This window comes from Bradyrhizobium frederickii (assembly GCF_004570865.1).
In the GTDB taxonomy this organism is placed as follows: domain Bacteria; phylum Pseudomonadota; class Alphaproteobacteria; order Rhizobiales; family Xanthobacteraceae; genus Bradyrhizobium; species Bradyrhizobium frederickii.
Window position 1 is genome coordinate 455,556 of sequence record NZ_SPQS01000002.1, and the last position, 115,343, is coordinate 570,898.

General features: G+C 65.3%; 95 protein-coding genes (2 of these 95 cut by a window edge). 55 read left to right on the top strand and 40 right to left on the bottom strand.

Going from position 1 to position 115,343, the window contains the following annotated elements:
- From E4K64_RS04885 to E4K64_RS04895, 3 genes are all read right to left on the bottom strand, one after another.
- Positions 1-1,084, bottom strand: partial view of an acyl-CoA dehydrogenase family protein gene (locus E4K64_RS04885; RefSeq protein ID WP_128967436.1) — the 5' portion only. It extends 194 nt beyond the left edge of the window; only the first 1,084 of its 1,278 coding nucleotides appear in the window; its start codon is at positions 1,082-1,084; its stop codon lies beyond the left edge, outside the window.
- A gap of 297 nt (positions 1,085-1,381) precedes the next feature.
- Positions 1,382-1,762 carry a VOC family protein gene (locus E4K64_RS04890; RefSeq protein ID WP_135162419.1) on the bottom strand — a complete coding sequence of 127 codons (381 nt, stop codon included), beginning with the start codon at positions 1,760-1,762 and terminating at the stop codon, positions 1,382-1,384.
- A 131-nt stretch (positions 1,763-1,893) separates the two neighbouring features.
- Entirely contained in the window at positions 1,894-2,673 is a 780-nt protein-coding gene (locus E4K64_RS04895; protein WP_135162420.1) for an SDR family NAD(P)-dependent oxidoreductase, read from the bottom strand.
- A gap of 166 nt (positions 2,674-2,839) precedes the next feature.
- Here E4K64_RS04895 and E4K64_RS04900 point away from each other — a divergent pair, with 166 nt between their 5' ends.
- Genes E4K64_RS04900 through E4K64_RS04910 form a run of 3 tightly spaced genes read left to right on the top strand, consistent with a single transcriptional unit; the run spans position 2,840 to position 4,992 of the window.
- On the top strand, positions 2,840-3,628 hold the full coding sequence (locus E4K64_RS04900; protein ID WP_135162421.1) for an enoyl-CoA hydratase/isomerase: 789 nt from the start codon (positions 2,840-2,842) through the stop codon (positions 3,626-3,628).
- A complete protein-coding gene (locus tag E4K64_RS04905) occupies positions 3,625-4,611 on the top strand; it encodes a phosphotransferase family protein (protein ID WP_135162422.1) in 987 nt (328 codons plus the stop codon). The genes E4K64_RS04900 and E4K64_RS04905 overlap by 4 nt, the downstream gene beginning before the upstream one ends.
- Before the next feature lie 3 nt (positions 4,612-4,614).
- Positions 4,615-4,992, top strand: coding sequence for a DUF6285 domain-containing protein (locus E4K64_RS04910; protein WP_135162423.1), 378 nt, complete (start codon positions 4,615-4,617; stop codon positions 4,990-4,992).
- Between the two features lie 141 nt (positions 4,993-5,133).
- On the opposite strand, the gene E4K64_RS04915 is transcribed toward E4K64_RS04910, so the two are convergent.
- Complete coding sequence (locus tag E4K64_RS04915; protein WP_135162424.1) at positions 5,134-5,913, bottom strand: enoyl-CoA hydratase-related protein; 780 nt, start codon at positions 5,911-5,913, stop codon at positions 5,134-5,136.
- A 213-nt stretch (positions 5,914-6,126) separates the two neighbouring features.
- On the opposite strand from E4K64_RS04915, the gene E4K64_RS04920 reads away from it, so the two are divergent.
- A complete protein-coding gene (locus E4K64_RS04920) occupies positions 6,127-7,401 on the top strand; it encodes an acyl-CoA dehydrogenase family protein (protein WP_135162425.1) in 1,275 nt (424 codons plus the stop codon).
- Positions 7,402-7,577: 176 nt separating this feature from the next.
- On the opposite strand, the gene E4K64_RS04925 is transcribed toward E4K64_RS04920, so the two are convergent.
- Together E4K64_RS04925 and E4K64_RS04930 are read right to left on the bottom strand one after the other, a co-directional pair.
- Positions 7,578-9,155 carry a fatty acid--CoA ligase gene (locus E4K64_RS04925; RefSeq protein ID WP_135162426.1) on the bottom strand — a complete coding sequence of 526 codons (1,578 nt, stop codon included), beginning with the start codon at positions 9,153-9,155 and terminating at the stop codon, positions 7,578-7,580.
- 280 nt (positions 9,156-9,435) lie between these two features.
- Complete coding sequence (locus E4K64_RS04930) at positions 9,436-10,308, bottom strand: SDR family oxidoreductase (protein ID WP_135162427.1); 873 nt, start codon at positions 10,306-10,308, stop codon at positions 9,436-9,438.
- A gap of 106 nt (positions 10,309-10,414) precedes the next feature.
- On the opposite strand from E4K64_RS04930, the gene E4K64_RS04935 reads away from it, so the two are divergent.
- From E4K64_RS04935 to ppc, 5 genes are all read left to right on the top strand, one after another.
- Entirely contained in the window at positions 10,415-11,224 is an 810-nt protein-coding gene (locus E4K64_RS04935) for a crotonase/enoyl-CoA hydratase family protein (protein WP_135162428.1), read from the top strand.
- Positions 11,225-11,379: 155 nt separating this feature from the next.
- Positions 11,380-12,924 (top strand): acyl-CoA synthetase, encoded by a 1,545-nt coding sequence (locus E4K64_RS04940; RefSeq protein ID WP_135162429.1) that lies wholly within the window; start codon positions 11,380-11,382, stop codon positions 12,922-12,924.
- 321 nt (positions 12,925-13,245) lie between these two features.
- Positions 13,246-13,650 carry a YccF domain-containing protein gene (locus tag E4K64_RS04945; protein WP_126256399.1) on the top strand — a complete coding sequence of 135 codons (405 nt, stop codon included), beginning with the start codon at positions 13,246-13,248 and terminating at the stop codon, positions 13,648-13,650.
- A gap of 111 nt (positions 13,651-13,761) precedes the next feature.
- Positions 13,762-14,166, top strand: a complete 405-nt coding sequence (locus E4K64_RS04950) for a VOC family protein (protein ID WP_135162430.1) — start codon at positions 13,762-13,764, stop codon at positions 14,164-14,166.
- 1,009 nt (positions 14,167-15,175) lie between these two features.
- A complete protein-coding gene (gene ppc / locus E4K64_RS04955; protein ID WP_135162431.1) occupies positions 15,176-17,974 on the top strand; it encodes a phosphoenolpyruvate carboxylase in 2,799 nt (932 codons plus the stop codon).
- 107 nt (positions 17,975-18,081) lie between these two features.
- On the opposite strand, the gene E4K64_RS04960 is transcribed toward ppc, so the two are convergent.
- From E4K64_RS04960 to E4K64_RS04970, 3 genes are all read right to left on the bottom strand, one after another.
- Positions 18,082-18,996 carry an SDR family NAD(P)-dependent oxidoreductase gene (locus tag E4K64_RS04960; protein WP_135162432.1) on the bottom strand — a complete coding sequence of 305 codons (915 nt, stop codon included), beginning with the start codon at positions 18,994-18,996 and terminating at the stop codon, positions 18,082-18,084.
- Positions 18,997-19,152: 156 nt separating this feature from the next.
- On the bottom strand, positions 19,153-20,292 hold the full coding sequence (locus tag E4K64_RS04965) for a thiolase C-terminal domain-containing protein (protein WP_135162433.1): 1,140 nt from the start codon (positions 20,290-20,292) through the stop codon (positions 19,153-19,155).
- Positions 20,293-20,295: 3 nt separating this feature from the next.
- The gene (locus E4K64_RS04970) at positions 20,296-20,709 is read right to left on the bottom strand and encodes a Zn-ribbon domain-containing OB-fold protein (RefSeq protein ID WP_100178942.1); all 414 of its coding nucleotides are present in this window, start codon (positions 20,707-20,709) and stop codon (positions 20,296-20,298) included.
- A 177-nt stretch (positions 20,710-20,886) separates the two neighbouring features.
- Between E4K64_RS04970 and E4K64_RS04975 the strand changes: the two genes are divergently transcribed.
- From E4K64_RS04975 to E4K64_RS04995, 5 genes are all read left to right on the top strand, one after another.
- Positions 20,887-22,236, top strand: coding sequence for an amidase (locus tag E4K64_RS04975; RefSeq protein WP_135162434.1), 1,350 nt, complete (start codon positions 20,887-20,889; stop codon positions 22,234-22,236).
- Complete coding sequence (locus tag E4K64_RS04980) at positions 22,229-22,915, top strand: DUF2848 domain-containing protein (RefSeq protein ID WP_135162435.1); 687 nt, start codon at positions 22,229-22,231, stop codon at positions 22,913-22,915. Before E4K64_RS04975 ends, E4K64_RS04980 begins: the two co-directional genes overlap by 8 nt.
- Positions 22,916-23,231: 316 nt before the next feature.
- Entirely contained in the window at positions 23,232-23,981 is a 750-nt protein-coding gene (locus tag E4K64_RS04985; RefSeq protein ID WP_135162436.1) for a 2OG-Fe(II) oxygenase, read from the top strand.
- A gap of 9 nt (positions 23,982-23,990) precedes the next feature.
- Positions 23,991-24,644: a DNA oxidative demethylase AlkB gene (gene alkB, locus E4K64_RS04990; protein ID WP_135162437.1), complete on the top strand. Its 654-nt coding sequence runs from the start codon at positions 23,991-23,993 to the stop codon at positions 24,642-24,644.
- Positions 24,645-24,698: 54 nt separating this feature from the next.
- Positions 24,699-25,940 carry an MFS transporter gene (locus tag E4K64_RS04995; RefSeq protein ID WP_135162438.1) on the top strand — a complete coding sequence of 414 codons (1,242 nt, stop codon included), beginning with the start codon at positions 24,699-24,701 and terminating at the stop codon, positions 25,938-25,940.
- Here E4K64_RS04995 and E4K64_RS05000 read toward each other — a convergent pair.
- From E4K64_RS05000 to hpaH, 3 genes are all read right to left on the bottom strand, one after another.
- Positions 25,918-27,546 (bottom strand): thiamine pyrophosphate-dependent enzyme, encoded by a 1,629-nt coding sequence (locus E4K64_RS05000; protein ID WP_135162439.1) that lies wholly within the window; start codon positions 27,544-27,546, stop codon positions 25,918-25,920. The two genes, E4K64_RS04995 and E4K64_RS05000, sit on opposite strands and share 23 nt — an antisense overlap.
- An 81-nt stretch (positions 27,547-27,627) precedes the next feature.
- Positions 27,628-28,026: a 5-carboxymethyl-2-hydroxymuconate Delta-isomerase gene (locus E4K64_RS05005; RefSeq protein WP_135162440.1), complete on the bottom strand. Its 399-nt coding sequence runs from the start codon at positions 28,024-28,026 to the stop codon at positions 27,628-27,630.
- 17 nt (positions 28,027-28,043) lie between these two features.
- A complete protein-coding gene (hpaH, locus tag E4K64_RS05010) occupies positions 28,044-28,859 on the bottom strand; it encodes a 2-oxo-hept-4-ene-1,7-dioate hydratase (RefSeq protein WP_135162441.1) in 816 nt (271 codons plus the stop codon).
- A 111-nt stretch (positions 28,860-28,970) separates the two neighbouring features.
- Between hpaH and hpaR the strand changes: the two genes are divergently transcribed.
- From hpaR to E4K64_RS05050, 8 genes are all read left to right on the top strand, one after another.
- A complete protein-coding gene (gene hpaR / locus E4K64_RS05015) occupies positions 28,971-29,489 on the top strand; it encodes a homoprotocatechuate degradation operon regulator HpaR (protein ID WP_135162442.1) in 519 nt (172 codons plus the stop codon).
- A 115-nt stretch (positions 29,490-29,604) separates the two neighbouring features.
- On the top strand, positions 29,605-30,381 hold the full coding sequence (locus E4K64_RS05020) for an HpcH/HpaI aldolase family protein (RefSeq protein ID WP_135162443.1): 777 nt from the start codon (positions 29,605-29,607) through the stop codon (positions 30,379-30,381).
- 172 nt (positions 30,382-30,553) lie between these two features.
- On the top strand, positions 30,554-32,077 hold the full coding sequence (locus tag E4K64_RS05025) for a UxaA family hydrolase (RefSeq protein ID WP_135162444.1): 1,524 nt from the start codon (positions 30,554-30,556) through the stop codon (positions 32,075-32,077).
- Positions 32,078-32,313: 236 nt separating this feature from the next.
- Entirely contained in the window at positions 32,314-32,835 is a 522-nt protein-coding gene (locus E4K64_RS05030; protein WP_135162547.1) for a PAS domain-containing protein, read from the top strand.
- Positions 32,813-34,117, top strand: coding sequence for a methyl-accepting chemotaxis protein (locus tag E4K64_RS05035; protein ID WP_167771806.1), 1,305 nt, complete (start codon positions 32,813-32,815; stop codon positions 34,115-34,117). The genes E4K64_RS05030 and E4K64_RS05035 overlap by 23 nt, the downstream gene beginning before the upstream one ends.
- Before the next feature lie 285 nt (positions 34,118-34,402).
- Positions 34,403-37,672 carry a transglutaminase family protein gene (locus E4K64_RS05040; protein ID WP_135162446.1) on the top strand — a complete coding sequence of 1,090 codons (3,270 nt, stop codon included), beginning with the start codon at positions 34,403-34,405 and terminating at the stop codon, positions 37,670-37,672.
- Positions 37,673-37,699: 27 nt separating this feature from the next.
- Positions 37,700-40,237 (top strand): circularly permuted type 2 ATP-grasp protein, encoded by a 2,538-nt coding sequence (locus E4K64_RS05045; protein WP_135162447.1) that lies wholly within the window; start codon positions 37,700-37,702, stop codon positions 40,235-40,237.
- The gene (locus E4K64_RS05050; RefSeq protein ID WP_135162448.1) at positions 40,234-41,112 is read left to right on the top strand and encodes a transglutaminase family protein; all 879 of its coding nucleotides are present in this window, start codon (positions 40,234-40,236) and stop codon (positions 41,110-41,112) included. Before E4K64_RS05045 ends, E4K64_RS05050 begins: the two co-directional genes overlap by 4 nt.
- Positions 41,113-41,521: 409 nt before the next feature.
- On the opposite strand, the gene E4K64_RS05060 is transcribed toward E4K64_RS05050, so the two are convergent.
- Positions 41,522-41,995, bottom strand: a complete 474-nt coding sequence (locus tag E4K64_RS05060; RefSeq protein ID WP_027154429.1) for a methyltransferase family protein — start codon at positions 41,993-41,995, stop codon at positions 41,522-41,524.
- 35 nt (positions 41,996-42,030) lie between these two features.
- Complete coding sequence (locus E4K64_RS05065) at positions 42,031-42,924, bottom strand: NAD(P)/FAD-dependent oxidoreductase (RefSeq protein ID WP_135162449.1); 894 nt, start codon at positions 42,922-42,924, stop codon at positions 42,031-42,033.
- A 114-nt stretch (positions 42,925-43,038) separates the two neighbouring features.
- Here E4K64_RS05065 and E4K64_RS05070 point away from each other — a divergent pair, with 114 nt between their 5' ends.
- The 9 genes from E4K64_RS05070 (at position 43,039) to E4K64_RS05110 (ending at position 51,996) form a co-directional block, all read left to right on the top strand.
- Complete coding sequence (locus tag E4K64_RS05070) at positions 43,039-43,698, top strand: TetR/AcrR family transcriptional regulator (RefSeq protein ID WP_135162450.1); 660 nt, start codon at positions 43,039-43,041, stop codon at positions 43,696-43,698.
- A gap of 314 nt (positions 43,699-44,012) precedes the next feature.
- A complete protein-coding gene (locus tag E4K64_RS41605; protein WP_283812312.1) occupies positions 44,013-44,141 on the top strand; it encodes a hypothetical protein in 129 nt (42 codons plus the stop codon).
- Between the two features lie 219 nt (positions 44,142-44,360).
- Positions 44,361-45,188: an HD domain-containing protein gene (locus E4K64_RS05080; protein ID WP_135162451.1), complete on the top strand. Its 828-nt coding sequence runs from the start codon at positions 44,361-44,363 to the stop codon at positions 45,186-45,188.
- 112 nt (positions 45,189-45,300) lie between these two features.
- Positions 45,301-46,194, top strand: a complete 894-nt coding sequence (locus E4K64_RS05085) for an alpha/beta fold hydrolase (protein ID WP_135162452.1) — start codon at positions 45,301-45,303, stop codon at positions 46,192-46,194.
- 202 nt (positions 46,195-46,396) lie between these two features.
- Entirely contained in the window at positions 46,397-47,023 is a 627-nt protein-coding gene (gene folE / locus E4K64_RS05090) for a GTP cyclohydrolase I FolE (RefSeq protein WP_135162453.1), read from the top strand.
- Between the two features lie 26 nt (positions 47,024-47,049).
- The gene (locus E4K64_RS05095) at positions 47,050-48,564 is read left to right on the top strand and encodes an FAD-dependent oxidoreductase (RefSeq protein WP_135162454.1); all 1,515 of its coding nucleotides are present in this window, start codon (positions 47,050-47,052) and stop codon (positions 48,562-48,564) included.
- Between the two features lie 136 nt (positions 48,565-48,700).
- The gene (locus E4K64_RS05100) at positions 48,701-49,276 is read left to right on the top strand and encodes an HdeD family acid-resistance protein (RefSeq protein WP_135162455.1); all 576 of its coding nucleotides are present in this window, start codon (positions 48,701-48,703) and stop codon (positions 49,274-49,276) included.
- Positions 49,277-49,422: 146 nt separating this feature from the next.
- Complete coding sequence (locus tag E4K64_RS05105) at positions 49,423-50,634, top strand: ABC transporter substrate-binding protein (protein WP_135162456.1); 1,212 nt, start codon at positions 49,423-49,425, stop codon at positions 50,632-50,634.
- Positions 50,635-50,781: 147 nt separating this feature from the next.
- Positions 50,782-51,996 (top strand): acyl-CoA dehydrogenase family protein, encoded by a 1,215-nt coding sequence (locus tag E4K64_RS05110; RefSeq protein WP_135162457.1) that lies wholly within the window; start codon positions 50,782-50,784, stop codon positions 51,994-51,996.
- 56 nt (positions 51,997-52,052) lie between these two features.
- On the opposite strand, the gene E4K64_RS05115 is transcribed toward E4K64_RS05110, so the two are convergent.
- From E4K64_RS05115 to E4K64_RS05130, 4 genes are all read right to left on the bottom strand, one after another.
- On the bottom strand, positions 52,053-53,198 hold the full coding sequence (locus E4K64_RS05115; RefSeq protein WP_167771807.1) for an FAD-dependent oxidoreductase: 1,146 nt from the start codon (positions 53,196-53,198) through the stop codon (positions 52,053-52,055).
- Positions 53,199-53,274: 76 nt separating this feature from the next.
- Positions 53,275-54,924: a M23 family metallopeptidase gene (locus E4K64_RS05120; protein ID WP_135162459.1), complete on the bottom strand. Its 1,650-nt coding sequence runs from the start codon at positions 54,922-54,924 to the stop codon at positions 53,275-53,277.
- A gap of 22 nt (positions 54,925-54,946) precedes the next feature.
- On the bottom strand, positions 54,947-55,654 hold the full coding sequence (locus E4K64_RS05125) for a gamma-glutamyl-gamma-aminobutyrate hydrolase family protein (protein WP_135162460.1): 708 nt from the start codon (positions 55,652-55,654) through the stop codon (positions 54,947-54,949).
- A gap of 9 nt (positions 55,655-55,663) precedes the next feature.
- Entirely contained in the window at positions 55,664-56,482 is an 819-nt protein-coding gene (locus E4K64_RS05130; RefSeq protein WP_135162461.1) for a hypothetical protein, read from the bottom strand.
- Between the two features lie 229 nt (positions 56,483-56,711).
- Here E4K64_RS05130 and E4K64_RS05135 point away from each other — a divergent pair, with 229 nt between their 5' ends.
- Complete coding sequence (locus E4K64_RS05135; RefSeq protein ID WP_135162462.1) at positions 56,712-57,392, top strand: adenylate/guanylate cyclase domain-containing protein; 681 nt, start codon at positions 56,712-56,714, stop codon at positions 57,390-57,392.
- Positions 57,393-57,725: 333 nt separating this feature from the next.
- Here the strand turns inward: E4K64_RS05135 and E4K64_RS05140 are convergent, their stop codons facing one another.
- Complete coding sequence (locus E4K64_RS05140) at positions 57,726-59,465, bottom strand: methyl-accepting chemotaxis protein (RefSeq protein ID WP_135162463.1); 1,740 nt, start codon at positions 59,463-59,465, stop codon at positions 57,726-57,728.
- Between the two features lie 222 nt (positions 59,466-59,687).
- Between E4K64_RS05140 and E4K64_RS05145 the strand changes: the two genes are divergently transcribed.
- The 4 genes from E4K64_RS05145 (at position 59,688) to E4K64_RS05160 (ending at position 66,156) form a co-directional block, all read left to right on the top strand.
- On the top strand, positions 59,688-61,070 hold the full coding sequence (locus E4K64_RS05145) for an ethanolamine ammonia-lyase subunit EutB (protein WP_135162464.1): 1,383 nt from the start codon (positions 59,688-59,690) through the stop codon (positions 61,068-61,070).
- Between the two features lie 141 nt (positions 61,071-61,211).
- On the top strand, positions 61,212-62,798 hold the full coding sequence (locus E4K64_RS05150; RefSeq protein WP_135162465.1) for a B12-binding domain-containing radical SAM protein: 1,587 nt from the start codon (positions 61,212-61,214) through the stop codon (positions 62,796-62,798).
- Positions 62,795-63,580 carry an ethanolamine ammonia-lyase subunit EutC gene (gene eutC / locus E4K64_RS05155; RefSeq protein WP_135162466.1) on the top strand — a complete coding sequence of 262 codons (786 nt, stop codon included), beginning with the start codon at positions 62,795-62,797 and terminating at the stop codon, positions 63,578-63,580. Before E4K64_RS05150 ends, eutC begins: the two co-directional genes overlap by 4 nt.
- 209 nt (positions 63,581-63,789) lie before the next feature.
- Positions 63,790-66,156 (top strand): efflux RND transporter permease subunit, encoded by a 2,367-nt coding sequence (locus tag E4K64_RS05160; protein ID WP_135162467.1) that lies wholly within the window; start codon positions 63,790-63,792, stop codon positions 66,154-66,156.
- Between the two features lie 30 nt (positions 66,157-66,186).
- Here E4K64_RS05160 and E4K64_RS05165 read toward each other — a convergent pair whose 3' ends face one another.
- Positions 66,187-67,020: a hypothetical protein gene (locus tag E4K64_RS05165; RefSeq protein WP_135162468.1), complete on the bottom strand. Its 834-nt coding sequence runs from the start codon at positions 67,018-67,020 to the stop codon at positions 66,187-66,189.
- Positions 67,021-67,103: 83 nt separating this feature from the next.
- Positions 67,104-67,601, bottom strand: a complete 498-nt coding sequence (locus E4K64_RS05170) for a hypothetical protein (protein WP_135162469.1) — start codon at positions 67,599-67,601, stop codon at positions 67,104-67,106.
- A gap of 461 nt (positions 67,602-68,062) precedes the next feature.
- Here E4K64_RS05170 and E4K64_RS05180 point away from each other — a divergent pair, with 461 nt between their 5' ends.
- The 6 genes from E4K64_RS05180 (at position 68,063) to E4K64_RS05205 (ending at position 74,262) form a co-directional block, all read left to right on the top strand.
- On the top strand, positions 68,063-68,296 hold the full coding sequence (locus E4K64_RS05180) for a hypothetical protein (RefSeq protein ID WP_126256339.1): 234 nt from the start codon (positions 68,063-68,065) through the stop codon (positions 68,294-68,296).
- Between the two features lie 188 nt (positions 68,297-68,484).
- Positions 68,485-69,369 carry a squalene synthase HpnC gene (gene hpnC / locus E4K64_RS05185; RefSeq protein ID WP_135162470.1) on the top strand — a complete coding sequence of 295 codons (885 nt, stop codon included), beginning with the start codon at positions 68,485-68,487 and terminating at the stop codon, positions 69,367-69,369.
- The gene (gene hpnD, locus E4K64_RS05190) at positions 69,359-70,198 is read left to right on the top strand and encodes a presqualene diphosphate synthase HpnD (RefSeq protein WP_135162471.1); all 840 of its coding nucleotides are present in this window, start codon (positions 69,359-69,361) and stop codon (positions 70,196-70,198) included. Before hpnC ends, hpnD begins: the two co-directional genes overlap by 11 nt.
- A complete protein-coding gene (gene hpnE / locus E4K64_RS05195; RefSeq protein ID WP_135162472.1) occupies positions 70,198-71,454 on the top strand; it encodes a hydroxysqualene dehydroxylase HpnE in 1,257 nt (418 codons plus the stop codon). The genes hpnD and hpnE overlap by 1 nt, the downstream gene beginning before the upstream one ends.
- A gap of 64 nt (positions 71,455-71,518) precedes the next feature.
- Positions 71,519-73,516, top strand: a complete 1,998-nt coding sequence (shc, locus tag E4K64_RS05200; RefSeq protein WP_135162473.1) for a squalene--hopene cyclase — start codon at positions 71,519-71,521, stop codon at positions 73,514-73,516.
- Positions 73,450-74,262, top strand: coding sequence for a phosphorylase (locus tag E4K64_RS05205; protein ID WP_126256330.1), 813 nt, complete (start codon positions 73,450-73,452; stop codon positions 74,260-74,262). Before shc ends, E4K64_RS05205 begins: the two co-directional genes overlap by 67 nt.
- Positions 74,263-75,340: 1,078 nt before the next feature.
- Here E4K64_RS05205 and hpnH read toward each other — a convergent pair.
- Both hpnH and ispH read right to left on the bottom strand, forming a co-directional pair.
- Positions 75,341-76,501: an adenosyl-hopene transferase HpnH gene (gene hpnH, locus E4K64_RS05215; protein ID WP_126256328.1), complete on the bottom strand. Its 1,161-nt coding sequence runs from the start codon at positions 76,499-76,501 to the stop codon at positions 75,341-75,343.
- A 36-nt stretch (positions 76,502-76,537) separates the two neighbouring features.
- The gene (gene ispH, locus E4K64_RS05220) at positions 76,538-77,464 is read right to left on the bottom strand and encodes a 4-hydroxy-3-methylbut-2-enyl diphosphate reductase (RefSeq protein ID WP_126256752.1); all 927 of its coding nucleotides are present in this window, start codon (positions 77,462-77,464) and stop codon (positions 76,538-76,540) included.
- A gap of 467 nt (positions 77,465-77,931) precedes the next feature.
- Between ispH and hpnN the strand changes: the two genes are divergently transcribed.
- Positions 77,932-80,520, top strand: coding sequence for a hopanoid transporter HpnN (gene hpnN, locus E4K64_RS05225; protein WP_135162474.1), 2,589 nt, complete (start codon positions 77,932-77,934; stop codon positions 80,518-80,520).
- Here the strand turns inward: hpnN and E4K64_RS05230 are convergent.
- Positions 80,488-81,123 (bottom strand): DUF2147 domain-containing protein, encoded by a 636-nt coding sequence (locus E4K64_RS05230; RefSeq protein WP_167771808.1) that lies wholly within the window; start codon positions 81,121-81,123, stop codon positions 80,488-80,490. The two genes, hpnN and E4K64_RS05230, sit on opposite strands and share 33 nt — an antisense overlap.
- A gap of 141 nt (positions 81,124-81,264) precedes the next feature.
- Between E4K64_RS05230 and hpnO the strand changes: the two genes are divergently transcribed.
- Complete coding sequence (hpnO, locus tag E4K64_RS05235) at positions 81,265-82,656, top strand: aminobacteriohopanetriol synthase HpnO (RefSeq protein ID WP_135162476.1); 1,392 nt, start codon at positions 81,265-81,267, stop codon at positions 82,654-82,656.
- A 112-nt stretch (positions 82,657-82,768) separates the two neighbouring features.
- Here the strand turns inward: hpnO and E4K64_RS05240 are convergent, their stop codons facing one another.
- Both E4K64_RS05240 and E4K64_RS05245 read right to left on the bottom strand, forming a co-directional pair.
- On the bottom strand, positions 82,769-83,650 hold the full coding sequence (locus tag E4K64_RS05240; protein WP_135162477.1) for an alpha/beta fold hydrolase: 882 nt from the start codon (positions 83,648-83,650) through the stop codon (positions 82,769-82,771).
- 12 nt (positions 83,651-83,662) lie between these two features.
- On the bottom strand, positions 83,663-85,282 hold the full coding sequence (locus E4K64_RS05245; RefSeq protein ID WP_135162478.1) for a GMC family oxidoreductase: 1,620 nt from the start codon (positions 85,280-85,282) through the stop codon (positions 83,663-83,665).
- A 222-nt stretch (positions 85,283-85,504) separates the two neighbouring features.
- Here E4K64_RS05245 and E4K64_RS05250 point away from each other — a divergent pair, with 222 nt between their 5' ends.
- Entirely contained in the window at positions 85,505-86,677 is a 1,173-nt protein-coding gene (locus E4K64_RS05250) for a M20 aminoacylase family protein (protein ID WP_135162479.1), read from the top strand.
- Positions 86,678-86,899: 222 nt separating this feature from the next.
- Here E4K64_RS05250 and E4K64_RS05260 read toward each other — a convergent pair whose 3' ends face one another.
- The 3 genes from E4K64_RS05260 to E4K64_RS05270 all read right to left on the bottom strand — a co-directional run bounded on the left by E4K64_RS05260 (position 86,900) and on the right by E4K64_RS05270 (position 91,304).
- Positions 86,900-88,528 (bottom strand): inorganic phosphate transporter, encoded by a 1,629-nt coding sequence (locus E4K64_RS05260; protein ID WP_135162481.1) that lies wholly within the window; start codon positions 88,526-88,528, stop codon positions 86,900-86,902.
- 98 nt (positions 88,529-88,626) lie between these two features.
- Positions 88,627-90,069: a UdgX family uracil-DNA binding protein gene (locus tag E4K64_RS05265; RefSeq protein ID WP_135162482.1), complete on the bottom strand. Its 1,443-nt coding sequence runs from the start codon at positions 90,067-90,069 to the stop codon at positions 88,627-88,629.
- Positions 90,069-91,304 (bottom strand): putative DNA modification/repair radical SAM protein, encoded by a 1,236-nt coding sequence (locus tag E4K64_RS05270; protein ID WP_135162483.1) that lies wholly within the window; start codon positions 91,302-91,304, stop codon positions 90,069-90,071. Before E4K64_RS05270 ends, E4K64_RS05265 begins: the two co-directional genes overlap by 1 nt.
- A gap of 163 nt (positions 91,305-91,467) precedes the next feature.
- On the opposite strand from E4K64_RS05270, the gene E4K64_RS05275 reads away from it, so the two are divergent.
- Genes E4K64_RS05275 through E4K64_RS05285 form a run of 3 tightly spaced genes read left to right on the top strand, consistent with a single transcriptional unit; the run spans position 91,468 to position 97,245 of the window.
- Positions 91,468-92,274: an ImuA family protein gene (locus tag E4K64_RS05275; protein ID WP_135162484.1), complete on the top strand. Its 807-nt coding sequence runs from the start codon at positions 91,468-91,470 to the stop codon at positions 92,272-92,274.
- Positions 92,171-93,766: a Y-family DNA polymerase gene (locus E4K64_RS05280; protein WP_167771809.1), complete on the top strand. Its 1,596-nt coding sequence runs from the start codon at positions 92,171-92,173 to the stop codon at positions 93,764-93,766. Before E4K64_RS05275 ends, E4K64_RS05280 begins: the two co-directional genes overlap by 104 nt.
- On the top strand, positions 93,763-97,245 hold the full coding sequence (locus E4K64_RS05285; protein ID WP_135162485.1) for an error-prone DNA polymerase: 3,483 nt from the start codon (positions 93,763-93,765) through the stop codon (positions 97,243-97,245). Before E4K64_RS05280 ends, E4K64_RS05285 begins: the two co-directional genes overlap by 4 nt.
- Before the next feature lie 180 nt (positions 97,246-97,425).
- Here E4K64_RS05285 and E4K64_RS05295 read toward each other — a convergent pair whose 3' ends face one another.
- Both E4K64_RS05295 and E4K64_RS05300 read right to left on the bottom strand, forming a co-directional pair.
- A complete protein-coding gene (locus E4K64_RS05295; protein ID WP_135162486.1) occupies positions 97,426-98,196 on the bottom strand; it encodes an SDR family NAD(P)-dependent oxidoreductase in 771 nt (256 codons plus the stop codon).
- A gap of 232 nt (positions 98,197-98,428) precedes the next feature.
- Positions 98,429-98,716, bottom strand: a complete 288-nt coding sequence (locus tag E4K64_RS05300) for a hypothetical protein (protein ID WP_057027154.1) — start codon at positions 98,714-98,716, stop codon at positions 98,429-98,431.
- 56 nt (positions 98,717-98,772) lie between these two features.
- Between E4K64_RS05300 and E4K64_RS05305 the strand changes: the two genes are divergently transcribed.
- The 3 genes from E4K64_RS05305 to E4K64_RS05315 all read left to right on the top strand — a co-directional run bounded on the left by E4K64_RS05305 (position 98,773) and on the right by E4K64_RS05315 (position 104,928).
- Complete coding sequence (locus tag E4K64_RS05305; RefSeq protein ID WP_135162487.1) at positions 98,773-100,197, top strand: CoA transferase; 1,425 nt, start codon at positions 98,773-98,775, stop codon at positions 100,195-100,197.
- 145 nt (positions 100,198-100,342) lie between these two features.
- Positions 100,343-101,587 (top strand): efflux RND transporter periplasmic adaptor subunit, encoded by a 1,245-nt coding sequence (locus E4K64_RS05310; RefSeq protein ID WP_135162488.1) that lies wholly within the window; start codon positions 100,343-100,345, stop codon positions 101,585-101,587.
- A gap of 224 nt (positions 101,588-101,811) precedes the next feature.
- Positions 101,812-104,928, top strand: a complete 3,117-nt coding sequence (locus E4K64_RS05315) for an efflux RND transporter permease subunit (protein ID WP_135162489.1) — start codon at positions 101,812-101,814, stop codon at positions 104,926-104,928.
- A gap of 3 nt (positions 104,929-104,931) precedes the next feature.
- Here the strand turns inward: E4K64_RS05315 and E4K64_RS05320 are convergent, their stop codons facing one another.
- The 7 genes from E4K64_RS05320 to E4K64_RS05350 form a co-directional block, all read right to left on the bottom strand.
- On the bottom strand, positions 104,932-105,894 hold the full coding sequence (locus E4K64_RS05320; protein WP_135162490.1) for an amidohydrolase family protein: 963 nt from the start codon (positions 105,892-105,894) through the stop codon (positions 104,932-104,934).
- A 75-nt stretch (positions 105,895-105,969) separates the two neighbouring features.
- Positions 105,970-106,527 carry a P-loop NTPase family protein gene (locus tag E4K64_RS05325; RefSeq protein WP_135162491.1) on the bottom strand — a complete coding sequence of 186 codons (558 nt, stop codon included), beginning with the start codon at positions 106,525-106,527 and terminating at the stop codon, positions 105,970-105,972.
- A 68-nt stretch (positions 106,528-106,595) separates the two neighbouring features.
- Entirely contained in the window at positions 106,596-106,946 is a 351-nt protein-coding gene (locus E4K64_RS05330) for an addiction module antidote protein (RefSeq protein ID WP_135162492.1), read from the bottom strand.
- Positions 106,946-107,236, bottom strand: a complete 291-nt coding sequence (locus tag E4K64_RS05335) for a type II toxin-antitoxin system RelE/ParE family toxin (protein WP_135162493.1) — start codon at positions 107,234-107,236, stop codon at positions 106,946-106,948. The genes E4K64_RS05330 and E4K64_RS05335 overlap by 1 nt, the downstream gene beginning before the upstream one ends.
- Before the next feature lie 104 nt (positions 107,237-107,340).
- Positions 107,341-108,771, bottom strand: a complete 1,431-nt coding sequence (locus tag E4K64_RS05340; RefSeq protein WP_135162494.1) for a TolC family outer membrane protein — start codon at positions 108,769-108,771, stop codon at positions 107,341-107,343.
- Between the two features lie 187 nt (positions 108,772-108,958).
- Positions 108,959-109,738 carry an enoyl-CoA hydratase gene (locus E4K64_RS05345; RefSeq protein WP_126256282.1) on the bottom strand — a complete coding sequence of 260 codons (780 nt, stop codon included), beginning with the start codon at positions 109,736-109,738 and terminating at the stop codon, positions 108,959-108,961.
- A 111-nt stretch (positions 109,739-109,849) separates the two neighbouring features.
- Positions 109,850-110,515, bottom strand: coding sequence for a hypothetical protein (locus E4K64_RS05350; RefSeq protein ID WP_135162495.1), 666 nt, complete (start codon positions 110,513-110,515; stop codon positions 109,850-109,852).
- Positions 110,516-110,809: 294 nt separating this feature from the next.
- Between E4K64_RS05350 and E4K64_RS05355 the strand changes: the two genes are divergently transcribed.
- Positions 110,810-111,355, top strand: coding sequence for a sigma-70 family RNA polymerase sigma factor (locus E4K64_RS05355; RefSeq protein WP_135162496.1), 546 nt, complete (start codon positions 110,810-110,812; stop codon positions 111,353-111,355).
- 2 nt (positions 111,356-111,357) lie between these two features.
- On the top strand, positions 111,358-111,996 hold the full coding sequence (locus tag E4K64_RS05360) for an NrsF family protein (protein WP_135162497.1): 639 nt from the start codon (positions 111,358-111,360) through the stop codon (positions 111,994-111,996).
- Between the two features lie 10 nt (positions 111,997-112,006).
- On the opposite strand, the gene E4K64_RS05365 is transcribed toward E4K64_RS05360, so the two are convergent.
- Together E4K64_RS05365 and E4K64_RS05370 are read right to left on the bottom strand one after the other, a co-directional pair.
- A complete protein-coding gene (locus E4K64_RS05365; RefSeq protein WP_135162498.1) occupies positions 112,007-113,110 on the bottom strand; it encodes a DUF2336 domain-containing protein in 1,104 nt (367 codons plus the stop codon).
- A gap of 60 nt (positions 113,111-113,170) precedes the next feature.
- Entirely contained in the window at positions 113,171-114,328 is a 1,158-nt protein-coding gene (locus E4K64_RS05370) for a GGDEF domain-containing protein (RefSeq protein ID WP_135162499.1), read from the bottom strand.
- A gap of 439 nt (positions 114,329-114,767) precedes the next feature.
- Here E4K64_RS05370 and E4K64_RS05375 point away from each other — a divergent pair, with 439 nt between their 5' ends.
- Positions 114,768-115,337: a sigma-70 family RNA polymerase sigma factor gene (locus E4K64_RS05375; RefSeq protein ID WP_028135360.1), complete on the top strand. Its 570-nt coding sequence runs from the start codon at positions 114,768-114,770 to the stop codon at positions 115,335-115,337.
- Positions 115,334-115,343 carry the start of a hypothetical protein gene (locus E4K64_RS05380; protein ID WP_135162500.1) on the top strand. It continues 686 nt past the right edge of the window, so 10 of the gene's 696 nt are visible here — the first part of the coding sequence; the start codon lies at positions 115,334-115,336; its stop codon lies beyond the right edge, outside the window. Before E4K64_RS05375 ends, E4K64_RS05380 begins: the two co-directional genes overlap by 4 nt.

Here is a 115,343-nt window from a genome sequence, read left to right on the forward strand (position 1 = left end):
TGGAGACCCAGACGCGGGCCTCCTTGTTGCCGAGCACGTCCATCGCCTTGGCGGCCTTCAGCACCATCAGCCGCATCGCCTCGATCTCGCAGCGCGCCTGGGCGATGATCTGCATGTTGCCGCCGAGATGGGCGATCTTCTTGCCGAAGGCCTCGCGGGTGAGGCCGCGCTGCACCATCAGATCGAGCGCCTTCTCGGCCTTGCCGATGGTGCGCATGCAGTGATGGATGCGGCCGGGGCCGAGACGGAGCTGCGAGATCTCGAAGCCGCGGCCTTCGCCGAGCAGCATGTTCTCCTTCGGGACGCGCACATTGTTGAAGCGCATGTGCATGTGGCCGCGCGGGGCGTGGTCCTGCCCAAACACGTACATCGGGCCGAGCACCTCGACGCCGGGCGTGTCGCGCGGCACCAGGATCTGCGACTGCTGCTTGCTCGGCGCCGCATCCGGATTGGTCTTCACCATCACGATGAGGATCTTGCAGCGGGGGTCGCCGAGACCCGAGATGTAGTATTTCTCGCCGTTGATGACCCATTCGTCGCCGACCAGCTTCGCGGTCGTCGAGATGTTCTTGGCGTCGGAGGAGGCGACGTTCGGCTCGGTCATGACATAGGCCGAACGGATCTCGCCGTTGAGCAGCGGCTTCAGCCACTTCTCCTTCTGCTCCTTGGTGCCGACGCGCTCCAGCACCTCCATGTTGCCGGTGTCGGGCGCCGAGCAGTTCATTGTCTCGGACGCCAGCGGGCTCTTGCCGAGCTCGGCCGCGATATAGGCATAGTCGAGGTTCTTCAGGCCCTGGCCGGTCTCGTCATCGGGCAGGAAGAAGTTCCAGAGGCCTTCCTGCTTGGCCTTGTTCTTGGCCTTCTCCAGCACCTCGAGCTGCTTCGGCGTGAAGCTCCAGCGATCTTCCTTGCCTTCGCCGGCCTTGGCGAACTCGATCGACATCGGCTCGACGGTGTCGCGGATGAATTTCTTGACATGATCGTAGAGCGGCCGGACCTGCTCCGACATCCGCAAGTCGTTGAGCTCGTCGCCGGGATTGAGGGTGTAGTTGGTGGTGCGGGGAATGTAGGTGTGTTTTGTCATTGTTCCTCCCGGGGACGCTGAGATTGTTCTGAGCGCGAGAATAGTCGCGGCGCGGCCAAAGTGCGAGCGCGCATTTTTTCGCGCCGAGCTGTGCCACGCGATGGAATATCGCGAGGGCGTTTGAAATGTTGTTTGAATGGAGGTGCGGGTAGGCGGCAGGTGCGCGCCTCACTCTCCGCGGTCATCGCCCGGCGAAGACCGGGCGATCCAGTATTCCAGAGACCGTAGTGATTGAGCCGAGAGATCGCGGCGTACTGGATTCCCCGCTTTCGCGGGGAACGACAGCGGCGCGCGGACTCAGCTCGGCATCCGGTGCATCGCGCAGATCTTGTTGCCGTCGAGATCGCGCAAGTAAGCGAGATAGAGCTTGCCGCCGGGGCCCTGGCGCACGCCGGGTGGATCCTCGATCGAGATCCCGCCGGCTGCGACGCCTGCCGCGTGCCATTTGTCGACCTGCTCTGGCGAATTGGCGGCGAACCCGATCGTGCCGCCGTTCGCACAGGTTGCCGGCTCGCCGTTGATCGGCTTCGACACCGAGAACACGCCGGTCTTGGTGATGTAGAAGATGCGGTGGCCGTCGACCCTGGCCGGCCGGACCTCGAGCGTGCTTAGCAGATTGTCGTAGAACGTCTTGGCCTTGTCGAGATCGTTGGTGCCGATCATGACGTGTGAGAACATGTGCCCATTCCCTTCTGCGCTTTCGAAATCAGATGCCGTAGGGTGGGCAAAGCGCAGCGTGCCCACCATGGCATCCGGAAATGCTCATGGTGGGCACGGCGCAAACGCGACTTTGCCCACCCTGCGAAATCTCAAAACGCCGTGTAGCCGCCGTCGATCACGAACGTATCGGCTGTGTGATACGACGACGCCTTGCTCATCAGATACACTGCGATGCCGCCGAAATCGCTCGCCTCGCCGAAGCGGCGCTGCGGAATGCGGGGCATCACGTTGGCGACGAACTTCTCGTTGGCCATGAGGCCGGATGTCATGTCGCTCTTGATCCAGCCGGGCAGGATCGCGTTCGCCGTGACGCCGTGGCGGGCGAGCTCGACGCCGAGCGCGCGCACCAGCGCGTTGATCGCGGCCTTGGTCGCGGCGTAATGCTCGTTGCGCGCGGTGCCGAAGATCGAAGCGAGACTCGAGGTCGCAACCAGCCGGCCGAAGGCATCGCCGGCATTGGCGCGCTCGGTCATGTGCCTGGCCGCGGCCTGGAAGGCGTGGAACACGCCGTCGAGATTGGTCGCGAACATCGTGCGCCATTCCTCCTCGGTGCGCTCGATGAAGGAACGCCGGCCGCCGCCGCCGATGCCGGCATTGGCGAAGCAGCCGTCGACGCGGCCAAAAATGTCGAGCGTCGCCTTCATCGCGGCATCGACCGAGGCCGCGTCGGTGACGTCGCAAACGCGGGTGTCGACCTTGCCGGGGAGCCCGGCCATGCTCGCGGCAGCAACCTTGTTCTTGTCGGGATTGCGGCCCCAGATCGAGACGTTGCAGCCCTGGGCCGCGAGCGCCTGCGCGATGCCGAGGCCGATGCCGCCATTGCCGCCGGTGATCACGGCGACGCGGCCGGTGAGGTCGAAAATAGACATGGCGCGTTTCCTGTTTTTCGTACGCGGCCTACCAGCCGCTGCGCGCAAGATTGCTTGCTATGCTCTGATCACCATGGACAAGACCGCGCCAAAAATCAAATATGCGCCCCGGCAAAACGAATTCCGGGCTGCGAAACTGGCGCAGGCCGCAACTGACGAGGAAACCATGCAGTTCAAACACGTCACGCTCGATTTCGACGGTTCGGTCGCAATCCTCAAGCTCGACCATCAGGAGGTGATGAACGCGGTCTCCGTGGAGATGCTGGGCGGCCTTGCCGAAGCGCTCGATACGATCGAGGAGAAGAAGGACGAGGTGCGCTGCGTCGTGCTGACCGGCGCGGGCCGCGCCTTCTGCACCGGCGCCAATCTGCAAGGGCGCAACAGCCAGTCGAAGAAGACCAAGGCCGGGCTGACGCTGGAGACCGGCTTCCACCCCTTCCTGCGCCGCATCCGCAATCTGCACTGCCCGATCGTCACTGCGGTCAACGGCCCGGCGGCTGGCGCCGGCATGAGCTTCGCGCTGCTCGGCGACATGATTTTGTGCGCGCGTTCCTCCTACTTCCTTCAGGCGTTCCGGCGCATCGGCCTCGTGCCGGATTGCGGCTCGACCTGGCTGCTGCCGCGCCTCGTCGGCCGCGCGCGTTCGATCGAATTGTCGCTGATGGGCGAACGGCTGCCGGCCGAGAAGGCGCTGGAATGGGGCCTCGTCAACCGCGTCTATGACGACGGCGTGCTGATGGAGGAGGCGATGAAGCTCGCGCGCGAGCTCGCCAGCGGGCCGACGGTCGCGCTGTCGCTGATCCGCAAGCTCTATTGGGACAGCCCGGAAAATTCCTTCGAGGATCAGCTCAACCTCGAATTCCAGTGCCAGCTTCGCGCCGGCGACACCCAGGATTTCCGCGAGGGCGTCGGCGCGTTCCTGGAGAAGCGGCCCGCGCAGTTCAAAGGCAAATGATCGAGGCCGAGCTTTCACGCAGCGTCAAGCGCTGGTGCAAGGGCGCGACCGGCGCGACCTGCGCGGCCAAATTGTCGGGCGGCGCCAGCCAGGAAACCTGGCGCTTCGACATCACCCATCCCGATGGCGCGATCGGCGCGATCCTGCGGCGTTCGCCGAAGGGTTATGGCGCGGCGCCGACCCGCGCGGCGGGCCTTGCCGCCGAGGCGCGGCTGATGCAGCTCGCCTTCGAGGCGGGCGTGCCGTCGCCGCGCGTGATGCACGTGCTGGTGCCGGAGGACGACCTCGGCACCGGCTTCATCATGCAAAGGGTCGAAGGCGAGACCATCGCGCGCAAGATTCTTCGCGATGACGAGTTTGCCGCGGCGCGGCCGCATCTGGCGCGGCAGATCGGCGGCATTCTCGCTGCCCTGCATCGATTGCCAAAGGACAAGTTGCCCGAGCTGCGCAGCAGGTCGGCGACGCAGGAGATTGCCGAGTTCGAGCGCGACTATCGCAGCCTGAACTGGCCCAAGCCCGTGTTCGAGCTGGCGCTGCGCTGGCTGCGCGACCACGATCCCGGACCGTCCGCCGAGACCACGCTGGTGCACGGCGATTTCCGCAACGGCAATCTCATCATCGGCGCCGACGGCGTGCGCGCCGTGCTGGACTGGGAACTCGCCCATCTCGGCGATCCCATGGAGGATCTCGGCTGGGTCTGCGTCAATTCCTGGCGTTTCGGCGAGATCGACAGGCCCGTCGGCGGCTTCGGCTCGCGCGAGGAGCTGTTTGCCGGTTACGAGGCGGCGGGCCGCAAGGTCGACCCCGAACGGGTGAAATTCTGGGAAGTGATGGGCACGCTGCGCTGGGGCATCATGTGCGGCGGCATGATGCAGCGGTTCCGCGAGGGTCCCGACCATTCGATGGAGCGCGCAATGATCGGCCGCCGCGCCTCCGAAACCGAGATCGATCTGTTGCGGCTCCTGGCGCCGCGCGGGAGCTGACGCATGCAGGACGAACCGACACCCACCGAGCTGACCAAGTCGGTCGCCGATTTCCTCCGCAACGACATCACGCCGCTGATCTCCGGCCACCAGGCCTTCAAGCTGCGCGTCGCGATCAACATCCTCGATCTCGTGACGCGGCAGCTGACGCGGGAAGAGGGCAGCGATGCTGCGGAAGTCGAGCGGCTGCGCGCGCTGCTCGGTATGGACGGCTCGGTCATGGAGCTGAACCGCGCACTCGCCGAGCGAATAGCCAAAGGCGAGATCGATCTGGCAACGCCAGGCGTCGCCGAGCATCTGCGGGCGACCACGATGGACAAGCTCGCCGTCGATCAGCCGAACTACGCGTCCTACAAGCGGGAGCTGGAGCGGGGCGGGTAAACGACGCTCCATCCGCCGTCATTCCGGGGCGTCGCGCAGCGACGAGCCCGGAATCCATTCATCTGCGCGTTCTGCCGCCTAATGGATTCCGGGCTCGCGCCTGTCGGCGCGCCCCGGAATGACGAGCGGAGAGAAACGCGGTCACCTCCCCACCCATTTCGGCGGCCGCTTCTCCGAGAAGGCCTTCGGGCCCTCGATATAATCCTGCGAGGCCACCATCGCCTGCACCGCCGGATAGTCCCGCTGCTCCGCGATCGCCTGCTCCAGCGAGACGCCCAGCCCCTTCTGGATCGCCTGCTTGGACGCCCGGATCGACATCGGCGAGTTCTTGCCGATCATCTCGGCCCAGCGTAGCGCTGCGGAAAGCGCCTCGCCCTGCGGCACCACCTCGTTGACGAAGCCGAGCTCGAAACCTTCCCGGGCGCTGACATGGCGCGCGGTGAGGATCATGCCCATGGCGCGCTTGAGGCCGATCTGCCGCGGCAGCCGGTGCAGCCCGCCGGCCAGCGCGGCAAGGCCGACGCGCGGCTCGGGCAGGGCGAAGGTGGCGTTCTCCGAGGCGATGATGAGGTCGCAGGCGAGCGCGATCTCGAAGCCGCCGCCCATGGCGACGCCGTTCACGGCCGCGATGATCGGCTTGTCGCAGTCGAAGCGCGAGGTGAGGCCGGCGAAGCCGCCCTTGTCCCAGCCCCGTTTGCCGCCGGCCGCCTGCCATTTCAGATCGTTGCCGGCGCAGAACGCCTTGTCGCCGCTGCCGGTGACGATCGCGATCCACTGCTCGGGATCTGCGGAGAAATCGTCGAACACCTTTTGCAGCTCGAAATGCGCGTCGGTATGCAGCGCGTTGTAGACCTCGGGCCGCGACAGCGTCACGATCGTGATCGGTCCCTTGCGTTCCACCTTGGAAAATTTCAGCTCCATCGCGCGCTCCCGCATTTTCTCCTTGGGAATATTGGCGTCATACTACCGCGCGGCGGCGCTTGAGCACCATCGAATTGCGCTGGTGCGCCTTGCGTAGCCGTCACGTCTCGCCTTGCTTGACTTGCACGCGCTCTTCTCCGCTTAATCGCGAGAAGCAAGAATGCGCCCAGCGCCTTAACGCAAAACGATAAAATCAATCCGGGAGAGAAACCTGTGGATTTTTCATTGCCTGCCGATCTCGTCGCCTATCTCGGAGAGCTCGACCGTTTCATCGCACGCGAGATCAAGCCGCTGGAGGAAGCCGACGACAACATCCGCTTCTTCGACCATCGCCGCGAATGGGCGCGCACCGATTTCGAGAACGGCGGCCTGCCGCGGCACGAATGGGAGGCGCTGCTGCGCAAGGCCAAGGACCTCGCGGACGCCGCCGGCCACCTCCGCTTTCCGGTGCCGAAGCAATACGGCGGCAAGGACGGCTCCAACCTGTGGATGGCCGTGATCCGCGAGCACTTTGCGGCAAAGGGCCTCGGCCTGCACAACGATCTCCAGAACGAGCATTCCATCGTCGGCAATTTCCCCGTCGTCACCATGCTCGACCGCTACGGCCGCGACGACCAGAAGGCGATGATCGACGGCTCGATCAAGGGCAAGTACCGCATCACCTTCGGCCTCACCGAGCCGCATCACGGCTCGGACGCTACCCACATGGAGACACGCGCGGTGCCGGCGACCCGCGACAACGTCAAGGGCTGGGTCATCAACGGCGAGAAGATGTGGACCACCGGCATGCACGTCGCCACGCACTGCGCGCTGTTCGCGCGCACCAGCGGCAATGACGGCGATGCCCGCGGCATCACCTGCTTCCTGGTGCCGGCCAAGAGCCATGGCGTCAAGGTCGAGGAGTACATGTGGACCTTCAACATGCCGACGGATCATCCTCGCGTCAGCTTCACCGACGTGTTCGTGCCCGAGGATGCCCTGTTCGGCGAGGTCGGCCGCGGCCTGTCGCTGGCGCAGTGCTTCGTGCACCAGAACCGCATCCGCCAGGCGGCAAGCTCGCTCGGCGCCGCCGTCTACTGCATCAACGAGAGCGTGAAATACGCGCGCGAGCGAAAGCCGTTCGGCAAGGCGCTCGCGGAAAACCAGGCGATCCAGTTCCCGCTGGTCGAGCTCGCCACGCAAGCCGAGATGCTGCGGCTTCTGATCCGCAAGACCGCCTGGGAGATGGATCAGCTCACCGAGGAGCAGATCGAGCGCACGCTCTCCGACCGCGTCTCGATGTGCAATTACTGGGCAAACCGCCTCTGCTGCGAATCCGCCGACCGCGCCATGCAGGTCCATGGCGGCATGGGCTATTCACGCCACAAGCCGTTCGAGCACATCTATCGCCATCATCGGAGATATCGCATTACCGAGGGCAGCGAGGAGATCCAGATGCGCAAGGTGGCGGGATTCCTGTTCGGCTATATGGGGCCGGGGAAGCATTGAGGCGTTACGCCATATCTCTCCCCGGGTCGTCCCCGCGAACGCGGGGACCCATAACCCCAGGGAGGAGTTCGGGGCGAGCCGGCAACTCCGAATCTTCGCCAAACCTCTCCCTGGGGTTATGGGTCCCGGGTTCGCGCTGCGCGCGCCCCGGGACGACGACGTGGATAGACCGCGGATCAATTCACCCGCCGGTCTTTCCCCGCCCAGTACGGCTCTCGCAATTGCCGCCGCAGGATCTTGCCTGAGGGATTGCGCGGCAGCGCCGGCAGGAACTCCACGCTCTTCGGCGTCTTGTAGCCGGCGATGCGCTCGCGGGTGAAGTTGATGATGTCGGTGGCGCTCGCCTGCTTGCCCGGCTTCATCACCACGACCGCCTTCACCGCCTCGCCCCATTTGTCGTCGGGCACGCCGATCACGGCGGCCTCGGCGACATCGGGGTGATCGCACAGCGCGCTCTCGACCTCTGCCGGGTAGATGTTCTCGCCGCCGGAGATGATCATGTCCTTGATGCGGTCGTGGATGTAGAGGTAGCCGTCCTCGTCCATGTAACCGGCATCGCCGGTGCGGAGCCAGCCGTCACTGCGCAGCGTCGCGGCAGTGGCCTCCGGCAGGTTCCAGTAGCCCGCCATGTTGGAGCCCGAGCGCGTCGCGATCTCGCCGACCTGGCGCGGCGGCAACGGCTTGCCGTCAACGTCCAGGATCGCGATCTCGACGCCCGGCAGCGCCTTGCCGGCCGAGCGCATCCGCTCCAGCCCCTCGACGTGATCCTCCGGCGGCAGCGCGACGATGGTGCCCGTCGTCTCCGTCATCCCATACAGCTGCACGAAGCCGCATTTGAAGACCTCGATGCATTCCTTCAGCAGCGCCGCGGGAATCGGCGAGGCGCCGTACAGCATGTATTTCAGCCGCGAGAAATCCACCGTCCTGGCGCGCGGCTGCCGCACCACGAATTGCATCGCCGCCGGCACCATGAACAGTTTCGTGATGCCCGACTGCTCGAAGAAGTCCAGCACCTTGGTCGGATCGAACTCGCGTGCGATCACGCCGCGGGCGCCGTGATAGAGTCCCATCACGCCCCAGCCCGAGCCGCCGATGTGGAACACCGGCATCGCCACCAGCGACACGTCGTCGGTCGACCACCGGTTCCACTCCGGCTTGTCCTCGGCATTGCCGGATTGCACCAAATTGAGGAAGTTGGCGTGGCTCAGCATCGCGCCCTTGGGCTTGCCTGTGGTGCCCGACGTGTAGAGCTGGATCGCGATGTCCTTGGCATCGATCGGCAGTTTCGGGTCGTCGCCGCTCTGCGCATCGCGCCAGGCCGCAAAGTCCTGCCATTCCGGCGCGCCGCCCTCGGTGGTGATGATATTGCGCACGCCAGGAATCTGGTCCCTGATCTGGCGGACCTGCGTGATGAACTCCGGTCCGACGAACAGCACCGGCGCCTTGCAGTCTTCGACGATGAAGGCGACCTCGGGCCCGGCGAGCCGCCAGTTCACCGGCGCCATCACCACGCCGGCCTTCATCGCGCCCATCAAGAGCTCGAAATAGAGATCGCTGTTCTTGCCGAGATAGGCGATGCGGTCGCCGCGTCTGACGCCCATCGCAAGGAGCGCGTTGGCGACCTTGTTGGTCTTGATATCGAACTCGGCAAAGCTGGTGAGGCGGCCTTCGAACTCGTAAGCGATGGCATCGCCGCGGCTCTTCGCGCGCTCGCGCACCATGTCGGCGAGGTTCGCCAATGGCTGTGTGGACATGTTTCTCCCGTGACGTCTTGTTCTTATGCCCGGGAGTTTGGCGTCATCCGCGAGTAAAGACAATACGCGAGAAGGCAAGCTGTCGTCCCGGACAAGCGCGCCATAGGCGCGCGCAGATCCGGGACCCATAATCACAGGAAGTGGTTGGGCGAAGACTCGGAGTTACCGACTCGCGCGACACTGCTCCCTGTGGTTATGGTCCCCGCGTTCGCGGGGACGACAGGTGAGGGCGGGGCGAAAGCGCTAGGCCCTTACATATGCGCGCACTCGCAACGCGTCCTCACCCCCGCTTCGCGCGGTCCTTCTCGTTCTGCGCCATGATGCTGTCGCGCGCGGTTTTCCAGTCGTCGTCGCTCCAGTCGCGGAGCTGGTAGAAATTGCCGCCCATCGCGAGCGCCTGGGCGCCGTCCATGGCGATGGTCTCGCCGTTGATCCAGTCGCAGCCGCCGGAGATCAGGAACACCGCGAGGTTCTGCAATTCCTCCATGGTGCCGACGCGGCCCATCGGGTTCAACGCTCTGGTGCGCGCGCCGGCCTCGTCGCCGGGCTTGATGCGCTTGCTCATGCCCTCGGTCGGGATCTCGCCGGGTGCGATGGTGTTGAGGCGGATGCCGTAGCGGCCCCATTCGGTGGCGAGCGACATCGTCATGGCGTGGATCGCCGATTTGCTCATCGCCGACGGCACCACGTAAGGCGAGCCGTTGCGCACCCAGGTCACGGTGATCGAGACGACGTTGCCGGGCTGCTTGTCCGCGATCCAGCGCTTGCCGACTGCATGGGTCACGTAGAAGGTGCCGTGCATGACGATGTTGGCGACGGCGTCGAAGCCGCGCGGCGACAGCTCCTCGGTGCGCGAGATGAAATTGCCCGCGGCGTTATTGATGAGGTCGGTGAGACCGCCGTCGCGAAAGATGTTCTCCACCATCTCCTCGACCGCGAGCGCGTTGCGGATGTCGACGCCGTGGCTGGTGACGCGGCCGCCATAGAGATCCATCAGCTCGGTCGCGGTCTCGTCGCACACGATCTTGCGACGGCCGCAGATGTGCACCTCGGCGCCGAGTTGCAGGAAGCGCGCCGCCATCGACTTGCCGAGACCGGTGCCGCCGCCGGTCACGAGAATGCGCCGGCCGGCCAGAAGTTTTTCTTGGAACATGGCTGTTTCCCCCGTAGGGATTGTCAGTTAATTGGTCGATTGACTAAATCCGGCCGCCGGCGTCCTGTAAAGCGGGAACCGGTCAAGCACAGGGGAGAATTCGTCCATGGAAGATCGCGTCTCGATCTCGATCTCGGAAGGCGTCGCCGACGTGCGCCTGGTGCGCGCCGACAAGATGAACGCGCTGGATCAGGCCATGTTCGAGGCGCTTGTCGCCGCAACCGAGCGGCTTTCCAAGGAAAAAGGCCTGCGCGCCGTCGTGCTCTCCGGCGAGGGCCGCGCCTTCTGCGCCGGGCTCGACATGGGACGTTTTGCCGCCATGAAGGAGAAGGGCGGCAACGGAATTCCGGGTGGCGAAAATCGCGATCTCACCAAGCGCACCCACGGCCAGGCGAACTTTGCGCAACAGGCGGTGTGGGGCTGGCGCCAGCTGCCGGTGCCGGTGATCGCGGCCGTGCACGGCGTTGCCTTCGGCGGCGGCTTCCAGCTCTCGCTCGGCGCCGACATGCGCTTTCTCTCGGCGGATGCGCGGATGTCGATCATGGAGATCAAATGGGGCCTCGTGCCCGACATGGCGGGCACGCCGATCCTCGCGAGCCTCGTGCGCGACGACATCCTGCGCGATCTCACCTACACCGGCCGCATCTTCTCTGCTCAGGAAGCGATGACATACGGCCTCGCCACGCGCATCTGCGACGACCCGCGCGCGGCCGCTCTCGAGGCCGCGCGCGAGATCGCGGGAAAAAGCCCCGATGCGATCCGCGCCGCCAAGCGGATGCTGAACAATCTCTCGGTCGATCCGGGTCCGGCGCTGCTCGCCGAGTCGGTCGAGCAGCAGAAGCTGATCGGCAGCGCGAACCAGACCGAAGCGGTGCGTGCCAATATCGAGAAGCGCGCGCCGAATTTTGCGGATTAGCTTTAGTCATTCCGGGGCGATGCGAAGCATCGAGCCCGGAATCCATAACCACGATCGGGAGTATGGATTCCGGGCCTGCGCCTTCGGCGCATCCCGGAATGACGACGGTAGGTTTGGCTGTATTCTCGAACCCGACGAAAGATCGGAAAACAACAATGAGCGAAACGTCTGACTTCCTCGGCATCGTCTGCGGTGACCGCCGACGCACCCACGCTGAAATCGCCGCCCGCGCCGACCGCATCGCCTCCGGCCTCGCCAAGCTCGGCGTCCGCGCGGGCGATTGCGTCTGCATGCTGATGCGCAACGACATCGCCTTCCTGGAAGCCGCCTACGCCGCGATGCGGCTCGGTGCCTATGGCGTGCCGATCAACTGGCACTTCAAGCCGGAGGAGATCAACTACATCCTTGGCGACACCGGCACCTCCGTACTGATCGGCCATGCCGACATGCTGCACGCCCTGCGCGATGCGATCCCTGCGGGCGTCACCGTGCTCAGCGTGCCGACCCCGCCGGAGATCCTGTCCAGCTACAAGATCGATCCGGAGCAACTGACGACGCCAGGCTTCGCGATCGATTTCGAATCCTGGCTCGCGCAGCACCCGCCCTATGACGGCCCGGTCGTGCCGCAGCCGATGAACATGATCTACACGTCGGGCACGACCGGCCATCCCAAGGGCGTACGGCGCAACGCGCCGACGCCGGAGCAGCAGGCCGCCGGCGAGCGCATGCGCGCGATGATCTACGGACTCAAGCCCGGCGCCCGTGCGCTGCTGCCGGGCCCGCTCTATCATTCCGCGCCGAATTCCTTCGGCATCCGCGCCGGCAAGCTCGGCGGCGCATTGGTGCTGATGCCGCGCTTCGAAGCGGAAGAATTTCTGGATGTGATTGAGCGCTTTGGGATCGACACCATCTTCATGGTGCCGACCATGTTCATTCGCCTGATGAAGCTGCCGGAAGCGGTGCGCAGGAGGTACGACGTCTCCTCGCTGCGCCACGTCATCCACGCCGCCGCGCCGTGTCCGGCCGACGTCAAGCGCGCCATGATCGATTGGTGGGGGCCGGTGATCTACGAATTCTACGGCTCGACCGAATCCAGCGCCGTCACCTTCGCGACTTCGGAGGACGCCCTGAAGAAACCCGGCACCGTCGGCAAGATCTCGCCCGGCGCCGAGCTGCGCTTCCTGGGTGAGGACGGCCGCGTGCTCGGCGTCGGCGAGATCGGCGAGATCTACTCCCGCATGGCCGAGCTTGCCGATTTCACCTACCACAACAAGCCGGACAAGCGCGCCGAGATCGACCGCGACGGCTTCATCACCTCCGGCGATGTCGGCTATATCGACGAAGACGGCTACGTCTTCATCTGCGACCGCAAGCGCGACATGGTGATCTCGGGCGGCGTCAACATCTATCCGGCCGAGATCGAGTCCGTGCTGCATGCCGTCCCCGGCGTGCATGATTGCGCCGTGTTCGGCATCCCCGATGCCGAGTTCGGCGAGGCGCTGATGGCCGTGGTCGAGCCGCAAGCCGGCGTCACGCTCGAGGCCGCCGATGTCCGTGCCGCGCTGAAGGCGCATCTGGCCGACTACAAGGTGCCCAAGCACATCGAGATCCGAACCGGCCTGCCACGCGAAGATTCCGGAAAGATCTTCAAGCGCCGCCTGCGCGATCCCTATTGGGAGCAGGCGGGGCGGAAGATCTGAGGCGGCGCCGTAAGGTGGGGCAAAGCCGCAGTCTCGTAGTCTCGTAGGGTGGCAAAGCGTCCGCCGTAGCTCGAAGAGCGAAGGCGGAGGCGTGCCCACCAAATTCGCTTACGGAGACAGATCGTGGGCACGGCGCAAACGCGCCTTTGCCCACCCTACGAGACAACGGATGGGGAAAACACTGTCATGACCGATGAAGCCGTTCATGGAGAACCGCGAGCCGAAATTCGAGGGGCGGTAGCGGGAGACCGGGCGAGGCCGTCTTAGCAGAGACAGATTTCGTGCCTATATGGGCGGTGTCACTGTTTTCTGGATCATGCCATGGCCCCCGTTTCCATTCTCCTCAACATCCTCTGGATCCTCATCGGTGGCGCCTGGATGGCGTTCGGCTGGGTGATCGCCGCGGTCATCATGGCCATCACCATCGTCGGCCTGCCCTGGGCGCGGGCGGCATTCAACATCGCCGTCTACACGCTGCTGCCGTTCGGCTCGCGCGCCGTCAGCCGCTACGAGGTGACCGGTGTCGAGGATATCGGCACCGGCCCGCTCGGGGTGATCGGCAACATCATCTGGTTCGTGCTCGCCGGCTGGTGGCTGGCGCTCGGCCACGTCCTGACGGCCTTGGTGCTCGCCGTCACCATCATCGGCATTCCCTTCGCCTGGGCGCACCTCAAGCTCGCCGGCATCGCGCTGTGGCCGATCGGCAAGGTGATCGTGCCGGCTTGAGCCGCGCGCGGACCGCGCGAGCGCCGATCGCCGCTTTGACCCGTAGCACGTTTGAGGTTGGCTGAAGGACACGATGCTCCCGCCTCTGATCGATCTCGGAAGGAGCCAAGGATGCTGGGGAAAGCGAAGGTGGCGACCCGTCTTCCAGCCAAGGATTTGGACCGGGCGCGGGCGTTCTATTCCGAGAAGCTCGGGCTCGACCCGGTCGAACAGCGCGAAGGTGGACTGCGCTACGTCTGCGCCAGCGGCGAGTTCGCGATATTCGTCTCGGCCGGCGTGCAATCCGGCACGCACACCCAGATGGGCTTCGAAGTCGAGGACATCGAGGCAGCGGTGCGGGAGCTTCGCGCGCGGGGAGTCAAGTTCGAGGAATACGACCTGCCCGGGCTGAAGACCGTGAACGGGATCGCCGACATCGCCGGCAATTACGCAAGCAAGGGCGTCGGCGAGAGAGGCGCCTGGTTCCGCGACAGCGAAGGCAACCTTCTTGGAATCGGGCAGCCTGTTCGGAGCTGATAGCTCATAGGTTGGGCGGAGCGTGCTGCTCAGCCGCTTCTCGCCTCCCAATCCCTTGCGCTGCCCGACAGGCAAAATACGCCATATCCAGGTCAAGGGACAGGCTCGCAAAATATTCTGATTGACCGAAATCGTCGTTTCGGCTAAACCGCATTCCATCCCGGCCCGCCAAAGGGGCGTTTCGCGATCGTCACGATACGCAGGCCGGGATGCGATGGACGCGGCAGCGCCGGCGCGTGACGGGATGGCAGGGCGGGCGAGGCCTGTGAGCCGTCACGATCCGCGGCACGACACGGCGCGGTCACAGCGTTTCTTTTTGGCGTCGGGGGCGAGCACGCGCGAGCTTCCGGCTGTCCGGGGAGGAATGTCCGCGGACGGCAAAAGCGTGTGGTCCTGACGCCCGGGGTCTGTGCGTCAAGGCTTGCGGTGATGAAGCGGCCCGACCGGGCGCGCGCATCGATCAGCCGCAAGGCGACGGGGGCAATAGTGCATCGCTCCCCGGGGAGAGCGCGCCATAAGCCGTAACACCATTGCGCAGGGAAGGCCGGGAGCCCGGCATCACCTGTGGTCAACCCCGCGTGCGTCTTGTCGCGTGCGGACCTTCGGGTGCCAGCCGGCGCCCGGCCTTCCCTGCGCCCTTTGTTCTCGATGGGGGCGAAACCGACAGCAAAGCTCGGGCGGAACACGCCGCGAGGATGTGAAGGCATGTCAATCGAAATCAGAGAGCGCTCTCGTGCCCCGGACGCAGCGCAGCGCGCCCCCGGCGATGCGAAGCATCGTCCGGTGCGGCGTGATGCGCTGCAGAGCCGGGGCCCATCTCTCCACGTGTACCGTGTGGCTCCTGGGTCCCGGCTCTGCGCAGCAACGCAAAGGGCGTTGCCGCGCGTCCGGGACACGTTCGTCGCCGCCAGTGTGCGCCGCGCCCAACTTCATCTTGCGCTGCGGTAGAAAAATATCGCACACTCGGCCATGCCGGGCATCCAAGCGAGCTCGAACCAAGGAGCGAGCCATGTCCCTCCAGACCGTACCATCCGAGGCCACCGAGCATCGTCCCAACCGCCCTGAGGACGTCCAGGTCACGGAGGCCGAGGCGCGGCTGCGGGACGACATCCGCCTGCTCGGGCGCATCCTCGGCGACACCGTGCGCGACCAGGAGGGCGCCGATGTGTTCGAGCTGGTCGAGCGCATCCGCCAGACCTCGATCCGCTTTCACCGCGACGAGGACCGGCTCGCCCGCCGCGAGCTCGAGCAGATCCTCGACAGCATGTCGACGTCGGAAACGGTGCGGATCGTCCGCGCCTTCAGCTATTTCTCCCACCTCGCCAACATCGCCGAGGACCAGAACAACATTCGCCAGATGCGCGCCCGCAGCGCGGGCAAGAATGGCGGCTCCGGCGTGCTGGCGGAAACGCTCGCCCACGCCAAGGCGGCGGGTATCAGCGCCGACGGCTTGCGCGACTTTTTCAAGACCGCGCTGGTCAGCCCGGTGCTGACCGCGCATCCGACCGAGGTGCGCCGCAAGAGCACCATGGACCGCGAGATGGAGGTCGCGCGCCTGCTCGACCGCCGCGAGCGCGTGGCGCTGACGGCCGAGGAGGCTGATGCCAGCGACGAGCAGCTTCGCCGCGAGGTGCTGACGCTGTGGCAGACCAATCTCTTGCGCCGGACCAAGCTCACCGTGCTCGATGAGGTCGCCAACGGCCTGTCATTTTACGACTACACCTTCCTGCGCGAAGTGCCGCGGCTGATCAACGCGCTGGAAGACCGGCTGGAGGAGGGCGGCGAGCAGGCCTCCGCCGAGCTCGCCTCGTTCCTGCGCATGGGCAGCTGGATCGGCGGCGACCGCGACGGCAACCCCTTCGTCACAGCCGACGTCATGCGCGGCACGCTGCGGCTGCAGTCGAGCCGGGTGATGCAGTTCTATCTGGAAGAGCTGCACGTGCTTGGCTCGGAATTGTCGATCGCGGCGCATCTCGCCGACGTCTCCGAGGAGCTGCGTAACCTCGCCGAGCGCTCGCCGGACACCTCGCCGCACCGGAGCGGCGAGCCTTATCGCCTGGCGGTCTCCGGCATCTATGCGCGCCTGACCGCGACAGCCGAAAAGCTCGAGGTCGAGATCACGCGCCGGCCGGTCGGCAAGGGTGCGCCTTACGCCAGCGTGAAGGAACTGCAGGCCGATCTCGACGTGCTGCACCGCTCGCTGATCTCCAACAACGCCCGCGTCATCGCCCGCGGCCGGCTGCGGCTGCTCCGGCGCGCGGTGGACTGCTTCGGCTTCCACCTCGCCCGGCTCGACATCCGCCAGAACTCCGCGGTGCACGAACGCACCATCGCCGAGCTGATGGATGCCGCCAATCCCGGCATGTCCTATCTTGCGCTCGGCGAGGACGCGCGCATTTCGCTGCTCACCAACGAGCTGCGCTCGACGCGCGCGCTGGTGTCGCCCTTCGTCAAGTATAGCGACGAGACCATGGGCGAACTCAACGTGTTCCATGCCGCCGCGGAAGCGCATGCGAAGTTCGGCTCGGACGCCATTCCTCAATGCATCATCTCGATGTGCAAGGGCATGTCCGACATGCTCGAGGTCGCGGTGCTCTTGAAGGAGGTCGGCCTCGTCCATCCCTCCGGCCGCAGCGCCATCAACATCGTGCCGCTGTTCGAAACCATCGAGGATCTGCAGGCTTCATCCGGTATCATGGACCGCATGCTGTCGCTGCACGATTACCGACGTCTGGTCGACAGCCGCGGTAGCGTGCAGGAGGTCATGCTCGGCTATTCCGACTCGAACAAGGACGGCGGCTTCGTCACCTCCGGCTGGGAGCTGTACAAGGCCGAGATCAACCTCGTCGAGGTGTTCGAGCGTCATCACGTGCGGCTGCGCCTGTTCCACGGCCGCGGCGGCTCGGTCGGCCGCGGCGGCGGGCCGAGCTACGACGCCATCATCGCGCAGCCCGGCGGCGCGGTGAACGGTCAGATCCGCATCACCGAGCAGGGCGAGATCATCTCGTCGAAATATTCCAACGCCGAGGTCGGCCGCAACAATCTGGAGATCCTCGCCGCAGCGACGCTGGAGGCGAGCCTGTTGCATCCGCGCCAGAGCGCGCCGCGCCGCGAATATCTGACCGCGATGGACGAATTGTCGAACCTCGCCTTCAAGGCCTATCGCGGCCTCGTCTACGAGACCGAAGGCTTCGTCGACTACTTCTGGTCCTCGACCGTCATCAACGAGATCGCGACACTGAACATCGGCAGCCGTCCGGCCTCGCGCAAGAAGACCCGGGCGATCGAGGATCTGCGCGCGATTCCCTGGGTGTTCTCCTGGGCGCAATGCCGGCTGATGCTGCCGGGCTGGTACGGATTTGGCAGCGCGGTGGAGCAGTGGATCGCGGAGCACCCCGACAAGGGCATGCCGTTCCTGAAAGAGCTCTACAGCGAATGGCCGTTCTTCCGCATGCTGCTGTCGAACATGGACATGGTGCTGGCGAAGAGCTCGATCGCGATCGCCTCGCGCTATGCCGAGCTCGTGCCCGACGAAGCGTTGCGCGAGAAGATCTTCGGCCGCATCCGCCGCGAATGGCACGCCTCGATCGAGAGCCTGCTCGACATCATGGGCCAGGACCGGCTGCTGCAGGGCAATCCGCTCTTGGAGCGCTCCGTGCGCCACCGCTTCCCCTATCTCGATCCGCTCAACCACGTGCAGGTCGAGCTCTTGAGAGAGCACCGCGCGCAGAACCCGGACGAGCAGGTGTTGCGCGGGATTCAGCTCACCATCAACGGCATCTCGGCGGGCTTGCGGAATACGGGGTAATTTGGGCTGTCGTTCCGGGGCGCCTGAAGGGCGAACCCGGAACCTCGAGATTCCGGGTTCGGCTCTTCGAGCCGCCCCGGAATGACATCATTGATAGACAACCACCCTTACACCGGATCCCAGGTGAAGATGTCGGCGGAGCGGTCGAGCTTGTAGAACGAGCCCTTCAGCGCCGGCATGCCATGTTCCGCGATCGATTGCGGCGTCCAGCCTTCGCTCCGCTGCACCGAGCGGATCGGACGGTTCTGGCTGAACAGGAAGATCTCGTTCATGCGCACGCCGAAGATCTGCCCGGTGACGTCCTTGGCGGAATCGCCGAGCAGATAGCCGCAGAGCGGCGCGATCTTCTCCGGGCCCATCTGCTTGATCTTCTCGACCCGCGCCTTCTCGGCATCGGTCTCGGTCGGGATCGTGCCGATCATGCGGGTCCAGGCGAACGGCGAGACGCAGTTGGAGCGGACGTTGAAGCGGCCCATGTCGAGCGCGATCGACTTGGAGAGCCCGACGATGCCGAGCTTGGCCGCGGCGTAGTTGGCCTGGCCGAAATTGCCGATCAGGCCCGAGGTCGAGGTGAAGTGCACGAAGGAGCCGCTCTCCTGCTCGCGGAAGATCCGCGCCGCGGCGTGGCTGACATAGAACGAGCCCATCAGATGCACCTTGATGACGGCCTCGAACGCTTCCACGCTCATCTTGTGGAAGATCATGTCACGCAAGATGCCGGCATTGTTGACGACGCCGTCGAGCCGGCCGAAATGGTCGGTCGCGGTCTTCACGATCTTGCTGGCCGGAATCGCTTCCGCGACGCTCTCGAAGTTCGCAACTGCTGTGCCGCCGCGCTTCTTGATCTCCTCGACCACCTCCTCGGCCGGCGCCGCGTTCGCGCCGGCGCCGTCGGAGGCGCTACCGGGATCGTTGACGACGACCTTGGCGCCTTCCGCCGCACACAGCAGCGCGATCTCGCGCCCGATGCCGCGGCCTGCGCCGGTGACGATGATGACCTTGTCTTGCAGTGACTTGCTCATGTGGGTTCTCCGCTATCCGTTCCGAATTCCGCCGTCATTCCGGGGCGCGCCTCTTGGCGCGAGCCCGGAATCCATTTCTCCGCCGTCGCTTGCTGCACGATGGATTCTCAGGTGCGCAATTGCGCACCATAGCTCGTCGCTCCGGGATGACAGCAACTACCTCTCGTTTGTAAACACGATCGTGCCTGACGCGGCGAACATGCCGCCAACGCCGTGGCACACCGAAATTGTCGCGTTCGGCACCTGGGCCGGCGCGATGCCGCGCATTTGCCGCACGCTCTCCTGCAGCGCGTACATGCCGTACATGCCCGAATGCATGTAGCTCAATCCGCCGCCATTGGTGTTGAGCGGGAGCTTAGCCCCGGGCCGCGTATTGCCGTCCGCGATGAACTTGCCGGTCTCCTCATAGGGCATGAAGCCGAGGTCGCCGAGGCCGAACAGCGGCAGATGCGCGAACGCATCATAGATCATGAGATGATCGACGTCCTCATGCGCGATGCCGGCTTCCCTGAAGGCGAGGGGCCCCGCGGTCTTGAACGCGCGCGAGGAATTGAAGGTCTCCATCTGGCTGACCATCGGCGTCTCCACGCTCTCCCCGGTGCCCATGATGTAGACCGGCTTCCGCGGAAAATCCCTGGCGCGGTCGGCCGAGGTCAGGATCAGCGCGCCGCCGCCGTCGGTGACGAGGCAGCATTGCAGCAGGCGGAACGGGTAGGCGATCATGCGCGAGTTGAGCACGTCGGCAACCGTGATCGGCTCCTTCATCATCGCGCGCGGATTCTTCGCGGCCCATTCCCGCTGCACCACCGCCACCGAAGCAAGCTGCTCGTGGGTGATGCCATAGGTTTTCATGAAGCGCAGCACGGGAATGGGGAACATGCTGGGCGGCCCATAGACGCCGTAGGGCGCCTCGAACTGGCCGTTGAGGCTGTCGGCCGGCGTCGAGCGCGGCAATTTGCCGATCATCGACTTGCCGCTCTCCGCATGGGTGATCAGCACGGTTTTGCAGAGGCCGGCCTCGATCGCGGCTGCGGCATGGCGGACGTGCAGCATGAAGGAGCAGCCGCCGACCGATGTGCCGTCCACCCAGGTCGGCTTGATGCCGAGATAATGGCAGACCTGCTGCGGCGTCTCGACCGCGGTGGCAAAGCCGTCGATGTCGGACAGCTTCAGCCCGGCGTCCGCGATGGCGTTGAGCGCGGCATCCGCGTGCAGCTGGAGCTGCGAGGCGTTGGGGATGATTCCGAGCTCGGTGGTCTCGGCCGCGCCGACGACGGCAACCTGGTTCTTGCGCATGGCTTACCCCTTCGCCGGACGGAAGACGGGAAGGGTGATCTTGTCGTCGAGCGCCTGGAAGGCGACCTCGAGTTTCATGTCGAGCTCGAGCGCTTCGGGGGTCTGCGGGCAGTCGATGATGTTGCTCATCATCCGCGGGCCCTCGTCGAGCTCGACCACGGCGATGGCGTAAGGCGGCGTGAAGCCGGGCGCTGCGGGCCGGTGGTTGATCACGTAGCTGTAGAGGAAGCCCTTGCCGCTCGCCTTGAAGATGCTGACCTTGCGCGAGGCGCAGGACGGGCAGAACGGGCGCGGCGGGAAGTAGACATGCGCGCAGGCGTCGCAGCGCTGCAGGCGCAATTCGCCGGCTTTGGTGCCGTCCCAGAAATGCTGGGTCTCCGGCGTCGGTTTCGGTCGCGCGCGCTGCGGTTCGGCCATGTTGGCGGCTCCTCCAGGAGACAGGCTTGGCGCCCGCCTGTTTCGATCTTGATGCGACAATCGGCTATCGTGCGTCAACGGTCCAGCAATACGCATGCATGCCATCATGCGCACAGTGCTTGTGTCGAACTGAGCCGGCGCTATAGATTGCGCGCGCAAATATTCCGTGAGACAGACATGCCCGATTTTCCGACACTGGCGAAGCTCGCCGAGGACCTCGAAAGCGGCCGCACCAGCGCCCGCAAGCTGGTCGAGGCGTGCATCGCCAGGATCGCCGATCCCTCCGGCGAAGGCCAGCGCACCTTCCTCCATGTCGACAAGGACGCCGCGCTCGCGGCCGCGGACGCGATGGACGGCCTGCGCAAGGTGAAGGCCGCGCCGTCGCGCTATGCCGGCATCCCGGTCTCGATCAAGGATCTGTTCGACATCAAGGGCCAGGTGACGCGCGCGGGCTCCCGCGCCCTTGACGATTCCCCGCCGGCCGAGCAGGACGCGGCGACGGTGGCTCGGCTGCGCAAGGCCGGCTTCGTCGTGATCGGCCGCACCAACATGACCGAGTTCGCCTATTCCGGCATCGGCATCAACCCGCATTACGGTACGCCGAAGGGGGCCTGGAACCGGGCCGAGGGGCACGTGCCCGGCGGCTCCTCCTCGGGCGCGGCGGTGTCCGTGCTCGACGGCATGGCGCATGGCGCGCTCGGCACCGACACCGGCGGCTCATGCCGGATTCCGGCGGCCTATAACGGCATCGTCGGCTACAAGCCGACGCAGCGGCGCGTGCCGCTCGACGGGTCGGTGCCGCTGTCGTTCTCGCTCGACAGCATCGGGCCGTTGGCGCGATCGGTCAGCTGCTGTGCCATTCTCGATGCCGTGCTCGCGAACGAGCCGATCGCCGCGCTGAAGCCGCGTCCCGTGAAGGGCATGCGGCTCGCGGTGCCGACCACGATCGCGCTCGACGACCTCGACGCAGCGGTGGCCGCGACCTTCGAGCGCGCGCTCAAGTCGCTGGCCGATCACGGCGCCATCATCGAGCGCATCGAGATGGCCGAATTCCACGAGATCGGGCCGATGAACGCCAAGGGCGGCTTTGCCGCGTCCGAGAGCTATGCCTGGCATCGCTATCTCATCACCGCCAAGGGCGACGTCTACGATCCCCGCGTCTCCGTGCGGATCATGCGCGGCGAGGCGCAGAGCGCGGCCGACTACATCGATCTCCTCAACGAGCGCCGCTCGCTGATTGCCCGCGTCAATGCGCGCCTCGCGCCCTATGACGCGCTGGTGCTGCCGACCACTGCGAACACGCCGCCGAAGATCGCCGATCTCGCCGACGACAAGGCCTTCACCACGCAGAACCTGCGCGCGCTGCGCAACTGCACCCTGATCAACATGATCGACGGCTGCGCCATCTCGATCCCTGCGCATCGCCAGGGCGACGTTCCGGTCGGCCTGATGCTGGCGGGCGCGGGCGGGTCGGACCGCCGTATCTTTGAACTTGCTGCCGGCATGGAGGCCGTTATTCGTGTTTGACCTCACTTTCACCGTCGACGCCCGGGGGACCACCACGCCGTTGACGCTGGCGATCGACCAGATGGTCATCGCCGGCTGGACCGGCCGCGATCCCGTCGCGCGCGACAAGCACATCAAAGAGCTGCAGGAGATGGGCATCGCCCCGCCGGCGTCGACCCCGATCTACTACCGCGCCTCGGCGCGGCGGCTGACCCAGGAAGACAGCATCGAATGCACTGGCGGCGATTCCAGCGGCGAGGTCGAGTTCGTGCTGATCGGCTGGCAGGGCCGCATCTTCGTCGGTTGCGGCTCCGACCACACCGACCGCAAGGTCGAGGCCTACGGCGTCACGGTGTCGAAGCAGATGTGCGACAAGCCGATCGCCTCCACGCTGTGGGAGCTGGAGGACGTCATCGGCCATTGGGACAAGATGATCCTGCGCTCCTATGCCACCATCAAGGGCGAGCGCGTGCTCTACCAGGAGGGCACGCTGGACGCGATGCTGCCGGTCACCGACCTCATCGCGCGCGGCTTTGATGGCGGCAAGTTCCCCGACGGCTGCGCCATGTTCGGCGGCACCTTCGCCGCCAAAGGCGGCATCCGCCCCGCCGACCGCTTCGATTTCGAGCTGGAGGACCCCGTGCTGAAGCGCACGATCAGGCACGGCTACGAGGTGGTGACGCTGCCGGTGAGGGGATAGCTCGGTTCACGGTCCCGTAGGGTGGGCAAAGCGAAGCGTGCCCACGTCGTGCGAAGACGTGGGCACAGCGCAAGAGCGCCTTTGCCCACCCTACGAAACTGTGGAACCTGACGGCAAAAGAATCATCGGAAATCGGGTGGTCGTGGCATTCGCCATCTGCCACACCCACTTCCGTCATTCCGGGGCGCGCCCCTCGGCGCGAGCTATGGTGCGCAATTGCGCACCTGAGAATCCATACTCCCGATCGTGGTTATGGATTCCGGGCTCGCGACTGCGTCGCGCCCCGGAATGACGGATGGGGAATAGGATGATCGATATGGCAATCGCCAGACGTGCTGCTGCCGCCCACCATGAAACGACCGATCCCGCCGCCCATGTCGACGCCCTCGACTGGCCGCGGATCGCCGCCGAGCTCGACGCCCAGGGCTGCGCCGTCCTGAAGGGCCTACTCACGCCCGAGCAATGCCGCGCCGTGGCCGCGCTCTATCCGGAGGACGCCAACTTCCGCAGCCGCATCGTCATGGGCCGTCACGGCTTCGGCCGCGGCGAGTACAAATATTTCGCCTATCCGCTGCCCGACCTGATCGCGCAATTGCGGCCGGCGCTGTACGCACGTCTTCAACCCGTCGCCAATCGCTGGAACGAGGCGATGGCGATCGACATTCGCTATCCCGACAGCCATGCTTCATTCCTGAAGCGCTGTCACGAGGCGGGGCAGGCGCGGCCGACGCCGCTGCTGCTGCAATATGGGGCCGGCGACTACAATTGCCTGCATCAGGACCTCTACGGCGAGCACGTGTTTCCGATTCAGGTCGCGATCCTGCTCTCCGAGCCGGGCCGCGATTTCACCGGCGGCGAGTTCGTGCTGACCGAGCAGCGCCCGCGCATGCAGTCACGCGCCGAAGTCGTGCCGCTGGCGCAGGGCGATGCGGTCGCCTTCGCCGTGCACCATCGCCCGGTGCAGGGGACACGCGGCACCTATCGCGTTAATCTGCGCCATGGTGTCAGCCGTATCAGGTCCGGCCAACGCCACACGCTGGGTGTGATCTTTCATGATGCGAAATGAGCGCGGACATTGACGTCTGATCTGTTCGACGGCGTCGCCGAGGCGCAGCCGTCGCGCGAGGAGATCGCAGACGGCGCCGTGCTGCTGCGCGGTTTCGTCACGCCGATCGAGAGCGAGCTGATCGACGCGGTGCGCGCCATCGTGGCGCAGTCGCCGTTCCGCCGCATGACCACGCCCGGCGGCCACCTCATGTCGGTGGCGATGACCAATTGCGGCGAGCGCGGCTGGATCGCCGATCACACCGGCTACCGCTACGATCCGATCGATCCGCGCACCGGAGCGCCATGGCCGGCGATGCCGCCGGTGCTGCGAGATCTCGCCCGCCGCGCGGCGGAGCAGGGCGGCTTTCAAGACTTCGCGCCCGATGCCGGCCTCGTCAATCGCTACGAGCCCGGCACGCGGCTGTCGCTGCATCAGGACAAGGACGAGCTGGATTATTCGGCGCCGATCGTCTCGGTCTCGCTCGGCCTGCCCGCGACCTTCCTGTTCGGCGGAATGGCGCGCAGCGACAAGCCGCGGCGTTTCCGCCTGGTGCACGGCGACGTGGTGGTCTGGGGCGGGGCCAGCAGGCTGGCCTATCACGGCGTGGCGCCGCTCGCCGAGGGCGAGCACGCGCTGCTCGGGCGGAGGCGGATCAATCTGACCTTCCGGAAGACCCGCTGACGCGTTTGCTCGCGGGCCTGCCTCGTCTAAGCTGGCGGCAGGGGAGGCGGCGTCATGACGAACCTAGAGCATTCGGCCGATGCGGGAACGGGCAGGCGGACCGGCCTTTATCTTGCCGCGCTGCAATTGGTGTTCACGCTGGGCTGGACCACCTACGTCGTCTATCTGCCGAAGCTCGCCGCCGAGGTCGGCATCGCGCCATCAGCCGTCATCCTCATCCTGATGCTCGATCAGGCGATCTTCACCATTGCCGATACCGCAATGGGCGTCGCCGCCGACAAGCTCGCGCCTTTTGTCGGCAGGCTCGGCCTGTTCGTCGGGCTCGTGACCGCGATCTCCTGCGCGGCGTTCGTGGCGCTGCCCTTCGTCGCCGGAGCCGGTGCGGCCGCGCAAGTCTGGTTCATTGCACTGATCGTGGTCTGGTCGGTCACCTCCTCCGCGCTGCGCGCGCCGCCGCTGACCTTGCTCGGCAAATACCGCGCCAAGCCGCAGGTGCCGTTCCTCGCGGCGCTGGCGATGCTCGGCTACGGCGTCGCCGGCGCGGTCTCGCCCTATCTCGGCGTGGTGCTGCGCGAGCACGATGCGCGGCTGCCGTTCGTGATCTCGAGCGTGGTGCTGCTGTTGACGGCGCTCGGCCTGTCCCGCATCGAGCATGACGTGGCGCGCGATGTCGCGCCGCCGAAGCCGGACGCGGCAGCAAAGCCGCTCGGCCTCGTTCCGATCGCCTTCATCGTCGCGATGGTCGCGCTCGCCCTCGGCTACCAGCTGCACTTCGCCGTGAACAGCGCGCCGTCCTACTTGCGGTTCGCCGCCCCCGGTGAATTGCAATGGCTGATGCCGGTGTTCTGGATCGGCTTCAACATTGCGATGTTCCCGGCGAGCCTCGTCGTCAAGCATCGCGGCGGCCTGATCGTGATGGGCGCCGCCGGATTGCTCGGAGCTATCGCGATCGCGGCGGCGGAGCTTGCCGGCAGCCTCAACACGCTGATCGCGGCGCAATTTCTCGCCGGCGCCGCCTGGGGCTGCATGCTCATGAGCGCGATCTCGGCTGCGCTCGCGATCGGCTCGACCGGCGCGGAAGGAAAGGTCACGGGGCTGGTCTTCTCCGCCCTCGCGCTCGGCACGTTTGCGCGCATGGCGGCCGTCGCCGGCGGTCTGCAGAAGATGCCGGAATATGCCCCGTTGCTGCACTGGACGCCGGTCGCCTGCTGGTCGGTCGCGGGCGCCGGCCTGCTGGTGATCGCCGCGGCGCGACTGCAGGGCCCGTCCGGTCTCAAGGCTTCGGCGGGTGGATGAATGCCCACGGGCTGACTTCCGAATCGCGCGGGACTTCCACCGAGATCAGATACGGTCCGCTGTGGCTCAGTGCCTTCTCCAGTACGGCCTTGAACTGATCCGGTGCGGTGACGCGCGCAGCCGCAACGCCGAATGACTCAGCGAGCTTGACGAAATCCGGATTGACGAGGTCGGACGCCACCACGCGGCCGTCGAAACGTTCGCGCTGGTCGCGGCGGACATTGCCGTAGGCATTGTTGTTGAACACCAGCGTCACTACGGCGATGTTGAACTGCACGGCGGTGGCAAGTTCCTGCACGCCGAACATGAAGCCGCCGTCGCCGGTGATCGCCACTACCGGGCTGTCGGGATTGGCCACCTTGGCCCCGAGCGCGGTCGGAAAGCCCGAGCCGAGCGTGCCCTGGTAGCCAGAGGTGATGAAGGTGCGCGGCTGGTAGACCGGAAAACCGTACCAGGAGGCGAAACCGACCTGAGACAATTCGTCGGTCACGATCGCGTTCGCCGGCAGCACCTCGCGCAGGATGTTGAGATACGCCATCTGCGGCTGGATGCGCTGGATCTCCGCCTGCGCGGTCGCGGTGGCCTCGCGGATGTCCTCCCGCCGGCCGCGGGTCCGCGCATAGCCGGCCTTTTTCACCGCCGTGACGAGATCTGCCGTTCCGGCTTTGGCATCGGCGACGATGGCGGCATCGACCACGACCCGGCGCATCTCGGTCGGGTCGATGTCGATCCGAACGGATTTCAGCCCCTTCGGCTGATAGGGCCAGCGGAAGCCCGATGCCGGCAGCTCGGCGCGGGTGCCGATTGCGATCATCAGATCGGTTGTCGGCCAAAGCTTGTAGGCCGCGGCCATGGTCAGGCCGAGCTCGTGCGCGTTGGAGACGATGCCGCGCCCGCTGCGGAAGGCGACGACGGGCGCATCGATCATCTCGGCGAGCTCGAGGATCTCCTCGCCGGCCTCGATCGCGCCGCTGCCGACGAAGATCATCGGCGCCTTGCTGGCCTTGATCAGCGCGGCCGCCTGCTTCACCAGATCAGGGTCGGGTTGCGGGGCGGGCAGGGGCTCCAGCACCTGCGCAGGGCCGGTATCCGCGCGCTGGGTAAAGACGTCCCACGGCATCTCGACCGAAGCCGGGCCACGGCGCCCCGAATTCATCTCCTGGAACGCGCGCGCCACGACCGTCGGCGCGTTGCCGGGATACTCGATCCGGTCGGCCCATTTCACATAGGTGCGCAGGGTCGCGAGCTGATCCGGCATCTCGTGCAGATGGCCGCGGCCCTTGCCCAGAAACTGCGTCGGCACCTGGCCGGTGACGCACAGCACCGGCTCGTTGCAGCCGAACGCGGTCAGCAGCGCCGCGCTGGCGTTGAGCACGCCGGGGCCGGGCACCACGCTGAACACGCCGGGCCTGCCGCTGGAGCGCGCATAGCCGAACGCCATGTAGCCGCAGGCCTGCTCGTGCCGAGCACCGATCACCTTGAGCTGGGCCTGGTGGAAGGCGTCGAACAGGCCGTAGACCTGCGCGCCGGGCAGGCCGAACACGGTATCGACGCCGTGGGCGACCAGGCCGCTTACGATTGCTTCGCCGCCGGTGAGGGTGGTCATTGCGCTCATCCACTTCAATTGAGGTTCAGGAATCCTCGACGCCGCCATTTTGGCAGAACTCGCCCGCGGCTTCGAACAACATCAGTCCGCTTGTGCTTCCGCCTTCAGGGCGTCGTGGATGTTGTTCCGCTTCCAGCTGGTGTCCTTGTCGTTGATCTGCATGTCGAACGACAGGGCGAACTTGCTGGCGGCAAAGACCGGATCGAGATGGCGGGAGAGCGCTTGGAAAACCTGCTCGCCGGCCTGTTGCCGTGTCTTGAGGTCGCGGCCCTCGCCGATGCGCAGCACCATGTCGAGAAAGGCGTAGTCCTGCCTGTTGTCGGCGACCGCATAATGCTCGCAACGGATGGCGCGCACGCGGATGCCGCCGAGTGGGAAGATGCCGGTCTCGTTGGCTGCCTTGCGCACCACCTCACACACCTGCTTCATATCGAGCCGGCCATCGAGATTGGCCGAATATTCGATCGTGAAATGCGGCATCGCGGTTCACTCCCTCGTTATGCCTCTTGAGCGAAGTAGCAGCCGACCGAGCCGTAGGCGCCGTAGTCGGCTTGAATTGTGTCGCCCTTGCGGGTCTCGATCGGACGGATGAAGGAGCCCGCAAGCACGACCTGGCCCGGTTCGAGCGCCAGCCCAAGCGGCGCGATCTTGTTGGCGAGCCAGGCGACCGCGGTCGCGGGATGATTGAGCACGCCGGCGGCGAGGCCGGTTTCCTCGAGCTGACCATTCTTGAAACACAGCGCGCCGATCCAGCGCAGGTCTGCGTCGAGCGGGCGGATCGGTCGTCCCCCAAGCACGATGCCGGCATTCGCCGCGTTGTCGGCAATGGTGTCGAAAATCTTTCGCGTCGCTTTGGTCTTGGGGTCGACGCGCTCGATCCGCGTGTCCAGGATTTCCAGCGCCGGCACGACGAAGTCGGTGGCGTTGAGCACGTCGAACAGCGTGCAGTCCGGGCCAGAAAGGCGCTTGCTCATGACGAAGGCTAGCTCGGCTTCGACCCGCGTCGCGATGAAGCGCCCGGTCGGAATGATTCCGCCGTCGGCAAAGAACATGTCGTCGAGCAGCACGCCGGAATCCGGCTCGTCGATATTGAGCGCGCTCTGCATCGCCTTCGAGGTCAGGCCGATCTTGTGGCCCCTGACGATGCGCCCCTCCGCGATCTTGATATCGACCCAGGCCTTCTGAATCGCGTAGGCGTCGGCGATGGTGATAACAGGGAAATCCTGTGAGAGCTGCCGGATCTGCGTGCGGGTCCTTTCCGCATGGTGCAGACGCCGCGCGCAAGCTTGGATATCGTCGTCGGAAAGCGCCATTTGCCATCTTACAAACTGGGGTGCGGAGAGATGCTTAACATGTTAAATGAATGCGTCAAACCCCGTTCCGGTTTGCTGCACCGCAAACTTCACGCGGTTTGAAAGGGCGCCATGGTGAAAAAGCCGGCTGATCCAGCGAACGGAAGCGCGCCTGTCGCACGGCAGGTGCCGATGCGCGATTTCTCGCGCTCGCTGCCGATGTCGCTGCTGCGGGCCCGCGAGGCGGTGATGCGGCAGTTCCGTCCCTCGCTGCGCCAGCACGGCTTGACCGAGCAGCAATGGCGTATCCTGCGCGCGCTGGCGGCGATCGAGGCGGTGGAGGTCACGGAACTCGCGCGCACGGCGTTCCTGCTCGGACCGAGCCTGTCGCGCATCCTGCGCGATCTCGAAGCGCGCAATCTGATCGAGCGCAAGACGGCGAAAGCGGACCAGCGCCGCAGCATGGTCTCGATCTCGAAAGAGGGGGTGAAGCTGATGGCCGCCGTGGCGCCGAATTCGGAGGCGATCTATGCCGAGATCACGCGACGCTTTGGCGCGCACAAGCTGGCCGAATTGCAGGAGATGCTGGGCGAGCTCGAGCACAGTCTCGCCGGGCTCGGAAGCGCGGATGATACCCTCGCGGAGGGATGACCCCAGATATGCGTGCGTGCACGGCGAGAGCCATGGACATTCACGCTTTTTTTCGCTCAAAGTGCGGCCCAACTCGATCCGCGGCCAGTGAGCGCAACAGGGAAGGAAAGGCAACGTGGCGAACAAAGTCAAAGAGATCTGGAAGTCGGGCAAGGCCGTGGTCAACGCGTGGCTTGCGATTCCCTCCGGCTTCTCGGCCGAGATGATCGCGCAATGCGGCTTCGACAGCGTCACCGTCGACATGCAGCATGGCGTGCAGGATTATCTGTCGATGGTGCAGTGCTTCCAGGCGATGGACAAGCATCCGATCACGCCGATGGTCCGCGTGCCCTGGAACGAGCCCGGCATCATCGGCAAGGTGCTCGACGGCGGCGCCTACGGCGTGATCTGCCCGATGGTCAATACGCCGCAGGAAGCCAGAAACCTCGTTTCCTATTCCAAATATCCGCCGAAGGGCGTGCGCTCCAACGGTCCGATCCGCGCCGGCATGTACGGCACCGCGGGCTCCTACCAGAAGACGGCCAACGACGAGATCGTGCTGCTGCCGATGATGGAGACCCGGACCGCGGTCGAGAACATGGAAGCGATCCTCGACGTCGAGGGCATCGACGGCGTCTATATCGGCCCGTCCGATCTCGGCTTCTCCTACGGCCTCGAGCCCAAGCTCGACCGCAGCGAGCCCGAGATCCTCGCGATCTACGAGAAGGTCATCAAGCAGTGCGGCAAGCGCGGCCTCAACCCCGGCATCCATTGCAGCGGCGCCGAAGGCGCAGCGCGCGCCATCAACATGGGCTTCAAGCTGGTGACTTTGTCCAACGAGGTCGGCCTGATGACGACCTACGCCAAGATGCAGGTCAATGCGACCCGCAAGGATTCCGGCGGCAAGGCCTGATCGCTCTTCCTGTGTCCCGGACGCGCCGCAGCACGAAGTGATGCGGCGCAGATCCGGGACCCAGAAGCCAACGCCGCACACGATCTAACACTGGGCCCCGGATCAGCAGCGCACCGCTTTCGCGCTGCGCAGCGTCCGGGGCACGATACTTTCAAGACCCAAGGAGACCGCCATGACCATCAGCCCCGTCATCCGCCTGCATCCCGATGATGGCGTGGTGATCGCGCGCGCCAGCCTGCCGCCGGGAACGGTGGTGGCCGACGGCGTGACCACGGTCGAGCGCATTCCCTCCGGCCACAAGGTCGCGATCAAGCCGATCGCAGCGGGCGAGCCGGTCAAGCGCTACGGCCAGATCATCGGCTTCGCCACGCAAGCCATCGCGCCGGGCCAGCACGTTCATGTGCAGAATTGCGGCATGGGCGATTTCTCCAAGGACTACGCCTATTGCGTCGACGTCAAGCCGACGCCGAATTTCGATCTGCCGGCGACGTTCGAAGGCATCCGCCGCCCGGACGGCCGTGTCGCCACGCGCAATTATATCGGCATCCTCACCTCGGTGAACTGCAGCGCGCATGTCGCAAGCCTCGTCGCCGACGTCTTCAAGAAGAATCCCTTCACCGGCGACAATCCGCTCGCCGATTTCCCCAATGTCGACGGCGTGGTGGCGCTCACCCACAAGACCGGCTGCGGCATGACGCAGAATGAGCCGCTCGCGCTGCTTCGCCGCACGCTCGGCGGCTATGCGCGGCACGTCAATTTCTCTCACGTCATCGTGCTCGGCCTCGGCTGCGAGGTGAACCAGATCGGCGGCCTGATGGAAGAGCAGAAGCTCGCCGGCCGCTTGCGCGCGATGGACATCCAGGAGGTCGGCGGCACCCGCAAGACCGTCGAAGCCGGCATCGCCTTCGTGCGCGAGGCGCTGGCCGACGCCAACAAGGTCAGGCGCGAAACCGTGCCGGCGAGCGAGCTCACCGTGGCGCTGCAATGTGGCGGTTCGGACGGCTATTCCGGCGTGTCCGCCAATCCGGCGCTCGGCGCCGCCAGCGATCTCATCGTCCGCCATGGCGGCACGGTGATCCTGTCGGAGACGCCGGAGACCTACGGCGCCGAGCATCTGCTGACGCGCCGCGCCGTCAGCCGCGAGGTCGGCGAGAAGCTGGTCGACCTCATGCGCTGGTGGGACGAATACACGACGCGCGAAGGCGCCGAGATGAACGCCAATCCGAGCCCCGGCAACAAGGCCGGCGGCCTCACCACCATCCTGGAGAAGTCGCTCGGCGCGATGGCCAAGGCCGGCACCACCAACCTCGTCGAGGTGCTGCGCTACGCCGAGCCTGTCACCAAGAAGGGTTTCGTGTTCATGGACACGCCCGGCTACGATCCGGTCGCCGCCACCGGCCAGGTCGCCGGTGGCGCCAATCTGGTCTGCTTCACCACGGGCCGCGGCAGCGTGTTCGGCTGCAAGCCGGCGCCCTCGATCAAGCTCGCCACCAACACGCCCATGTACAAGCGCATGGAAGAGGACATGGACGTCAATTGCGGCACCATCCTCGAAGGCGAGGAGAGCGTCGAGCAATGCGGCCAGCGCATTTTCGATCTCGTCCTCAAGACGGCGTCGGGACAGCCGACCAAGAGCGAGAGCTTCGATTTCGGCGGCGCCGAGTTCGCGCCCTGGGTGCTTGGCGCGACGATGTAATCGCGCCGGGCGCGCCGCGCCGCGCCGACGCAATCAGAGGACGCAGGCAGACGTTCGCGACGGCTTCGGCATCGCGTGTGATCGTCGGTGATGCAACGTTCATTCGCTAAGTAGTGATACGGAGGCTGGCGCCTCTTCGGGACTCTCCCGGCTTACATCTGGTTAACATTGTTGCCGTAGACAGGAGGCGATGCGGCTCCACAGCGTGGTGGGCCCGCCCTTTGTCGAGGATCCATCTGATGCAAGCGATACGTCCCACTGGGGTGGAAAATCTCCTCGGTGAGGAAGAGCTGATCGTATCGAAGACCGATCTCAAAGGCCGCATCACCTACGCCAATGACGTCTTTCTCCGCATGGCGAAATACCCCTGGAAGGAGCTGATGGGCGCGCCCCACAGCGTGATCCGCCATCCGGACATGCCGCGCTGCGTCTTCAAGCTGCTGTGGGACACGCTCCAGGCCAAGCAGGAAATCTTCGCCTACGTCGTCAATCTCGCCGGGGACGGCAGCCATTATTGGGTGTTCGCCCATGTCACCCCGACGTTCGACGATCGCGGCAACATCATCGGATATCATTCCAATCGACGCAGGCCCGATCCGGCGCCGGTCGAACGCATCAAGCCGATCTACAAGGCGCTCTGCGCGGAAGAGGCGCGCCACGCCAATGCCAAGGACGGCATGCGTGCGAGCTTCGACATGATGGTCGGTCTGCTCAAGCAAAACGGTGTCGCTTACGATGAATTTGTGCTCTCTCTCTAAGGCGCAGGGAGCGACTGCGGTCGCGTGCCTTCTCGCCTGCGTCGCGTTCGTCGGCTTGCTGCTCGGCTGGAGCGGAAGCATCGGTGCCGCGCCGCTCGGCGCGGCGATCCTGCTGCTCGGCTATTCCGTCTGGTGCCAGCATCGCGCCGCGGTGGCCGTCGATGAAGTCGCCGATGTCTGCCGCAAGGCGGCGCGCGGCGATCTCGAAGCGCGGATCCTGAGCGAGCGACAGGCCGGGCGGATCGGCGCCATCCAGAAGTCGGTCAACGACATACTCGACATCACCGACGCCTTCGTCCGCGAGGCTTCGGCATCGATGGACTATGCCAGCCGCGGCAAGTATTTCCGCAAGATCCTCGCGCGCGGATTGCCCGGCTCGTTCCGCCGCTCGGCCACCGTGATCAACGTTGGCACCGACAGCCTCGGCCGCCGCGTGGTCGAGATCGCCGGCCTCGCCAATCAGTTCGGCACGCATCTCGACGAGGTTGCCGGCAGCCTCATGAGCGCCGCGACCGATCTGGAATCCGACGCCGGCCAGATGGCGGCCGCCGCGGAGGTGACCAACCGCCAGACCTCCGGCATGCGCAGCGCGTCCGAGCAGGCCTCGAGCAACGTTGCGACGGTGGCGAGCGCCGCGGAACAGCTTGCATCCTCGATCGCGGAGATCAGCCGCCAGGTGGCCGGCTCGACCGCGAGCACCGGTCGCGCCGTCGACGAAGCCAATCGCGCCGGCAACGAAATTCGCTCCCTCGCGGATGCCGCGCTGCGGATCGGCGACGTCGTCAAGCTGATCAGCGAGATCGCCTCGCAGACCAACCTTCTGGCGCTCAACGCCACGATCGAGGCGGCGCGGGCAGGCGAGGCCGGCCGCGGCTTCGCGGTGGTCGCCTCCGAGGTCAAGAGCCTCGCCAACCAGACCGCGAAGGCGACCGAGGAGATCAGCGCCAAGGTCGGCGAGATGCAGCAATCGACGACCAATTCGGTCGCGGCCGTCGAGGCGATCGCCCAGACCATCGCCGAGATCGACGGCATCACCGCGAGCATTGCGGCCTCTGTCGAGCAGCAGGGCTCCGCGACCCGCGAGATCGCCCGCAGCGTCCACGAGGCCTCCGCCGGCACCTCGCAGGTCTCCTCCAACGTGTCAGGCATCAGCGAAGCCGCGGCCGATACGGGCCGCGTGGCGAGCCGCGTCAACAGCGCCTCCGAGCGCGTCCACGGCGAAGTCGAGACGCTCCGCCGCGAGGTGACGCAGTTCCTGCAGCGGCTGACCTCGGCGGCATAAGGCCGCGCGATCGCGGCGAGATTGGGCGGGCCCTATCCGCTGACTCGGAATCGTAGAATCGTAGGGTGGGCAAAGGCGCACTTGCGCCGTGCCCACGCAACGGGAGCCGTGGGCACGGCGCGCAAGCGCGCGCCTTTGCCCATCCTACGATGCTGCACATGTGGCGCGCCATCCGGCCTACGGTGTGACCGGGATACTTCCTAGGCACGCGCTGCCCGTTGTTAGTGCTTGATCGCACCCACTTCAGGTGTTCTGCTCAAAAAAGCTGCTGGAGCACCGCACCCCGTGTCGATCTACGTCGCATTGCATCATGTCACGCACTACAAATACGACCGCCCGATCGACCTCGGTCCGCAGACCATCCGCCTGCGCCCGGCGCCGCACACGCGCACGCCGATCCTGAGCTATTCGCTCAAGGTCACGCCATCCAATCATTTCGTGAACTGGCAGCAGGATCCGCAAGGCAACTGGCTCGCCCGCTACGTCTTTCCCGAGAAGACGACCGAATTGAAGATCGAGGTCGACTTCACCGCGCAGATGACGGTGGTCAATCCGTTCGACTTCTTCGTCGAGCCGTACGCCGACAGCTTTCCGTTCGAGTACACGAAGGATCTCAAGACCGAGCTCGCGCCGTATCTCGAGACGGTCAAGCCCGATCGCCTGTTTGCGAAATATCTGGACTCGATCCCGCAGGAAGCCCCGAACACCGTCAACTTCCTGGTCGAGCTCAATCGCGAGCTGCAGAAGAAGATCCGCTATATCATCCGGATGGAGCCGGGCGTGCAGACGCCGGAGGAGACGCTCGCCTCGTCCGCCGGATCATGCCGCGATTCCGCCTGGCTGCTGATCCAGACCTTCCGTCATCTCGGGCTCGCCGCGCGCTTCGTCTCCGGCTATCTCGTCCAGATCCGCCCCGACATCGATCCGATCGAAGGGCCGCCGGAAGTGGAGAACGACTTCACCGACCTGCACGCCTGGGCCGAGGTCTATCTGCCCGGCGCCGGCTGGATCGGCTTCGACGCGACCTCCGGCATGCTCGCGGGCGAGGGCCACATCCCGGTCGCCGCGACGCCGCACTATCGCTCGGCCGCGCCGATTTCGGGCGGCGCCGGCTTTGCCGAGGTCGAGTTCGCCTTCGACATGAGCGTGAAGCGCATCCGCGAGGCACCGCGCATCACAAAGCCGTTCTCCGACGAATCCTGGGCGCGGCTCAACGATCTCGGCGAGCAGGTCGACGGCGATCTCGAGAGCGCGGACGTTCGGCTCACCATGGGCGGCGAGCCAACCTTCGTCTCGGTCGACGATCTCGAAGCGGCGGAGTGGAATACGGAAGCGGTCGGCCCGACCAAGCGCGCGCTTGGCGACGACCTGATCCGCCGCCTGCGCACGCGCTTCGGCTCGGGCGGTCTTCTGCATTACGGCCAGGGCAAATGGTATCCGGGCGAGAGCCTGCCGCGCTGGGCCTTTGGCTTGTACTGGCGCAAGGACGGCGTGCCGATCTGGAAGAACGCCGACCTGATCGCCAGCATCGAACATCCGCGGCGCGCCGCGGTGAAGGAGGCCGAGACCTTCATCGAGGTCACGGCAGCACGGCTCGGGCTCGATCCCGGCTACATCATCCCGGCTTACGAGGACACGGCCTACTGGCTCCAGAAGGAAGCCGAGCTTCCCGTCAACGTCGATCCCACCGATTCCAAACTGTCCGATCCGGAGGCGCGCGCGCGCATGGCGCGCGTGTTCGACGAGGGGCTGAATACGCCGCGCGGCTTCGTGCTGCCGGTGCAGCGCTGGAACGCGCCGCCGCGCTGGCGCAGCGAGCGCTGGGCTCTCCGGCGCAATCATCTGTTCCTGATGCCGGGCGATTCGCCTCTTGGCCTGCGCCTGCCGCTCGGCTCGCTCGGATACGTGCCGCCCAACCAATATCCCTACATCGTCGAACAGGATCCGATGGAGGCTCGGGGCAAGCTGCCCGTGTTCACGCTCGCCGCGCGCCCGGAATCGCCGCCGCGGGCCGCGCCCGAGCAGCTCAACACGGCCGTCCCGGTGCGCACCGCGCTGTCGGTGGAAGTCCGCGACGGCGTCATCTGCGCCTTCATGCCGCCGGTCGAGCGCATCGAGGATTATCTCGAGCTGGTCGCCGTGCTCGAAGCCACCGCCGAGGAGATGCAGCTCCCCGTCCATGTCGAAGGCTATCCGCCGCCGTTCGATCCGCGCATCGAGGTGATCAAGGTGACGCCCGATCCCGGTGTCATCGAGATCAACATCCAGCCGGCGAAGAGCTGGGGCGAGGCGGTCGAGATCACCACCGGCCTCTACGAGGATGCCGGCAAGGTTCGCCTCGGCGCCAACCGCTTCCTGGTCGACGGCCGCCACACCGGCACCGGCGGCGGCAACCACGTCGTGGTTGGCGGCTCGAGCCCGCCGGACTCGCCGTTCCTGCGCCGGCCGGATCTGCTCAAGAGTCTCGTGCTGTATTGGCAGCGGCATCCCTCGCTGTCCTATTTCTTCTCCGGCCTCTTCATCGGGCCGACCAGCCAGGCGCCGCGCATCGACGAAGCCCGGCACGACAGCATCTACGAGCTCGAGATTGCGCTCTCGCACGTGCCGCCGCCGGGCTATCAGGCGCCGCTGTGGCTGGTCGACCGCCTGTTCCGGCATCTGCTCGTCGACATCACCGGCAACACCCATCGCGCCGAGATCTGCATCGACAAGCTCTATTCGCCGGAGGGACCGACCGGCCGACTCGGCCTCGTCGAATTCCGCGCGCTCGAAATGCCGCCGGACCCGCGCATGTCGCTGGCCCAGCAGCTGTTGATCCGCGCGCTGATCGCGAAATTCTGGCGCGAGCCGCAACACGGCAAGTTCGTGCGCTGGGGCACCGCGCTGCATGACCGCTTCATGCTTCCGCATTTCATCTGGGACGATTTTCTGGACGTGCTCGGCGAGCTCAAGCAGTTCGGTTACCCCTTCGAGCCGGAATGGTATCTGGCGCAGCTCGAATTCCGCTTTCCCGCCTTCGGCCGCGTCCATCATGGCGGCGTGACGCTGGAGCTGCGCCAGGCGCTGGAGCCCTGGCACGTGCTGGGCGAGGAGGGCTCGGCCGGCGGCACGGTGCGTTATGTCGATTCGTCGGTCGAGCGGCTCCAGGTCAAGGCGGAGGGCTTTGTCGAGGGCCGCCACATCGTCACCTGCAACGGCCGCCGCCTGCCGATGACCTCGACCGGCCGCTCGGCCGAGGCCGTGGCCGGCGTCCGCTTCAAGGCCTGGCAGCCGGCTTCCGGCCTGCATCCGACCATTCCGGTCCACGCGCCCCTGACCTTCGACCTGATCGACAGCTGGAACGGCCGCTCGCTCGGCGGCTGCGTCTACCATGTCGCCCATCCGGGCGGCCGCAGCTACGACACCAAGCCGGTCAACACCTATGAAGCCGAGGCGCGGCGTCTGGCGCGCTTCCAGGATCACGGCCATACGCCGGGGCCCATCCAGCCCCCGCCCGAGGAACGCACAAATGAGTTCCCCCTGACCCTCGACTTGCGGACCCCGCTCCTGCAATGAGTATGATGGTGGGGCATGGAGAGGCGCATGGCCGAGGGCGCAGCCGAAGAGGACGACAAGGCGGGTAGGGCGCCAGGACAACGTGAGAGCCAGCGTGAAGGCCAGCGCCGCTTCGCGCAATGGGTCCGCGACTATCGCCGCCTGCCCGGCATTCCGGACGAGTTCTTAGGCCCCGAGGGCGCCCCGCGCGCGGTCTGGAGCCGCTTCTTCGAGGCCTTCGGCGCGCTCGCGCCGGACGAGATCGAGCGGCGATTCGGCATGGCCGACCGCCACCTCCGCGAGGCCGGCGTCACCTACCGGGCCCCCGACGACAGCGCCGACCGGCCGTGGTCGATCAGCCATTTGCCGCTTTTGATCGACGAGACCGACTGGCAGCAGCTCTGCGCCGGCATCACCCAGCGCGCCGAGCTGCTCGAACGCGTGCTGCGCGACCTCTATGGCGAGGGACGCCTGGTCGCCGAGGGCGCGCTGCCCGCGGCCGCGATCGCCGGTAGCCCCGAATATCTCCGTCCCGTCTGCGGCGTGCCGCCGCCGGGCGGGCGCTATCTGTCGCTCTATGCCGCCGATGTCGGCCGCGGGCCCGACGGCCGCTGGTGGGTGCTCGGCGACCGCACCCAGGCGCCGTCGGGCGCGGGTTACGCGCTGGAGAACCGCCTGGTGCTCTCGCGCGCCTTCTCCGACCTCTACAAGTCGATGAACGTGCCGCGTGTCGCGCCGTTCTTCGAGGCGTTCCGCGACTCACTGCGCGCGCGCGCCGACCGTGACGAGCCGCGGATCGGCGTGCTGACGCCGGGCAGCTTCAGCGAGACCTATTTCGAGCATGCGACGCTGGCGCGCTATCTCGGCTTCCTGCTGGTCGAGGGCGATGATCTCGCCGTCAGCGACAACCGCATCCACATCCGCACCGTTGCCGGCCTGAAGCGGCTCGACGTTCTGCTGCGCCGGGTCGATTCCAACTCGCTCGATCCGCTCGAGCTCGATGCGTCCTCGCATCTCGGCGTGCCCGGCCTGATCGACGTGCTGCGCAAGGACGGCGTCGTTGTCGCCAACATGCCGGGTTCCGGCGTCCTGGAGGCGCGGGCGCTGCTCGGCTTCCTGCCAGCGCTCAGCCGCCGCCTGCTCGGCGAGGAGCTGAAGATGCCGCATATCGCGACCTGGTGGTGCGGCCAGCGCGTCGCGCGCGAGGAGGTGCTGGCGCGGCTCGACGAGGTCGCGATCGAAGGCGCCTACCGGCGCGGCGTGCCCGGCTTCGACTCCAGCGGCCCGGTGCTCGCGAGCGAGCTTGATGCGAGCGACCGCCAGCGCCTGGTCGAAGCCATCGCCGCGCGCGGCATGGATTATGTCGGCCAGGAGGTGGTGCGGCTCTCGACCATGCCGGTGTGGGAGCAGGGCCAGATCACGCCGCGTCCGTTCGTGCTGCGCGTGTTCGCCGCGGCGACGCCCGACGGCTGGGCCATCATGCCCGGCGGCTTCTGCCGCATCGCCGAGCAGGCGGACGCGCGCGCGGTGTCGATGGGCGACGGTGCGCGTGCCGCCGACGTCTGGGTGGTCTCCGACAAGCAGGTCTCGACCGCGACCTTGCTGCCGGCGACCGACAAGGTCCGCATCCGCCGCATCGCCGGCGTGCTGCCGAGCCGCGCCGCCGACAATCTGTTCTGGCTCGGCCGCTATCTCGAACGCGCCGAGGCGACGCTGCGCCTCGTGCGCGCTTTGGGCTCGCCGAGCGGGCCCAACAAGGGCACCGCGGCCTCGGTGCAATCGGCCGAGCGCATCCAGCGCCTGTTGGTGGCCTGGGGCGCGGTCTCGCAAACCTCGCGCGCGGCCGCAGGGCGCATCGTGGCGGAAGCGCTGCAGAGCGAGGCGCGTTTCGGCTCGGCGCTGTCGCTCGTGCGCGCGGCGCAGCGCACGGCGACCTCGTTGCGCGAGCGGCTGTCGCCCGATGCCTGGCAGGTCATCACCGAGATGGCCGAGCGCCTTGCCTATGAGGTCGAGGACGACGACAGCGTGCTGAGCGCGGCCGAGCTGACCTTGCAGGAGCTGGCGAGCTTCGCAGGCCTCGCGCAAGAGAACATGAACCGTGCCGCCGGCTGGCGCTTCCTCGACATCGGCCGCCGCGTCGAGCGTGCCATCAACACCACACGCTTCACGCGGCAATTCGCCTATGACGAGGCCGGCGACGAGGATCTCGACATCCTGCTGACGCTGGTGGATTGCCAGATCACCTATCGCTCGCGTTACCTGCTGGCGCCGATCCTGGCCCCGGTGCGCGACCTCGCCGTGCTCGATCCCTACAATCCGCGCTCCGTGGCGTTCCAGGTGACGACGCTGAACGAGCATATTGAAGCGCTGCCGAGCCTGAAGGAGCACGGCCTGATCGAGAAGCCGCAGCGGCTCGCGGTGGCGATGCAGGCGATGCTTGCAACGGCAGAGGCCGAGAAGCTCGAGGTCAAGATGCTGTTTGCGCTGGAGCAGGACCTGCTCAGCCTCGCGGAGGCGATCGGGCAGCACTACTTCCCGCATGGCCCCAATGCCGCCCGGCCGGAAAAGCTGACGGGGCTGGCGTGATCTACGACATCCGTCACGTCACCACCTACGAATATGAGAGTCCCGTCAGCTTCGCCCGCTGCACGCTGCGGCTCGAGCCCAGAAGCGGCGGCGGCCAGGAGCTGATCTCGCACGGCGTCGAGATCCGTCCGCGGCCTGCCGAGCGCAATGTGCGGCGCGATTTCTTCGGCACGCTGACCGAGAGCGTCGTGATCGAAGCCGCGCATCGCAACCTGCGGATCGACTCGCGTTCGCGCGTCGCCGTGTCACGCCGGCCGCCGCCGCGCGACGCCGTCAGTCCGCCCTGGGAAAGCATCCGTGACGTCGCCTTCGAAGCGACGAGCCTCGGGCCGTCCTCGCCGATCGGTTATGTCTTTGCGAGCCCGCTGGTGCCGGTGCTGCGCCCGGTCAGCGCCTATGCGAGTTTGAGCTTTGCACCCGGCGCAGGCATCCTCCAAGGCGCGGTCGACCTCATGCACCGTATCCGCGCCGACTTCCGCTACGACCCCAAGGCGACGGTGATCTCGACCCCGCTCGGCGAGGTCTTCGACAAGCGCCACGGCGTCTGTCAGGATTTTGCCCATGTGATGATCGCGGGGCTGCGCGGGCTCGGTCTGCCGGCGGCCTATGTCAGCGGCTATTTGCGCACCATTCCAGCACCGGGCCAGCCCCGCCTGCAGGGCGCCGATGCCACCCATGCCTGGGTATCGCTGTGGTGCGGGGCGGAGCTCGGCTGGGTCGATTTCGACCCGACCAACGACCTCTTGATTGGCAACGACCATATCGTGCTCGCGGTCGGGCGCGACTTTTCCGACGTCTCGCCGGTCGACGGCATCATCGTCGGCTCGCCCAAGCAGAAGCTCGGCGTCGCCGTCGATGTGGTGCTGGTGGAGTAGGGCGGGTACTCATAAGCGCCGGCTTACCAACGCAAAGCGGAGGTCGGCCATCTAGAATGTCATCGGCAGCTCGTGACCCCATTGCGGACGTTAGTCGGACCGTGCGGCCGACTTGCCCAGAGCTTTTTGGATAAATCGGACTTGGTCGCGCAAGCTGGTTTCGCTGTCTTCGCCGTGTTGGATGCGATACTGGATCAAGATCGGGTGGAAGAAGGGTGTTAGGGCACTGTTGACCGTTCGCGCCGCCTCCGCGGCGTCATCGACTCTCAGGCGCTGGGGTGTACTGCGGGGTCAGCCGGCCGGTCGGTTTTCCGTGACACCGGCCCGCAACGTTCAGAATATGATAGCTCGTGGCAAGGAAGCGGCGCTGGTTTATTAGGAGGCCCCGCAGGCGGCAGCGGCGGAATAGTCAGAGCCAGCGGCGAACCTCGGCCTTGTAGCGGCGGTAGTCGTCGCCGAACTTCGCTTCGAGATAGCGCTCCTCGCGGGCGATCACTTGCGTCTGGATCGCGATCAGCACCAAGGGGAGCAAGGCGAAGGCGATCGGCCCGTCGAAGCCGATCGCAAGGCCGGCATAGATAAGCGCCATGCCGAGATACATGGGATTGCGGGTCCACCGATAAGGACCGGTCGTTGCGATGAGGGTGGTTGGCTGCGATGGCGGAACGTTGGTGCCCAGCCGCCGGAACAGTCCCGCCGCCGCAAGCATCATCGCCGCGCCGGCAACGAACAGCAGCGCGCCCGTCGCGACCAGCAACCGCCAGTCGATGCCGAAAGAGCGCAGGGTGACGAACCGCTCCGCCGCCAACCCCAACAGCAGCGCTCCCAGATAGACGAAGGGCGGAGGGAAGCGCACACCCGCGCTGTCCGGTTCGACGGCCATGCTCATCTCCAATCTGTGCTCTCAAATCTGTGCTGTCAAACCACCATCGATTGCTGGGCGAAGATGCCCGCCATCGCGCCCTGCGATGATGCCTGGGTGACCGAGGGCAAGAAGGGCGTGGTGAGGTCGCCGGCGGCGTAGATGCCGGGCATGCTGGTTTGGCGGCGCTCGTCGACCTTGAGGGCGATGCCGACGGGCGTATCGACCGTGGCGAGATCCAGTGATTCATGCAGGCTTGCGGACGGCTTGTTGCGCGGATGGGCGAACAGGATGTCGACCACGACCTTGCGGCCGGTATCGAGATTGACGGTGGCGATATGGCCCTTGTGATGGGCGATCTCGACAATCCGGTCTTCGACGACAGGTACGTTGCGGCGCGTCAGATCGGCCCGGATATCGGGCGGAATGTCGTGACCATCGGTGAAAAGCGTCAACTTGTCGGTCCAATCGTGGAACAGCCTGACCTGATTGTGCGATTGCGGGCCCGACCAGACTAGGCCCCAATGCTGACCGGCGACTTCAAAGCCGTCGCAATAAGGGCAGGGCACGATGGACGTGCCCCAGCTTTCGCCAAAGCCCGGAACATCAGGCATCTGGTCGGCGACGCCATAGCTCAGGATCAGACGACGCGCCCGAAAGCTTTCGCCACCAGAAGTGAGGACGTTGAAATCGTCGATGGCGCCGGAGACACTTTCGGCCCGGGCACTGACCAGCTTGATCGTGGGATAACGCGCCAGCTGCTGCCGCGCCTCGGCCAGGATGTCCAGCGGGGGCTTGTGATCGTGGCCGAGCAGACCATGCGAGTGGCTAGCGAAGCGGTTACGCGGCAGGCCGGTATCGAGAACGGTGACCTTGCGGCGGGCACGGCCGAGCTGCAGGGCGCCGGCGAGACCGGCAAAGCTGCCGCCGATGATGATGACGTCGTCCATGGTGATGGCCTCCGTTTGGAGGACAGGTGAAACCTATCCATTGGCTTGCACATTTTCGACACTGCATGGTATCGTAATTCATGAATTAGAATACTGTCAAGTACTGGAATTGTCGTGACGAAAAACAGCCAGGGCCGGCGCGGCCGGCCCGCCAACGAGGCGCTTGGCCAAACGATAGTCGATGCCGCGTCGCAACTCTTTGTGGAATTGGGTTTTCAAGCGACGACCTTGGACAAGGTCGCCCAGCGGGCGAAGATATCCAAGCTCAGCATCTATCGGCACTTCGAGAATAAGGAGGCGCTGTTCAGCGCGGCCATCGCGACCGGCTGCCATCAGTTGTTTGCACCGCAGGCCCTTCTTGAAGGCGTCGGCGGTTCGGCCGAAGATCAGCTCATGGCGGTGGGATCGTCCTTGCTTCGCACGCTGTTGAGATCAGATGTCCGCAGTGTCGAAGCCATGGTCATGGCCGACAAGACGAATCAAAACTCGTTAAGCAAGCTCCATTACGAAGCCGGCCCCGCCCATATCATCGCCCAAATCGAGGCCCTGTTGCGTCAGTTGCACGCGAAGGCGCTTCTGAACGTGCCCGATCCTCTCCGGTCCGCCCGCTTGTTTGCCGCGCTTTTCAAAGGATCCGATCTCCTGATGATCGCACGCTTCGATCAGGCGAGAGCAGAGGACGACAACGAAATCGAATCCTATTGCCGGTCGGCCGTCGCCATGTTCATCGCCGCGCACGGTGGCAACGACCATGCGGGCGGATATACGTTGTGAAACAACGAGCACTAACCTTTCGTTGTCAGCCGCAATTCCGCTTCTGGCCCATACTCGATTGGCACGCTGCCAGCCGACTGTCAGCTTATTGCGGACTCGCCTCCAAGAACCGTACATCTCTCCGAGAGCTTACTGAAGCGGAGGGTGACATTCCCAGGAAGAGCGCACCAAGTCGACGGTTTCAGTGAACGCTGCGTTTGAAGAATTGATTGAAGCTCTCAGCGCGCATCGACGGGCGAACTAGTCTCCTTCGACTACGCCCGGTCCTTATGATTTCGCCATCCCGAAGTCTCGATCAATGAATTTGCCAACCAGTGCTGGAGACGCTTGGCGAATATATCTTCTCGCTGGCCGGCAAACGCGGCAAGCTGGTCGAGCTGTTCTATTTGGCCAGAAGCCTTTCGCGCTCGGCCGATGGCGCCGACATCTTGTCCGCCCCGTAGAGCGGTCGTCAGGCCTGGATCTTTCCGGCTGACGCCTTCAGGCTGTATCAGGTGCTGGCCGCAACCGTCATGTTGCGCAGCGGCAATGTAACATATTTACGAATTTTTGATGCGGAATTTGGTCAGCCGGCCCAAGATGGGCTATGCTGGCGCCGCGTCGAGAACAACAGAGGCGTCGGGAGAGAGCGTGGGACACCAGCGGCGGACGGGGCTGCAGCCATGATAACCTTACCGAGACTGGCGGCTGAATCCCTCGAGGACTTCCTCGGTAAGTTCATGCGTCGCCGGTTCGATGAGACTTCTGCCAATATCGTCGAGAGCGCGACCCGCACCGCGATGGAATGCATCGGCAACAGCGATGCGCTCTATCACAATATCGAGCACACGATGCTGGTGACGCTGGCGGCCCAGGCCATCCTGCGCGGCCGGAGCCTCCATACCCATCTGTCGGCTGAGGACTACGTCCATATCCTGATCGCCTGCCTCGCCCACGACATCGGCTATGTGCGCGGGCTGTTCGAGGAGGACGACGCCGACGGCTTCGTCATCGACGCGGCCGACACCAAGATCTCGTTGCCGCGCGGTGCATCGGACGCGAGCCTGATGATGTATCACGTCGACCGCTCGAAACTATATGTGACGCGGCGGTTGCGGCATATTCCCGGGCTCGATCCGGAGCGCGTTGCCCGCGCCATCGAGGGCACGCGCTTTCCGGCCCGCCAGGGCCAGGAATACGACGACGAGGCCTCGATCCTGCGCGCGGCCGACTTCATCGGCCAGCTCGGCGATCCCAACTATCTGCGCAAGGCCAACGCGCTCTATTACGAGTTCGAGGAAGTCGGCATGAATCGCCAGCTCGGCTACGATTCGCCGGCCGACATCGTGAACCGCTATCCGCAGTTCTATTGGAACAGCGTCGCACCGCACATCCAGACCGAGATCGGCTATCTCAACAAGACCGAGATCGGCCGGCAATGGATCGCCAACCTCTACAGCAACGTGTTCCGCGCCGAGCGCGACATCTCGCTGTCCGGGCCGCAGACATAGGCCCGTTGTAGCCGGGATGAGCGCAGCGATATCCGGGGCCGGCGGCGCCGCATCCCGGATATCGCTGCGCTCATCCGGGCTACGATAGTGCGCAAAATCCGTGAGCAAAACCATGCAACAAAAAACCATCGCCACGGACATCCTCGACATCGCCTATCGCGAATACGGCGCGCCCGACGGCTGGCCCTGCATCATGGGCCACGGCTTTCCCTACGACGTGAACGCCTATGCCGAGACCGCGCCGATCCTCGCCGAGGCCGGTGCGCGGGTACTGGTGCCCTGGCTGCGCGGCTATGGGCCGACGCGCTTCCGCAGCGCCTCGACCTTGCGCTCCGGCGAGCAGGCAGCACTCGGCGCCGATCTCTTGGCCTTCATGGACGCGCTCGATATCCGGCGCGCAATCGTCGGCGGCTATGATTGGGGCGGGCGCGCGGCCTGCGTGGTCGCAGCACTCCATCCGGATCGCGTGATCGGGCTGGTCAGCGGCAATTCCTACAACATCCAGAACATCGCCCGTGCCATGGAGCCGGCCTCGCCGCCCGAGGAGGCGGCACTCTGGTATCAATATCTCTTCCACAACGAGCGCGGCCGCCGCGCGCTGGAGCGCAACCGGCGCGGCTTCGCCCGCCAGCTCTGGGCGATGTGGTCGCCGAAATGGGCGTTCGACGACGCAACGTTCGAGCGGAGCGCGGTGTCTTTCGACAATCCCGATTTCGTCGATGTCGTGATCCACTCCTACCGCCACCGCTACGCGCTGGTCGCGGGCGATCCCGCCTATGCGGAAATCGAGGCGAGGCTCGCCGGCCAGCCGCAGATCCGCGTCCCGACCATTGCGATCGACGGCGACAGCGACGGCGTCAATCCCGGCACCGCCCATCACGCCCGCAAGTTCGAAGGCTTCTTCGAGCGGCGCGTCTTCACCGATGCCGGTCATAATCTGCCGCAGGAGCGGCCGGCCGAATGGGCGCAGGCCGTGATCGACGTCCGGAAGGCGGCTGAGGCATAGGCAGTCTAACTCCTCATCCTGAGGACCCGCGGAGCGGGCGTCTCGAAGGGTGAAAGCCCCGCGGCCGGCCTTCATGGTTCGAGACGCGCCTTCGGCACTCCGCCTCCCAAATTTCCCCGATCGGCGGGAACCTTTTCCGATTGCAGCCGTCCAAGCTGTGGGGCCGCTTAACCTATGCGGCTCATTGCAGGGGAGGACCTCGATGGAGTCGCACGTGCGTAAGCTCGAACGTGTCGCGGTGGCGCAGGCGCCGGTCGAACGGCCCGACAGGGCGGAGGTCGAGCAGGCGATCCGGACCATGATCCGCTGGGCCGGCGATGATCCCGGCCGCGACGGCCTGCGCGAGACGCCGGACCGGGTCGCACGCGCCTTCGAGGAGTATTTCTCCGGATACGCGCTGGACCCGACCGAGATCCTGCAAAAGACCTTCGAGGAGATCGAGGGCTATGACGAGATGATCGTGCTGCGCGGCGTTCGCTTCGAGAGCCATTGCGAGCACCATATGGCGCCGATCGTCGGCCGCGCCTGGGTCGCTTATATTCCGCAGGGGCGCGTCGTCGGCATCTCCAAGCTTGCGCGCGTGGTGGACGTCTACGCCAAACGGCTCCAGATCCAGGAGAAGATGACCGCGCAGATCGCCAATACCATCAACGACGTGCTCAAGCCCGAAGGCGTCGGCGTCATCATCAAGGCGACGCATCATTGCATGACCACGCGCGGTGCGCACAAGCCCGGGACCGACCTCGTCACCAGCCGCATGCTGGGCGTGTTCCGCGACAATGCGCTGACGCGCCAGGAGCTGCTGGGGCTCGCCAATTCGGACGATTGACCCGCGCGCAAGAAGGAGGCGTCGCCATGGCCGAGGACAACAAGCCGAGCGGACCCGATCTGAGCAAGGGCATATCGCTGAGCGCGTTCAAGGACGGCAAATTGCTCGGTCACGTCGGCGAGGAGGACGTCCTCTTGGTGCAAGCGGGCAGCGAGATCTTCGCGATCGAGCCGGCCTGCAGCCATTATCACGGTCCGCTCGCCGAGGGCCTGGTGGTGGGCGATACCATCCGCTGTCCCTGGCATCATGCCTGCTTCTCCTTGCGCACCGGGGAGGCCACCCGCCCACCGGCGTTGAATGCATTGGCGGTCTGGGAGGTCACGCGCGATCGCGACAGCATCGTCGTTCGGCGCAAGCGCGAGGCACTGACGCCGCCGACCGCACATCGCAGCGCGCCGACGTCGGAGAAGTTCGTCATCGTCGGCGGCGGCGCCGCCGGCTTCTCCGCCGCCGAGACGCTCCGGCGCGAGGGCTTTGCCGGCGCCATCACCATGCTGAGCAATGACGGCGCGATGCCGGTCGACCGGCCCAACCTCTCCAAGGACTACCTCGCGGGCAACGCGCCGGAGGATTGGTTGCCGCTGCGCGGTGAGGACTATTACCAGGACACCGGCATCGATCTCAGGCTCAACACCGACGTCGCCACGATCGATGCGAAGACGCGCAGCGTCACGCTCGGAAATGGCGACAAGCTGCCGTTCGACCGGCTGCTGCTCGCGACCGGCGCCGAGCCGGTCAAGTTGCAGATTCCCGGCGCGGACCAGCCGCACGTTCACACCTTGCGCTCGGTCGCCGACAGCCGCGCCATCATCAAGGCCGCAGCAAGTGCCAGGCGCGCGCTGGTGATCGGCGCCAGCTTCATCGGCCTGGAGGTCGCGGCCTCCTTGCGGGCCCGCAAGATCGAGGTGCATGTGGTCGCGCCGGAGGAGCGGCCGATGCAGAAAGTGCTCGGCGCCGAGATGGGCGATTTCGTCCGGTCCCTGCACGAGGAGAACGGCGTCATCTTCCACTTGAAGGATACGGTGGAGAGGCTCGACGGCATGCGCGCGACGCTGAAGAGCGGCGCCGTCATCGAGGCTGACGTCGTCGTCGTCGGCATCGGCGTCAAGCCGCGCCTCGCGCTCGCCGAGCAGGCGGGGCTGGCGGCCGATCGTGGCGTCAGCGTGAGCGAATATCTGGAGACCAGCGTGGCCGGCATCTTCGCGGCCGGCGACATCGCCCGCTGGCCCGATCCGCATTCGCGGCAGACCATCCGCGTCGAGCACTGGGTGGTGGCGGAGCGGCAGGGGCAGACGGCGGCGCGCAACATGCTTGGCAGGCGCGAGCGCTTCGACGCCGTGCCGTTCTTCTGGAGCCAGCACTACGACGTGCCGATCAACTATGTCGGGCACGCCGAGAACTTCGACGACATCGCGATCGACGGCAGCATCTCCGGAAAGGACTGCCTGTTGAAGTACCGCAAGGGCGGTCGCGTGCTGGCGGTCGCTTCAATTTATCGCGATCTCGATAATCTCAAGGCCGAATTGGAGATGGAGCGCTAGCACGGCTGAAGCGGCGCGCCCGATCTTGATTTGCGTCAACGTTGCGGCGGGTAAGGGCTGATCTGCTGGCTGTTGTCCCGGTGCGGTGCGTGCTATCCTGGCGTGTGCCCGCGGGCTTCGCATGCAGGAGTGGTCCATGACAAGTGCTTCAGATGCGCCTCACCCTTCCAGTCTCGGCTCGGGTATCTCGGCGCTCCATGCCAAATGGGGCTGGATCGTTGCCCTCGGCGTCGTTTACCTCATTGCCGGCTTCGTCGCGCTCGGCAGCATGATGATGGCAACGGTGGCGAGCGTGATCGTGGTCGGCGCGATGATGATCGTTGCCGGCGTGACCGAGGTGATCGGCGCATTCCAGATGAAGAGCTGGGGCAAGTTCCTGATCTGGGCCTTGCTCGGCGTGCTCTACATCGTTGCCGGATTCCTCACCTTCCAGAACCCGCTCTTTGCCGCCGTGCTGCTCACTCTCTTTCTCGGCGCTTCGCTGCTGGCCTCCGGCGCAGTCAGGCTGTTTCTCGCTTTCAGCATGAAGCGCGAGAGCCCGTGGGTCTGGGTGGCGCTGTCGGCCGTCGTCACGCTGCTGCTCGGGCTTTTGATCCTGGCACGCTGGCCGGTGAACAGCGTCTACATCCTCGGCCTGTTTCTCGGCATCGACCTGATCATGGCGGGTGCGGGCTGGGTCAGCCTTGGTCTCAGCTTGAAGCAGCGCCGCTAGCTCCTGCGCGCTGAGTGCCGGGCCAATCAGCAACTCGACGCAAGACCACCTTGCCGAACTCCGCTGAGCTGACGCGCTGACAAAAAAGCAGCGCGCCGCGCGTTCACGCCACGACGTCGCGCGGCGACAATCATCGGGGAGAAACCATGAAAGCCGCTCTGGTCCTGGCCGCAGCTTTGGCTGCCGCCTGCCTGTCGACCCCTGTCTCCGCGCAAAAATCCTACGGTCCCGGCGTCAGCGACACCGAGATCAAGATCGGCAACACCATGCCCTACAGCGGACCGGCCTCGCCGCTCAGCATCACGGGCCGGGTCATCGCGGCCTATTTCGACGAGGTCAACGACAAGGGCGGCGTGAACGGCCGCAAGCTCAATCTGATCTCGCTGGACGACGCGTTCTCGCCGCCCAAGACCATGGAGGCGGCGCGGCGCCTCGTCGAGGGCGACGGCGTTGCCTTCATCTTCGCCACCATGGGCACGGCGCCGAGCTCGGCGATCGCGAAATATCTCAACAGCAACAAGGTGCCGCAGCTGTTTTTGATCAGTTCGGCCTCGAAGTGGAACGATCCGGCCAACATGCCCTGGTCGATGGCGCTGCCCTGGGCGCCGAACTACACCAGCGAGGCCGCGATCGACGTCGCCTATGCCCGCGCCAAGAACCCGAATGCGCGCTTTGCGGTGCTCTATCAGAACGACGATGCCGGCAAGGAATATCTGCGCGGCGTCAAGGAGGCGCTCGGCGCGGACGCCGACAAGGCGATCGCGATGGCCTCGAGCTTCGAGGTCGCCGACCCAACCGTCGATTCCCAGGTGCTGACGCTGGCGAGCACCAAGGCCGACGTCTTCATGATCTATTCGGTGACGCCGCGCGCCTGCGCGCAGGCGATCCGGAAAGCGCACGAGGTCGGCTGGCAGCCGACGCGCTTCCTCGCCTCGGGCTGCGCCAACAAGGCCACCGTGATGGTGCCGGCGGGCGTCGAAGCCGGCAAGGGCGTGCTCTCGCTCGGCGCGCTCAAGCCCTTCGTCGAGCAGCCGAAGGACGATCCGGCGATGACGGCCTATATCGACTTCATGAAGAAGCGCCTGCCCAACGCCGACGTCAACAACGTCGCCGGCCTCTACGGCTACACCGTCGCCGAGGCCCTGGTGGTGCTGCTGAGGCAGTGCAAGGACAATCTGACGCGCGAGAACATCATGGCGCAGGCCGCGAACCTGAAGAGCGTGCCGCTGTCGCTCCTGATGCCCGGCATCACCCTCAACACCACGCCGCAGGATTTCCGCCCGATCAAGGACGGCTACATGCTGCAGTTCGACGGCAACGATTGGGTGGTGGCGAGCGAATTGCTGAAGGGGACGTGAGCGATATCTCTCCGCGAGTCAGAAATCGTAGGGTGGGCAAAGGCGCCTTGCCCACCACCTCTCTCGGTCGCAAACAATGCGTGGGCACGCTTCGCTTTGCCCACCCTACGACGCTGACGCGCGACGAGGCGAACAGGAGGACCCACCATGGACTTTCAACACTCTCCCCGTTCGCTGGAGCTTCAGGCGCGCGTCCGCCAGTTCATGCGGACGCATGTCGAGCCGGTCGAGGAGCTCTATTACGAGCAGGTGAAGCCGGACGCCGCGCGCTACAAGACGCCGCCCGTGCTGCAGGACCTGAAGAAGATGGCGCGCGAGCAGGGGCTCTGGAACCTGTTTCTCTCCGGCGAGCACGGACCGGGTCTGTCCAATCTCGAATACGCGCCCGTGAAGGAGATCATGGGGCGCATCCTCTGGGCGCCAGAGGTTTTCAACTGCTCGGCGCCCGACGTCGGCAACATGGAGGTGCTGGCGAATTACGGCACCGAGGCGCAGCAGGAGCGCTGGCTGAAGCCGCTGCTGGAGGGGCGCATCCGTTCCGGTTTCTCGATGACCGAGCCGCAGGTCGCCTCCAGCGACGCCACCAACATCCAGTGCGCCATCACGCGTGACGCCAGCGATTACGTCATCAACGGGCGGAAGTGGTTCACCTCGGGCGCGATGAACGAGGATTGCGAGATCCTGATCGTGATGGGCAAGACCGCGCCCGACGATCCCGACCGTCATCGCCAGCAATCCATGATCCTGGTGCCCAGGAACACGCCCGGCGTGCGCATTGTCCGCGACATGCTCACCTACGGCTATGACGACGCCCCGGTCGGCCACCCCGAGATCGTCTACGACAACGTCCGCGTGCCCGCCGAAAACATCCTGCTCGGCGAGGGACGCGGCTTCGAGATCGCGCAGGGGCGGCTCGGTCCCGGCCGTATCCACCATTGCATGCGGCTGATCGGATGCGCCCAGCGCGCGCTCGAACTGATGTGCCAGCGCGCGGTGTCGCGTGTCGCCTTTGGCAAGCCGCTCGCCGAGCAAGGCTCGGTGCGCGAGGACATCGCGCACTCCTTCTGCGAGATCGCGCAGGCCCGCCTGCTGACGCTGCAGGCCGCCGACAAGATGGACCGCGAGGGCAACAAGGCCGCGCGCGACCTGATCGCCGCGGCCAAGATCGTGGTGCCCAGCATGGCCGCCCAAGTGATCGACCGCGCCATCCAGATCCACGGCGCCGCCGGCGTCTCGCAGGACACCTTCCTCGCCCGCGCCTATGTCTACGCCCGCTTCATCCGCATCGGCGACGGCCCGGACCAGGTGCACCTGGCCGCGGTTGGGAAGGAGCTGATCAGGCGCGGCGGGGTGATGGGGTAGGATTGCCGCCGTCCGCCGTGCCTGGACCCGGATGCGTACGACAAGTCGTCCATCCGTCACTCGTCCTGGATCATGAAAGTCGGAGGAGCAATCGGCCCAACGCCATCGAATAGATCTTTCAGATGCTTGACCAGAGCCGCGCAGCGTTGCGGGTCGGGATCTCCATCCGAATAACTCGTTTCCTCGGTGCCGCCTACCACGACGCAGTCTGCACGCGGAAACACGTAACCGCTCCCACTGAAGAGATATTGGAGCCGGGGCTGCGCCGGCAACAACACCAGCTGCCCCTTGATCGGCGCCAGATCAGGGTCGCGCCAGATAGCGTCCGAGCCCGCCCCGGTGCAATTGATGATGATATCCTGTGCAAGGTCGCGAACCTGATCTTCATCGAAGAACTCCCTGTAGACGAATTGCACGCCATTTTTCTGCAGCTCCTGCTGGAGCTTGGTCAGGAATATCGGAGGCTCGACCAGCAGGGTTGAGTATTTCCACCCTGGTTGATTCATCGGTGTGAACGGCAGCCGGTTCAATTGAGTTCGAGGAACGAGATCGGGCGGGACATCCTGAAACGCGGGGAGCGGAACGAGAGAGTAGTTTTCTCGGGGGGAGACACCGTAGGCGTTGCCGCGCAGCCCATGCTCCTTGTGTGAGCGGCGCAGGATCCGGATGAACTTGTCCTTTTCGCCGGGCAGATACGCCACCTTCGAGGCAGCCCATTGGCCGCCGGCGACGTTCGATGTCGTCTGCGGGATGAAATCCTTGGCAAAAACGGTCACTTGCATTCTCAATTTTTCGGTCAACCACGTCGCTGCCGTCAGACCCATGACTCCGGCCCCGAGGACAGCAACCGGCTTTCCCGCCGGGTTTGGAAACTGCGCCGTCACGATGTCCGCGACCTCCTGCGCACACCCCCAGCTCATCGTGATGCCGGCACCGCCATGCCCGTAATTGTGAACGACGAACTTGCCGCCGCTCAGCACCTGCTTCTCCAACCGGTAGGTCTTGTTTCGATAAGGCCGCAGCGCCGTCTTGAGCGGCGTGAGCCCCGGGGCATAAGTGAAATCGGGGTTCGGCTCGACGGCCGCAACCGCATCTGCGGCCTGATAACCCCCGGTGGACTGGCTCCACGTTGCCCGCGATAGCGCCGGTGCTGCAAGCCCTACTCCGATCACACGCAAAAAGCTCCGACGTGCAAGCGTCATCGTACATTCTCCCTTGCCATAAAGGGGCGGCCGCCAAATCAAAGCCGCACGCCGTTCTTCCGGCGCCATCCTGCACTCAGGGAAGTTCCGTTCCCTGCATGCCGATCAGCGCCTCATACGCCCGAATAAGCGTCCAGTAGGGGGACGACGTGCAGCCGTAGCCTCCGCAGGTTTCCGTCTGCGCGCGGATCTCGAAGTGCAGATGTGCCGTCGTGCCGTTCGGGTCGGTGTGCATCCAATTCCCGACCTCGCCGATCTTCTTTCCGCGATCGCGGGGTACCAACTTGCCCTTCTTCAGGCCGGCGCGCCTGAGCGAGTCGGGGCTCATGTGCAGGTAAACGAAATACACGCCGGTATCGTCCTCGGCGATGAACTTCACAGTGTTGTTGGGCTTCCAAAGCGCGGAGCCCTTGGTCACAGCGACGACGTTGTACAGGTCGATCTTGCAACGCGTCCCGTCAAATTGGCACGCGCGGGGCCGGATGTCCTGGCCCTCGTGAGCCCTCTTTCTTGCCGGGCAGTCCTTGGGCTCCCGCGAATTGTCATTCCGTTCCTCGCAGTAATTGTCGCGCCAGGGATAGGCGTAGTTCTCCGCGTTGTCCTCGCGAGGCTCGAGGATCTTGCCCGGGTTCTGCTGGCATTTGTAGCGATTGTGTTCCACTGGGATCTTGCGACCAAGACAATCGCCGCCATGCATGAAGGTTTGTGAATTTGCGTAGGCCGCATCCAGCTCGATCGGGAAACGCAAATGACCCCCGCCCCACACAATTCTTGTCGTCACGCCTCCGAGACCGTCCTGGCCTGTTCCCCGCAGGAGATTGCCCGGCGCATGGTATGTGAAGCTCGGGCTTGTTGCCGCGGGGCGCGGCGATACGCTTCCTGCGGCATGAGGAATGGGAAGCGGCAGGCCACCGATAAGGCGGAGATCGCGAAGCATCGTCCGGAGAATCCCCTCGACCTCCGCACAGGGGTAATCCGCAACAAACGGCGGATCGGCGGCACAGGATATGTTTGCGAAGTAGAAAACGCCGTACTTTACGAAGGTGTAAGTCAGGCCATCGTCGCTGACGTTGCGTCGGAGCCGCGGATACATGTCCTGCAGTGTCGGGTCCTCGACAACATCGCCACGGCGCGCGTCCACGTCGCTTTTGTCCTCACTGCTGGCGTCATACAGCAGGCCGGTCCCGCCGAGATGAACCTGCACGAGATCTGCGTTCACCTTGTAGCCGCCTGGGAGCAGTGACGGTTTGACGGTGAGAATGACGTCATAGCCGGTGGTCTTGCCGAGGAACTGCATTTGGCTGGCTGCGGGGCTGAGAAAGGCGTTCGTGTCCTTTGGCGCCCCGCCTCGCAAGCGTGCGAAACTGGCCACATATCGAGAGGTGTCGAACGGTGCGAGTACCGGGATCGGCACCTTGGCAATGCCCGGACTGACGCCAGCCGTGATCGCATTGAGCAACACCAACGGCCGCAATGCCGCCTTGTCCGCAATGACACGGCCTTCGAGTCGTCGAACGATGCCTGGCGGAAGCTTTGCCGTAAGGCTCTTTGAGGGCGCCCCGAGGCTAGGCGCAATGGCCACAACGCCTTGAACCACCTCCGTCCAATCGATGTTCACGAGCTTGGCGGTCGGGACAATCTCGCTTTGCGCCATGGCGGGAACGCGAACGCCGAGGATGGCGAGCCCCAACCCTAGCGCCACCGTCCGGAAGTACATGCTCCGCATGGCAGTCTCCCCCTCATTGTTGTCAGTCGCCGTCGCCAGGTCCACATGCGTTCAAGAAGCCCCGAAACACCTGGTTGCCGGGGTGATCGGCGGCGGCGAACTGCTCCTGATGCCACTGAAGGCCGATCGCAAAGGGGTGCGCTGGAATCTCGATCGCTTCGACGACTCCGTCATCGGAGTGGGCGCTGGCGATCACGGACGAGGACAACTCGCCAACGGCCTCCCGATGCAACGTATTGACCAGCATTGCGGGAACTCCGGCCAACGCCGCAAGCTTCGTGTTGGGGATGAGCGTCACATTATGCAGCGAACCGCGCTTGTCGTGCTCGACGATGGAGGCGCCGGAAGCCCTGACGTCAGACCACAACCGGCAGCCATGAAGACCAGCAAGCAACTGCATGCCCGCGCAGATCCCGAGAATGGGCTTTTCACGGCGCAGAAATTCGCTGGTGATTTCACGCTCAATCGCCAATCGCTCCGAAGGCGGAGCCCTCGAGGGCTGGCTCTGGAGATACCAGTCGTCGGGGTAGGCGAACCGTCCCCCGACGCAAAGCAGGCCGTCGAACTCTTCGGCGACCGGCCGCACGATCTCAGGGAGGTAGGGAATGCCGAACGGCAGGCCGCCGGCATCGCGGATCGCCGTGAAGTAGTTCTTTGAGGCCTCGTAGCGGCTTGCATCGCCGCTGGTATTCTCGTCGAGGATCACCGCGATTCGTGGCGTGCGCGCCATGACGATTCCCTAAGCGACTGTTGCTCCGGCCTGCAGCTTGGACCACATCAAGGGCGTCATGATCGTCGCGTGTTCTTCGACACGCGCCATTTCGGCGGAGAGGGCTGCGTGCTCCTCCGATCCTTCCCGAATAGTCCTGCAGAGATTCCTTGGATGCGCAACCTTGATCTCGACCGGTCCATCGACAAAGACGCAGGAGACGGTCGGCTGCCAGTACCCCTTTGGATTGCCAAACGTCAGGACCGCGCCGCGCATCTTCACCTTGGATTTGCCGAGCCGTTCCGGCTGCAGCAGAGTCAGCCTCACCTGTCCTTCGAAATACGCAGGCATGCTGAGAACGTTGCGCTCCTGGTTCATGTGCACGTTTCCGGAATATTGAATCTCATCTCGCGCGCCTGAGTCAGAGACGTAGTAGTGCAGTTCATGGAATGCCAGGCAGTCGTGACTCTCGCTTGGCCGGATGTCGAGGACACTGCAAGTAATGTTGCGGGCGGTCAGAAAGGAACGCCGGTAGAGAAAAAATCGACCACACAGGTGCTCGTAGTCGCTCGCATGATATCCTCCGAAGAGCGACGATTGACTCGGAAGCGTCATTGCGAGCCCATAGCCTCGCGGATTCAAGCCCGCGTTGGCAAGGATATTGAGGAGAGTATGCCGCTTGAGCAGAAGCTTGTCACTGTCGGGCTGGATGCATTTTTTGAACGTGTTGAGCGAGACCTTGAGAATTTGATCGGCGTATTCGGCATCATTGAGTGAAAATGTCGCGCGGTGGGCCCGCAAGTCCGCACTGAAGCGGAGAAGGTGACGTCCGGAAAGACTAGTCGACATTGGGCGCTCCGACACCTGTCTAGCGCGGCCATTGTGACACAAAGCGCGAGCATTGTGACAGGAATTAATACAACCTGACAGAACTTGACAGCGTCGTGGCCGTCATTGGTCGGCCAGGTGCTGATGGCAATCGCGAGATGCTGTTTTCGCTCAGGGGTCGCGCGCTCAAGCTGTGCGGCACAAGCTGATCATCCGACCAGGCTTGAACCGGACTCAGAGAGGTTACGCCATGAGCGCCGCAAATCTGACAGGTATTCCTTCGCATACGGCTGTCTGGGACGCCGCTAGCATGTCCTCGGCATGGGACATCGTGCGGGTGGAGCACGCAGCCGTCCTGTTCGCCGACATCATCGGGTCGACCTGCATGTCAGAGGAGTGGTCGCCCGCGGAGACGATCAACTTCCTGCGTAGCTTCCAGCAGCGCATGGCGATGCAAGTGATCCAGCATCAGGGCCACGTCATCCAATATCAGGGCGACGCGATCGTCGCGACATTCGGAGACTCCTATGGTGCGCGCGGCGCGCCCGCCCGCGCACTCTCCTGTGCTTTCGGCATGTTAGAGACGATTGCGGCCTGGAGTGCCGACCGCAGCGCCCGCGGCGAATTGCCGTTGAGCATTGGCATTGGCGTGCATTATGGCGCGGTGGGCATGGGCCAGATCGGAGTGGAGCAACATCTGGAACATGCTATCGCCGGAGATACGGTCAACGTCGCGCGCAAGCTCGAAGCGCTGACACGGAAGCTTGGCGCATCGGTCGTCGTGAGCGACGATCTCCTTTGCGCGATGGGGCGGGAAGCTCATCCCGGGTTGGGGGTCGAGAAATTGAAGCCAAATGGTCGCTGCCGAATTGCCGGCCGAGCAACCTCAATTTCGACCTGGCTGCTACCGCGAGAGGCGCTCACGGCCTGATTTTCATTTGTCCACATTTCGTCCCATCGAGAATGAAGGAAAGCCCGTAAGCTAAATCTCATCTGGTGACGTCGACGATTGATAGGTGCAATAAACCGCCTTTCGGCCGTCCAATCAGGATGTCGAGGAACTGAAGTCAGCTCGTGCATCCTGCCGGTGTTTTGCCCGACGGGTCAAATCGATTTCGTAAAATCAGCAGATTGCGGCGGGAGTCGCCAAACCCTTGATAATGCTCACCCCGTCTACTGTGCATGGGGTTGTTTTCGCAACTTTCGTTTGGAGCAGGCCGCTCCCTTTGCAGAGGCGGACGCCGCCGATCATTCCGCGCCTTGATCATCCCGCCTTGGCAATCCGCCTGTCCGCCGATCCTCCGCGCAGGTTCTGGAAGAATGTCTCGACCTCGCGCGCCAGCGTGTCCGCCGTCGCCGTCAGGCTGCCCGCCGCCGTCAGCACCGAGGCTGCGGCGGTGTCGGTCTCGCCGATGGCGTCGCGCAGCGAGGTGATGTTGGCGACCAGCGTCGCGTTGCCCTGCGCGGCCGACTGCGCGTTGGACGAGATCTCGCGTGTGGCGGCGTCCTGCTGGCCGACGGCGCCGGCGATCGCCGAGGTGACCTCGTTGATCTCGCGCACCGCGCCGCCGATCTCGCGCACGGCGTCGACCGCGTTGCGGGTCGAGGCCTGGATCATCGCGACGTTCTCGCTGATCTCGGCGGTGGCCTTGGCGGTCTGGCCCGCGAGCGCCTTCACTTCATGGGCGACCACGGCAAAGCCGCGGCCGGCATCGCCGGCGCGCGCGGCCTCGATGGTGGCGTTGAGCGCCAGGAGATTGGTCTGCTCGGCGATGGCCTGGATCAGATTGAGCACGCCGTCGATGCGCTGCGTGGCCGCGGCAAGGCTCTCGATCTCGGAGATCGACTTCTCGGTGCGCTGGCCGGTCTGCTCGACCGCGCCGGCGCTCTGCCGCACCTGGCGGCCGATCTCCACCACCGAGGCGGACAGCTCCTCGGCTGCGCCCGCCACCGCCGTGACGTTGTGCGCGGCCTGCGCGGTGGCGTTCGCCGCCGTGCCGGCGCGGCTGTTCGCATCCGCGGTGACGCGGGTGATGGTCTGCGCGGTCTCGCGCATGACGGAGGCGTTGTCGCTGAGGCCGCGCATGATCGCGCCGATCGCCTCGCGAAATTGCTCGACGGATCGCTCGATGTGGCGGGCGCGCTCCTCGCGGGCGGCGGAATCCTGCGAGACCTGCGAGGCGAGGTTGCGGTTGCGGCACATGGCTTCCTGAAAGACCTGGATCGCGCGGGCGAGCGCGCCGATCTCGTCGGCGCGGTTAGAGTGCGGCACCACGACGTCCTCGGCCCCGTCGGCGACCTGCTTGATGGTCGCGGTGATCGCGGCGAGCGGCCTGGCGATCGAGCGGGCGATGATGACGATGCCGATCACGACCAGGGCCAGCGCCACGCCGCCGAGGCAGGTCAGCACGAAGGACAGTCCATGGTTGGCTTCGGTCTGCTGCGCGATCTGCCTGGCCCGCTCGGCATAGACCTTGGACAGCGCCTCGAGATCCTTGTTCAGCGCCGAGCGCACCGCGCGGTTGGCGTCGTTGTCGCCCCATTCGCGGCCCGCGGCCGCATTGATCTCGACGCCGCGGCGCACCAGCTCCTTGCGGAACTCGACGAATTGCTCGATGCGCTTCTTGAAGGTGGCGAACTGCTCGGCATCGTCGGCCTTGACGATGGTCTCCCAGCGCTTCACGACGTCCAGGATCTGCTCGTTGAACTTGAGCAGGCCCTCGCCGTATTTCTTCACGACCTTGGGCTCGGTCGACATGTAGACGCCGCGCGATTCCATCACGACCGCATAGACCAGCGAGTTGACCCGCTCGACGTTGAGCGCGGCGGCGTTCGCCGTCTCGATCGCGTTGGTCAGGTCGGCGCTGCGGCGGCTGTTGTAGTCGGACAGCATGGCGATTGCCGCCGTGAGCAGCGCGAACAGCGCGAAGATCGCATAGAGCTTGGTGGCAAGCGTGAAGCGGCCTGCCAGCTTGGCGGCATTCCCAGATCGGTCTGATGTCATGGTACTCAGGGGCCGGAATGGCCTGAAACGGCCGGTGAACGGGGGCGTGTAAAATTGATGCAAAACTATGCAGAACGAAGATGGATGCCGCGTTAATGCGTCGGTCGGCTCTGTTGGCCATTGGTCGAAGGAAAGCTATGATATTTCAGCGTCTTGATCCGAGGATATCGTGTCCGGACAGTCTTGGGCTCGGCCAGCGGCCGACGAACCCCGGAGAGGCCCTTGGTCTACCGCCACACCATCGACGCCACGACCCACACGTTCCCGGACCTGCGCGATCTGCTGGCCAAGGCGACCCCGCCGCGCTCCGGCGACCGGCTGGCCGGGATCGCCGCCGACACCGCCGAGCAGACAATCGCGGCCCGGATGGCGCTCGCCGACGTCCCGCTCGGCCAATTCCTGCAGGAAGCCGTCATCCCCTATGAGGCCGACGAGGTCACCCGCCTCGTCATCGACAGCCACGACGCGGCGGCCTTCGCGCCGGTGGCATCCCTGACGGTTGGGGCCTTCCGCGACTGGCTGCTGTCGGATGCCGCAACGCCCGAGGTCCTGCGCAGGCTGGCGGGCGGCATCACGCCGGAGATGGCGGCCGCGGTGTCGAAGCTGATGCGCAACCAGGATCTGATCCTGGCGGCGCGGAAATGCGAGGTCACCACCGCCTTCCGCAACACCATCGGCCTGAAGGGGCGGATGAGCACGCGGTTGCAGCCCAACCATCCGTTCGACGATGCCAGGGGCATCACCGCCTCGATCCTTGACGGCATCCTGCTCGGGGCGGGCGATGCCTGCATCGGCATCAATCCCGCCAGCGACGATCCGGCCGTGATCGCGCAATTGCTGCGCCTGCTCGACGAGATCATCGCGCGGCTGACGATTCCGACGCAGGCCTGCGTGCTGACCCATGTCACGACGACGTTGTCGCTGATCGGGCAGGGCGTGCCGGTCGATCTCGTCTTCCAGTCGGTCGCCGGCACCGAGGCCGCCAACCGCAGCTTCGGCATCGACCTTGCGCTTTTGCGGGAGGCGCAGCAGGCCGGGCTGTCGCTGCGGCGCGGCACCGTCGGGCAGAACGTGATGTATTTCGAGACCGGCCAGGGCTCGGCGCTGTCGGCGGGCGCCCATCATGGCGTCGACCAGCAGACCTGCGAGGCGCGCGCCTATGCGGTCGCCCGCGCCTTTGCCCCGCTCTTGGTGAACAGCGTGGTCGGCTTCATCGGCCCGGAATATCTCTATGACGGCAAGGAAATCATCCGCGCCGGGCTGGAGGATCATTTCTGCGGCAAGCTGCTCGGCCTGCCGCTCGGGATCGATATCTGCTACACCAACCATGCCGAGGCGGACCAGGACGACATGGACAACCTGCTGACGCTGCTCGCCGCCGCCGGCGTCACCTTCATCATGGGCGTCCCCGGCGCCGACGACGTCATGCTGAACTACCAGTCGACGTCTTTTCACGACGCGCTCTATGTCCGTGACGTCTTCGGCTTGCGCCGCGCCCCGGAATTCGACGATTGGCTGGCGCGGTCGGGCATCGCGGGCGCCGATTTCCGGATTGCCGGCGATGCGGGCCTGCTGCCCGATTTTGCCTCGCGGCTGATCGCCTGAGCGAGGGTAGGCTCTTCTCAGGAAACCATTTGGCGTCCGCGGGATTATGCTTCCGCCACAATATTGAGAAATTCCGGCGGCAGCATTACGCTATGTGTCTGGCTGGCAATTTCCGCAGTCGAGCGTGGCGGGGGAGCTTAGATGCGAGCTGAAAGTAACGGAACGTCCCGGCGGATCCTCTGTGTGTTTCCGCGCTACACCTCCTCGTTCGGTACGTTCGAGCATTCCTATCCGCTGACCGATGGCGTCCGCGCCTTCATGCCGCCGCAGGGGCTGTTGCTGATCTCGGCCTATCTGCCGCAGGATTGGCAGGTCAAATTCGTCGACGAGAACCTCCGGCGCACGACCAGGGAAGAGTTCGAATGGGCCGAGGCGGTCTTCGTCAGCGGCATGCACATCCAGCGCCAGCAGATGAACGACATCTGCCGCCGCGCGCATGAGTTCGACCTGCCGGTCGCACTCGGCGGCCCCTCCGTCAGCGCCTGTCCCGACTATTACCCGTCGTTCGACTATCTCCATGTCGGCGAGCTCGGCGATGCCACCAACCAGCTGATCGAGATCCTGTCGCGCGACACCGCTCGCCCAGAGAGCCAGGTGGTGCTGACCACCAAGGATCGCGTGTCGATGACGGAATTTCCGATCCCGGCCTACGAGCTTGCCGACGTGAAGAAATATTTTCTCGGCAGCATCCAATATTCCAGCGGCTGTCCCTATCAGTGCGAGTTCTGCGACATCCCCGGCCTCTACGGCCGCAACCCGCGCATCAAGACGCCGCAGCAGATCATCGCCGAGCTCGACCGCCTGCGCGAATGCGGCATGACCGACACGGTCTATTTCGTCGACGACAATTTCATCGGCAACCGCAAGGCGGCGCTGGACCTGTTGCCGCATCTGATCGAATGGCAGAAGCGGACCGGCTACGTGGTCCGGCTCGCCTGCGAGGCGACGCTCAACATCGCCAAGCGGCCCGAGATCCTGGAGAAGATGCGCGAGGCCTACTTCATCACCATCTTCTGCGGCATCGAGACGCCCGATCCCGACGCGCTGAAAGCGATGCAGAAGGACCACAACATGATGGTCCCGATCCTGGAAGGCGTGCGCACCATCAACTCCTACGGCATGGAGGTCGTGTCGGGCATCATCATGGGACTCGACACCGACAAGCCGAATACGGGGGAGGCGCTGCTCGCCTTCGTCGAGGAATCGCGCATTCCGCTGCTCACCATCAACCTGCTGCAGGCGCTGCCGAAGACGCCGCTGTGGGATCGGCTCGAGCGCGAAGGCCGCCTGATCCACGACGACGGCCGCGATTCCAACGTCGATTTCCTGCTGCCTTATGATGAGGTCGTCGCCTCTTGGAAGCAGGCCATGGCGCTCGCTTATGCGCCCGAGAAGGTCTATGCGCGCTATCAGCATCAATGCGACCACGTCTATGTGAACCGGCTCAAGGTGCCGGTGCCGGACGAGATGAAGACCTGGCCCAACATCCGCCGTGGCCTCGTCATGCTGCGCAACATCTTCTGGAAGGTCGGCGTGCTCGGCGACTACAGGCGCGTGTTCTGGAAGTTCGCGCTGGGACGCATCAAGCGCGGCGATCTCGAAGGCCTGATCGGATGCACCCTGATCGCGCATCATCTCATCACCTTTGCTCGCGCGGCCTCCAGCGGCAGGCAGAACGCCTCGAACTACTCGATCCGGCTGCGCGAGGCCGCCGTTCCCGCCGAATGAGCGACAAGTCCGTTCCGGCCCGCCCAACCATTGACCTCAGGTCATTCACGCCCGCGCGCGTCGCGCTGGGCCGCACTGGTGCAAGCGTGCCGACCAGGGCGCTGCTCGACTTCACGCTCGACCATGCCCGCGCCCGCGATGCCGTGCATGCCGCCTTCGATGCGCCGCGCCTGCTCGCCGATCTCGGCGCGCTTGGACTTGCCGTCACCGAGGCGAGGAGCCAGGCGGTCGACCGCAGGGATTATCTGCGGCGGCCGGATCTGGGGCGACGGCTCGAGCCCGGCTCGGTCGAGGTCTTGGCCCGCGCGGCTTCCGCGCCATGCCAGCTCGCGCTGGTGATCGGCGACGGGCTGTCCGCGGCGGCGGTCCACGCCCATGCGGCGGCCCTGGTGAAGCGCCTGCTGCCGTTGCTGGCGGAAGGGGATGCTGTCGCGCTCGGCCAGGTCGTCGTCGCCTCAGGCGCGCGCGTTGCGCTCGGCGACGAGATCGGCGCCATTCTCGGCGCGCGCATGGTCGTGACGCTGATCGGCGAGCGGCCCGGCCTGTCGGCGCCGGACAGCCTCGGCGCCTATCTGACTTTCGCGCCGAAGCCCGGCCGCACCGATGCCGAGCGCAATTGCGTGTCCAACATCCACCAGGCTGGGCTCAGCTATGACGAGGCCGCCTTCAAGATCGCCTGGCTGGTCCGCGAGGGGCTGGCCCGGCAGGTCAGCGGCGTGGCGCTGAAGGACGAGAGCGCGGACCGCGCGCCGCGTCGAATTGGCACATTTCCCCCCGGATGACCGGGGGCAAGGACCCGAAATCGCCACATCTTGATCGATTCGCCCGCACTTCGCCTGCTTGCGAGAAGGGCAATTGACCTGCTAAACCCCTCGCGGCGATTTTCCGCGCATTTTCAAAGGGCAAGCCTCCCATTGGTATGGCGTTTTCAAGCCGTTCGCGGGGCGCAACAAGCTCTCAAGACCGAGCCGATTTAGGAACTGGACAAGGCATGCTCGAAAAGCACAGCGAGAATGAGGTTCATGTCGACAAGATCGAGCAGGGACCTACGTCCTCGATCGCCTTCGGGCTGGAGCGTCTCGGGCTGATCGCCGTCCGGGCGCCGATCGTCTCTTGCATCGTCCTGGTCGCGCTGATCGTCGGCGCCGTGTTCGGCATCCACCGGATCAAGATCGACGATTCGCTGTCGCAGCTGTTTCGCTCCGATACCCGCGAATTCCGCCAGTACGAAGAAGTGACCAAGAAGTTCCCGGCCGAGGAATTCGACGTCCTTGTCGTGGTCGAGGGCAAGAACCTGCTGGCGCGCAACAATCTGGAGAAGCTGCGCGACTTCGTCACCGACTTGCAGCTGGTCGAAGGCACGCGCGGGCTGGTCTCGTTGTTCTCGGCGCGCCAGGCACCGGCGCCGGGCAAGCTGCCGGCGGCGCTGTTCCCGGCCGAGCTGCCCGAAGGCGCCGACTACGACAAGTTCATCGAGACGGTCAAAAACAACGAGATCATCCGCGGCAAGCTGTTGTCGGAAGACGGGACGCTGGCGCTGGTCGTGCTGTCGCTCGATCCGGAGGTGGTCGCTTCCAACAAGCTGACCAAGACCGTGGCCGACATCCGCGCGCTGATGAAGGAGACGCTCGGGGACACCGGCCTCAACGTGCAGCTCTCCGGCGTGCCGGTGATGCAGCTCGAGATCCGCAACGCCGTCGAGCGCGACGGGCTGACCTACAACATCCTCGGCATCCTCGCCGGCTGCATCATCGCCATCATCTTCTTCCGCAAGGTCTCGTTCATGATCGCGGCGGCGTTCCCGCCGATGATCGCGATCCTGCTGGCGCTCGGTGCGCTCGGCTGGGCCAATTTCAATCTCAACATGTTCCTGAACGTGATGACGCCGCTCATCATGGTGATCAGCTTCTCGGACTCGATGCAGCTCACCTTCGCCGCGCGTGACCGGCTGATCGCAGGCCAGGACAAGTTCACCGCGTTCAAGAACGCCGTGCTGGTGGTCGGCCCGGCCTGCGTGCTGACGCACGGCACCGCGGGCATCTCCTTCATCGCGCTGCAGTTCTCCGATTCCGATTTGATCCGCAAGTTCGGCGAGGCGGGCCTCGCCGCCACCATCATCGCGCTGGTCGCGGTGCTGTCGCTGGTGCCGGTGTTCGGCGTGCTGTTCGTGCGCAACGAGAAGGTCTTTGCGGTCAAGTTCCAGGGCGCGGATGCCGGCGTCCAGGCGCTGCGCAATTTCTGCTACTGGATCGCCGTGCGCATGGTCGGCCGGCCCGGCCTGTTCAGCCTGATCGCCGTGCTGTTCGTCGGCGGGCTCGGCGTCATCTACGCCAATCTGGAGCCGCGCTACCGGCTCGCCGACCAGGTGCCGGACAAGCGCCAGGCAGTCGCCGCCAGCGACCGGTTGGATGCCAAGCTCACCGGCGCCAATCCGGTCAACGTGCTGATCGTGTTTCCGAAGGGGCAGTCGCTCTATTCGCCGGAAACGCTCCAGACCATCGCCGAGGTGCATGCGACGGTCGAGAAGGCCGCCGGCGTCGGCAACGTCTGGTCGGTGGAAACGCTGCGCCGCTGGCTGGCGGAGAAGGCCGGCAGCGCCGACGTCGCAACGCTCAAGGAATATGTCAGCGTCATCCCCGAGCATCTGGTGCGGCGCTTCATCGACGCCGAGCAGGACGCCGTCGTGGTCGCCGGCCGCGTGCCGGACAAGGATTCCAGCCAGCTGCTGCCGATCGTCGACAAGCTCGACAACGAGCTCAACACCGTCCGCAACAAGCATCCGGGCTATGAGGTCGCGGTGACCGGTCTTGCGGCGATTGCGGCGCGCAACTCGGCCAGCATGATCGAGAAGCTGAACCACGGCCTCACCATCGAATTCGCGCTGGTCGCGATCTTCATCGGCCTTGCCTTCCGCTCCTGGGTGGTGATGTTCGCCTGCATCCTGCCGGGCATCTTCCCGGTGGTGATGTCGGGAACGGTGCTGTGGGCGATGGGCGAGGGCCTGCAATTCGCCAGCGTCGTCGCGCTCACCGTCTCGTTCGGGCTGGGCCTCAGCGCCACCATCCACTTCCTCAACCGCTTGAGGCTGGAGAACAAGCCGGGCGTCGGCTCTGCGCTCGCGGTGGAGCGGGCGACCGTGCTGGTCGGACCGGCGCTGATCCTGACCACGGTGGTGCTGGCCTGCGGCCTCGTCGTCACCGTGTTCTCCGACCTGCCGTCGCTGCGGCTGTTCGGCTGGCTCAGCGCCTTCTCGATGGTGATGGCCCTCGTCGCCGACCTCTTCATCCTCAGGCCGACGGCGATGTGGCTGATCAATCTGCACGCCAGGCTGCAGGGGACCGACAAGCCGGCGATCTGAGCGGCAGGGTGACGAAGGCGGCCAGCGCTCTCACGCGTCGATCCGCACGACCCCGTAAGGATTGAACTTGAGGTCGCCCTCGGCGTAGTCCTGCTCGTGCGACAGCGTGAGCTTGCGGTCGCGCAGCGTCGCGTCGATGCCGCGCTCGGCCATGGCGTCGGCGAGCTCGTCCATCAGTTTGACCGCGTCCCGATCGCTGCCGCGCGATGTCGCGACATAGACCTCCGGCAGGCCAACGAGGTGGTAGCCGACGGTCTCGTAATAGCGATCGCCGGCGAGCGGGCGCTTGGCGAAGGCGAGACGGCACGCCTTCGTGACGGCGGGGGTCATCTTCAGGCCCTGGCTGGTCCTCGAGCCCTTGCGCGCCTGATCGGCGAGACTGCGCCAGCGCGCGAGGCCATGGGCGACGCCGGCGCTTTCACCTTTCGCCGCAATGGCGCCTGCCTCGAGCATCTCGTCCACGATCAGCAAGGCGGCCGCCGAATAGGCGGCCGACTTCTGCTGATCGATCGGCGGGCTCCGCACGTAGAGCACCGCCTTGTGATTGGCCACGGCGGCTTCGTCGGTCGCGGACCACGCCTTCGGGTAGACGCGGTCCCAGCACACGCCGAACGACCGCGCCATGTTGGGATCGGGTTTTCCTTGCGAATGGGCGCGGTCGATCTCGAAGTCGAAATCGGCGATCGTCGTGGCCACCGCCTTCGGCGGTTGCAGCAGGCCTTCATTCTTGCCGAGAAAGCAGAGCACGTGACGCGGCTTTACCGACGAGGACTGCATACTCGCCCCCTGCGGATCGCTCGCGAAGGCGCGGGTGGCCACGAACAGCCCGGCGGCCTTGAGCAGATGTCTGCGTGTCGGGTCCATCTCCGTTCCGGGTGGGTTGATGTCGGCAAAAAGCCCCCGGCTCGGCAGAACCGGGGGCCCTGATGCTTTCAAGCGGGACGGGATCAGCTCTTCGTCATGGTGATGTTGACGCCGCGGATCTCTCCCTTCGAAGAAATCTGCACGGTTTGCTTGGTGCCGTTGGTGCGCAAAGAGAGGTTGGCGGCAAAGCCGTTGGCCTCGACGAACACGTCGATCTGGCCGCCGCCGGCGGTGCCCTGGAGATTGCCGAAGATGTTGCGGCTGGCCTCACTCCAATTGCCGGAGATGCGCTCGCCCTGGCTCGTCACATCGCTGGTGAGATCGAACTTGTAGCTGTCGGATGCGCAGTGCAGGGCCTGCTTCAGGTTGAGGCCGCTGCCGGCGACTTTGTAGTCGGCCTTGCAGCGAATGCGCTCGGTGGAGCCGTCGGACAGCGACACCGTGCCGGTGCCGGTCCATGCGCCGTCGAAACCGGCAAACGGGCCGGACGACTGAGCATGGCCTGCCGAAACCGAGAAGAGCAGCGCCGCCCCGATGCCGGCCGCCTTGATTGCCAGTCCAGATCGCCCAATGAATGTCATCTCAAATATCCCGTTTTAGAACGACGCCCGCTTACGCGTGATAACGTCTCGCCACATCGAAAGTTTAGTGCTTTGAGCGAGTGGCAGGTTCAAAGCCAGGCCGCCGGAGATGGCCATTCACGAAGCCTCGCGCCAGGCCCGGAGCCCCCGGTCTGCGCAGTTTCGGGAGGTTTCCGGCGGCAAAGGCGGGGTGGAGAGATGCAGCTCTGCAACAGGTCCGCAGCAAAACGCGGCGCCCTTGAATTATGACGTAGTATCAACCTCTTACATCTGTCAATGAAGGTTGAGGGAAGACCTGATTTGGTGGGCGCGGCGCCAATTTGGCCGCATTTGCCAGTGCTTGTGCCTTCTCTGAAAGCCGCTATGTCCGCGGCGATTTGCCATCAGAACAAGCCGTTCCGGTCGTCCGCCCTGTGCAGTCCGGGTCCGGTGCGATTCTGCCGCCAGAATGAAGGAATACAATGCGTAAGCTTCTCGTCGCTCTCACCCTGCTGTCGGCATCTGTTTCGACGGCGGCGTTCGCCCAGCAGGGGCGTGGCACGGACGCCGAGCAGAAAGCCTGCACGCGCGACGTGCAGAAGTTCTGCCGTCCGGTTATCGACCAGGGCGATTTCACCATCCTGGCCTGCCTCAAGGAGAACCGCTCCAAGATCTCGCAGGCCTGCGACCAGGTCCTGAAGAACCACAACCAATAAGCTCGGCCACTGGCCCACATAGGCGGCCCCGGGGCCGCCTTTTCGGGCCCCGTCGGCAAGGGCAGCCATCGAGAGACAGGATTGGTTTTGCGGCCGTATTCCCCTATATGGGGGCCGCGGCGGATCGCCGGCACGAGCCCGCGAGCGAAGAAGCCCTTTCTATCCAAACGATTGTAAGCCAGCCCTCGATGACCTCTGCGAGCGAATTGCGATCCGGCAAGGGAGACCGCGACGAGAATTTTCCCGTCGCGTCCTGGATCATTCATCCGCGTCATCGTGCCCTGATCCTGGCGTACTATAATTTCGTCCGCACCGCCGACGACATCGCCGACCACGCGACGCTCCCGCCCGACCAGAAGCTTGCTTATCTCGACCTGCTGGAGGCGGAGCTGCTCGGCCAGGGCGATACCCAGGCCGAGGCCGTCAGTTTGCGGCATGCGCTCGCCGAGCGCGGCATGGCGCCGCGCCATGCCCTCGACGTGCTGACCGCGTTCCGCATGGACGTGACCAAGCTGCGTTACGAGACCTGGGACGAGGTCATCCACTATTGCCGATATTCCGCGATGCCGGTCGGCCGCTTCATGCTCGACGTCCATGGCGAGAGCACCTCGACCTGGGCCGCATCGGATGCGCTCTGCGCGGGCCTGCAGATCAACAACCACCTGCAGGATTGCGGCAAGGATTTCCGCGAGCTCAACCGCGTCTATCTGCCGCGCGATGCGCTGGCGGCACACGGCGCCTCGGTCGAGCAACTCGGGCTTTCACAGTCGCCGCCGGCGATGCTGGCCTGCCTGCACGGGCTTGCCGCGCGCAACGAAGCGCTGCTCGACGAGGGCAGGTCGCTGGCTGCCGAGATCCGGGATTTTCGCCTCGGCGTCGACGTCGCGGTGATCCAGGCCTATGCCGACCGCATCGTGCGCCTCTTGAAGGTCCGCGATCCGCTGCGCGAGCGGGTGCATCTGAACAAGTTCGAGCTGCTCGTCTTCAGCCTTGCCGGGATGATCAGTGAGGCCGGCCGCCGCGCGATGGGACGCAAGGCCATTTCCAGACCGGGGACTGCCCATGACGCTTGAGGCGACCTCGCCCGGCGCCAATTATGGCTCGACCGCATCCGGCAGCTCCTTCTACGCCGCGATGCGCATCCTGCCGCATGACCAGCGCGAAGCGATGTTCCAGATCTACAGCTTCTGCCGCCAGGTCGACGACATCGCCGATTCCGACGGCCCGCGCGAGGAGCGGCTCGCCGCGCTTCAAGAATGGCGCAACGACATCGAGGCGCTCTATCAGGGCAATCCGCCGCCGCGGCTGAAGGATTACGTCGCCTCGGTGAAGGCCTTCGGCCTCAAGCGCGAGGATTTCCTGGCGATCGTCGACGGCATGGAGATGGACGTGCCGCAGGACATCCGCGCGCCCGACATGGCGACGCTGGATCTGTATTGCGATCGCGTCGCCAGCGCGGTGGGACGGCTGTCGGTGCGGGTCTTTGGCCTGCCCGAAGAAGACGGCATCCAGCTCGCCTATCATCTGGGCCGCGCGCTTCAGCTCACCAACATCCTGCGCGACATCGACGAGGACGCCGGCCTCGGCCGGCTCTATCTGCCGCGCGAGGCGCTGCTGCATGCCGGCATCACCTCCAGCGATCCGAGCCGCGTGATCGCCGAGCGCGCGCTGCCGAAGGTCTGCCTGCCGCTGACGCAGCGTGCGAAAGCGCATTTCGAGAAGTCGGACGAGATCATGAACCGCAACAAGCGCCGCGCCGTGCGCGCGCCGCGGATCATGTCGAAATACTATCATTCCATTCTGGATCTGCTGATTGCGCGCGGTTTCAACGCGCCGCGCCAGCCGGTGCGTGTGTCGAAGGTCACACGCATCGCCATCCTGCTCCGTTACGCTTTCATCTGATGCAAAAGACAGCTCACATCATCGGTGCTGGAATTTCCGGCCTCTCCGCCGCCGTGCGGCTCGCCAATGCCGGCTTCAAGGTCGCCGTGCACGAGGCCACGCACCAGGCCGGCGGCCGGTGCCGTTCCTATTTCGACGGCGCCACCAACCTCACCATCGACAATGGCAATCATCTGCTGCTGTCGGGCAACAGCCATGCGCGCGCCTATGCGCGCGCGGTCGGCACCGAGGCGGGCCTGGTCGGCCCCGAGAGCGCGCAGTTTCCGTTCGTCGACATCAAGACGGGGCAGCGCTGGCAGATCGATCTCGGCAGCGGCCGGCTGCCGACCTGGGTGCTCGACGAGAGCCGCCGCGTGCCCGACACGGGCCTTGCCGATTACCTGAAGCTGGCGCCGCTGATCTGGGCGTCGGAAGAGACATTGGTCGGCAAGTCGATTCCTTGCGAAGGCGTGCTCTATCAGCGCCTGGTGCAGCCGCTGTTGCTCGCAGCCCTCAACGTCGATCCGCCCGAGGGCTCGGCGGGGCTTGCCGGCGCGATCGTGCGCGAGACGCTGCTTGCCGGCGGGCAGGCCTGCCGTCCGCTGATCGCGCGCGACGGTCTCAGCGCCGTGCTGATCGAGCCCGCGGTGAAGTTCTTGGCTGAGCGTGGCCACATTGTTCAGCTCGGCCATGAGCTGCGCTCGTTCGCGACCGGCGACGGCAAGGCCAGTGCGCTGCATTTCGGCGGCGAGGATGTTATCCAGCTCGGTGAGGGCGATGTCGTCGTGATGGCGGTGCCGCCGCGCGCCGCCGCCAGCCTGCTGCCCGGCCTGAAGACGCCGACCGAATTCCGCGCCATCGTCAATGCGCATTTTCGCATCACGCCGCCGCCGGGTTCGGCACCGATCCTCGGGGTGATCGGCGGCATCGTGGAATGGCTGTTCGCATTCCCGAACCGGCTTTCCGTCACCATCAGCAATGGCGACCGTCTGGTCGACATGCCGCGCGAGGAACTCGCGCAGGCGGTCTGGAACGATGTCTGCAAGGCCGGCGGCGTGTCCGGCGAGCTGCCCCCTTGGCAGATCGTGCGCGAGCGCCGCGCCACATTTGCGGCGACGCCGGCGCAGAATGCCCTGCGCCCGGGGCCGGTCACCGCGCTGAAAAACCTGTTCCTTGCGGGGGATTGGACTGCTACGGGATTGCCTGCAACCATCGAGGGATCGGTCCGGTCCGGTGATCGCGCCGCCGATCTGGTTCTGGCCGCCAAAGCATCCTGAAAGGCGGCCCTGACGGGCAGACGTCCCGGCCAATTTCAATCCACTATCGGAGCAATCGAGCGAGATGGATTCCGTGAACGCGACCAGCCGCGAAGCCCTTCAACAGGAGGCCTTGCGCCCGGGGACCTTGCAACCGGGCATCTTGGAATCGAGCATTGCATCGGCGACGCAGGGCGTCCTCGAGCTCCAGCAGGCGGACGGCCATTGGGTGTTCGAGCTCGAGGCCGACTGCACGATTCCGGCCGAATACGTCCTGTTGCGCCACTATCTCGCCGAGCCGGTCGATGCCGTGCTCGAAGCCAAGATCGCCAATTATCTTCGCCGCGTCCAGGGCGCCCATGGCGGCTGGCCGCTGGTGCATGACGGCGAGTTCGACATGAGCGCCAGCGTGAAGGCCTACTTCGCGCTGAAGATGATCGGCGATTCCGTCGACGCCCCGCACATGGTGCGCGCGCGCGAGGCGATCCATGCGCGCGGCGGTGCGATTCACAGCAACGTCTTCACCCGCTTCCTGCTTGCGATGTACGGCGTGGTGACCTGGCGCGCGGTGCCGGTGCTGCCGATCGAGATCGTGCTGCTGCCGTTCTGGTCGCCGTTCCACCTCAACAAGATCTCCTATTGGGCGCGCACCACCATGGTGCCGCTGATGGTGCTCGCAGCGCTGAAGCCGCGCGCGAAGAACCCGAAGGGCGTCGGCATCGACGAATTGTTCCTGCAGGATCCGCGCTCGATCGGCATGACCGCCAAGGCGCCGCACCAGAGCATGGCCTGGTTCCTGCTGTTTCGTTCGCTCGACGCGATCTTGCGCGTGATCGAGCCGCTGTTTCCCAAGAGCCTGCGCAAGCGTGCCATCGACGCCGCACTCGCCTTCACCGAGGAGCGCCTCAACGGCGAGGACGGCATGGGCGCGATCTATCCGCCCATGGCCAACATCGTCATGATGTACGACGCGCTCGGCAAGGATGAGAATTATCCGCCGCGCGCGGTCACGCGCCGGGGCATCGACAAGCTGCTCGTGATCGGCGAGGAGGAGGCCTATTGCCAGCCCTGCGTCTCGCCGGTCTGGGATACGACGCTGACGGCGCATGCGCTGCTGGAGGCGGGCGGCGACAAGGCGGTGCCGGCCGCCAAGCAGGGCCTCGACTGGTTGATCCCGAGGCAGGAGCTCGAGCTGAAGGGCGACTGGGCGGTGAAGCGGCCCGACGTGCGTCCGGGCGGCTGGGCCTTCCAGTACAACAACGCGCATTACCCCGACCTCGACGACACCGCCGTGGTGGTGATGTCGATGGACCGCATGCGCCGCGAGCACGGCGCCACCGGCTACGACACCGCGATCGCCCGCGGCCGCGAGTGGATCGAGGGCATGCAGAGCGACGACGGCGGCTGGGCCGCCTTCGACGTCAACAATCTCGAATATTACCTCAACAACATCCCGTTCTCCGACCACGGCGCGTTGCTCGATCCGCCGACCGAAGACGTCACGGCGCGCTGCATCTCGATGCTGGCCCAGCTCGGCGAGACCGCGAAGACCAGCAAGCACGTCGCCGACGGCGTCGCCTATTTGCGCAAGACCCAGCATCCCGAAGGGTCCTGGTACGGCCGCTGGGGCATGAACTTCATCTATGGAACCTGGTCGGTGCTCTGTGCCCTCAACATGGCCGGCGTCGACCACAAGGACCCCATGATTCGCAAAGCCGCCGCCTGGCTGGCCTCGATCCAAAACAAGGACGGCGGCTGGGGCGAGGACGCCGTCAGCTACCGGCTGGACTACAAGGGCTGGGAAGCCGCCCCCTCGACCGCCTCGCAAACGGCATGGGCCTTGCTTGCCCTCATGGCGGCAGGCGAGGTTGATCACCCGGCCGTCGCCCGCGGGGTGGAGTACCTGATTGCAACACAAAACAAAAAAGGACTGTGGGACGAGCAGCGGTACACCGCCACAGGCTTCCCCCGGGTGTTCTATCTACGTTATCATGGTTACCCAAAGTTCTTTCCGCTGTGGGCGTTGGCGCGGTATCGGAACTTGCGGAACACCAACAGCAGGGTGGTAGGGGTCGGAATGTGACTTTGGGGACGGGGGACTATTTTACCGCGGGTCAGGCCATCGACCCGCGGCCGATACTGATCGTGACCGGACTGGTGCAGGAGGCCCGCATCGCGGCCGGGCCGGGAATGGCCGTCATCTGTTCATCCAGCAGCCCGACGCAATTGCGGGCGCTTCTGACCGTGGTTGATCCCGAGACGATTCGCGGCGTGATCTCGTTCGGCGTTGCCGGCGGGCTCGACCCGAGCTTGCGCTCCGGCGACGTCGTGCTGGCGACCGAGGTGTTGTCCGGCGACACTCGCTGGGCCGCGGGGCTCTCGCTCGGCGACGATCTGATCGACCGCCTGACGTCGGGACGCCGCCGCGTCGTGCGCGGCAGCCTCGCCGGTGCCGAGGAAGTGGTCACCAAGCGCTCCTGCAAGGCGGCGCTGCATTCTGAGACGGGCGCCGCTGCCGTCGACATGGAAAGCCACATCGCCGCCGCCTACGCCGCCGAAGCCGGACTGCCCTTTGCCGCGGTTCGCGTCATCAGCGACCCCGCTCACCGCGCGCTGCCGGCGATCGCCCGCGCCGCGATCAAGCCGAACGGCCAGATCGACCTCGCCGCCGTGCTGCGCGGCATCGTGCGCAATCCGGCAACGCTGCATGCCCTGGTCTCGACCGGCATCGACTTCAACCGCGCGCTGCGGAGCCTGCGCGGCTGCCGCGATTATCTGATCGGGACGGAGCTGATCGAGAGCGAGCCGCTGGTGTCGAAGGCGGCCTGAGCGGCGTCTTCGAACTGATGAGATGAACGGCCCGGTCGCCATCGCGATCGGGCCTTTTTGTTGTCAGGCAACACGACGCATCAAAGACCCCGTATGGCCGTTGGGAGAGGCCGGCAGACGTCTACACGAGCCGTCGGGCAAAACACCACAAATGCCGTCAACCCCTTCCCGCAAAAATATTCCACTTTCCCGAATTTCGGATTTATGGCATAGAGCGTCCATCCCGGCCCTGCCAGAGGGGCGCTTCGCGATCGTCACGAGATGCGGGCCGGGGTGCGGTGGACGCGGCAGCGCCGGCGCGAAAGGCGATGACAGGGCGGGCAACCGTGAGTCATGCGCGGCGCGCTACGACACGGCGCGGTAACAGCGGTTTCGGTCGTCGTCGGAGGTGAGCACACGCGAGCCCCCGGCGATCAGGTCAAGCCGTCCGCGGACGGAGAAGTCGTGTGGTCCCGACGCCCGGGGTTCTGGCGTCAAATCTCGCCGTGATGTGGCGGCCAACCGGCGCGCGCATCGGCCAGCGGCGAGGCGACGGGGGCAATAGTGCAACGCTCCCCGAGGAGAGCACGAAGGACACCGTTAAAACCATCCGCGCAGGGAAGGCCGGGCGACCGGCATCACCTGTGATCCACCCCGTGTGCATCTCTGTTGCGCACGGATCGCGGGTGCCGCCGGCGCCCGGCCTTCCCTGCGCCCTCTGGTCTTTCGAGGGCGGCGAACACGAGCAAGCCTCGGGCAAAAGGTGCCGCGAGAATGCGGATGTGCGTCTGCCAAGATCGAAGGTCAATCGAAGCAGTCATCAATACCGAAGTGCAATCATTTGCCGGATCTCGTGCCCCGGACGCAGTGCAGCGCCCCCGCGATGCGAAGCATCGTCGGGAGCGATGCGCTGCAGAGCGGGGGCCCATGCAGCGCCACGGCACGTGGTTGCTGGGTCCCGGCTCGGCGCAGCAGCGCAAAGAGCGCTGCAGCGCGTCCGGGACAACGGGCCGCTTATCTTGCGGCACGACGGCACAAGACAAAGGCCCGGTCGCGATCGCGGCCGGGCCTTCGTCGTGAGAGTTGAGTGCGTCCGCTCTTACGCCGCGGTCGAAGCCTTCTGTGCGGCCTTCGCCTGCGCAGCCTCGGCCTCGTCCTTGCGGATCTCCGAGAGCTTCTTCTGGACCTGCTCCGAGAAGATGTACTGCGCCGGGCGCTGCTTCGACATGTCGATCTCCGGCGCCATCGGGCCCGAGGTCTTGATGCCGCGCAGCGACACCCACATCGCCTTCAGCGGGTTGTTCAGCGCTGCGGTCGCCGCCGTCGGCTCGTAGCCGCAATGGGCCATGCAGTCGGCGCACTTCTCGTAACGGCCGGTGCCGTAGCTGTCCCAGTCGGTGGTCTCCATCAGCTCCTTGAAGGTCTTGGCGTAGCCTTCACCGAGCAGATAACAGGGCTTCTGCCAGCCGAAGATGTTGCGCGCGGGCATGCCCCACGGCGTGCACTCGTATTCCTGGTTGCCGGCGAGGAAGTCGAGGAACAGGGCCGAATGCATGAAGTTCCACTTCTTGCCCTTGCCCATCGCAAAGACGTCGCGGAACAGCTTCTTGGTCTTGGTGCGGTTGAGGAAGTGCTCCTGGTCCGGCGCGCGCTCATAGGCATAGCCCGGCGACATCGAGACGCCGACGCCGAGCTCGACGGTGAGGTCCAGGAATTTGGCGATCTCCTCGGCCGGATGGCCGTCGAAGATGGTGGCGTTGACGTTGACGGTGAAGCCGCGTGCCTTCGCCGCCTTGATCGCGGAGACGGCGCGGTCGAACACGCCCTTCTGCGACACCGCCTTGTCGTGGTGATCGCGCAGGCCGTCGAGATGCACGGAGAAGAACAAATAAGGGGAGGGCTCGAACAGATCGAGCTTCTTCTCGAGCAGCAGCGCGTTGGTGCAGAGCGAGACGAACTTCTTGCGCGCGACGAGGCCGCGCACGATCTCGCCGATCTCCTTGTGGATCAGCGGCTCGCCGCCGGGAATCGCCACCATCGGCGCGCCGCATTCGTCGGCGGCGTCCCAGCACTCCTGCGCGGTCATGCGGCGGTTGAGGATCGCATCCGGATAATCGATCTTGCCGCAGCCGACGCAGGCGAGGTTGCAGCGAAACAGCGGCTCCAGCATCAGCACGAGCGGGTAGCGCTTGCGGCCAAGCAGTCTCTGCTTGAGCAAATAGCCGCCGATACGCATTTCCTTGAAGAACGGGATAGCCATTACGAGTTTCTTTCTGGGCTTTTTAATTCGGGTGGGTCAGCTCGCGGCCAGTTGGGCCGGAAGCCGGAATTCGATGTTTTCCTCACGGCCCGGCAAAACCTGGACCTTCACCGGTCCGATCCGCCGCATCGCTTCGATGACGTCATCCACGAGTACCTCGGGCGCCGAGGCGCCGGCCGTGATGCCCACGGTCCTGGCATTCTTCAGCCACTCCGGATCGAGCTCGCTGCCGTCGGCAATCAAATAACTCGCGACGCCGGCCTCGGTGCCGATTTCGCGAAGCCGGTTCGAATTCGAGCTGTTGGCGGCGCCCACCACCAAGATCACGTCGACCAGCTTGCTCAAGTCCCTTACCGCAGATTGGCGGTTCTGTGTCGCATAGCAGATATCCCGGATATCCGGGCCTTGAATATCTGTAAAGCGGGCCTGAAGGGCCGCAATGATGTCCTTGGTGTCGTCGACCGACAGGGTGGTCTGGGTGATGTAGGCCACTGGCGTATCCGCCGGCAGCGTCAGCGCCTTAACCTCTTGAACGCTCTGGACAAGCAGCACGGGGGCGGGAACCTGGCCCATCGTGCCCTCGACCTCGGGGTGTCCGGCATGGCCGATCAGGATTAGCGTGCGGCCCTTGGTGATGTAGCGCTTCCCCTGATTGTGAACTTTCGTGACCAGGGGGCAGGTGGCGTTGAGCACCGGAAGGTCGCGCGCGGCGGCCTCTTCCTCGACGCTGCGGGCGACGCCGTGGGCACTGAACACCGTGACCGACTTCGGCGGGACCTCGGACAGCTCCTCGACGAAGATTGCGCCTTTGTTCTTCAGGCTCTCGACGACGTACTTGTTGTGCACGATCTCGTGGCGCACGTAGACGGGCGGGCCGTACTTCTCCAGCGCCCGTTCCACGATCTCGATCGCACGCACCACGCCCGCGCAGAAGCCGCGCGGCTGCGCCAGATAAACTTCCATGGGTTGCCCATCACGCAAGTTGCACCAATCCGCTTCAAAGTCCCCGGCGGCATGCCGATACTGACCAATGAGTTGCAATATCCGCACCATTGGTTCGCGCACGCGGTAGCCGCCCACCCCCGGTCGGGGCTCCGGCGCATGGAGGCGCAATACTTTGTGTCAAAAAATCGGCAGCAAGGAAAGGTCAAATGAAACCTCCAGCTCCGATCGAGGCTCTGTTGCGGTATTATAGTAGTTAGATTTCCCCAAGTGGCAAGCGCGTCGAAAGTGCCCAGTCTTTCGTCACTTTCCCGCCTCAACTCCCCGGCTATACCGGCCGCCCCCGCATGGTTTTGCCCGGGTCTCCCGCCGTTTACTTCGAACCTCCTCGCGGCGAGAACCACCCAAAACAGCAATAGGTTTCGCCCGGGAACTCCGATAAACAGCGGGCGTTTCCGGCAAGCTGTTTAACCGCAGAAAGAAAAGAAGTGCTGCAAAGCGTCGTCGTTGCCATCGTCAGGGCCTGCACCCGGTTTGCCTCCCTCGTCGTCGTTCTCGGGCTCCTGCTGTCGGTGGGCGCGGGCTATTACGCGTCCCGGCACTTCGCCATCAACACCGACATCAATTCGCTGATTTCTCAAAATCTCGACTGGCGCAAGCGTGACCAGCAGTTCGACAAGGCGTTCGATCAGAATGAATTAATCCTGGCTGTGGTCGAAGCCCGAACGCCCGAGATGGCGAGCGCGGCGTCAGACGCGCTCTATGCCAGGCTGAAGGACGACAAGACCAACTTCCAGTCGATGCACCAGCTCGGCAGCGGCGAGTTCTTCGAGAAGAACGGCCTGTTGTTCCTGCCGACGGAAGAGGTCGGCAAGATCACCGGCGAGTTCGAATCCGCCGCGCCCCTGATCGAGATCATGGCCGGCGATCCCTCGATCCGCGGCCTGACCGGCGCGCTGGAGACCGGACTTGCCGGCGTCAAGCGCGGCCAGGTCAAGCTCGACAACACCGCGCGGCCCTTCAACCTGATCGCGCAGACGGTCGAGACCGTGCTCAACAAGGGCAATGCGAGCTTCTCCTGGCGCGAGCTCGTCAGCGACGAGCCGCTGAAGGATAGCGACAAGCGCGCCTTCATCGAGTTCAAGCCGGTCCTCGACTACAACGCATTGGAGCCCGGCAAGGATGCCACCGATGCGATCCGCAAGGCCGCTGCAGATCTGGATTTTCCGGCCAAATACCAGGCGCGGGTGCGGCTGACCGGCCCGGTCCCGATCGCCAATGAGGAATACGCCACCGTCCAGGAGGGCGCCGTCATCAACGGCGTCGGCACGGTTCTCGTCGTGCTGGTCATCCTCTGGCTCGCGTTGCATTCCTCGAAGATCATCTTCGCCGTGTTCGTCAATCTGTTCGTCGGCCTTGCGCTCACGACCGCCGCCGGCCTGATGATGGTCGGATCGTTCAATCTGCTGTCGATCGCGTTCGCGGTGCTGTTCGTCGGCCTCGGCGTCGATTTCGGCATCCAGTACAGCGTCCGCTACCGCTCGGAGCGCTTCAAGCACAACGATCTTTCCGGCGCGCTGGTGCTGGCGGCCAAGCGCTCGGCAGTGCCGCTGTCGCTCGCGGCGATGGCGACCGCCGCCGGCTTCCTCTGCTTCATGCCGACCGACTACAAGGGCATCGCGGAGCTCGGCCAGATCGCCGGCGTCGGCATGCTGGTGGCGTTCCTCTCCTCGATCACCGTTCTGCCGGCCATGCTGAAGCTGCTGAACCCGCCGGGCGAGAAGGAGCCGGTCGGCTACGCCTTCCTGGCGCCGCTCGACCACTTCCTGGAGAAGCACCGTGTGCTGATCGTCGGCGGCACGCTGCTGCTGGCGCTCGGCGGCCTGCCGCTGCTCTACTTCATGAAGTTCGACTTCAACCCGATGAACCTGCGCAATCCGAAGGCCGAATCGATTGCGACCTTCCTCGATCTGCGCAAGGACCCCAACACCGGCGCCAATGCCATCAACGTGATGACGACGTCGGAGGAGCAGGCAAGGCAGGTCGAGGCGAAGCTGGAGAAGGTGCCCGAAGTGCTGCGGGTGATGTCGCTCGACAGTTTCGTGCCGCAGGACCAGCCGCCGAAGCTGAAGCTGCTCGCGCAGGGCGCCAAGGTGCTGAACCCCGCACTCAACCCCGATCAGATCGATGCGGCGCCGTCGGACCAGGAAAACGTCGAGGCGCTGAAATCCTCCGTCGATAATCTGCGCCGGACCGCGGGCGAGGCGAAAGGGCCGGGTGCGGTCGCCTCGCGCCGTCTGGCAGACGCGCTCGAAAAGCTCGCCAATGGAGACGAGGCCACGCGGAACAAGGCGCAGGACGTGTTCGTCACGCCGATGAAGGTCGTGTTCGACCAGCTCAGAAACGCGATGCAGGCAGAGCCTGTCACCCTGAAATCACTGCCGCCCGACCTCGTCAGCGCCTGGAAGAGCAAGGACGGCATTATCCGCGTCGAGGCGCTGCCCAAGGGCGATCCGAACGACAACGACACGCTGCGCAAATTTGCGGCGGCGGTGCTCGTTGCCGAGCCGACCGCGATCGGCGGGCCGGTCTCGATCCTGAAATCCGGCGACACCGTGGTGCGGGCGTTCATCCACGCCGGCATCTATGCGCTGCTGGTGATCGGCCTCTTGCTGTGGATCACGCTGCGCCGCTTCGTCGACGTGCTGATGACGCTGGTGCCGCTCCTGGTTGCGGGCGCGGTCACGCTCGAGATCTGCGTGTTGATCGGCCTGCCGCTCAACTTCGCCAACATCGTCGCGTTCCCACTGCTGCTCGGCGTCGGCGTCGCCTTCAAGATCTATTATGTCGTGGCCTGGCGCTCGGGCAGGACCAACCTGCTGCAGACCAGTCTGACCCGCGCGATCTTCTTCAGCGCGCTGACGACGGCGACCGCGTTCGGCAGCCTGTGGCTGTCGAGCCATCCCGGCACGTCCAGCATGGGCAAGCTGCTGGCCCTTTCGCTGGTGACGACGCTCGCGGCGGTGCTGCTGTTCCAGCCGGCCCTAATGGGCAAACCCCGCAATCTCAGGGAGTAGGCAGATGTCGCCGACCGGATCGGTGGCGCTCTTCTGACCGGGTTTGGCTGCGCCGGCGGCCTTCGGGGCTGCGGGCGCAGGCGCTGGCGCTGCGGCCGTCGTCGTAGCTGCGGCTTTCGGCGCCGCGCCGGTGGGCTGCTTTGGCGCGCCTTTGGCCATGGCATTGGCGGTGCTCAAGGGGATCGGCGGGCCAACCCGAGTCCAGGTCTCGCCGCCGCAGAGGAAGCCCATCACGCAGCCCTTGATTTCGAGCTGGTCGGGACCGCTCGGCGTGATGGTCGCGCTATAGGTCTGGCCGTCCTGGGCGTTGTAGACCTGTCCCTCCCACTGATCGGCGCCTGGCTTCTTCTTCATGTCGATCAGCGTCACCATGCCCAGCGTCGGCCTGTTCTTTTTCGAGACATCCGGATTGTTCTCGTCGCGCCCGCCGGGCTGCTTTTCCCAGGAGACTGCGCCCCACATGCTGCCATTGCATTGGGCGACGCGGATGTTGGCGACGCCGTCGGCAACCCGCCAATCGCCGGTGGGGTCGGCGGCGAGCGCCGGGGTCAGGCAGGTGTAACCGCCAGCCAGTATTAGTCCGGTGTAAAGGGCTAAACGCATGATAGTTCCTCGGCAGTGCAACATGGTCTAAAGCTGTGCTTGCGAAGATGGTCCGAAAAAGGGCAAAAGGCCGCACAGACCGTTTTGAGTAACGGTCCCTTTTCAGTTGACGAGACGACCCTCAACCGAAGTATGTAACGGATGCACAGCCCAAATCCAGACATGTCTCAGCTATTCGCGGACCGTCAGGCCCAGCGCAGCACCCTGCATAATCGGTATCTGAACGAGCAGTTCGTTCGGGTCCTCAAGACCATCGGCTACGATGTCGGCTTCCAGAAAGGGCAGGGCCAATATCTCTACGATCGCGACGGCGCCCGCTATCTCGACCTGCTGTCCGGCTTTGGCGTGTTTGCGATCGGGCGCAATCATCCGGTCATGCGCGAGGCGCTCAAGAGCGTGCTCGATGCCGACCTGCCCAACCTCGTCCAGTTCGACGTCTCGACGCTCGCCGGCGTGCTCGCCGAGCGGCTGCTGAAATACGTCCCCTATCTCGACAAGGCGTTCTTCGCCAATTCCGGCGCCGAATGCGTCGAAGCCGCGATCAAATTCGCGCGTGGCGCGACGGGGCGTCCCGGCATCGTCTATTGCGCCCATGGCTATCACGGTCTGACCTATGGCGCGCTGTCGCTCACCGGCGATTCGAATTTCCGCAACGGTTTCGAACCGCTGCTGCCCGGTTGCACCCCGATCCCGTTCAACGACCTGGCGGCGCTCGAAAAGGCGCTGGCCTCGCGCGAGGTCGCGGCCTTCGTCGTCGAGCCGATCCAGGGCAAGGGCGTCAACATGCCCACCGACGAGTTCCTGCCCGGCGCGGCCGCGCTCTGCAAGAAATACGGCACGCTGTTCGTCGCCGACGAGATCCAGACCGGCATGGGCCGCACCGGCCGCTTCCTCGCGGTCGAGCACTGGAACGTCGAGCCCGACATGGTGCTGCTGTCGAAGTCGTTGTCGGGCGGCCACGTGCCGGTCGGCGCGGTGCTGACGCGCAAGGCCATCTTCGACAAGATCTTCAACCAGATGGACCGTGCGGTGGTGCACGGCTCCACCTTCTCCAAGAACGACCTCGCGATGGCCGCCGGCATCGCCACGCTCGATGTCATGGAATCCGAGAAGCTGATCGAGTCCGCCGCCAAGCGCGGCGCCGAGCTGCGCCTCGCGCTGACCCGCATGGTGCCCGGCTACGAGCTGATGAAGGAAGTCCGCGGCAAGGGCCTGATGATCGGCGTCGAGTTCGGCCCGCCGAAATCGCTGCGCCTGCGCGCCTCCTGGAACGTGCTGGAGACCGCCAACAAGGGCCTGTTCTGCCAGCTCATCACCGTGCCGCTGTTCAAGGATCACAAGATCCTCACGCAAGTCGCCGGCCATGGCAGCCACACCATCAAGCTGCTGCCGCCGCTCACCATCACCGAGGAAGACTGCACCTGGATCGAAAAGGCGTTCGACGACGTCATCGCCGGCAGCCACAAGGTTCCCGGCGCGATCTGGTCGCTCGGCAAGACGCTGGTGGACAACGCGGTGCGAAGGTCGGCCTGAGGCGGTCTAGCACGGAGCTGCGGGATCCAACCGGCCGCACGGCACGCGGTGAGATGGGCCCCGGCTCAGCAGCGCATCACTTGCGTGCTGCGCGGCGTCCGGGGCACGAGACCTATTTCGTGAACTCCCGCACGGCTGCGACCACGGCCGCCGGCACTTCCTGAGCCACGCAATGTCCGGCTTCCTCGAAGACCTGCGTGCTGGCCCGCGGAATCAGCGACACGGCGCGTCGCGCCATCTCCCAATAGATCGGCCCTGATTTCCCGGAGGTCGTCACGCGCACCGGGCAGTCGATCTCGGCGAGCGAGGCAAACGGATTGCCGCGGGCGTCGCCAGCGTACACCTGCTCCATCACCTCGTAGATCGGATGCAGGATTGCGGACTCGATCTCGGGTGTGCAGCAGAGTCGGACGCGGTCATCGTCGAGCGGCACGAAGCCGTGGCGCACATAGGCGCGAAGCGAAGTCTCGGTCCAATCCGCAAACGCAGGCGCTGTGCGGTAGCGCTCGAAGACGGCGTCGGCGCTGTCGAACTCGGCGCGTCGGCGCAGCGTGCCTTGGACGCGGGCGACGGATTCGTCGCTCAATCCGCCGGAGCGCGTCCTGCGCGGATCCATCACCGTTGGCTCCATCACGAACAGGTGCGTGAAGTGGCCGGGCAAGAGCTTCGCCGCGAGCAGGAGATCGGTCGCGCCCGCGCTATGGCCGATGCCGTAGACGTTGCGCAGCTCGAGTGCATCCATCACCCGTCGGACGTCATCGGCAAAATCCAGGAAATGATAGGCACCGGGCTTGTGGCTGGCGCCATGGCCGCGGCGGTCCAGCGCGTAGACGGTGCAGGTCGATGCAAGCTCGCACGCGACCTCGTCCCAGACGGCGGCGACGAAGCCGGTGCCGTGCACGAGCAGGGCGGGTGGCTTGCCGCGCTCCCCCCATTGCAAGATGGCGATCTCTGCACCGGCCGGGCCGATTGAAAAACGCTGCGGGCTGGTCATGATGGCGGGACGCTACTTCGCATCCTCCAAAATCATCGCAGAGCCCTTTTCGGCGATCATCGCGGTCGGCGTGTTGGTGTTGCCGGACGTGATCGTCGGCATGATCGAGGCATCGACAATGCGCAGGCCTTCGAGCCCGTAGAATCGCAGGCGCTCGTCGACGACCGACATGGGATCGCTCACCGCGCCCATCTTCGCCGTGCCGACGGGATGGAAGATGGTGGTGCCGATATCGCCGGCGGCTTTTGCCAGCGCGGCGTCGTCGTCGCCGACGGTGGGACCGGGCAGATATTCGCTTGGGCGATATTTGGCGAGCGCTTTCTGCTGCATCAGGCGGCGCGTGGTGCGGATGGCATCGGCGGCGACCTGGCGGTCGTCGTCGGTCGACAGATAATTCGGCGCGATGATCGGCTTCTCGTCCGGGCTCGCCGAGCGCAGCCGCACGATGCCGCGTGAGGTCGGCTGCAGATTGCAGGCGCTCACGGTGATGGCGGGGAAACGGTGCAGGGGATCGCCGAACTTGTCGAGCGACAGCGGCTGCACGTGGAACTGGATGTTGGCGCGGGCGCGCGTCGCATCGGAGCGGGTGAAGATACCGAGCTGCGAGGGCGCCATCGTCAGGGGACCGCGGCGGCGGAAGGCGTAGTCGAGGCCCATCAGCCCGCGTCGGAACAGATTGTAATAGGTCTCGTTCAGGGTGCGCACGCCCTCGACCTTGTAGATCGCACGCTGCTGCAGATGGTCCTGCAGGTTGCGCCCCACGCCGGGCCTGTCCATGACGATGTCGATGCCGAGCGGCGACAGCCAGTCGGCGGGCCCGATGCCGGAGCGATGCAGCACCTGCACCGAGCCGATCGAGCCGGCCGAGAGGATCACCTCGCGTTTCGCGCGCGCCTCGATCATCTCGCCGTTCTGGATGAAGCGTACGCCGACGGCGTGGCCCTGCTCGATGATCAGGCGGTCGACCAGCACGTGCTTCTCGAGCCGCAGGTTCGCCCGGCTCAAGGCCGGCTTGAGGAAGCCGCGTGCCGAGGACCAGCGCCGGCCGCGCTTCTGGTTGACGTGGAAATAGCTGGTGCCTTCGTTGTCGCCGGTGTTGAAATCCGGGATGCGCTTGATGCCCATTTCCTCGGCGGCATCGCCGACGGCATCGAGAATGTCCCATGACAGCCGCGGCGCTTCGATGCGCCATCCGCCGCCGGCGCCGTGATGCTCGCTCGCGCCGAGGAAATGGTCCTCGAGCTTCCTGAACAGCGGCAGCACGTCGTCGTAGCCCCAGCCGGTCATGCCGAGCTGGCGCCAGTGATCGTAATCGGCAGCCTGTCCGCGCATCGAGATCATGGCGTTGATCGCCGAGCAGCCGCCGATCACCTTGCCGCGGGGATAGGCGAGCGAACGCCCGTTCAGCCCCGGCTCGGCCTCGGTCTTGAACATCCAGTCCGAGCGCGGATTGCCAATCGCGAAGAGATAGCCGACCGGGATATGGAACCAGATCCAGTTGTCGTCGCCGCCGGCTTCGAGGATGAGCACGCGGTTCTTGGGCTCGGCCGAGAGCCGGTTGGCGACGATGCAGCCGGCCGTGCCGGCCCCGACGACAATGTAGTCGAACTCACCTTCGAGCCGCCTTGGCATTCTGCTTCCACCCGGACAGGCGTCACGCCCGGGCTGGTCCCGGACATCCACGCGCTTTCCGTTCTAATAGTCAGAGGTGGACGGCCAAGACAAGTTGGAGACGAGCCGGCCGCAAGCCCGGCCATGACGACAGGACAGGGCTACCCTCGATCTGCGGAAGTTAGCTGGACTGATGCTTGCATGGTAGACAGTGCCATAGTTTCAACAAAGCTTGAGACCTCCATGCCCATCGTGAACCGCGTCGCCGACCTTCAATCCGATATTCAGGCTTGGCGCCGGGACATCCACCAGCATCCCGAGCTGCTGTACGACGTCCACCGCACCGCAGCATTCGTGGCGGACCGGCTGCGCGAGTTCGGCTGCGATGAGGTCGTGACCGGCCTCGGCCAGACCGGCGTGGTCGGCGTGATCAAGGGCAGCAAGCCGGCCGGCGAGGGACTCAAGGTGATCGGCATGCGCGCCGACATGGACGCGCTGCCGGTCGAGGAGCAGACCAATCTGCCTTACGCCTCCAAGATCCCGGGCAAGATGCACGCCTGCGGCCATGACGGTCACACCGCGATGCTGCTCGGGGCCGCCCGCTACCTCGCCGAGACCCGCAACTTCGCCGGCGATGCCGTGGTGATCTTCCAGCCGGCCGAAGAGGGCGGCGCCGGCGGCGCGGCCATGGTCAAGGACGGCCTGATGGAGCGCTTCGGCATCGAGCAGGTCTACGGCATGCACAACGGCCCGGGCATCCCGGTCGGCTCGTTCGCGATCCGGCCTGGTCCGATCATGGCGGCGACCGACGAGGTCGACATCATGATCGAGGGCCTCGGCGGCCACGCCGCGCGGCCGCACAAATGCATCGATTCCGTGCTGGTTGGCGCGCAGGTGATCACCGCCCTGCAATCGATCGTCGCGCGCAGCGTCGATCCCCTGGAATCGGCCGTGATCTCGATCTGCGAATTCCACGCCGGCAACGCCCGCAACGTCATTCCGCAGACCGCGATTCTGCGGGGCACCATCCGCACGCTCTCGCCCGAGGTGCGCAAGCTGGTCGAAAAGCGCGTGCACGAGGTGGTGGCGGGCGTCGCCCAGATCACCGGCGCCAAGATCGACCTGCATTACAAACGCAACTATCCCGTCGTGAACAACCACGCCGCCGAGACCGAGGTGGCGCGCCGCATCGCCAAGCAGGTCGCGGGCGAAGCCAATGTGCACGAGATGCCGCCGCTGATGGGCGGCGAGGATTTCGCCTACATGCTGGAAGCGCGGCCCGGCGCCTTCATCTTCTGCGGCAACGGCGACAGTGCCGGCCTGCATCACCCCGCCTACAATTTCAACGACGAGGCGATCGTCTACGGCACGTCCTACTGGGTGAAGCTGGTCGAGGAACAGCTGGCGGCGTCGTAAGGCTTTTTCTTACCTCGCCCCGCTTGCGGCAGGGCAATCCCGTATGAGGGTTGGCACCGACAGCAACCACAGCGTCATGGCCGGGTCTGTCCCGGCCATCCACGCCTTTCCACGCAGCACTGAGAACGTGGATGCCCGGGACAAGCCCGGGCATGACGACGTCTGCCGAAGGTTCAAAAGCAATTGCCCTCTCCCCGTAAGAACGGGGCGAGGGAGAAGTCTTCAGAACATCCGCGAGAAGATCACGTAGAGCGTGGCCGACAGCATGATCGCGCAGGGCAGCGTCAGCACCCACGCCATCAGCAGGTTGCGGATGGTGGCCATTTGCAGGCCCGAACCATTGGCCGCCATGGTGCCGGCGACGCCCGACGACAGCACATGCGTGGTCGAGACCGGCAGGCCGAACACGTCGGCGGCGCCGATCGTGGCGGCGGCCACGAGCTCGGCCGAGGCGCCCTGCGCGTAGGTGAGGTGGCTCTTGCCGATCTTCTCACCGACGGTGATCACGATGCGCTTCCAGCCGATCATGGTGCCGAGGCCGAGCGCGATGGCGACCGCGATCTTCACCCAGTTCGGGATGAACTTGGTGGCGGCGTCGAGCGAGCCCTTGTAGGCATTCAAGGTCGCGATCTCCTCCTTGTTGAGATCGTTTTCCTTGTCCTTCATCAGGAAGCGGATCGCTTCCGAGATCATGTACATGTCGTTGCGGGTGTTGCCGACGGCCTCCGCCGGCACCTTGTTCAGCGTGCCGTATCTGGCAACCTGGTCGCCGACATCCTTCACCAGCACGGCGAGCGAGGGATAGGTGCCCTCGTTGATGTGACGCAACGTGATGTACTGCGTCACGGCCGGACGGGGATCGCCGATGATGCTGTGGCCGGCGCCCTTCGCGGAGATCACCTTCGCGGCGGCATCCGAGGTCTTCTGGAACTGGACGATCTGGGATTCCGGCAGCGCGCGGTTGAGGGCGTAAGCCGTCGGCACGGTGCCGATCAGGATCAGCATGATCAGGCCCATGCCCTTCTGACCGTCGTTGGAGCCGTGCGCGAAGCTGACGCCGGTGCAGGTCGCGATCAGCAGGCCGCGAATCCAGAGCGGCGGCGCCTTGTTGCCTTCGGGAGCGGCGTAAAGTGCGGGGTTGCGCACGATGAACTTGAGCAGCAGCAACAGCACGGCGGCGCAGATGAAACCGAACAGCGGCGACAGCAGCAGCGCATAACCGATCTCGGTCGCCTTGGTCCAGTCCACGCCCGAAGTGCCGTCGCGGCCGCGCATCACGGCGTTGGCGACGCCGACGCCGATGATCGAGCCGATCAGCGTGTGCGAGGAGGAGGCGGGCAGGCCGAAGAACCAGGTGCCGAGATTCCACAGGATCGCGGCGATCAGCAGCGCGAACACCATGGCGAAGCCGGCGCTGGAGCCGACCTGGAGGATCAGCTCGACCGGCAGCAGCGAGACGATGCCGAAAGCGACCGCACCGGAGGACAGGAGCACGCCGAGGAAGTTGAAGAAGCCCGACCACATCACCGCGACCTCGGCCGGCAGCGAATGGGTGTAGATCACCGTGGCCACCGCATTGGCGGTGTCGTGGAAGCCGTTGACGAATTCAAAGCCGAGCGCGATCAGGAGCGCAACGAACAGGAGGATGTAGGGCAGGTAGGTCGTCACCCGCACGCCCGTCGCGTTGACGTCGACATAGATGCTGTAGGCGACGAACAGCAGGCCGGCGGCGAGGATGCCGAAGAACAGGATCATCGTCAGCGGATTGAAGCCCTTGTCGAGATTTGGCCGCGAGGCCGGCTGGACGGGCGCGGGATCTGCTACCGCGCGGTCGAATGCAACATCGCTCATGTCTGGACGCCCCTTAACTTGCAGTTGAGGGCATTGTCCGCGACGGATTTGAAGGCTGGATGACAAGCGGCGGTTGAATACCGCTTTCTTGCCAGTATTCAGGCAGCCCGCGCCGCCTTCTTCTGCAAGCTCGCGGCAATCTTCAGGTCGTCGACAAAGCGCCGATATTCCAGCGCCTTGGCTTCCGGATCAGGCAGTCGCAGCAGATAGGACGGATGCACCGTCACCAGTGCTTTTCGTCCCTCGGGAAGCTCGATGAGACGGCCGCGGGTCTTGCCGATGGGGGTGATCTTGCCGAACACGCTTTGCGCGGCGGTGGCACCCATCGCCACGATCAGATCGGGCTGGATTGCCGCAACTTCCCGCTCGTACCATTGCCGGCAGGCGCGGATCTCCGGCGTATTCGGCTTCTGGTGCAGGCGGATCTTTCCGCGCGGCACGAATTTGAAGTGCTTGACCGCATTGGTGACATAGACCTTCTTACGGTCCACGCCGGCTTCCTCCAGCGCACGGTCCAGCATCTGGCCGGCCGGGCCGACGAAGGGATGGCCGGCGAGGTCTTCCTTGTCGCCGGGCTGCTCGCCGACCAGCATGATATTGGCGGACTTCGGGCCTTCGCCGAACACGGTCTGGGTCGCGTCCTTGTAGAGATGGCAGGCGCGGCAATGCGCGGCCTCCTCGCGGAGGGTTTCGAGATCGTCGGCAGCGGGCTTGCGTTTCATCGGTGCCTCCGGCCGCTTCTGGGGCTTGTGCGGATCGGTTGCGGCGTTGGCGATCATGGCGCCGGTCATGCGCTCGGCGTCTTCGATCAAGGGCTTAATGATCGAAGCCTCGGGCAGGTTCCTCCAGTATTTCTTGGGCATCTCGGCCTGCATCGCCTTCACCTTGAGCCGTGCCGGATTGAAGATGCTGGCGTAGTAACGCCGCCAGGTTTCTTCCAGCCGGTCTTCGCTCGGTGCTTCGCTCCTGCTGACGCCTGGCGTGAACGAAAGTGCGTGGCCATCCCAATGCGCGCAGAGGTCCGGGGTCAGGATCGACCAGGGCATGTCGGCAAAGCGTTTTGCGAAGAACGGCGCGGCGAGCTCGACGATGTGATGCTCCGGCTCGAACCAGGCGACGTAATGCGCCTCGCGTTCCCTGCCGATCTCGCGGAAGCGCACGAAGGCATGCATCTTGTGCTCGTCGCGATGGACCGCTCTCGCCATGGCGGTGACTTGCGCGACGTCAGGATCGGTCGCGACGTCGATGAGGTCGTGACTGTCCTTCAGCCGAAACAGCAGCCGGTAGAGGATGGCAAAGCGCTCGGGATCGCGGTGCAGGATCGCTGCTTTGGCGAGCTCGATGAATTTGCCTGATACGGTGAAGGTGCCGTCGTTCACTTCGAGGATCGGTGATGGCGCGGGCGGGGCGAACAGCTCGGCTTCGCCGCCTTGCACGGTCCAGGTGACATCGTACGGCTGCACGTGATGAAGCACGAGGTGACGCGCGGCTTTGCGCCAGCCGTCGAAATCGATTTCGGTGTCGAGGGTGATGTACTGCATCAGAAGCCAAACCCCAGTTGCGTTGCCTTCGGCTTGAACCGGTCGATCAGCCGCGCGTCGTCGAGACGGTGTGGCGACGGCCGGTGATCGCCGAGGACGATGAACGGCATCGCCTTGCTGCGGGGCACATGCAGCCGCGCGAGATCGGCGAGGCGGATCGTGGTGGTGCGCCGTGTCGCGATGATGCGTTCGACCGCCTTGGTGCCGAAGCCCGGCACGCGCAGCAATTCCTCGCGGCTGGCACGGTTGACGTCGAGCGGGAAGCGGTCGCGGTGGCGCAGCGCCCAGGCGAGCTTTGGATCGATCTCGAGCGGCAGCATGGCGCTGTCGTCGACGATCTCGCCGACGTCGAAGCCGTAGAACCGCATCAGCCAGTCGGCCTGGTAGAGCCTGTGCTCGCGCAGCAGCGGTGGCTGCACCAGAGGCAAAGCGCGGCTTGCGTCGGGGATCGGGCTGAAGGCGGAATAATAGACGCGCCGCAGCCGGTAGGCGCCGTAGAGATTGGCGCTTGTGTGGAGAATGGTGTGGTCGGAAGCGCTGTCTGCGCCGACGATCATCTGCGTGCTCTGGCCGGCCGGCGCGAAGCGTTGCGGCTTGGCCTTCGTCTTTGCGCTGCGGCCTTCCTCGGCCTCGTCCAGCTTCAATCGCAGCCGGCCCATGGTGCGGCGGATCGCGCGCACGTCTTTCTCGGGCGCGAATTGCTGCAGGCTGGTCTCCTCGGGCATCTCGATGTTGATGGAGAGGCGGTCGGCATATTTGCCGGCTTCCGCGATCAGCGCATCGTCGGCCTCGGGAATGGTCTTCAGATGGATGTAGCCGCGGAAGTGATGCTCCTCGCGCAGTTTTCGCGCGACACTCACCACCTGCTCCATCGTGTAGTCGGGGCTGCGGATGATGCCGGAAGAGAGAAACAGGCCCTCGATGTAATTGCGCCGGTAGAAGTCGAGCGTCAGCTTGACCACCTCCTCGATGGTGAAGCGGGCGCGCGGCACGTTGGAGGAGGCGCGGTTGACGCAATAAAGACAGTCGTAATTGCAGGCGTTGGTCAGCAGCACCTTGAGCAGCGAGATGCAGCGTCCGTCCGGCGCATAGGAATGGCAGATGCCCATGCCGGGGGCGGTCGAGCCCATGCCCTTGCCGTCGCTGGAATCCCGCTTTTCGGTGCCGCTGGAGGCGCAGGACGCGTCGTACTTGGCGGCATCGGCCAGGATTTCCAGCTTGCGTTGCACGTCCATGTTTTGAATCCCGTTGATTCCGTTCATGAATCCGAAAGCGCGCCAATTCGATTGACTCTCCGCGCGCCGTTAGCTTTATATTAGAACATATCATGAACAAATGAGCCAGCCGCTGGTTCTTCTTTTGAAGACCACGGCACCACTTCCTGAAGGAGCGGCGAGCATGAGCGGCGCACGTATGAGCGCGCTTGCGATCTTGCGCGGCCAGATCGAGCGCATCCAGACCGCGGAGATCGTGCATCAGCACGATCGGGTGGCGCTCGGCCATGGCCAGGCCGATGGCGCGCTGAAGGGCGGACTCGCGCGTGCGGCGATCCACGAGGTGTTTTGCGAGGGGCGCCAGGGCGTGGCCGCAACGGGTTTTGTCATGGGGCTTGCGGGGCGCGTGGCGGCGCGCAAGCCGCTGCTGTGGGTGCGGCAGGATTTTTCGGAAGTGGAAACAGGCGCGCTGTCGATGAGCGGGCTCAGAGAGCTCGGCCTCGATCCGCGCCGCGTGGTGACGGTCCGCGCCGCCGATGTCGAGAGCGCGCTGCGCACCTCGGCCGATGCGCTTGCCTGCGACGCGCTGGGCGCCGTCGTGCTCGAGCTCTGGGGCGAGACCAGGCAGTTCGATCTCGTGGCGAGCCGCAAGCTGACGCTGGCCGCGCAGAGCTCCGGCGTCACCGGCCTGATGCTGCGCATGGCCGCGCAACCTTTGCCGTCGACTGCGGAGACGCGATGGATGCTGCGCGCGGCGCATTCGCCGCCGGGACCGGCTTCAATGCCTGCGGCGCCTTGGAGCGTTTGGGGCGCGCCGCGCTTCGATGCCACGCTCTTGCGCAATCGTCATGGCCCCTGCGGCCGGTGGATCATGGAATGGAATTGTGATGAGTGCCAGTTCAGCGAGCCGTCGACGTATTCTCAGCCTGTGGCTGCCGCGCCTGCCGATCGACAGGATTCAGCGGTTTTTCAACAGCGCCGGGCTGGGTAAAGCCAATCATGAGCCGAGCATCGTCGTCATCAAGGACAATAATGCGCTTGTGATCCATGCGCTGGACGAGGCCGCCGAGCGCCTCGGCCTGTACATCGGTCAGCCGCTGGCGAATGCGCGGGCGATGTGTCCGGATCTGAAAGTGTTCGACGCCGATGTCGCGGCCGATGCGAAGACGCTCAGCGATGTCGCCGATTGGTGCGACCGCTTCACGCCGCTGGTGGCGCTCGATCCGCCGCATGGGCTGTTCCTCGATATCACCGGCTGCGCGCATCTGTTCGGCGGCGAGGCTGCGCTGCTCACGACGCTGGTTCGTGCGCTCGCTCGCCAGGGCTTTGCCGTCGGTGCGGCAATCGCCGGCACGTCGATCTGCGCGCGTACGCTGACGCGGCAGGCATCTAGCAGCATCGTCGCCGACGGCGGCGAGGCGGCGGCGATCGAGCGGTTTCCGGTGTCCGCGCTCGGTGCGGGCGAGGCCATCACCACCGGCCTGCGCCGCGCCGGCCTGAAGACCATCGGCGACGTCGCCTCACGCGCGCCGAGCGAGATCACGGCGCGGTTCGGCGCCCGGTTCTCCACGCTGCTCGCGCATGCGCTGGGGCAGGGCGATGCGCCGATCAGCCCGCGCAAGCCGCTGCCCGATTACATCGTGGAGAAGCGCTTCGCCGAGCCGATCGCAACCGACACCATGATTGCGATGACGCTGTCGCGGCTCGCCGACATGCTGATCGCATCGATGGAGAAACAGGGCAAAGGCGCGCGCAGGCTCGAAGCCGCCTTCTTCCGCACCGACGGCGTGGTGCGCGCGATCATGGTCGAGACCGGACGTCCGGTGACGAAAAGCGCGGTGATCGACCGCCTGTTCCGCGAGCGTCTCGATGCGCTCGCCGATCCGCTCGATCCCGGCTTCGGCTTCGACATGGTGCGCCTGTCGGCGAGCCGCACCGAGATCGTGGTGCAGGAGCAGCGCGATCTCGACGCCCATGTCCACGACAATGACGAGCTCGCCGCGCTGATCGACCGCATCGCCGCGCGCATCGGAGGAAAACGCGTCGTCGTGCATCTGCCTGAGGATACCCATATTCCCGAATGTGCAGTGATGGCCGCCCCGGCGCAGCATCATCTTGCTGCCGCCATGCAGGCCGAATGGCCCGCACGTGTCGAGAGCGAGCCGCCGCTGCGTCCCTTAAGGCTGTTCGACAAGCCGGAGCCGATCAAGGTGCCGTTCGCGGCCGTGCCGGATGGTCCGCCGCATCAATTCACCTGGCGCCGCGCGCTGCATGCCGTGGTGCGGGTGGAGGGGCCCGAGCGCATCGCGATGGAATGGTGGCGGCAGGACGGCAAGCAGCTGACGCGGGATTATTTCCGCATCGAGGATGCCGAGGGCCTGCGCTTCTGGATCTTTCGCGACGGTCTTTACGAGGGGGAAGTGTTCGATGGCGACGGCAAGCCCGCCTCGCCCGGCTGGTATGTGCACGGTCTCTTCGCATGAATGCTCCCGCTTATGCCGAGATCGGCATCACCACCAACTTCTCCTTCCTGCGCGGCGGCTCGGATCCGCGCGCCTATGTGCATCAGGCCAGCGAGCTCGGCATTCCCGCGATCGGCATCGCCGACCACAACACGCTCGCCGGCGTGGTGCGGGCCTACAAGGAGCTCGACAATGACAAGGTGCTGCACAAGCCGAAGCTGCTGATCGGCGCACGCGTCGTCTTCATCGACGGCACGCCCGACATTTTTGTCTATCCGCGCGACCGCGCCGCCTATGGCCGGCTGTGCCAGCTCCTGACCCGAGGCAAGCGCGGCGACGACGTCACGCGGATCGAGAAGGGGGAGTGCCGTCTCAGCTTCGCCGATCTGCTGGAATTTTCCGAAGGCCAGCTCCTGATCCTGACGCTGCCGCATCGCTTCGACCCGGCCCAGGCGCTGGACGTTCTTGCGCAGCTGAAGGCCGGCCGCGCCGAAGGCGTGTGGCTGGCGGCGAGCCTGGTCTATCGCGGCGACGACCGGCGCCGGCTGGCGCGGCTCGATGATCTCGCGATGAAAGCAAAGGTGCCGCTGCTCGCGACCAACGAGGTGCTGTATCACGATCCCGGCCGCCGTCCGCTGCAGGATGTGCTGACCTGTATCCGGGAAAAGACCACGATCGAGGCTGTGGGGCGGAAGCTGGAAGCCAATGCCGAACGGTTCCTGAAGACGCCGCGCGAGATGGCGCGTCTGTTCCGCGATTTTCCCAATGCGATCGCGGAGACCATGCGCTTTGCGGACGCAATCGAGTTTTCACTCGATCAGCTCAAATACCAATATCCGGACGAGCCGGTGCCGCCGGGCAAGACCGCACAGGGGCATCTGGAGGATCTGACCTGGGCGGGTGTCGAGAAGTATTTCGACGGCAAGATCGACGACAAGCTGCGGGCGACGCTCAACAAGGAACTCGCGCTGATCGCCGAGCTGAAATACGCGCATTATTTCCTCACCGTGCATGACATCGTGCACTATGCGCGCAGCCAGAACATTCTGTGTCAGGGACGGGGATCGGCGGCGAATTCGGCCGTGTGCTACGTGCTCGGCATCACCTCGGTCGATCCGACCAAGGTCGATCTGCTGTTCGAGCGCTTCATCTCCAAGGAGCGGCTGGAGCCGCCCGACATCGACGTCGATTTCGAGCATTCGCGGCGCGAGGAGGTGATGCAATATGTCTATCGCCGCTACGGTCGCCACCGCGCCGCGATCATCGCGACCGTGATCCATTACCGCCCGCGCAGCGCCATTCGCGACGTCGGCAAGGCGCTCGGCCTGACCGAGGACGTCACCGCCGCGCTCGCCGACACCGTCTGGGGCAGCTGGGGCAAGGGCCTCAACGACATGCAGGTCCGGCAGGCCGGGCTCGATCCCAAAAATCCCATGATCAACCTCGCGGTCGAGCTTGCGACCGAGCTGATCGAATTCCCGCGCCATCTGTCCCAGCATGTCGGCGGCTATGTGCTGACCCAGGACCGGCTCGACACCTATGTGCCGATCGGCAACGCCGCGATGGATGACCGCACCTTCATCGAATGGGACAAGGACGACGTCGACGCGCTTCATATGATGAAGGTCGACGTGCTGGCGCTGGGCATGCTGACCTGCATCAGGAAGTGTTTCGATCTGATCGACCAGCACAAGGGTGAGCGTTTTGTGCTTGCGAGCGTTCCTCAGGACGATCCCAGGGTTTACGACATGCTGTGTGCCGGGGAGTCGCTCGGCGTCTTCCAGGTCGAGAGCCGTGCGCAGATGAACATGCTGCCCCGCCTGAAGCCGCGGACCTTCTACGATCTCGTCATCGAGGTCGCGATCGTGCGGCCGGGTCCCATCCAGGGCGACATGGTGCATCCTTATTTGCGGCGGCGGAACGGGCTTGAGAAGGTGAGCTATCCCTCGCCGTCGCCGGAGCATGGCGACAAGGACGAGCTCTACAAGGTGCTGCACAAGACGCTGGGAGTGCCCCTGTTCCAGGAGCAGGCGATGCGGATTGCGATCGAAGCGGCACATTTCACCTCCGAGGAAGCCAATGGCCTGCGCCGCTCGATGGCGACTTTCCGCAATGTCGGCACCATCGGCCAATACGAGGAGAAGCTGATCGGCAATATGGTGGCGCGCGGCTACGACTCCAACTTCGCCAGAAGCTGCTTCGACCAGATCAAGGGGTTCGGCTCCTACGGTTTCCCGGAGAGCCACGCTGCGAGCTTTGCGCAGCTCGTCTACATCTCGTCATGGCTGAAGCATTATCACCCGGATGCGTTCTGCTGCGGCCTCCTGAACTCGCAGCCGATGGGGTTTTACGCCCCGGCGCAGATTGTCGGCGACGCCCGCAAGAACGGCGTCGAGGTCCGCGACATCGACGTGTCCTACAGCTTTGCGCAAAACACGCTGGAGGAGGGGAGCGGCAGATACTGCGCCGTCCGTCTTGGCTTCCGCCAGATCGACGGATTCCACTGGCTGGACGAGGATGAGGAGAGGCTGAAGCGCTCTCAGTCGTCATTCCGGGGCGCGCGTAGCGCGAGCCTGGAATCCGTCGGGCCGCATGCGCCTGGCGGAATGGATTCTCAGATGCGCAATTGCGCATCAGAGCTCGACGCTAACGCGTCGCCCCGGAATGACAATGCGGAGAAATCGGGAGACTGGGCCGACCGCATCGTCGCGGCCCGCAACCGCCGCCCCTTCACCTCACTGGAAGATTTTGCCCGCGACACCGGCCTGCCCAAGCGCGCGCTGATCCTGCTGGCGGATGCCGACGCGTTCCGCTCGCTCGGGCTCGACCGCCGCGAGGCGCTGTGGCAGGTGCGGCGGCTGCCTGACGACGTGCCGCTGCCGCTGTTCGAGGCGGCCACCGCGCGCGAGCAGCCGGACGAGCATGCCAAGCCGCTGCCGCTGATGCCGCGCGCCGAGCAGGTGGTCGCGGACTACCAGACCATCCGGCTGTCGCTGAAGGGCCATCCGGTGGAATTCTTGCGCGAGATGTTTTCGCGCGAGCGGATCGTCGCCTGCAAGGAGATCAGCCACGAGAACGAGCGCCGCCGCGTCCGCTGCGCCGGCGTGGTGCTGGTGCGGCAGCGACCGGGCAGCGCCAGCGGCGTCGTGTTCATGACGCTGGAGGACGAAACCGGCATCGCCAATGTCGTGGTGTGGCCCAAGATCATGGAGCAGTATCGCAAGGAGGTGATGGGCGCGCGGCTCATCGAGGTTCACGGCTATATCCAGAGCAGCCCCGAAAAGGTGACGCATCTGATCGCCCAGCGCATGATCGATCGCTCGCACGATCTGGTCGGCCTCGCCAACGATGCCTTGAGCCGCCAGCATCCGGTGCCGGCAGGCGCCACATTGGTCGAGCCGCTCAACGAAGACCCTCGCGCGCTCGCGGACATGCCGGCGCAAAAGATCCGCCACCCCTGCAACGTCCGCATCCTGCCGCCGTCGCGGGATTTTCATTGAGGGTGTCGTTACGGTACCGCTCGTTCACCGTCACCCTGAGGTGGCCGCTCCTTCAGCGGCCCTCGAAGGGCGACGGCCCGGCTGCATCGGGGCCGTGCATCCTTCGAGGCTCCCGGCGCGATGCTCTTGCATCGCGCCACTCGCGCCTCAGGATGACGGAACTGGCAGGAGGCGGTGCCCTCAAAAATTCACCCGGTTCGAGATCGCGCCGTCCACGATGAGATTCGATCCCGTCGTGAACCCGGATACCGGGCTCGCCAGAAACACCGCGGCATTCGCGATCTCCTGCGGCGTTGCCATGCGGCCGGTCGGGTTGCGCTTCATCGCGTCGTTGTAACGCTCCGGCATGTTCTTCTCGATCATCTCCCAGACGCCGCCCTTGAAATAGACGGTGCCTGGCGACACTACATTCACGCGGATCTTCTTCTTGGCGTATTGCCGCGCCAGGCCCTTGGCCATGTGGATCAGCGCCGCCTTGATCGGGCCGTAGGAGCTGGCCGTGTCGGCCTGCGCCGCCGAGATCGAGGAGATGATGACGACGGCGGCATCGCCGCTTCTCTCGCCGCTGGCCTCGAGAAACGGCCGCGCGGCGTCGAACGCATGCACGGCGCCGAGCAGATCGAGCCGGAAATTCTGTTCCCACGAAGCCGCGTCGTGGCCCTGCGCCATCGCGCCGGCATTGGCGAACAGCAGGTCGATGCCGCCAAGCTCCTTTGCCGCGCCTTCGATCCACGATTTCAACGCCGCACCGTCGGTGACGTCGACCGGGCCGCCGGTGGCGTTGACGCCGCTCGCCTTCAGTTCAGCGACGGTGGCCGCGACCTGATCTGCATTGCGCGCGCACACCGCGACATTGGCGCCTTCACCGGCGAGCGTCGCCGCAATCGCCCGCCCGATGCCGCGCGTGCCGCCGAGCACGATGGCGTTCTTGCCTTTGAGACTGAGATCCATTGTTGGACTCCTTGTTTGTGGTAGCGGAGAATGTAGCCGCGTAACGAGCGTCACCGCAAATTCCGCTCCATCGCCGTCATCCTGAGGTGCCGGAGCGTAGCGGAGGCCTCGAAGGATAACGGCCTGGCCGTCGCCGCGGCCGTGCATCCTTCGAGGCTCAACTTGCGATGCGGTGCATCGCAAGCCTCGCGCCTCAGGATGACGGAACTGGCATTGGAGGACATGCCACCCCTCACTCCGGTGCAGCCCCCACCGGCGGGCCGCCGGGCGGGCGGTGCAGGAAGGTTAGCGACGCATAGGCGCCGGCCCAGGAGCCGATCGCGGCGAAGGCGACGTAGAACGCGTTTTCGGTGTAGCTGATCACGGCATAGGAGGAGAGCAGGTACCAGACCGCGCTCCAGTTCGCCGCAGGAATGCGCTTGCGCGCGATCACGGCCGAGGTGAACATGACATAGACGGCGTCGGTAGCCGCCGTCGCGATGAATACGGCACCTGCGATGAGGGGATCGATGGCGGCCATTGCATTCCCTTATGTGCTGATGGATGGTCGTAAAAAAGTAAGGGAGAGAGGCGGCCATGCAAAGCCCCGCCGATATTCTCGGGGATATCTGGACCTCCGCCGGCGGCGATCCGGCTGCGCTCGAACACGTGCGGCTGACCGGCGAGGAACCGCAGATTCCGTCCTCATTTCGTGTTGCTGTCGCCGGCCAGACCACGATCGCCGCCGCCGGCCTCGCCGCGGCCGAGATCTGGCGGCTGCGCAGCGGGCAGATGCAAGACGTCTCCGTCGACATGCGCCACGCCGTCGCCGAATGCCGCTCCGAACGCTATCTGCGCGTCGACGACAAGCCGCCGCCGCCGGCCTGGGACGCGATTGCCGGCGTCTACAGGACCGGCGACAGCCGCTTCGTTCGCTGCCACACCAACTTTCCGCACCATCGCGAGGCCGTCTGCGAGGTGCTCGGTTGCGAGCCGGAGCGCGACAAGGTGCAGGCCGCGCTGATGCAATGGAGGGGCGAGGATTTCGAGACGGCTGCTTACGCGGCGGGCGGCGTGGTTGCGCTGATGCGGAGCTATGAGGAATGGTCTGCGCTGGCGCAGGCGCGCGCGCTCGCGCAATTGCCGCTGATCTCGATCGAGAAGATCGGCGAAGCCCCGCCAAAGGCGTGGCCCCAAGAATCGTCGAAAGGATTACCAAACAACGATCGTCCGCTCTCCGGCCTTCGTGTGCTCGATCTCTCCCGCGTCATCGCAGGCCCGGTCGCCGGCCGCACGCTCGCTGCGCACGGCGCTGATGTGCTGCTGGTGTCGGGGCCGGAGCTGCCCGCCATTGACTGGCTCACCATCGATACCGGCCGCGGCAAGCTCACCACCTTCATTGAGCTGAAGACCGACACGGGCAGGGCGCAATTGCGCGAACTGCTGGAGGACGCCGACATCTTCTCGCAAGGCTATCGCCCGTGTGCGCTTGCAGCCCTGGGCTTTTCGCCGGAGGACGCAGCGAAGATCAATCCGGGCATCGTTTACGTGACGCTGTCGGCTTATGGCCATGCCGGGCCCTGGGCCGGGCGCCGCGGCTTCGATTCCCTGGTGCAGACCGCGACCGGATTCAATCACGCCGAAGGCCAGGCCGCCGGCCTCGATACTCCCAAGGAATTGCCGGCGCAGATGCTCGACCACGCCACCGGCTATCTGATGGCGTTCGGTGCGATGATGGCCAGGATGCGCCAGGCCCGCGACGGCGGCAGTTGGCACGTACGCGTGTCGTTGGCGCAGACCGGACGCTGGCTGTGGAATCTCGGCCGGCTCGATGACGGACTGAATGCCCCGGATCTTGCGGGCGAGGCCGTACATGCTGCGTTCATCGAAAGCATGCCATCTGGATTCGGCATGTTGAAGGCGGCGCGCCATTCGGCGCTGCTGTCGACGACACCGGCGCAATGGTCTCGTCCGGCGATGCCGCTCGGCAGTCATCCGGCACATTGGCCGGCGCGAAGCTGACACGAAGCTGACATGTCGCAAAATTTTCACGCAAACCGGAAGGCGCCCAGCGTTTTTTAGGTTGTTTGAAATTCCAGTTCGGCACTATTAGCGCAACCGACAAGGCAGACATCTGCCGAGATCGTCGCAGACACGACCGGGCTCCATGGTGGTTGAAAATACCAAGCGATTGCAGGCGTTTACAAAACAACGGGTGATCACATCCGTAGTTTTACTAGCTCTTGCCGGCGCCGGTGCCTACGGCTTCCTCGCTTTGGGGCCGAAGGAAAAGAAGCACTCCGAAATCTCCAGCCAGTCGCGCCGGAATGCGCAGACCTTCACGCCGACGCCGTCCGAATGGGCGACGCTGACGATCGAGCCGGTCAAGGCTCGCGCCTTCCGCGCCGAATACGTCACCGAGGGCAAGGTCGCTGTCGATGAGGACCGTTCGACGCCGGTGTTCTCGCCCTATGCCGGCCGCGTCACCAAGCTGCTGGCCAAGCCGGGTGAGACGCTGAAGCAGGGTCAACCGCTGTTCACGATCGAGGCCGCCGACACGGTGCAGGCCCAGAACGATTTCATCGCGGCGATGACCTCGCAGAACAAGGCGAAGTCGGCGCTCGAGCTCTCCGACATCCAGTTCAAGCGCGCCAAGGACCTCTATGAGGGTCATGCCATTCCGCTGAAGGACTATCAGCAGGCGGAAGCGACGCAGGTTCAGGCGCGCAACGACATGCGCTCCTCGCAGACCGCGCTGGAAGCCGCGCGCAACAAGCTGCGCATCCTCGGCTTCACCGACGAGACCATCAAGGCGTTCCAGGACAAAGGCGCCATCAACCCGGAAGTCACGATCTATTCGCCGATCGCCGGCACGGTGGTGCAGCGCAAGATCGGCCCCGGTCAGTACGTCAATTCCGGCGCCAGCGATCCGGTCTTCGTGATCGGCGACCTCTCCACCGTCTGGCTCACCGCCTTCGTGCGCGAGAGCGACGCCGCTGCCGTGTGCATCGGTCAGGACATCACCGTGAACGTGATGGCGCTGCCGGGTCGTCTGCTCACCGCCAAGATCAACTACGTCGCCGCCGCGATCGATCCCAGCACCCGCCGCCTGCTGGTGCGCGCCACCATCGACAACAAGGACGGCCTGCTCAAGCCGGAGATGTTCGCCAACGTCACGATCTACTCGGCCGGCGACCGCGCCGCGCCGGCGGTGCCGAAACAGGCCTTGATCTACGAAGCCGACAAGGTTCGCATCTGGGTCGCGCGTGAGGACAAATCGGTCGAGCTGCGCCAGATCAAGATCGGGCTCATCAACGGCAACCTCGTCGAGGTCAACGACAATCTGAAACCCGGCGAGCAGATCGTCACCAAAGGCAGCCTGTTCATCGACCGCGCGGCGTCCGGCAGCTGATCCAGAATGAATGTTGACGTGAATCAGGTCGCGCACGGGCTCGCTTCGCCTCGCCCCGCTTGCGGGGAGAGGTTGGATTGCGCTCGGCGACGCGAAGCGTCGCGCGAAGCAATCCGGATGAGGGGGATTCTCCGCGAGTCCAACTCTCACCGTCCCTGCGGAGACTCCCCCTCACCCCGACCCTCTCCCCGCAAGCGGGGAGAGGGGGAAGGCCGTTGACCTGAATGGATCGCCTCGTCGCTCTTGCCGTCAACCGGCGCTTCCTGATGGTCGGCATGTTCGTCGCTGTCTTGATCGGCGGCCTGATCGCGTTCAACCAGCTCAACATCGAGGCCTATCCCGATCCGACCCCGCCGATGGTCGATATCGTGACGCAGAGCCCGGGACTGTCGGCGGAGGAGATCGAGCGCTACATCACGATCCCGATCGAGACCCAGGTCGCGGGCCTTAAGAACATCACGACCATCCGCACCATCTCGCTCTACGGTCTCTCCGACGTCAAAATTCAGTTCTCCTTTGCCTACACCTATGACGAGGCGTTGCAGCAGGTGCTGAACCGCCTGGCGCAGCTCGCGCCGCTGCCGGGCAACGTGCAGCCGCAGATCTCGCCGCTGAGCCCGATCGGCGAGATCTTCCGCTACCGTCTCGTGGGGCCGCCGAACTACAGCGTGCTCGATCTCAAGACCATCCAGGACTGGATCCTGCAGCGCCGCTTCCGCGCCGTGCCTGGGGTCATCGACGTCACCGGGTGGGGTGGCAAGAGCAAGACCTACGAGCTCCAGGTCGATTTCAACAAGCTGGTCGCCAATGGGCTGACGCTGCCGCAATTGCTGCAGGCGGTCGGCAATTCCAACGTCAATGTCGGCGGCAACACCGTCAATATCGGCCAGCAATCGGCCGTCGTGCGCGGCGTCGGCCTGATCCGGTCGATCGACGATCTCGCCAACACCATGGTGGCGCAGACCGGCGGCAATCCGGTGCTGGTCAAGGACGTCGCCACCGTCACCGTCGGCCAGAAGCCGCGCCTCGGCATTGCCGGCCTCGACGAGGCCGACGACATCGTGCAGGGCATCGTCCTGATGCGGCGCGGCGAGCAGAGCTCGCCGACCATCAAGCGTGTCCACCAGCTCGTCCAGACCATCAACAATTCCAGCATCCTGCCGCCCGGCGTGCGCATCGAGCGCATCTACGACCGCGGCGACCTGATCGAGCTCACCACTCACACGGTGCTGCACAACATGGTGGTCGGCATTCTCTTGATCGTGCTGTTGCAGTGGATCTTCCTCGGCGATCTGCGCAGCGCGCTGATCGTCGGCGCCACCATTCCGTTCGCGCTGTTCTTCGCCGTCATCATCCTGGTGCTGCGCGGCGAATCGGCCAATTTGCTGTCGGTCGGCGCGATCGATTTCGGCCTGATCGTCGATGCCACCGTCATCATGGTGGAGGCGATCTTCCGTCGCCTGACGCAGACGACGCCGATGTCGGAATCCGAGCACATGTCCAACGAGACGCTGTTCGGCATGAAGAGCCACGCCATCCTCAGCGCGGCCGCCGACGTCTCGCGCTCGATCTTCTTCGCTGCGGCGATCATCATCGCGGCCTTCCTGCCGTTGTTCACGCTGTCGGGCGTCGAGGGCAACATCTTCGGTCCGATGGCCCGCACCTATGCCTATGCGCTGGCCGGCGGGCTGCTTGCGACGTTCACCGTCACGCCGGCGCTGTCCGCGATCATCCTGCCCGCGCATGTCGAGGAAACCGAGACCAGGGTCATGCTGATCCTGCACCGCTTGTACTCGCCGCTGCTGCAATGGGCGGTCGCCAATCGCAACATCGTGCTTGGCGGCGCGGTCGGCCTCGTGCTGATGACGGTGGCGCTCAGCCGGCTGCTCGGCCTCGAATTCCTGCCGAAGCTGGAAGAGGGCAATCTGTGGATTCGCGCCACGCTGCCGCCGACCATCTCGCTCCAGGAAGGCAATTCCTACGTCAACGAGATGCGCAAGGTGATCCGCGCCCGGCCCGAGGTCGAGTCCGTCGTATCGCAGCACGGCCGTCCCGACGACGGCACCGACGCCGCCGGCTTCTTCAACGCCGAGTTCTTCGCCCCGCTCAAGCCCGTGAGCCAGTGGCCCGGCACCCGCGACAAGGAGGAGCTGACCGCGCAATTGCTCAAGCAGCTCGATGACCGCTTCCCCGGCGTCGAGTTCAACTTCTCGCAATATCTCCAGGACAACGTCTCCGAAGCCGTCTCCGGCGTGAAGGGCGAGAACTCGATCAAGCTGTTCGGCAGCGACCTCCAGGCGCTCACCGACACCGCCAACAAGATCAAGCAGGTGCTGGCCACGGTGCAGGGCGTCACCGATCTTGCGGTCTTCACCTCGCTTGGCCAGCCGACCGTCCAGATCGACATCGACCGCGCCAAGGCCGCGCGCTATGGCCTTGCGCCGGGCGACATCAATGCCACGATCAAGGTCGCGATCGGCGGCGACACCGCGGGAGACCTCTACGAGCCGGGCAGCGATCGTCACTTCCCGATCATCGTCCGCCTCGCGCCGGAATATCGCAGGAGCGCGGAGGCGATCCAGAATTTGCGGATCGGCGCGCCCGGGCCGAACGGCACCGTCACCCAGATTCCCCTCAGCGAGGTCGCCAACATCAGCCTCGTGTCGGGCGCGGCCTACATTTATCGCGAGCAGCAGGAACGCTATCTGCCGATCAAATTCTCGGTGCGCGAGCGCGACCTCGGCAGCGCGATCAGCGAGGCTCAGCAGAAGATCGCGGAGCAGGTGCAGCTGCCGCCCGGCTCGCACATGGAATGGGTCGGGGAGTTCGGCAATCTCCAGGACGCGATCCGGCGGCTGTCGATCGTGGTGCCGATCTCGCTGGCGCTGATCGGCGTGCTGCTCTGGTTCAATTTCGGCTCGATGACCGACACGCTGCTCGCGATGAGCGTGATCCCGATGGCGATCTTCGGCGGCGTGCTCGGCCTGTTGATATCAGGCACGGCCTTCAGCGTCTCCGCGGCGATCGGCTTCATCGCGCTGTTCGGCATCGCCGTGATGGACGGCATCATCATCCTGTCGCAGTTCAACCAGCTGATCGAAGAAGGCATGGACCGCATGACCGCGGTGGTGCGCACGGGAGAGTTGCAGCTCAGGCCGGTGCTGATGACCTGCGTCGTCGCCGGCGTCGGCCTTCTGCCGGCGGCGCTGTCGGAGGGGATCGGCTCGCAGGTGCAGAAACCGCTCGCGGTCGTCGTCGTCACCGGCATGATGCTGGCGCCGGTCGTGATCCTCGTGACCCTGCCGGTCCTGATCTCGTTCTTCTCGCGCCGCGCGCGCTGAGCGTCAGAATCCGTACAGCCGCGCCGGATTGTCGACCAGGATCTTCTTGCGCACCTCGGCATCCGGCGCCCACACCGGAAGCTGATTGAGCAGGCGCCCGTCATCGATCTGGTAGAGCGGCGCGATGTCGGTTGCCTTGCGCCCCTCGACGCGGCTGGAATCCGGATGTGGCCAGTCGGTGCCCCAGACGATGCGGTCGGCATTCGCCGCGATCAGCGCCTGCGCATAGGGCACCATGTCCTGATAGTCGGGTGCGAGCTTCGAGGAGCGATAGGCGCCGGAGATCTTCACATAGGCCTTGCCGGACTTGACGAGCGCGATCAGGTCGGAAAATCCGGGTTGCTCCAGCCCGAGCGCAGCCTCGAGCCCGCCGAAATGGTCGAACACGACGGGCACCGGTGCCGCCTCGACGAGGTCCTTGATCGCCGAGATCATGGCCAGCGTGGTGTAGAGCTGCACGTGCCAGCCGCGTGCCTTCATGCGCTCGACCGCGGCGGTGAAGCGCGGCCGGCCGACATTGGGGTCATTGACGCCGCCCGTCGCCAGATTGAGGCGGATGCCGCGGAAGCCGTCTTGATGCATCGCATCGAGCTGCGCCTCGGTGGTCTTGTCGTCGATCACGGCGACCCCGCGCGCGGTCGCGCCGCGTGCCTTCATGCCGAACAGGGTGGAGGAATTGTCGGTGCCGTAGACGCTCGGGGTGACGATCACCACGCGCTCGATATGCAGCGCCTTGTGCAGCGCGGCCATCTCTTCAGGGCTTGCCGGCTCCGGCGTATAGACGCGGCCTGCGAAGAACGGAAATTTTTCGACATCGCCATGGATATGGGTGTGGCAGTCGCAGGCATGCGCCGGCACGTCGAAATTGACCGGCGTCGCGGGCTGCGCTGCACGCGCGTGGGCTCTGCTGGTCATGGCTGCTCCGGCGGCAAGGGAGGCAAGCAGGACGCTGCGTCGGTTGAGCATGGTTTCTCCCTCTTTTGTTATTTGGTTTTGTTATTTGGTTTTGTTATTTGGCGGTTGTGCCGGGAGAATATCACATCAGCCGGACAGCCGCTGCGCTTCGCTGCATAGCTGGTCGACGAGGTCCGCAAGCGGGCGTGAGCCGTCAACGCGCACGACCGGGCAGGGCAGGCCGGCGAGCCAGGCTTCGTGCTTCGCAAGATTGCGGCCTTCGCGGTCGCCGGCTTCGTAATGAGAAGCCCATTCGACGAAGGCCTCGGTCTCGGCGTGGCGCCAGCCCCCCGATGCGACGGCATCCGCGCCGAAATGGGCGGCCTCGCGGGCGCGCAATCGCTCCAGGCGGATGTCGCGCGGCGTGGTCACGAAGACCACGAGGTCGAAATACGAGGCGAGCTCCTCGCCCCAGCCGGTGACGGATCCGCTCAGCACCCAATCCCGACGCGGCAGAAACATCTCGCGCATCAGGCGCAGTCGCTCGGAAGCGGGCCGAGTCGTCTGATAGGGCGGCACGGTCGGCAGCCAGAAATAGTCGTCGCTGTCGTGATGCGGCAGCGCAAGCCGGCCGGCAAGCGCGCGACCGAGCGTGGTCACGCCGGAGCCCGAAGCTCCCATCAGATGGATGCGGCGGCTTTTCATCTTCACATCCTGGGGCGGCCTGAATCGATCGGCGGTCTGTAACGGTGAGCGCCCTGCGGGCGCTCCCCTCAAGCGGCGCGGCGGCGCTTTGCCACTCGTCCGCCTGTCGCGGGTTGGGCCGACAATGTCAGGCCCAGCGCTCCGACAATTCGCATGACCGTACCGAACTCGGGATTTCCAGTCTCTCCGAGCGCCTTGTACAGGCTCTCCCGGTTCAAGCCGGCTTTCTTTGCGATCGCGCCCATGCCGCGCGCGCGGGCGACGAGACCAAGCGCGTCGCGCACGAAATCGGCGTCGCCGGTTTCCAGCGCGGCCGCGATATAGGCGGCTTGGCGCTCTTCGGTGTCGAGATAGTCGACGGCGTCGAAGCGCGTCGTCCTGGATGCCGATTTGACCGTCGTTCTCGCTGCCTTTGGCATCACAATGTCTCCGCCAGTTGCTGCGCCAGCTTGATGTCTTGCCGCTGCGAGCGCTTGTCTCCGCCGCATAGCAGGATCACGATCTGGGTTCCGCGCTGCAAATAGTAGATCCGGTAGCCCGGACCGTAGTCGACGCGCATTTCCCGAACGTTGCGACCAACGCTTTTGTTGTCGCCAGGATTGCCCATCTCCATACGGCGAATGCGGACGGTGATCCGGGCAACGGCGCTGGCGTCCTTGAGACGGCTCAGCCACTCCGAAAACTGCTCGGTTTGCCTCACCTCGATCATGAAGTGATACTGTAGTCCATAGGCTACAGTATGTCAAAGACGAGTGACGCACCGGGGTGGTGGCGGCGTTGGAGGGAGAGCGCAGGCGTCGCCTTGGTGGACGGTCACTGTCCCGACGGCGTGCGCAGGCCGTGCCAGGCGTCGCGGACCTGGTGGTAGTGCACCTCGGGCAGGTAGTCCGGCGTGTTCAGGTTCAGCGTCTTGACGTCGAGATGGCCGATGGCGCTGAGCAGCGTGTAGGAGGCGATGACGCGGTCGCGCTGCGCGCCGATCAGGCGGGCCTTGGCCTGGATCAGATCGGCCTGCGAGTTCAGCACGTCCACCGTCGTGCGCTGTCCGCCGGCGGCCTCGCGCTGGACGCCCTGCAGCGCGACGGTCGCGGCCTTCACCTCGGACTCCGAGGCCGAGACCGCGACCTTGGCGCCTTCATTGGCAACCCAGGCGCTGACCGCGGCCGTGCGCGCCTGGTTGCGCACCTGGTCGAGCACGAGCCGGCTCTGCGCCGTGATCTCCTTGGCCTGCCGGGTCTGCGCGGCGGCCTGGCCGCCGTCATAGATCGGGGCAGTGACGTTGGCGACGATCGAGGCCTGGTCCTCGGCCAAGGTGCCGAGCGTCGGGTCGTTGTTGCGGCTCTTGCTGGCGCTGCCCTGGATGGTGGCGCTCGGCAGCAATGTGCCTTCGGCGATGCGGATGTTGGTGGAGGCGACGTCGACGTCGAAGCTGGCGGCCATCACCGCCGGATGCTGGCGGATCGCCATCGTCATGGCGTCTTCGCGGCTCTTCGGCAGATAACGGTCGATGACCTCGGCGGGCCGGAGCTGCGAGGGCGAATTGCCGATCACTTGCGCATAGGTCGCCTGGCTGACGGCAAGCGCGACCTCGGCGGCGTTGAGATCGGCAAGGCCGCGATTGAGGCGCGCCTCGGCCTGCGCGCTGTCGGTCGGCGTGACATCGCCGGCGTTGAGGCGGCGCTGGGTGACCGCGAGCGTCTCGCGCAGGAAGGCGACGTTGGAACGCTGCGCCTCGACCAGCGACTGGTTGGCGAGCACGTTGGTGTAGGCGGTGACCGCGTCGAGCAGCACGCCCTGGCCGACATTGCGCAGCGCCTCGCGGCCCGACTGCACCTGGAGTTCGGCGGCCCGCACGTTGTTGGCGGTCCGGAAGCCGTTGAACAGGGTCTGCGTCACGGTGACGCCGATGATCCACGGCTTCAGGTTGCCGGTCTGGATCGTGTTGTCGGGCAGCAGATTGCGAACCGATTGCAGGCCGGCGCTGAGGCTCGCCACGATCTGCGGCCGGTAACCGGCCAGGGCCTGCGGCACGTTCTCGTCCGTGGCGCGTTGTCGCGCGCGCTCGGCATTGAGCTGCGGATTGGTCTGGTAGGCCTTGGCGAGCGCCTCCGGCAGGGCTTCGGCCCAGGCGGCGGAGGGCAGGGCGCAACCGAGCGCCAGCGCGGTCCATGTCGCAAGCACGGCACCCACGCCCGGTCGGCGCCGCGTCATCACGCGACCAGCTCTGGCGGCTCGCCCAATCATGTAATCCCGCTTAATCCCGGCTGTCCGCCCCCGCCGACGGTCGCCTCTTAGCTTGTTTAACCAGCCGAGGTCGCGCAGGCAAACTGCCGCGGGGAAAACCCCCATGAAATCCGTGCTTGTTGCAGCTTCGTCACAGGGATCCTGTGTAACGCGGCGAGCCTGACAACAGCCTGACAGTTCGGCGCCGTTACCGGTTCTTGTTCACCGGCTTGCGCTTCTCGATGAACGCCGCCATGCCCTCGGAGCGGTCCTCCAGCGCGAAGGTCGCGTGGAACAGGTTGCGCTCGACGCTCATGCCTTCGGCGAGCGTGGTCTCGAAGGCACGGTTCACCGCTTCCTTGGCCATCGCGGCGGCAGGGCGCGACATCGCGGCGATCTTCTCGGCTGCCGCCATCACCTCGTCCATCAGCTTGTCAGCGGGCACGATGCGGCTGACGAGGCCGGAGCGCTCGGCTTCCGCCGCATCCATCATGCGGCCGGTGAGGCACAGGTCCATGGCCTTGGACTTGCCGATCGCGCGCGTCAGGCGCTGGGTCCCGCCGATGCCGGGAATGGTGCCGAGCGTGATCTCGGGCTGGCCGAACTTTGCGGTGTCGGCGGCGATGATGATGTCGCACATCATGGCGAGCTCGCAGCCGCCGCCGAGCGCATAACCGGCAACCGCCGCAATCGTCGGCTTGCGGCAACGTGCGACGCGGTCGCCGCCGATCGCGGCAAAATCCTCCGAGAACATGTCGATGAAGCCCTTCGGCTGCATCTCCTTGATGTCGGCGCCGGCGGCAAAGGCCTTCTCGCTGCCGGTCACGATGATGCAGCCGATGGCGTCGTCGGCCTCCAGATCGTCGACCGCAGCAGCGATCTCGCGGAAGACGCCGAAGGAGAGCGCGTTGAGCATCTTCGGCCGGTTCAGCTTGATGATGCCGACCGCGCCTTTGCTTTCGACGATGATGTGTTCGAACGTGCTCATGCTCCACCCACGCGTTTGATTAGGCGGGCAATGTGCCCGCTGGCGCGGATGCCTTCAAGGGGGCCGGAGACGCAGGGACGCGCGCGGCCGCGCGTCCTGGCGGAACTGCGATCAGGCCATGAACATGCGCGCGGCGGACGCCAGCGTGAGCAGCGTGCCGACGCCGATGAAGATCTTCCCGATCAGGGAGCTCTGGTCCCAGGCCGAGCTCTGCTGGCTGCTTGCCATCACCGGCGCCGGCCGGGGCCGGGCTTCGGTTGCGGCAATGACCGCCTTCTGTGCCGGCGGGTTGTCCTGTTGCACGGCGCGGTCGATGTCGTTGAGCTGGTCGGGTGCGACGACTTGGCTCTCAACGTTCGGGGCGTTGGTATTGTCAGCCGCGGCCTGGACATTGCCGTTGGCACGGTCCGCCATCGCGGAGGCCGCCGCCGCGGTCGGCGTATCGGCGCCGGCGAGCTGCGCGTTGGCGTTGGCAACCGCCGGCGGCATCTGGCCCGAGGCCGGCAGGTTGCTGCCGGCCGCCTTGCTGTCGGGCTTGGCCTCGTCGGCCTTTGCCGGAGCATCGGTCCTGTCGTCCGATTTCTGTGCCGTCTTGCCGGTGCCGGTGCGGCGTGACTCCTGGCGCCGATGCTTGCCCGGCTTGGCCGCGTCGGCCTGCTTGCCCGCGCTGTCCGATTTGCTTGTGGCTGAGCTTGGCTCCGCCTGTGCAGAGCCTCCGAACAGCAACAAAAGCCCGGCCAGAACAATCAGGGCCGTGCGCCCGCTGGCTTTCATCATGGTGATGATCTCCCCAATTCCGCCCGTCCCGGGAACGAACAGAGACCCTGGGGCGTGACGACAGCGGGGCAGAAAATGGGAATCTTCGGGCACCACCGGGCAAAAACGGGGCAAACCGTCCCCCATGCTGGCGGCCGCCGAGTGCGGGCTGAGGCGATCGGTGTTATGAGCCGTCGCAGAGGTTGACGGCCGTATCGGTCGCGAGGACCGAGCACAAGATCACGAATTCGTGATCTCGTGCCGCCTCGCGTAACAAATTGATCGAACGGCCGAATTGCATGGTGAGGGGCGCGCGTGCGCGGACGTGAGGACGAATGGACCGGCCTGATGCGGTCGGCCATGGCCGGCGATGATGCGGCGTATCATCGCCTGTTGAAGGCGGTCACGCCGGTGCTGCGCGCCGCGGCGAGGCGCGGCCTGGCGCGGGCCGGGCAGCCTCCCGATCAGGCCGAGGATATCGTGCAGGAGATATTGTTGGCGGTGCACCTGAAGCGGCACACCTGGGACAGCGAGGCCCCGTTCGCGCCCTGGCTGTTCGCGATCGCCCGCAACAAGCTGATCGATGCGCTGAGGCGACGCGGCAGGCGCGTCTTCGTCAACATCGACGATTTCGCCGAGACGCTGCCGGGCGAGGCGCCGCAGGAGACAGCCTCAGCTAGCGAGGTCGCAGCGCAACTGGGCACGCTGCCGCAGCGCCAGCGCGACGTGCTGCAGTCGATCGCGGTCGAGAGCGCCTCGATCAAGGACACGGCGTCGAAGTATTCGATGACCGAAGGCGCGGTGCGGGTCGCACTGCATCGCGGACTTGCGGCACTGACTGCGAAATTGCGGGACCACTAGTCATGGATACCGACCAACTGATCCGCTCGCTCGCCGCCGACAACGCCCACCGCGTGCCGCGCGTCGGGGCCGTGCTGACCATGGCGCTGCTGGTGGCCGCGCCGCTGTCGATCCTGATTTTCGCGAGCTTCCTCGGCGTGCGGCCGGACGTGATGACGGCCATGCGCAATCCATTCTTCGACATGAAATTCGCGGTCACATTGTCGCTCGCGATCCCGGCGATCGTCGTCAGCCTGCATCTGTCGCGTCCGGAAGCCTTGATGCGCGGCTGGGGCTGGCTGCTGCTGCTTCCGGTCGGGCTGCTGGCGGTCGCGATCGGCAGCGAGGCGATGATGGCCCCGGCGATGCCGATGACGATGCGACTGATGGGCAAGAATTCCAGGGTGTGCCTGGTCGCCATCCCCGCGATGTCGCTGCCGCTGCTCGCGGGGGCGCTGTTCGGCCTGCGGCATGGTGCCCCCTCGCAGCCCGCGCTGGCCGGCGCGCTCGCCGGCCTTTTGTCGGCCGGCCTGGCCGCGACGCTCTACGCCTCGCACTGCACCGACGATTCCCCGCTGTTCGTCGCGACCTGGTACACGCTCGCGACCGCGCTGGTGACGGCGATCGGCGCGGCAGTGGGATCCAAGGTCCTGCGGTACTAACGAGCCGGCTTCACGCCGCCGGATTCGTGCTCTGCTGCATGCGGTGGAAGCGTAACACCTGCTGCGCGGTCGACGAGCGCAGCGCCTGGTAAGTGTCGCGCAGCGTCAGCATGTCGGTCTGCGAGCCGCCCGAGAGCTTCTCGCGCATGGCGAGGATGGCGCGCACGCTCGGCCAGGACATGCCCGCGACCTTGGCGAGGATCATCACGCCCTCGGTGCGGCTTTCGATCATCATGATCTCGGCGGTCTCGACCGCGACTCCCGCGAGCGCGGCGAGCCCCGCATTGGTCTCGTCGAACTTGCCCTGCTCGGCGAAAGAGGTGACCTGGAATTCGTTGAGGCGGCCGTCCTCGTGCAGCGATTTCACCAGCGCGCGCGCCATCTCGGTCTGCTTGTTCATCGCGGCGGCGCGCATCCTCTGGGCGACTTCCTGGACCACGCTCGACACCTCGTCCGCGAACTCCGGATGCGCCGCCTCGAGCTTCCTGCGCACGCTCGAGGACGCCTTGGCAACCAGCTTCAGATAGTAATGGCGCGGCAGGTCGGGCCGCAGGCCGATGCAGGTCGCGAGGTCGTCGTCGCGTTCGGCGCGGGTGACGAGGTCGGTGAGGCTTCCCTCCGAGAGCCGCGCGCCGTGATTCTTGACGGTCGACTGCACCACGTCGGCGTTGCCGCGCGTCACCAGCACGTCGGTCAGCGCTTCCGACAGCACGCGCCGCAGCGAGATCGCCTTGAGATGCGCCTGGCCTCTCGTGCGCGCGATCTCGATCAGGGTCGTCTCGTCCAGCCGTTCCGATTTCGACAGCACGGGCCCGGAGACCTCGATGACCTCGTCGAGCGCGAGCGTGCGGATGATCTTCGGCGGCGCGGCGGCGACCGGTGCGAGGCGGTCGGCGAGCAGCGCCCTGGCTGACGTCTCGATCTGTTCGACCAGGCACTGGAACACGTCGTCGAACAGGCGGATATGGTCGTCGGAATAGTCCACCGCGTTGCCCACGAAGAGATCGGTGACGCGGCGCAGCGTCTCGACCCGGCGCGCCACGGTGCCGTGCGAGAGCGCAGTCTGCAATTCCTCGAGCAGGTTCTCGGATGATTTTGGGGATTTGGATCTCATTGCCCTGTCCTGGAGCGTTCGGCCCGACAGCTGCTGTCGCGCCGGAAAAAAATGGATTGGTCAGCTCGTTGCAATACGGTTGCGCCCCTGCGCCTTGGCGGAATAGAGCGCGCGGTCGGCGCGGGCGAGAAACGTGTCGGCAGTATCAAGCTCGCGCAGCGTCACGACGCCCGCAGAAATGGTCACGCGCATGCCTGCCGAGAATGCGTCCCAGTCGAGATCGGCGACGATGCTGCGCAAGCGCTCGAGCATCCGCTCCGCGGCATCGCCCGACGTGTCCGGCAGCAGCAGCAGGAATTCCTCGCCACCGTAACGGCCAAAGCTGTCGGACGGGCGGATATTGGCGAAAATGGTGATCGCGAAGGTACGCAGCACCTCGTCGCCGATGGGATGGCCGTGGACGTCGTTGATGCGCTTGAACCAGTCGAGATCGATCAGCGCGATCGCGCAAGGAGCCGAGGTCTGTCGCGACTTTTCGATCTCGACGTCGAGAAGGCGCATGATGCAGCGGCGGTTGTAGGAGCCGGTGAGCTCGTCGAGCTCGGCCAGTTCCTCGATGCGCCGATAGGCGGCCTTCAGCTCGATGCTGCGCCGGTACAGGATCTTGCGCAAGGTTGCGCCGAACAGGCCGAGAGAGGCGCACTGACCGATCACCAGCACGAAGCACAGCATCGAGGCGGTTCGCTCCAGGCGGGTCGCAACCGGCAGTCCGATCGGCAGGTTCGTGCCCAGGAACACAAAGGCCAGGCCGCAAGTGGCAAGGCCCCAGGTGACCATCGCCTGGCGCGAGGTCATGCGCAGCGTGCCGAACGCGAAGATCAGAAACAGCACGGCGAGGAACGCGACCCCGACCGTCGGCACGGCGAGCAGGAACAGCAGTTGCAGCGCCATATGCGCCGAGATCTGGAACACGGTGAGGTAATGATCCTCAAACCGGTCGCCGAAGCCGGCTTCCGACAACACGGTGAATGTCCCGATGATCAGGAGGCCGCCGAGCCAGAACAGCGACGGAACAGCCATGTCGACCGTGCCGCCATAGGCGTAGAGCAGCAGGACGGAGGCGCCCAGCGAATAGCTCGCCACCTGGCCGACATACATCTGGCGGCGCTGCCGGGTCCGCCGCGCCTGGACTTCGGGGGCCGCCGCCTCGGAGGCGAGGACGATATCCGCGACCTCAGCAGCATTCCTCTCGGGAAAGGACGTCGCGGCCGTGCTCATGGTCCCGCCAATGGTGGATCTCAGCGTAAAAATCTACGTGGCAAGCCTTTAGGTTTGGTATCCTTTTGAAACGGAATCCGAACCGTGCAGCACGGAACAAGGTGATGGGCCGGCGAGGGAAATTTTACCGGAGGTCGGGTATCGGTTTGCGATGCGATCGAGCCTAAGTCCGGCTTGGCGAGACATATATCGTGCAACGCTGCTATGGAACCGGACGAGGCCGGGCCGCCTGTGCCGGACAGGCATTCCGCAAGGAAGTATCTAGTATTATGCTACCGATCTGGATTGTGGCGGCCGACGGCTGCGGGCGGGACAAGAAAAATGCGCGTATGTGGGGTGGATCACACAGGCGCCCGTACGACTGCGGTAAATTGAACAATTTTGCACCCCTGGTCGAACCGTCTGCTGCGCCGACCCGACCAACTTTGCGAGACGGCCTTTGAGCGTGACACAGGCGGCTTCGGACGAGGTCCTGATCGCCAGGATCGCCCAGGGTGACCGGCTCGCCATGCAGGTGCTGTACGGGCGGCACCATGTCAGGGTCTACCGGTTCGGGCTCAGGCTCGTGCGGGACGAGCAGGCGGCGGAAGACCTCATCAGCGAGGTGTTTCTCGACGTCTGGCGGCAGGCCGGCAAGTTCGAGGGCCGATCCGCCGTTTCGACCTGGCTGCTGGCCATCACCCGATTCAAGGCCCTGTCTGCGCTCCGGCGCAGGAAGGATTTCGAGCTGGACGAAGACGCCGCGAACGCGATCGAGGACACGTCCGACGATCCGGAAACGGTGGTGCAGAAGAAGGATACCAGTGCAGCGTTGCGGGGGTGTCTGACGGGTCTCTCGCCGGAACACCGGGAAATCGTCGATCTCGTCTACTACCACGAGAAGTCCGTGGAAGAGGTGGCCGAAATCGTCGGGATACCGGAGAACACTGTGAAGACGCGCTTGTTCTATGCGCGCAAGAAACTGGCCGAACTGCTGAAGGCAGCCGGCGTTGAGCGAGGCTGGCCATGATGGCTT

What these genes read in the sequence shown, in the direction of transcription:
- E4K64_RS04975 (WP_135162434.1), top strand. Translation starts at nt 20,887, where the DNA reads ATGCCCGATTTTCCGACACTGGCGAAGCTCGCCGAGGACCTCGAAAGC.
- E4K64_RS04940 (WP_135162429.1), top strand. Translation starts at nt 11,380, where the DNA reads ATGAGCGAAACGTCTGACTTCCTCGGCATCGTCTGCGGTGACCGCCGA.
- ppc (WP_135162431.1), top strand. Translation starts at nt 15,176, where the DNA reads ATGTCCCTCCAGACCGTACCATCCGAGGCCACCGAGCATCGTCCCAAC.
- E4K64_RS05320 (WP_135162490.1), bottom strand. Translation starts at nt 105,894, where the DNA reads ATGCTCAACCGACGCAGCGTCCTGCTTGCCTCCCTTGCCGCCGGAGCA.
- E4K64_RS05285 (WP_135162485.1), top strand. Translation starts at nt 93,763, where the DNA reads ATGAATGCTCCCGCTTATGCCGAGATCGGCATCACCACCAACTTCTCC.
- E4K64_RS04910 (WP_135162423.1), top strand. Translation starts at nt 4,615, where the DNA reads ATGCAGGACGAACCGACACCCACCGAGCTGACCAAGTCGGTCGCCGAT.
- E4K64_RS05080 (WP_135162451.1), top strand. Translation starts at nt 44,361, where the DNA reads ATGATAACCTTACCGAGACTGGCGGCTGAATCCCTCGAGGACTTCCTC.
- E4K64_RS05130 (WP_135162461.1), bottom strand. Translation starts at nt 56,482, where the DNA reads ATGTCGACTAGTCTTTCCGGACGTCACCTTCTCCGCTTCAGTGCGGAC.
- hpnD (WP_135162471.1), top strand. Translation starts at nt 69,359, where the DNA reads ATGACGCTTGAGGCGACCTCGCCCGGCGCCAATTATGGCTCGACCGCA.
- E4K64_RS05370 (WP_135162499.1), bottom strand. Translation starts at nt 114,328, where the DNA reads ATGAGCACGGCCGCGACGTCCTTTCCCGAGAGGAATGCTGCTGAGGTC.
- hpnO (WP_135162476.1), top strand. Translation starts at nt 81,265, where the DNA reads ATGCACAGCCCAAATCCAGACATGTCTCAGCTATTCGCGGACCGTCAG.
- hpnE (WP_135162472.1), top strand. Translation starts at nt 70,198, where the DNA reads ATGCAAAAGACAGCTCACATCATCGGTGCTGGAATTTCCGGCCTCTCC.
- E4K64_RS05025 (WP_135162444.1), top strand. Translation starts at nt 30,554, where the DNA reads ATGACCATCAGCCCCGTCATCCGCCTGCATCCCGATGATGGCGTGGTG.
- E4K64_RS05305 (WP_135162487.1), top strand. Translation starts at nt 98,773, where the DNA reads ATGCAAAGCCCCGCCGATATTCTCGGGGATATCTGGACCTCCGCCGGC.
- E4K64_RS05170 (WP_135162469.1), bottom strand. Translation starts at nt 67,601, where the DNA reads ATGACATTCATTGGGCGATCTGGACTGGCAATCAAGGCGGCCGGCATC.
- E4K64_RS04985 (WP_135162436.1), top strand. Translation starts at nt 23,232, where the DNA reads ATGGCAATCGCCAGACGTGCTGCTGCCGCCCACCATGAAACGACCGAT.
- E4K64_RS05180 (WP_126256339.1), top strand. Translation starts at nt 68,063, where the DNA reads ATGCGTAAGCTTCTCGTCGCTCTCACCCTGCTGTCGGCATCTGTTTCG.
- E4K64_RS05335 (WP_135162493.1), bottom strand. Translation starts at nt 107,236, where the DNA reads ATGATCGAGGTGAGGCAAACCGAGCAGTTTTCGGAGTGGCTGAGCCGT.
- E4K64_RS05000 (WP_135162439.1), bottom strand. Translation starts at nt 27,546, where the DNA reads ATGACCACCCTCACCGGCGGCGAAGCAATCGTAAGCGGCCTGGTCGCC.
- E4K64_RS04950 (WP_135162430.1), top strand. Translation starts at nt 13,762, where the DNA reads ATGCTGGGGAAAGCGAAGGTGGCGACCCGTCTTCCAGCCAAGGATTTG.
- hpaH (WP_135162441.1), bottom strand. Translation starts at nt 28,859, where the DNA reads ATGGCGCTTTCCGACGACGATATCCAAGCTTGCGCGCGGCGTCTGCAC.
- E4K64_RS04915 (WP_135162424.1), bottom strand. Translation starts at nt 5,913, where the DNA reads ATGGAGCTGAAATTTTCCAAGGTGGAACGCAAGGGACCGATCACGATC.
- E4K64_RS05110 (WP_135162457.1), top strand. Translation starts at nt 50,782, where the DNA reads ATGGACTTTCAACACTCTCCCCGTTCGCTGGAGCTTCAGGCGCGCGTC.
- E4K64_RS04945 (WP_126256399.1), top strand. Translation starts at nt 13,246, where the DNA reads ATGGCCCCCGTTTCCATTCTCCTCAACATCCTCTGGATCCTCATCGGT.
- E4K64_RS05065 (WP_135162449.1), bottom strand. Translation starts at nt 42,924, where the DNA reads ATGGACGACGTCATCATCATCGGCGGCAGCTTTGCCGGTCTCGCCGGC.
- hpaR (WP_135162442.1), top strand. Translation starts at nt 28,971, where the DNA reads ATGGTGAAAAAGCCGGCTGATCCAGCGAACGGAAGCGCGCCTGTCGCA.
- folE (WP_135162453.1), top strand. Translation starts at nt 46,397, where the DNA reads ATGGAGTCGCACGTGCGTAAGCTCGAACGTGTCGCGGTGGCGCAGGCG.
- E4K64_RS04925 (WP_135162426.1), bottom strand. Translation starts at nt 9,155, where the DNA reads ATGTCCACACAGCCATTGGCGAACCTCGCCGACATGGTGCGCGAGCGC.
- E4K64_RS04890 (WP_135162419.1), bottom strand. Translation starts at nt 1,762, where the DNA reads ATGTTCTCACACGTCATGATCGGCACCAACGATCTCGACAAGGCCAAG.
- E4K64_RS05245 (WP_135162478.1), bottom strand. Translation starts at nt 85,282, where the DNA reads ATGCCAAGGCGGCTCGAAGGTGAGTTCGACTACATTGTCGTCGGGGCC.
- E4K64_RS05310 (WP_135162488.1), top strand. Translation starts at nt 100,343, where the DNA reads ATGGTGGTTGAAAATACCAAGCGATTGCAGGCGTTTACAAAACAACGG.
- E4K64_RS05165 (WP_135162468.1), bottom strand. Translation starts at nt 67,020, where the DNA reads ATGGACCCGACACGCAGACATCTGCTCAAGGCCGCCGGGCTGTTCGTG.
- eutC (WP_135162466.1), top strand. Translation starts at nt 62,795, where the DNA reads ATGAGCGACAAGTCCGTTCCGGCCCGCCCAACCATTGACCTCAGGTCA.
- E4K64_RS05135 (WP_135162462.1), top strand. Translation starts at nt 56,712, where the DNA reads ATGAGCGCCGCAAATCTGACAGGTATTCCTTCGCATACGGCTGTCTGG.
- E4K64_RS05160 (WP_135162467.1), top strand. Translation starts at nt 63,790, where the DNA reads ATGCTCGAAAAGCACAGCGAGAATGAGGTTCATGTCGACAAGATCGAG.
- E4K64_RS05345 (WP_126256282.1), bottom strand. Translation starts at nt 109,738, where the DNA reads ATGAGCACGTTCGAACACATCATCGTCGAAAGCAAAGGCGCGGTCGGC.
- E4K64_RS05315 (WP_135162489.1), top strand. Translation starts at nt 101,812, where the DNA reads ATGGATCGCCTCGTCGCTCTTGCCGTCAACCGGCGCTTCCTGATGGTC.
- E4K64_RS05360 (WP_135162497.1), top strand. Translation starts at nt 111,358, where the DNA reads ATGGATACCGACCAACTGATCCGCTCGCTCGCCGCCGACAACGCCCAC.
- E4K64_RS05365 (WP_135162498.1), bottom strand. Translation starts at nt 113,110, where the DNA reads ATGAGATCCAAATCCCCAAAATCATCCGAGAACCTGCTCGAGGAATTG.
- E4K64_RS05250 (WP_135162479.1), top strand. Translation starts at nt 85,505, where the DNA reads ATGCCCATCGTGAACCGCGTCGCCGACCTTCAATCCGATATTCAGGCT.
- ispH (WP_126256752.1), bottom strand. Translation starts at nt 77,464, where the DNA reads ATGGAAGTTTATCTGGCGCAGCCGCGCGGCTTCTGCGCGGGCGTGGTG.
- E4K64_RS05270 (WP_135162483.1), bottom strand. Translation starts at nt 91,304, where the DNA reads ATGGACGTGCAACGCAAGCTGGAAATCCTGGCCGATGCCGCCAAGTAC.
- hpnH (WP_126256328.1), bottom strand. Translation starts at nt 76,501, where the DNA reads ATGGCTATCCCGTTCTTCAAGGAAATGCGTATCGGCGGCTATTTGCTC.
- E4K64_RS05095 (WP_135162454.1), top strand. Translation starts at nt 47,050, where the DNA reads ATGGCCGAGGACAACAAGCCGAGCGGACCCGATCTGAGCAAGGGCATA.
- E4K64_RS05120 (WP_135162459.1), bottom strand. Translation starts at nt 54,924, where the DNA reads ATGCGGAGCATGTACTTCCGGACGGTGGCGCTAGGGTTGGGGCTCGCC.
- E4K64_RS05230 (WP_167771808.1), bottom strand. Translation starts at nt 81,123, where the DNA reads ATGCGTTTAGCCCTTTACACCGGACTAATACTGGCTGGCGGTTACACC.
- E4K64_RS05035 (WP_167771806.1), top strand. Translation starts at nt 32,813, where the DNA reads ATGAATTTGTGCTCTCTCTCTAAGGCGCAGGGAGCGACTGCGGTCGCG.
- E4K64_RS04905 (WP_135162422.1), top strand. Translation starts at nt 3,625, where the DNA reads ATGATCGAGGCCGAGCTTTCACGCAGCGTCAAGCGCTGGTGCAAGGGC.
- E4K64_RS05240 (WP_135162477.1), bottom strand. Translation starts at nt 83,650, where the DNA reads ATGACCAGCCCGCAGCGTTTTTCAATCGGCCCGGCCGGTGCAGAGATC.
- E4K64_RS05125 (WP_135162460.1), bottom strand. Translation starts at nt 55,654, where the DNA reads ATGGCGCGCACGCCACGAATCGCGGTGATCCTCGACGAGAATACCAGC.
- E4K64_RS05105 (WP_135162456.1), top strand. Translation starts at nt 49,423, where the DNA reads ATGAAAGCCGCTCTGGTCCTGGCCGCAGCTTTGGCTGCCGCCTGCCTG.
- E4K64_RS05280 (WP_167771809.1), top strand. Translation starts at nt 92,171, where the DNA reads ATGAGTGCCAGTTCAGCGAGCCGTCGACGTATTCTCAGCCTGTGGCTG.
- E4K64_RS05350 (WP_135162495.1), bottom strand. Translation starts at nt 110,515, where the DNA reads ATGATGAAAGCCAGCGGGCGCACGGCCCTGATTGTTCTGGCCGGGCTT.
- E4K64_RS05140 (WP_135162463.1), bottom strand. Translation starts at nt 59,465, where the DNA reads ATGACATCAGACCGATCTGGGAATGCCGCCAAGCTGGCAGGCCGCTTC.
- E4K64_RS05085 (WP_135162452.1), top strand. Translation starts at nt 45,301, where the DNA reads ATGCAACAAAAAACCATCGCCACGGACATCCTCGACATCGCCTATCGC.
- E4K64_RS05275 (WP_135162484.1), top strand. Translation starts at nt 91,468, where the DNA reads ATGAGCGGCGCACGTATGAGCGCGCTTGCGATCTTGCGCGGCCAGATC.
- E4K64_RS04930 (WP_135162427.1), bottom strand. Translation starts at nt 10,308, where the DNA reads ATGTTCCAAGAAAAACTTCTGGCCGGCCGGCGCATTCTCGTGACCGGC.
- E4K64_RS05330 (WP_135162492.1), bottom strand. Translation starts at nt 106,946, where the DNA reads ATGCCAAAGGCAGCGAGAACGACGGTCAAATCGGCATCCAGGACGACG.
- E4K64_RS05005 (WP_135162440.1), bottom strand. Translation starts at nt 28,026, where the DNA reads ATGCCGCATTTCACGATCGAATATTCGGCCAATCTCGATGGCCGGCTC.
- shc (WP_135162473.1), top strand. Translation starts at nt 71,519, where the DNA reads ATGGATTCCGTGAACGCGACCAGCCGCGAAGCCCTTCAACAGGAGGCC.
- E4K64_RS05045 (WP_135162447.1), top strand. Translation starts at nt 37,700, where the DNA reads ATGGCCGAGGGCGCAGCCGAAGAGGACGACAAGGCGGGTAGGGCGCCA.
- E4K64_RS04970 (WP_100178942.1), bottom strand. Translation starts at nt 20,709, where the DNA reads ATGGCCGAACCGCAGCGCGCGCGACCGAAACCGACGCCGGAGACCCAG.
- E4K64_RS04900 (WP_135162421.1), top strand. Translation starts at nt 2,840, where the DNA reads ATGCAGTTCAAACACGTCACGCTCGATTTCGACGGTTCGGTCGCAATC.
- hpnC (WP_135162470.1), top strand. Translation starts at nt 68,485, where the DNA reads ATGACCTCTGCGAGCGAATTGCGATCCGGCAAGGGAGACCGCGACGAG.
- E4K64_RS05100 (WP_135162455.1), top strand. Translation starts at nt 48,701, where the DNA reads ATGACAAGTGCTTCAGATGCGCCTCACCCTTCCAGTCTCGGCTCGGGT.
- E4K64_RS05340 (WP_135162494.1), bottom strand. Translation starts at nt 108,771, where the DNA reads ATGATTGGGCGAGCCGCCAGAGCTGGTCGCGTGATGACGCGGCGCCGA.
- E4K64_RS05150 (WP_135162465.1), top strand. Translation starts at nt 61,212, where the DNA reads ATGCGAGCTGAAAGTAACGGAACGTCCCGGCGGATCCTCTGTGTGTTT.
- E4K64_RS05300 (WP_057027154.1), bottom strand. Translation starts at nt 98,716, where the DNA reads ATGGCCGCCATCGATCCCCTCATCGCAGGTGCCGTATTCATCGCGACG.
- E4K64_RS05325 (WP_135162491.1), bottom strand. Translation starts at nt 106,527, where the DNA reads ATGAAAAGCCGCCGCATCCATCTGATGGGAGCTTCGGGCTCCGGCGTG.
- E4K64_RS04995 (WP_135162438.1), top strand. Translation starts at nt 24,699, where the DNA reads ATGACGAACCTAGAGCATTCGGCCGATGCGGGAACGGGCAGGCGGACC.
- E4K64_RS05260 (WP_135162481.1), bottom strand. Translation starts at nt 88,528, where the DNA reads ATGAGCGATGTTGCATTCGACCGCGCGGTAGCAGATCCCGCGCCCGTC.
- E4K64_RS04895 (WP_135162420.1), bottom strand. Translation starts at nt 2,673, where the DNA reads ATGTCTATTTTCGACCTCACCGGCCGCGTCGCCGTGATCACCGGCGGC.
- E4K64_RS05115 (WP_167771807.1), bottom strand. Translation starts at nt 53,198, where the DNA reads ATGACGCTTGCACGTCGGAGCTTTTTGCGTGTGATCGGAGTAGGGCTT.
- E4K64_RS04960 (WP_135162432.1), bottom strand. Translation starts at nt 18,996, where the DNA reads ATGAGCAAGTCACTGCAAGACAAGGTCATCATCGTCACCGGCGCAGGC.
- E4K64_RS05295 (WP_135162486.1), bottom strand. Translation starts at nt 98,196, where the DNA reads ATGGATCTCAGTCTCAAAGGCAAGAACGCCATCGTGCTCGGCGGCACG.
- E4K64_RS04935 (WP_135162428.1), top strand. Translation starts at nt 10,415, where the DNA reads ATGGAAGATCGCGTCTCGATCTCGATCTCGGAAGGCGTCGCCGACGTG.
- E4K64_RS05265 (WP_135162482.1), bottom strand. Translation starts at nt 90,069, where the DNA reads ATGCAGTACATCACCCTCGACACCGAAATCGATTTCGACGGCTGGCGC.
- E4K64_RS04965 (WP_135162433.1), bottom strand. Translation starts at nt 20,292, where the DNA reads ATGCGCAAGAACCAGGTTGCCGTCGTCGGCGCGGCCGAGACCACCGAG.
- E4K64_RS05060 (WP_027154429.1), bottom strand. Translation starts at nt 41,995, where the DNA reads ATGGCCGTCGAACCGGACAGCGCGGGTGTGCGCTTCCCTCCGCCCTTC.